At 56.4% G+C, this 115343-nt stretch carries 98 protein-coding genes, 1 pseudogene and 1 riboswitch (2 of these 100 running past the window's edge); of the genes and pseudogenes, 65 read left to right on the top strand and 34 right to left on the bottom strand.

Going from position 1 to position 115343, the window contains the following annotated elements:
* The 7 genes from AC2TE5_RS15225 to mglC all read left to right on the top strand — a co-directional run.
* Positions 1-6, top strand: the 3' end of a protein-coding gene (locus AC2TE5_RS15225) for a YbfB/YjiJ family MFS transporter (protein ID WP_032658970.1). 1143 nt of this gene lie to the left of the window's left edge; only the last 6 of its 1149 coding nucleotides appear in the window; its start codon lies off the left edge, out of view; the stop codon is at positions 4-6.
* A gap of 102 nt (positions 7-108) precedes the next feature.
* Complete coding sequence (gene folE, locus AC2TE5_RS15220; protein ID WP_008500927.1) at positions 109-777, top strand: GTP cyclohydrolase I FolE; 669 nt, start codon at positions 109-111, stop codon at positions 775-777.
* Positions 778-796: 19 nt separating this feature from the next.
* Positions 797-1954 carry a DUF418 domain-containing protein YeiB gene (gene yeiB, locus AC2TE5_RS15215; RefSeq protein ID WP_484611939.1) on the top strand — a complete coding sequence of 386 codons (1158 nt, stop codon included), beginning with the start codon at positions 797-799 and terminating at the stop codon, positions 1952-1954.
* Between the two features lie 155 nt (positions 1955-2109).
* A complete protein-coding gene (galS, locus tag AC2TE5_RS15210; RefSeq protein ID WP_484611938.1) occupies positions 2110-3132 on the top strand; it encodes an HTH-type transcriptional regulator GalS in 1023 nt (340 codons plus the stop codon).
* A 294-nt stretch (positions 3133-3426) separates the two neighbouring features.
* Positions 3427-4425: a galactose/glucose ABC transporter substrate-binding protein MglB gene (gene mglB, locus AC2TE5_RS15205; RefSeq protein WP_063143782.1), complete on the top strand. Its 999-nt coding sequence runs from the start codon at positions 3427-3429 to the stop codon at positions 4423-4425.
* 79 nt (positions 4426-4504) lie between these two features.
* Positions 4505-6025: a galactose/methyl galactoside ABC transporter ATP-binding protein MglA gene (mglA, locus tag AC2TE5_RS15200; RefSeq protein ID WP_029740402.1), complete on the top strand. Its 1521-nt coding sequence runs from the start codon at positions 4505-4507 to the stop codon at positions 6023-6025.
* Positions 6026-6040: 15 nt separating this feature from the next.
* Positions 6041-7051 (top strand): galactose/methyl galactoside ABC transporter permease MglC, encoded by a 1011-nt coding sequence (gene mglC, locus AC2TE5_RS15195; protein WP_029740401.1) that lies wholly within the window; start codon positions 6041-6043, stop codon positions 7049-7051.
* Between the two features lie 49 nt (positions 7052-7100).
* On the opposite strand, the gene AC2TE5_RS15190 is transcribed toward mglC, so the two are convergent.
* The 6 genes from AC2TE5_RS15190 to AC2TE5_RS15165 form a co-directional block, all read right to left on the bottom strand.
* Positions 7101-8489, bottom strand: coding sequence for a glutamine synthetase family protein (locus AC2TE5_RS15190; protein ID WP_484613350.1), 1389 nt, complete (start codon positions 8487-8489; stop codon positions 7101-7103).
* A 124-nt stretch (positions 8490-8613) separates the two neighbouring features.
* On the bottom strand, positions 8614-9330 hold the full coding sequence (gene sanA, locus AC2TE5_RS15185) for an outer membrane permeability protein SanA (protein ID WP_008500918.1): 717 nt from the start codon (positions 9328-9330) through the stop codon (positions 8614-8616).
* A gap of 126 nt (positions 9331-9456) precedes the next feature.
* Positions 9457-10341, bottom strand: a complete 885-nt coding sequence (gene cdd / locus AC2TE5_RS15180; protein ID WP_484611937.1) for a cytidine deaminase — start codon at positions 10339-10341, stop codon at positions 9457-9459.
* A 129-nt stretch (positions 10342-10470) separates the two neighbouring features.
* On the bottom strand, positions 10471-11166 hold the full coding sequence (locus AC2TE5_RS15175; protein ID WP_047647262.1) for a CidB/LrgB family autolysis modulator: 696 nt from the start codon (positions 11164-11166) through the stop codon (positions 10471-10473).
* The gene (locus tag AC2TE5_RS15170; RefSeq protein WP_023312463.1) at positions 11163-11558 is read right to left on the bottom strand and encodes a CidA/LrgA family protein; all 396 of its coding nucleotides are present in this window, start codon (positions 11556-11558) and stop codon (positions 11163-11165) included. The genes AC2TE5_RS15175 and AC2TE5_RS15170 overlap by 4 nt, the downstream gene beginning before the upstream one ends.
* Positions 11559-11742: 184 nt before the next feature.
* Complete coding sequence (locus AC2TE5_RS15165; protein WP_484611936.1) at positions 11743-12453, bottom strand: type 1 glutamine amidotransferase; 711 nt, start codon at positions 12451-12453, stop codon at positions 11743-11745.
* Positions 12454-12512: 59 nt separating this feature from the next.
* On the opposite strand from AC2TE5_RS15165, the gene AC2TE5_RS15160 reads away from it, so the two are divergent.
* From AC2TE5_RS15160 to AC2TE5_RS15135, 6 genes and pseudogenes are all read left to right on the top strand, one after another.
* Positions 12513-13310 carry an AraC family transcriptional regulator gene (locus AC2TE5_RS15160; protein WP_484611935.1) on the top strand — a complete coding sequence of 266 codons (798 nt, stop codon included), beginning with the start codon at positions 12513-12515 and terminating at the stop codon, positions 13308-13310.
* Between the two features lie 41 nt (positions 13311-13351).
* Positions 13352-14284 carry a tRNA dihydrouridine(16) synthase DusC gene (gene dusC, locus AC2TE5_RS15155; RefSeq protein WP_213328191.1) on the top strand — a complete coding sequence of 311 codons (933 nt, stop codon included), beginning with the start codon at positions 13352-13354 and terminating at the stop codon, positions 14282-14284.
* A 358-nt stretch (positions 14285-14642) separates the two neighbouring features.
* Positions 14643-15932: a carbohydrate porin gene (locus AC2TE5_RS15150; protein ID WP_484613349.1), complete on the top strand. Its 1290-nt coding sequence runs from the start codon at positions 14643-14645 to the stop codon at positions 15930-15932.
* A 166-nt stretch (positions 15933-16098) separates the two neighbouring features.
* Complete coding sequence (gene licT / locus AC2TE5_RS15145; RefSeq protein ID WP_484611934.1) at positions 16099-16932, top strand: BglG family transcription antiterminator LicT; 834 nt, start codon at positions 16099-16101, stop codon at positions 16930-16932.
* A gap of 24 nt (positions 16933-16956) precedes the next feature.
* Positions 16957-18923: pseudogene (gene bglF, locus AC2TE5_RS15140) on the top strand (PTS beta-glucoside transporter subunit IIABC).
* Positions 18924-18935: 12 nt separating this feature from the next.
* Positions 18936-20330, top strand: coding sequence for a glycoside hydrolase family 1 protein (locus AC2TE5_RS15135; RefSeq protein ID WP_484611933.1), 1395 nt, complete (start codon positions 18936-18938; stop codon positions 20328-20330).
* 39 nt (positions 20331-20369) lie between these two features.
* Here the strand turns inward: AC2TE5_RS15135 and yohP are convergent, their stop codons facing one another.
* Positions 20370-20453 (bottom strand): small membrane protein YohP, encoded by an 84-nt coding sequence (gene yohP / locus AC2TE5_RS15130; RefSeq protein ID WP_015572324.1) that lies wholly within the window; start codon positions 20451-20453, stop codon positions 20370-20372.
* A gap of 203 nt (positions 20454-20656) precedes the next feature.
* On the opposite strand from yohP, the gene mdtQ reads away from it, so the two are divergent.
* Positions 20657-22075 (top strand): multidrug resistance outer membrane protein MdtQ, encoded by a 1419-nt coding sequence (mdtQ, locus tag AC2TE5_RS15125; protein ID WP_484611932.1) that lies wholly within the window; start codon positions 20657-20659, stop codon positions 22073-22075.
* A gap of 50 nt (positions 22076-22125) precedes the next feature.
* Complete coding sequence (locus tag AC2TE5_RS15120; protein ID WP_484611931.1) at positions 22126-22890, top strand: SDR family oxidoreductase; 765 nt, start codon at positions 22126-22128, stop codon at positions 22888-22890.
* A gap of 96 nt (positions 22891-22986) precedes the next feature.
* On the opposite strand, the gene AC2TE5_RS15115 is transcribed toward AC2TE5_RS15120, so the two are convergent.
* Positions 22987-23559 (bottom strand): DedA family protein, encoded by a 573-nt coding sequence (locus AC2TE5_RS15115; protein WP_484611930.1) that lies wholly within the window; start codon positions 23557-23559, stop codon positions 22987-22989.
* A gap of 158 nt (positions 23560-23717) precedes the next feature.
* Here AC2TE5_RS15115 and AC2TE5_RS15110 point away from each other — a divergent pair, with 158 nt between their 5' ends.
* The gene (locus tag AC2TE5_RS15110; protein WP_033146018.1) at positions 23718-24305 is read left to right on the top strand and encodes a Yip1 family protein; all 588 of its coding nucleotides are present in this window, start codon (positions 23718-23720) and stop codon (positions 24303-24305) included.
* A gap of 167 nt (positions 24306-24472) precedes the next feature.
* Positions 24473-25396 carry a D-alanyl-D-alanine endopeptidase gene (pbpG, locus tag AC2TE5_RS15105; protein ID WP_024908154.1) on the top strand — a complete coding sequence of 308 codons (924 nt, stop codon included), beginning with the start codon at positions 24473-24475 and terminating at the stop codon, positions 25394-25396.
* A gap of 92 nt (positions 25397-25488) precedes the next feature.
* Here the strand turns inward: pbpG and AC2TE5_RS15100 are convergent, their stop codons facing one another.
* Positions 25489-26043 carry a GNAT family N-acetyltransferase gene (locus tag AC2TE5_RS15100; protein ID WP_213328198.1) on the bottom strand — a complete coding sequence of 185 codons (555 nt, stop codon included), beginning with the start codon at positions 26041-26043 and terminating at the stop codon, positions 25489-25491.
* 112 nt (positions 26044-26155) lie between these two features.
* Positions 26156-27904 (bottom strand): D-lactate dehydrogenase, encoded by a 1749-nt coding sequence (gene dld, locus AC2TE5_RS15095; protein WP_484611929.1) that lies wholly within the window; start codon positions 27902-27904, stop codon positions 26156-26158.
* 189 nt (positions 27905-28093) lie between these two features.
* On the opposite strand from dld, the gene bglX reads away from it, so the two are divergent.
* From bglX to AC2TE5_RS15070, 5 genes are all read left to right on the top strand, one after another.
* Positions 28094-30391: a beta-glucosidase BglX gene (gene bglX, locus AC2TE5_RS15090; protein ID WP_484611928.1), complete on the top strand. Its 2298-nt coding sequence runs from the start codon at positions 28094-28096 to the stop codon at positions 30389-30391.
* Between the two features lie 147 nt (positions 30392-30538).
* Positions 30539-31456 carry a glycine betaine ABC transporter substrate-binding protein OsmF gene (gene osmF, locus AC2TE5_RS15085; protein ID WP_213328201.1) on the top strand — a complete coding sequence of 306 codons (918 nt, stop codon included), beginning with the start codon at positions 30539-30541 and terminating at the stop codon, positions 31454-31456.
* A gap of 12 nt (positions 31457-31468) precedes the next feature.
* Positions 31469-32626 (top strand): ABC transporter permease, encoded by a 1158-nt coding sequence (locus AC2TE5_RS15080; RefSeq protein ID WP_484611927.1) that lies wholly within the window; start codon positions 31469-31471, stop codon positions 32624-32626.
* Positions 32619-33569 carry an ABC transporter ATP-binding protein gene (locus tag AC2TE5_RS15075; protein ID WP_213328203.1) on the top strand — a complete coding sequence of 317 codons (951 nt, stop codon included), beginning with the start codon at positions 32619-32621 and terminating at the stop codon, positions 33567-33569. Before AC2TE5_RS15080 ends, AC2TE5_RS15075 begins: the two co-directional genes overlap by 8 nt.
* Complete coding sequence (locus AC2TE5_RS15070) at positions 33553-34290, top strand: ABC transporter permease (RefSeq protein WP_213328204.1); 738 nt, start codon at positions 33553-33555, stop codon at positions 34288-34290. Before AC2TE5_RS15075 ends, AC2TE5_RS15070 begins: the two co-directional genes overlap by 17 nt.
* Here AC2TE5_RS15070 and AC2TE5_RS15065 read toward each other — a convergent pair.
* Both AC2TE5_RS15065 and mlrA read right to left on the bottom strand, forming a co-directional pair.
* Positions 34265-34378 (bottom strand): protein YohO, encoded by a 114-nt coding sequence (locus tag AC2TE5_RS15065; protein ID WP_008500895.1) that lies wholly within the window; start codon positions 34376-34378, stop codon positions 34265-34267. The two genes, AC2TE5_RS15070 and AC2TE5_RS15065, sit on opposite strands and share 26 nt — an antisense overlap.
* Before the next feature lie 69 nt (positions 34379-34447).
* Entirely contained in the window at positions 34448-35188 is a 741-nt protein-coding gene (gene mlrA, locus AC2TE5_RS15060) for an HTH-type transcriptional regulator MlrA (protein ID WP_484613348.1), read from the bottom strand.
* Between the two features lie 217 nt (positions 35189-35405).
* Between mlrA and AC2TE5_RS15055 the strand changes: the two genes are divergently transcribed.
* Genes AC2TE5_RS15055 through AC2TE5_RS15045 form a run of 3 tightly spaced genes read left to right on the top strand, consistent with a single transcriptional unit; the run spans position 35406 to position 38322 of the window.
* A complete protein-coding gene (locus tag AC2TE5_RS15055; protein WP_063143803.1) occupies positions 35406-37091 on the top strand; it encodes a sensor histidine kinase in 1686 nt (561 codons plus the stop codon).
* Positions 37085-37804, top strand: coding sequence for a two-component system response regulator BtsR (gene btsR / locus AC2TE5_RS15050; RefSeq protein WP_023312443.1), 720 nt, complete (start codon positions 37085-37087; stop codon positions 37802-37804). The genes AC2TE5_RS15055 and btsR overlap by 7 nt, the downstream gene beginning before the upstream one ends.
* A 47-nt stretch (positions 37805-37851) precedes the next feature.
* On the top strand, positions 37852-38322 hold the full coding sequence (locus tag AC2TE5_RS15045; protein ID WP_213328206.1) for a YehS family protein: 471 nt from the start codon (positions 37852-37854) through the stop codon (positions 38320-38322).
* A 107-nt stretch (positions 38323-38429) separates the two neighbouring features.
* Here AC2TE5_RS15045 and metG read toward each other — a convergent pair whose 3' ends face one another.
* A complete protein-coding gene (gene metG, locus AC2TE5_RS15040; RefSeq protein ID WP_484611926.1) occupies positions 38430-40463 on the bottom strand; it encodes a methionine--tRNA ligase in 2034 nt (677 codons plus the stop codon).
* Between the two features lie 137 nt (positions 40464-40600).
* Between metG and apbC the strand changes: the two genes are divergently transcribed.
* Positions 40601-41710: an iron-sulfur cluster carrier protein ApbC gene (apbC, locus tag AC2TE5_RS15035; protein WP_484611925.1), complete on the top strand. Its 1110-nt coding sequence runs from the start codon at positions 40601-40603 to the stop codon at positions 41708-41710.
* 92 nt (positions 41711-41802) lie between these two features.
* On the opposite strand, the gene AC2TE5_RS15030 is transcribed toward apbC, so the two are convergent.
* Positions 41803-42258 (bottom strand): GNAT family N-acetyltransferase, encoded by a 456-nt coding sequence (locus AC2TE5_RS15030; protein WP_228057686.1) that lies wholly within the window; start codon positions 42256-42258, stop codon positions 41803-41805.
* Entirely contained in the window at positions 42233-42565 is a 333-nt protein-coding gene (locus AC2TE5_RS15025; protein ID WP_059311473.1) for an RcnB family protein, read from the bottom strand. The genes AC2TE5_RS15030 and AC2TE5_RS15025 overlap by 26 nt, the downstream gene beginning before the upstream one ends.
* Positions 42566-43052: 487 nt before the next feature.
* On the opposite strand from AC2TE5_RS15025, the gene AC2TE5_RS15020 reads away from it, so the two are divergent.
* From AC2TE5_RS15020 to AC2TE5_RS15005, 4 genes are all read left to right on the top strand, one after another.
* Entirely contained in the window at positions 43053-44192 is a 1140-nt protein-coding gene (locus AC2TE5_RS15020; RefSeq protein ID WP_213328209.1) for a polysaccharide export protein, read from the top strand.
* Entirely contained in the window at positions 44192-44641 is a 450-nt protein-coding gene (locus AC2TE5_RS15015) for an arsenate reductase/protein-tyrosine-phosphatase family protein (protein WP_233469846.1), read from the top strand. The genes AC2TE5_RS15020 and AC2TE5_RS15015 overlap by 1 nt, the downstream gene beginning before the upstream one ends.
* The gene (locus AC2TE5_RS15010; protein WP_484611924.1) at positions 44641-46821 is read left to right on the top strand and encodes a polysaccharide biosynthesis tyrosine autokinase; all 2181 of its coding nucleotides are present in this window, start codon (positions 44641-44643) and stop codon (positions 46819-46821) included. Before AC2TE5_RS15015 ends, AC2TE5_RS15010 begins: the two co-directional genes overlap by 1 nt.
* Before the next feature lie 76 nt (positions 46822-46897).
* Positions 46898-47413, top strand: coding sequence for a protein disulfide oxidoreductase (locus AC2TE5_RS15005; RefSeq protein ID WP_484611923.1), 516 nt, complete (start codon positions 46898-46900; stop codon positions 47411-47413).
* Between the two features lie 35 nt (positions 47414-47448).
* Here the strand turns inward: AC2TE5_RS15005 and AC2TE5_RS15000 are convergent, their stop codons facing one another.
* The 3 genes from AC2TE5_RS15000 to AC2TE5_RS14990 form a co-directional block, all read right to left on the bottom strand.
* Complete coding sequence (locus tag AC2TE5_RS15000; protein WP_213328213.1) at positions 47449-48915, bottom strand: pyridoxal phosphate-dependent decarboxylase family protein; 1467 nt, start codon at positions 48913-48915, stop codon at positions 47449-47451.
* An 18-nt stretch (positions 48916-48933) separates the two neighbouring features.
* The gene (locus tag AC2TE5_RS14995) at positions 48934-50310 is read right to left on the bottom strand and encodes a diaminobutyrate--2-oxoglutarate transaminase (RefSeq protein ID WP_014884533.1); all 1377 of its coding nucleotides are present in this window, start codon (positions 50308-50310) and stop codon (positions 48934-48936) included.
* 333 nt (positions 50311-50643) lie between these two features.
* A complete protein-coding gene (locus AC2TE5_RS14990) occupies positions 50644-51651 on the bottom strand; it encodes a LacI family DNA-binding transcriptional regulator (RefSeq protein WP_484611922.1) in 1008 nt (335 codons plus the stop codon).
* Between the two features lie 238 nt (positions 51652-51889).
* On the opposite strand from AC2TE5_RS14990, the gene AC2TE5_RS14985 reads away from it, so the two are divergent.
* Positions 51890-53131: an MFS transporter gene (locus AC2TE5_RS14985; protein ID WP_121425345.1), complete on the top strand. Its 1242-nt coding sequence runs from the start codon at positions 51890-51892 to the stop codon at positions 53129-53131.
* A 17-nt stretch (positions 53132-53148) separates the two neighbouring features.
* On the top strand, positions 53149-54582 hold the full coding sequence (locus AC2TE5_RS14980) for a glycoside hydrolase family 32 protein (protein ID WP_484611921.1): 1434 nt from the start codon (positions 53149-53151) through the stop codon (positions 54580-54582).
* Between the two features lie 67 nt (positions 54583-54649).
* On the opposite strand, the gene AC2TE5_RS14975 is transcribed toward AC2TE5_RS14980, so the two are convergent.
* The gene (locus AC2TE5_RS14975) at positions 54650-55120 is read right to left on the bottom strand and encodes a hypothetical protein (RefSeq protein WP_484611920.1); all 471 of its coding nucleotides are present in this window, start codon (positions 55118-55120) and stop codon (positions 54650-54652) included.
* Positions 55121-55279: 159 nt separating this feature from the next.
* On the bottom strand, positions 55280-56152 hold the full coding sequence (locus tag AC2TE5_RS14970; protein WP_484611919.1) for a YadA C-terminal domain-containing protein: 873 nt from the start codon (positions 56150-56152) through the stop codon (positions 55280-55282).
* Positions 56153-56786: 634 nt separating this feature from the next.
* Positions 56787-56884, top strand: a riboswitch (TPP riboswitch).
* A gap of 35 nt (positions 56885-56919) precedes the next feature.
* Here AC2TE5_RS14970 and thiM point away from each other — a divergent pair.
* The 3 genes from thiM to AC2TE5_RS14955 are packed head-to-tail and all read left to right on the top strand — an operon-like array spanning position 56920 to position 59276.
* A complete protein-coding gene (gene thiM, locus AC2TE5_RS14965; RefSeq protein ID WP_484611918.1) occupies positions 56920-57690 on the top strand; it encodes a hydroxyethylthiazole kinase in 771 nt (256 codons plus the stop codon).
* Positions 57687-58487 (top strand): bifunctional hydroxymethylpyrimidine kinase/phosphomethylpyrimidine kinase, encoded by an 801-nt coding sequence (gene thiD, locus AC2TE5_RS14960; protein ID WP_121425349.1) that lies wholly within the window; start codon positions 57687-57689, stop codon positions 58485-58487. Before thiM ends, thiD begins: the two co-directional genes overlap by 4 nt.
* A gap of 42 nt (positions 58488-58529) precedes the next feature.
* A complete protein-coding gene (locus AC2TE5_RS14955; RefSeq protein WP_109845299.1) occupies positions 58530-59276 on the top strand; it encodes a GntR family transcriptional regulator in 747 nt (248 codons plus the stop codon).
* On the opposite strand, the gene AC2TE5_RS14950 is transcribed toward AC2TE5_RS14955, so the two are convergent.
* The 3 genes from AC2TE5_RS14950 to AC2TE5_RS14940 are packed head-to-tail and all read right to left on the bottom strand — an operon-like array spanning position 59250 to position 62478.
* Positions 59250-60203, bottom strand: a complete 954-nt coding sequence (locus tag AC2TE5_RS14950) for a PfkB family carbohydrate kinase (RefSeq protein WP_484611917.1) — start codon at positions 60201-60203, stop codon at positions 59250-59252. The genes AC2TE5_RS14955 and AC2TE5_RS14950 overlap by 27 nt on opposite strands.
* A complete protein-coding gene (locus AC2TE5_RS14945) occupies positions 60200-61204 on the bottom strand; it encodes an ADP-ribosylglycohydrolase family protein (protein ID WP_484611916.1) in 1005 nt (334 codons plus the stop codon). Before AC2TE5_RS14945 ends, AC2TE5_RS14950 begins: the two co-directional genes overlap by 4 nt.
* Positions 61201-62478 (bottom strand): nucleoside permease, encoded by a 1278-nt coding sequence (locus AC2TE5_RS14940; protein ID WP_484611915.1) that lies wholly within the window; start codon positions 62476-62478, stop codon positions 61201-61203. The genes AC2TE5_RS14945 and AC2TE5_RS14940 overlap by 4 nt, the downstream gene beginning before the upstream one ends.
* A 250-nt stretch (positions 62479-62728) precedes the next feature.
* Here AC2TE5_RS14940 and fbaB point away from each other — a divergent pair, with 250 nt between their 5' ends.
* Entirely contained in the window at positions 62729-63781 is a 1053-nt protein-coding gene (fbaB, locus tag AC2TE5_RS14935) for a class I fructose-bisphosphate aldolase (protein WP_023312424.1), read from the top strand.
* 68 nt (positions 63782-63849) lie between these two features.
* Here the strand turns inward: fbaB and yegS are convergent, their stop codons facing one another.
* Positions 63850-64749 carry a lipid kinase YegS gene (gene yegS, locus AC2TE5_RS14930; RefSeq protein ID WP_213327998.1) on the bottom strand — a complete coding sequence of 300 codons (900 nt, stop codon included), beginning with the start codon at positions 64747-64749 and terminating at the stop codon, positions 63850-63852.
* A 141-nt stretch (positions 64750-64890) separates the two neighbouring features.
* Here yegS and AC2TE5_RS14925 point away from each other — a divergent pair, with 141 nt between their 5' ends.
* The gene (locus AC2TE5_RS14925) at positions 64891-65391 is read left to right on the top strand and encodes a 2-thiouracil desulfurase family protein (RefSeq protein ID WP_484613347.1); all 501 of its coding nucleotides are present in this window, start codon (positions 64891-64893) and stop codon (positions 65389-65391) included.
* A 161-nt stretch (positions 65392-65552) separates the two neighbouring features.
* On the opposite strand, the gene trhP is transcribed toward AC2TE5_RS14925, so the two are convergent.
* From trhP to yegD, 8 genes are all read right to left on the bottom strand, one after another.
* Positions 65553-66914 (bottom strand): prephenate-dependent tRNA uridine(34) hydroxylase TrhP, encoded by a 1362-nt coding sequence (gene trhP, locus AC2TE5_RS14920; RefSeq protein ID WP_023312421.1) that lies wholly within the window; start codon positions 66912-66914, stop codon positions 65553-65555.
* 168 nt (positions 66915-67082) lie between these two features.
* Positions 67083-67805 carry an envelope stress response regulator BaeR gene (gene baeR / locus AC2TE5_RS14915; protein ID WP_484611914.1) on the bottom strand — a complete coding sequence of 241 codons (723 nt, stop codon included), beginning with the start codon at positions 67803-67805 and terminating at the stop codon, positions 67083-67085.
* Positions 67802-69205 (bottom strand): envelope stress sensor histidine kinase BaeS, encoded by a 1404-nt coding sequence (gene baeS, locus AC2TE5_RS14910; protein WP_484611913.1) that lies wholly within the window; start codon positions 69203-69205, stop codon positions 67802-67804. Before baeS ends, baeR begins: the two co-directional genes overlap by 4 nt.
* A complete protein-coding gene (gene mdtD / locus AC2TE5_RS14905) occupies positions 69202-70617 on the bottom strand; it encodes a multidrug transporter subunit MdtD (RefSeq protein ID WP_484611912.1) in 1416 nt (471 codons plus the stop codon). The genes baeS and mdtD overlap by 4 nt, the downstream gene beginning before the upstream one ends.
* Positions 70618-73695: a multidrug efflux RND transporter permease subunit MdtC gene (gene mdtC, locus AC2TE5_RS14900; RefSeq protein WP_213327991.1), complete on the bottom strand. Its 3078-nt coding sequence runs from the start codon at positions 73693-73695 to the stop codon at positions 70618-70620.
* Positions 73696-76818, bottom strand: coding sequence for an MdtB/MuxB family multidrug efflux RND transporter permease subunit (locus AC2TE5_RS14895; protein WP_484611911.1), 3123 nt, complete (start codon positions 76816-76818; stop codon positions 73696-73698).
* Positions 76818-78020 carry an MdtA/MuxA family multidrug efflux RND transporter periplasmic adaptor subunit gene (locus tag AC2TE5_RS14890; RefSeq protein ID WP_484611910.1) on the bottom strand — a complete coding sequence of 401 codons (1203 nt, stop codon included), beginning with the start codon at positions 78018-78020 and terminating at the stop codon, positions 76818-76820. The genes AC2TE5_RS14895 and AC2TE5_RS14890 overlap by 1 nt, the downstream gene beginning before the upstream one ends.
* Before the next feature lie 212 nt (positions 78021-78232).
* Positions 78233-79585, bottom strand: a complete 1353-nt coding sequence (yegD, locus tag AC2TE5_RS14885) for a molecular chaperone (protein ID WP_301508528.1) — start codon at positions 79583-79585, stop codon at positions 78233-78235.
* Between the two features lie 130 nt (positions 79586-79715).
* On the opposite strand from yegD, the gene alkA reads away from it, so the two are divergent.
* Positions 79716-80588: a DNA-3-methyladenine glycosylase 2 gene (gene alkA / locus AC2TE5_RS14880; RefSeq protein ID WP_484611909.1), complete on the top strand. Its 873-nt coding sequence runs from the start codon at positions 79716-79718 to the stop codon at positions 80586-80588.
* Here the strand turns inward: alkA and AC2TE5_RS14875 are convergent.
* Positions 80553-83882: a diguanylate cyclase gene (locus AC2TE5_RS14875; RefSeq protein WP_484611908.1), complete on the bottom strand. Its 3330-nt coding sequence runs from the start codon at positions 83880-83882 to the stop codon at positions 80553-80555. The genes alkA and AC2TE5_RS14875 overlap by 36 nt on opposite strands.
* Before the next feature lie 344 nt (positions 83883-84226).
* Here AC2TE5_RS14875 and udk point away from each other — a divergent pair, with 344 nt between their 5' ends.
* From udk to asmA, 3 genes are all read left to right on the top strand, one after another.
* Positions 84227-84868, top strand: coding sequence for a uridine kinase (gene udk, locus AC2TE5_RS14870; protein WP_008500855.1), 642 nt, complete (start codon positions 84227-84229; stop codon positions 84866-84868).
* Positions 84869-84959: 91 nt separating this feature from the next.
* Complete coding sequence (gene dcd / locus AC2TE5_RS14865) at positions 84960-85541, top strand: dCTP deaminase (RefSeq protein ID WP_023312408.1); 582 nt, start codon at positions 84960-84962, stop codon at positions 85539-85541.
* 22 nt (positions 85542-85563) lie between these two features.
* Entirely contained in the window at positions 85564-87414 is a 1851-nt protein-coding gene (asmA, locus tag AC2TE5_RS14860) for an outer membrane assembly protein AsmA (protein ID WP_484611907.1), read from the top strand.
* A 130-nt stretch (positions 87415-87544) separates the two neighbouring features.
* Here the strand turns inward: asmA and AC2TE5_RS14855 are convergent, their stop codons facing one another.
* A complete protein-coding gene (locus AC2TE5_RS14855) occupies positions 87545-89128 on the bottom strand; it encodes a TerC family protein (protein ID WP_023312406.1) in 1584 nt (527 codons plus the stop codon).
* Positions 89129-89820: 692 nt separating this feature from the next.
* Between AC2TE5_RS14855 and AC2TE5_RS14850 the strand changes: the two genes are divergently transcribed.
* From AC2TE5_RS14850 to rfbB, 24 genes are all read left to right on the top strand, one after another.
* Complete coding sequence (locus AC2TE5_RS14850; protein ID WP_134347914.1) at positions 89821-90960, top strand: polysaccharide export protein; 1140 nt, start codon at positions 89821-89823, stop codon at positions 90958-90960.
* 6 nt (positions 90961-90966) lie between these two features.
* Positions 90967-91410 carry a low molecular weight protein-tyrosine-phosphatase Wzb gene (wzb, locus tag AC2TE5_RS14845; RefSeq protein ID WP_023312405.1) on the top strand — a complete coding sequence of 148 codons (444 nt, stop codon included), beginning with the start codon at positions 90967-90969 and terminating at the stop codon, positions 91408-91410.
* Between the two features lie 2 nt (positions 91411-91412).
* Entirely contained in the window at positions 91413-93575 is a 2163-nt protein-coding gene (gene wzc / locus AC2TE5_RS14840; RefSeq protein WP_213327983.1) for a tyrosine-protein kinase Wzc, read from the top strand.
* 96 nt (positions 93576-93671) lie between these two features.
* Entirely contained in the window at positions 93672-94514 is an 843-nt protein-coding gene (gene wcaA, locus AC2TE5_RS14835) for a colanic acid biosynthesis glycosyltransferase WcaA (protein ID WP_023312403.1), read from the top strand.
* On the top strand, positions 94514-95005 hold the full coding sequence (gene wcaB, locus AC2TE5_RS14830) for a colanic acid biosynthesis acetyltransferase WcaB (protein WP_484611906.1): 492 nt from the start codon (positions 94514-94516) through the stop codon (positions 95003-95005). Before wcaA ends, wcaB begins: the two co-directional genes overlap by 1 nt.
* The gene (gene wcaC / locus AC2TE5_RS14825) at positions 95002-96219 is read left to right on the top strand and encodes a colanic acid biosynthesis glycosyltransferase WcaC (protein WP_484611905.1); all 1218 of its coding nucleotides are present in this window, start codon (positions 95002-95004) and stop codon (positions 96217-96219) included. Before wcaB ends, wcaC begins: the two co-directional genes overlap by 4 nt.
* A complete protein-coding gene (wcaD, locus tag AC2TE5_RS14820; RefSeq protein ID WP_063144527.1) occupies positions 96194-97414 on the top strand; it encodes a colanic acid polymerase WcaD in 1221 nt (406 codons plus the stop codon). The genes wcaC and wcaD overlap by 26 nt, the downstream gene beginning before the upstream one ends.
* Positions 97415-97430: 16 nt before the next feature.
* The gene (gene wcaE / locus AC2TE5_RS14815; protein ID WP_039263104.1) at positions 97431-98177 is read left to right on the top strand and encodes a colanic acid biosynthesis glycosyltransferase WcaE; all 747 of its coding nucleotides are present in this window, start codon (positions 97431-97433) and stop codon (positions 98175-98177) included.
* 15 nt (positions 98178-98192) lie between these two features.
* Entirely contained in the window at positions 98193-98741 is a 549-nt protein-coding gene (gene wcaF, locus AC2TE5_RS14810; RefSeq protein WP_407601347.1) for a colanic acid biosynthesis acetyltransferase WcaF, read from the top strand.
* Positions 98742-98765: 24 nt separating this feature from the next.
* On the top strand, positions 98766-99887 hold the full coding sequence (gene gmd / locus AC2TE5_RS14805) for a GDP-mannose 4,6-dehydratase (RefSeq protein ID WP_213327981.1): 1122 nt from the start codon (positions 98766-98768) through the stop codon (positions 99885-99887).
* Positions 99888-99889: 2 nt separating this feature from the next.
* Entirely contained in the window at positions 99890-100855 is a 966-nt protein-coding gene (gene fcl / locus AC2TE5_RS14800) for a GDP-L-fucose synthase (protein WP_024908102.1), read from the top strand.
* Between the two features lie 2 nt (positions 100856-100857).
* Positions 100858-101337, top strand: a complete 480-nt coding sequence (locus tag AC2TE5_RS14795; RefSeq protein WP_024908101.1) for a GDP-mannose mannosyl hydrolase — start codon at positions 100858-100860, stop codon at positions 101335-101337.
* The gene (wcaI, locus tag AC2TE5_RS14790; RefSeq protein WP_484611904.1) at positions 101334-102557 is read left to right on the top strand and encodes a colanic acid biosynthesis fucosyltransferase WcaI; all 1224 of its coding nucleotides are present in this window, start codon (positions 101334-101336) and stop codon (positions 102555-102557) included. The genes AC2TE5_RS14795 and wcaI overlap by 4 nt, the downstream gene beginning before the upstream one ends.
* 3 nt (positions 102558-102560) lie before the next feature.
* Positions 102561-103997, top strand: a complete 1437-nt coding sequence (gene cpsB, locus AC2TE5_RS14785; protein ID WP_121425370.1) for a mannose-1-phosphate guanyltransferase — start codon at positions 102561-102563, stop codon at positions 103995-103997.
* A gap of 111 nt (positions 103998-104108) precedes the next feature.
* On the top strand, positions 104109-105479 hold the full coding sequence (gene cpsG, locus AC2TE5_RS14780) for a colanic acid biosynthesis phosphomannomutase CpsG (RefSeq protein WP_484611903.1): 1371 nt from the start codon (positions 104109-104111) through the stop codon (positions 105477-105479).
* Between the two features lie 46 nt (positions 105480-105525).
* Positions 105526-106920 (top strand): undecaprenyl-phosphate glucose phosphotransferase, encoded by a 1395-nt coding sequence (gene wcaJ, locus AC2TE5_RS14775; RefSeq protein ID WP_213327976.1) that lies wholly within the window; start codon positions 105526-105528, stop codon positions 106918-106920.
* Position 106921: 1 nt separating this feature from the next.
* Positions 106922-108400 (top strand): colanic acid undecaprenyl disphosphate flippase WzxC, encoded by a 1479-nt coding sequence (wzxC, locus tag AC2TE5_RS14770; RefSeq protein WP_063144520.1) that lies wholly within the window; start codon positions 106922-106924, stop codon positions 108398-108400.
* Positions 108401-108417: 17 nt separating this feature from the next.
* Complete coding sequence (gene wcaK, locus AC2TE5_RS14765; RefSeq protein ID WP_033145972.1) at positions 108418-109698, top strand: colanic acid biosynthesis pyruvyl transferase WcaK; 1281 nt, start codon at positions 108418-108420, stop codon at positions 109696-109698.
* Complete coding sequence (gene wcaL, locus AC2TE5_RS14760; protein ID WP_121423371.1) at positions 109695-110915, top strand: colanic acid biosynthesis glycosyltransferase WcaL; 1221 nt, start codon at positions 109695-109697, stop codon at positions 110913-110915. Before wcaK ends, wcaL begins: the two co-directional genes overlap by 4 nt.
* Before the next feature lie 12 nt (positions 110916-110927).
* The gene (gene wcaM / locus AC2TE5_RS14755; protein ID WP_213327975.1) at positions 110928-112319 is read left to right on the top strand and encodes a colanic acid biosynthesis protein WcaM; all 1392 of its coding nucleotides are present in this window, start codon (positions 110928-110930) and stop codon (positions 112317-112319) included.
* A 176-nt stretch (positions 112320-112495) separates the two neighbouring features.
* Positions 112496-113389 (top strand): GalU regulator GalF, encoded by an 894-nt coding sequence (gene galF / locus AC2TE5_RS14750; protein ID WP_213327974.1) that lies wholly within the window; start codon positions 112496-112498, stop codon positions 113387-113389.
* 357 nt (positions 113390-113746) lie between these two features.
* Entirely contained in the window at positions 113747-114268 is a 522-nt protein-coding gene (locus AC2TE5_RS14745) for an acyltransferase (protein ID WP_213327973.1), read from the top strand.
* A complete protein-coding gene (locus AC2TE5_RS14740; protein ID WP_213327972.1) occupies positions 114255-114842 on the top strand; it encodes an acyltransferase in 588 nt (195 codons plus the stop codon). The genes AC2TE5_RS14745 and AC2TE5_RS14740 overlap by 14 nt, the downstream gene beginning before the upstream one ends.
* A 48-nt stretch (positions 114843-114890) precedes the next feature.
* On the top strand, positions 114891-115343 hold the start of the coding sequence (gene rfbB / locus AC2TE5_RS14735; RefSeq protein WP_213327971.1) for a dTDP-glucose 4,6-dehydratase. It continues 630 nt past the right edge of the window; only the first 453 of its 1083 coding nucleotides appear in the window; the start codon lies at positions 114891-114893; its stop codon lies off the right edge, out of view.

Raw genomic sequence — 115343 nt, 5'->3', positions numbered from 1 at the left:
CAATAATTATCGTCGTGAATACTGGATTATGTGCGCCGCCTCACGCACAATGAGCGCATACTTTTGCCACAACGAGGGCAAAAGACGCCACACCTGCAGGAGAACAAAATGTCATCACTCAGTAAAGAAGCTGCCCTGGTCCACGAAGCCCTGGTTGCGCGCGGTCTTGAAACGCCACTGCGTCCGCCCGTACAGGATTTGGACAATGAAACCCGCAAGCGTCTGATTGCCGGTCATATGACCGATATCATGGAGCTGCTGAATCTCGATCTGAGTGACGACAGTCTGATGGAGACGCCGCACCGCATCGCGAAAATGTACGTCGACGAAATTTTCTCCGGGCTGGACTACGCCAACTTCCCGAAAATCACCGTCATTGAAAACAAGATGAAAGTGGATGAGATGGTGACGGTACGCGATATCACGCTGACCAGCACCTGCGAACACCATTTTGTGACCATCGACGGTAAAGCGACCGTGGCGTATATCCCAAAAGATACGGTGATTGGCCTGTCGAAGATCAACCGCATCGTGCAGTTCTTTGCCCAGCGTCCGCAGGTGCAGGAGCGTCTGACGCAGCAGATCCTGACCGCGCTGCAAACGCTGCTGGGCACCAATAACGTGGCCGTCTCTATCGACGCGGTTCACTACTGCGTGAAGGCGCGCGGCGTGCGTGATGCAACCAGTGCGACCACAACAACCTCGCTGGGCGGCCTGTTTAAATCGAGCCAGAATACCCGCCAGGAGTTCCTGCGCGCGGTACGTCACCACAACTAAGTCTTACAGGGCAGGAACCATGGAGCGAAACGTCACGCTCGATTTTGTTCGCGGCGTCGCCATTCTCGGTATCCTGCTGCTTAATATCAGCGCCTTCGGTCTGCCGAAGGCGGCTTATCTCAATCCTGCCTGGTATGGCGACATCACACGCAGTGATGCCTGGACGTGGGCCGTCCTCGATCTCTTCGCGCAGGTTAAATTCCTCACCCTGTTTGCCCTGCTGTTTGGCGCAGGTTTGCAACTGCTGCTTAAACGCGGTACGCGCTGGATCCAGTCGCGCCTGACGCTACTGGTTCTCCTCGGCTTTATCCACGGCCTGTTCTTCTGGGATGGCGATATTCTTCTCGCGTATGGGTTAGTCGGGCTTATCTGCTGGCGTCTCATTCGCGATGCGCACAGCGTAAAAAGCCTGTTTAACACCGGCGCGATGCTCTACGTCATGGGGCTTGCCGTATTGCTGCTGCTGGGGATGATCTCCGGCGAGGCGACAAACCGTTCCTGGATCCCGGATGCCGCTAACCTGCAGTACGAACAGTACTGGAAGCTGAAGGGCGGTACGGAAGCGATAAGCAACCGCGCGGATATGCTGGGGGATAACCTCCTTGCGCTGGGGGCGCAATACGGCTGGCAGCTGGCGGGCATGATGCTGATGGGCGCGTCACTGATGCGCACCGGCTGGCTGAAAGGCGAATTCAGCCTGCGTCACTATCGGCGAACGGGTGCCGGGCTGGTGCTGCTCGGCGTGCTGATTAACCTCCCGGCGGTCATTACGCAGTGGCACATCCACTGGGATTACCGCTGGTGCGCATTCCTGCTCCAGGTGCCACGCGAGCTGAGCGCACCGTTCCAGACCATCGGCTACGCGGCGCTGATCTATGGCTTCTGGCCAACGCTTTCCCGCCTGTGGATCGTCAGCGCCATCGCCTGCGTGGGCCGCATGGCGTTGAGCAATTACCTCCTGCAAACACTGATATGCACCACGCTTTTCTATCGCTTTGGCCTGTTTATGAAATTCGACCGCCTCGCGCTGCTGGCGTTTGTTATCCCGGTCTGGGTGATTAACCTGGCGTTTTCTGTTCTCTGGCTACGTTACTTCCGCCAGGGACCGCTGGAGTGGGTGTGGCGTCAGTTAACCGCACATGCTTCAGGGGTATCATTGAGGAACACATCCAGATAACGATCTGGATCACAATCATTAACAAAACGGATGTAAGCGTTTTCATGAGTGTGAGCTTCTTCACGTAGTCCCCTTCCTCTCGCTGCCAAAATAGCCACCTTGCTAAACACAGGGGGTGTCTGTGAGTTGCTGCAATCCTTTGAAGGATGGTGAATATGATCACCATTCGTGACGTCGCCCGTCAGGCGGGCGTTTCCGTGGCTACCGTCTCACGCGTGCTCAACAAAAGCGCGCTGGTCAGCCCTGAAACCCGTGAAACCGTAATGAAAGCCGTGACCCAGCTCGGGTACCGGCCAAATGCCAATGCGCAGGCGCTTGCGACGCAGGTCAGCGACACCATCGGCGTGGTGGTGATGGATGTATCGGATGCCTTTTTCGGCGCGCTGGTGAAAGCGGTCGACGTGGTCGCCCAGCAGCATCAGAAATACGTCCTGATCGGCAATAGCTATCATGAGGCGGAAAAAGAGCGCCACGCCATCGAAGTGCTGATTCGCCAGCGCTGTAACGCCTTGATTGTCCACTCAAAAGCCTTGAGTGATGAAGAGCTAACCGGCTTTATGGATCAGATCCCGGGCATGGTGCTGATCAACCGCATCGTTCCCGGCTATGCCCATCGCTGCGTCGGGTTGGATAACGTCAGCGGCGCCATGATGGCCACGAAGATGCTCATCAACAACGGGCATCAGCGGATCGGTTATCTGGCCTCCAGCCATCATATTGAAGATGACGACCTGCGGCGCGAGGGGTGGCAAAACGCCCTGAAAGAGCACGGCATTACGCCGTCAGAAAGCTGGACGGGCACCGGTACGCCGGACATGCAGGGCGGTGAGGCGGCAATGGTCGAGCTGCTGGGGCGCAACCTGCAGCTTACTGCGGTGTTTGCCTATAACGACAGCATGGCGGCAGGGGCCCTGACGGCGCTGAAAGATAACGGCATTGCGGTGCCGCAGCATTTGTCACTCATTGGCTTTGATGATATTCCGATTGCCCGTTACACCGACCCGCAGCTGACCACGGTGCGCTACCCCATTGCCTCTATGGCAAAACTGGCGACTGAGCTGGCGTTACAGGGGGCGGCAGGGCTGCTGGATCCGGGCGCAACGCACTGTTTCATGCCGACTTTAGTGCGTCGTCACTCCGTCGCGGCCCGGCAAATTGTGGTTCCGATCACTAACTGATCACATCAGGTGATGTAACCGTTTTCAATCTGTGAGTAAATTCACAGTATCTTAACAAGGCGCTGACTATGATGTCAGCGTTTTAGGAGCTGAAACGCTATGTAACGGTGATTATTCACTTTCACTATAGCCAACGTGCCGCAAACAACGAATAAAACGCATTTCTGGAGCGTTACCGAACACGGAAGATAGAAATTTTATAAGTGAACTTCGGCTGTCAGTAACGTTTTATTAACACCTGCCCGCCGATCGTTATTCACAAGAACTACCCTGCATAAAAAAACCGGAGATACCATGAATAAGAAGGTGTTGACCCTGTCTGCTGTAATGGCAAGCATGCTTTTTGGTGCAGCAGCGCACGCTGCGGATACCCGTATTGGTGTGACCATCTATAAATACGACGACAACTTCATGTCTGTTGTGCGTAAAGCAATTGAGAAAGATGCGAAAGCAGCGCCAGACGTTCAGCTGCTGATGAACGACTCCCAGAACGACCAGTCCAAACAGAACGACCAGATCGACGTTCTGCTGGCGAAAGGCGTGAAAGCCCTGGCCATCAACCTGGTTGACCCGGCTGCAGCAGGCACGGTTATTGAAAAAGCGCGCGGCCAGAACGTGCCAATCGTCTTCTTCAACAAAGAACCTTCCCGTAAGGCGCTGGATAGCTATGACAAAGCGTTTTACGTCGGTACCGACTCCAAAGAGTCCGGTATTATTCAGGGCGATCTGATCGCCAAACACTGGGCGGCGAACCCGAACTGGGACCTGAACAAAGACGGTCAAATTCAGTTCGTGCTGCTGAAAGGCGAACCAGGACACCCGGATGCTGAAGCCCGTACCACTTACGTTATCAAAGAGCTGAACGACAAGGGTCTGAAAACCCAGCAGCTGGCGTTAGATACCGCGATGTGGGATACCGCTCAGGCGAAAGATAAGATGGACGCGTGGCTGTCCGGCCCTAACGCGAACAAAATCGAAGTGGTTATCGCCAACAACGATGCGATGGCAATGGGTGCGGTAGAAGCGCTGAAAGCGCACAACAAATCCTCCATTCCTGTGTTCGGTGTGGATGCGCTGCCTGAAGCACTTGCGCTGGTTAAATCTGGTGCAATGGCCGGTACCGTTCTGAACGATGCCAACAACCAGGCGAAAGCGACCTTCGATCTGGCGAAAAACCTGGCCGACGGTAAAGGTGCGGCTGATGGCACCAACTGGAAAATTGAAAACAAAATCGTTCGCGTACCTTACGTGGGCGTAGACCAGTCCAACCTGGCTGAGTTTATCGGTAAATAAGTTAGTTGTTATGTCTCCACTGGGCGCAATTCGTTGCGCCCATTTATAACGCGATATGCGAGGCCAACAAGGTATAATTATGGTCAGCACAAATACTCAGTCGTCCGGTGAATACTTGTTGGAAATGAGCGGGATCAACAAGTCCTTTCCCGGTGTTAAGGCACTCGATAATGTTAATTTAAAAGTGCGTCCTCACTCTATTCACGCCTTAATGGGTGAGAACGGTGCGGGTAAATCAACATTATTAAAATGTCTTTTTGGGATCTATCAAAAAGATTCTGGCAGCATTCTTTTTCAGGGGAAAGAGATCGATTTCCATTCAGCGAAAGAAGCACTGGAAAACGGTATCTCGATGGTTCACCAGGAATTAAACCTGGTGCTGCAGCGTTCAGTCATGGATAACATGTGGTTGGGGCGTTATCCAACCAAGGGTGTCTTTGTCGACCAGGACAAAATGTATCGCGACACCAAAGCGATTTTCGATGAGCTGGATATTGATATCGATCCGCGCGCCCGCGTGGGAACATTATCCGTCTCCCAGATGCAGATGATCGAAATCGCCAAAGCGTTCTCCTATGATGCGAAAATCGTCATCATGGACGAACCGACATCGTCATTAACGGAAAAAGAGGTTAATCACCTTTTTACCATTATTCGTAAGCTAAAAGATCGCGGCTGCGGCATTGTGTATATCTCCCACAAAATGGAAGAGATCTTCCAGCTGTGCGATGAGATCACCATCCTGCGCGACGGTCAGTGGATTGCCACGCAGCCGCTGGAAGGGCTGGACATGGACAAGATCATCGCCATGATGGTCGGCCGTTCTCTGAACCAGCGCTTCCCGGACAAAGAAAACAAGCCGGGCGAAGTGATCCTGGAAGTGCGCAATCTGACCTCGTTACGCCAGCCGTCCATCCGCGATGTCTCCTTCGACCTGCACAAGGGTGAAATCCTGGGGATTGCCGGTCTGGTCGGTGCAAAACGCACCGATATCGTGGAAACCCTGTTTGGCATCCGTGAGAAAGCGCAGGGCACCATTACGCTGCACGGAAAGAAAATTAACAACCACAACGCCAACGAAGCCATTAATAATGGTTTTGCGCTGGTGACGGAAGAGCGTCGTTCGACCGGTATTTATGCCTATCTGGATATTAACTTTAACTCGTTAATTTCTAACATTCGCAATTACAAAAACAAAGTCGGACTGCTGGATAACTCCCGCATGAAGAGCGATACCCAATGGGTCATTGACTCCATGCGCGTGAAAACGCCAGGACACCGCACCCAAATTGGTTCGCTGTCAGGCGGTAACCAGCAGAAAGTCATTATCGGACGTTGGTTATTAACCCAGCCAGAAATTCTGATGCTGGATGAACCAACCCGCGGTATTGACGTCGGCGCGAAGTTTGAAATTTATCAGCTGATTGCCGAGCTGGCGAAAAAGAATAAAGGGATCATTATTATTTCTTCCGAAATGCCGGAATTGTTAGGGATCACAGATCGTATTCTGGTTATGAGCAATGGTCTCGTTGCCGGTATTGTTGACACCAAAACGACAACGCAAAACGAAATTTTGCGTCTTGCGTCTTTGCACCTTTAAGATCAGGGGCTCCTCATGAGTGCGTTAAATAAAAAAAGTTTTCTCACTTACCTGAAAGAAGGCGGTATTTACGTTGTTCTTTTAGTACTGCTGGCTATCATTATTTTCCAGGACCCTACGTTCTTAAGCCTGCTGAACCTGAGTAACATTCTGACCCAGTCCTCCGTGCGTATTATCATTGCGCTGGGCGTGGCGGGCCTGATCGTGACTCAGGGGACGGACCTTTCTGCCGGTCGCCAGGTGGGTCTGGCGGCGGTTATCGCGGCAACCCTGCTGCAGTCGATGGAAAACGCCAACAAGGTCTTCCCGGAAATGGCCACCATGCCGATTTTCGTGGTGATCCTGATTGTCTGCGCCATCGGTGCGGTGATTGGTCTGATCAACGGTATTATCATCGCCTACCTGAACGTGACGCCGTTTATCACCACGCTGGGTACGATGATCATCGTTTACGGTATCAACTCACTGTACTACGACTTTGTCGGTGCTTCACCTATCTCGGGTTTTGACAGCGGCTTCTCGACCTTTACGCAAGGGTTTATCGCGCTGGGCAGCTTCCGCCTGTCGTATATCACCTTCTATGCGCTGATCGCGGTGGCCTTCGTCTGGATCCTGTGGAACAAAACGCGCTTTGGTAAAAACATCTTCGCAATCGGCGGTAACCCGGAAGCGGCGAAAGTCTCCGGCGTAAACGTTGCCCTGAACCTGCTCTTCATCTATGCGCTGTCCGGCGTGTTCTACGCCTTCGGCGGGATGCTGGAAGCGGGCCGTATCGGCTCTGCAACCAACAACCTTGGCTTCATGTACGAGCTGGATGCGATCGCAGCCTGCGTGGTGGGCGGCGTCTCCTTCAGCGGCGGTGTGGGTACGGTACTGGGCGTGGTGACCGGTGTGATCATCTTCACCGTCATCAACTACGGGTTGACCTATATCGGCGTGAACCCGTACTGGCAGTACATCATCAAAGGCGCCATCATTATCTTCGCGGTCGCGCTGGATTCACTGAAGTACGCGCGTAAGAAGTAATTGCTCCTCGCGTTATCCGGCCCGCTCATCGAGCGGGCTTTTTTATGCCTTATGCCAGCTGTGACTCCTCTCGGGTCACAATGCGTTCAAACCAGTCGAGTTCAGAGAGCTTGCAGGCGACCCACTGTTCGGAAAAGGCGTCGCCCAGGCTGTCGGTGAGGTACTGACAGCGGGCAAAGGTCTCAATCGCCTCCTGCTGAAACAGCGGCAGTTCGGGCTGCTCGTCCTGCGGTTCGGGCAAATCCTCCTCGTCGATGTTTTCCAGCCCGTACAGCATGCCGGTCAGGATAGCGGCTGCCACCAGATACGGATTGGCATCAGCCCCGGCCAGCCGGTATTCGATACGACGGTTGTGGTCATCCGAGCAGGGAATACGCAAAGCGGCGGAGCGGGTGTTATAGCCCCAGGAGTTAAATACGGGTTCCGTCAGGTTTTTACGCAGGCGACGAAACGCGTTGACGCCCGGCGCAAGAATGGCGATTGAGGCGGGCATCAGCGCCAGCTGGCCCGCGATGCACAAACGCATCATGCTGTTAAGCGCGTTCACCGGGGAAGCAAAGACGTTTTCGCCGTGACGATTGTTCAGGCTGAAATGGAAGTGCAGGCCGCTGCCGGACAGCTGGCTGAAAGGCTTAGCCATAAAGTTGGCCTGCAGGCCGTGCTTTTCGGCAACGTACCGGGTCAGGCGACGAAGCGCCAGCACGTTATCGCAGACCTCAACGACGCGATGGCCGTGCTTCAGGTTTAATTCGTACTGACCGGACTCGGCCTCCGCCACGATCCCGGACAGCGGGATGCGCTGCAGGTGCGCCAGCTGTTCCAGCTCGTCAAACAGCGCCGCGTGGGCTGTCGTAGTATCCATGTGAAAACAGCCCTGATTTTGCGGATCCCGATCGTCATGCCCCGTCAGATAGAACTCGATTTCCGGGGCAACCACCGGGAAGAGGCCGTGCTGGTGGAAGCGGGCCAGCACGTTCTGCAGTATCACGCGCGGCTCAAGCGGGCAGGGGTTGTCGTCGCTGTCTTTCATCGTCAGCAGGATCTGCGCGTTGTGCTGCGGATCTTGCGGACAGGGGCGCAGGGAGCCGGGGACCGGAACGCAGAGTCGGTCCGGTTCATCATGAAGCGGGGCGGCGATTTTTCCTTTCTGATCCATCGAGTAGACCGAAAGGGGAAAATAACAGCCTTTTTCCAGGGTCAGCATGCTCTCCACCGACAGGCGCTTGCCGCGCATCGTGCCGTTGATGTCGTTCAGGTAAACGTCTACATGTTTCGTCTGCGGGTAACGTTCCAGATAATCTGCCACTTCCACTGAAATGTTGTGCTGCAGGGCGTCAATTTTTTCATCAAGCCACAGACCGGAATTGAGTGCGCCAGGAAGTGATAAACCGGGAAAGTTAAAATACGGACGGAGACTTTTGAGGAAAAACGCATTCATTATCGAGTTCATAGTCATTCTTCAATGAAGCCGTAGCGGCAGTGAACTCAGCTTAAAAGAGCCGGCGTAAAGGGGGGATAAAAAGCGTCAGGCCCGGCGTAAAGAAAGTATAAAGGCGGACCTGTTATTTCTCTTTTTTCTGCATATCAAGCAGCTGTTCGGGCGTGACGGCCGGGTAACCCTGCGCATCTTCCGGTACTTCATGCATCGCCGGAATGGGCACCAGCGGGCCTAAAAAACGCGGTTCGCGTTTGAAAATATACAGGTCTGCCAGAGCGCCAAAACGAGCGCCGAACTCGCGGACGCGCACGCTCAGCATGTCTTTTGGCGACGGCACCGCGTAACACTGCGCCTGAATGCCCATATGCAGCGCGATAAACAGCGCGCGTTCGCAGTGGAAGCGCTGGGTGATGATGATGAAGTCGTTGGTGTCGAAGACTTTGCGCGTGCGCACGATGGAGTCCAGGGTGCGGAATCCGGCGTAGTCGAGCACGATATCGGCAGGGTCCACGCCCGCCGCAATCAGGTCCTTCCGCATCGTCACCGGTTCATTGTAGCTTTGCAGGGCGTTATCCCCGCTTAACAGCAGGTAGTTTACCTTGCCACTGTTGTAGGCGTTCAGCGCGCCCTGAATGCGGTAACGGTAATACTGGTTAATGACGCCGGTGCGGTAATACTTGGCGGTGCCGAGGACCACGCCAACCTGACGATAGGGCAGGTCCTGCAGGTCATCAAAGATGTAGGGGGCGGTTTTCCAGCTCATCCAGCGGTCGAGACCCAGCACGATCAACAGCAGTATGCCGACCAGGACAGACAGGCTGTAAAAAACGCGCTTTAACATGGAGATGGCTCGTTCGTGGATGAAATTTAACTCAGGCTACTTTACCCGCCTGGTTAGCGCAAGAAACAGCGACTCAACTGAGGGGTTTTTCAGCAAACTGGCGGGCATTTCTGCCCGCCGGAAGGTTCAGGCAAGCAGTACGCGGTCAATTGTCGTACAGCCTAACGCTTTGAGCGTTGCGGCGGTGGCATCCCACTGGATCAGTGGCGCATCGGCAATCTCAGCCAGAACGGCGCGCTGAATGTCCGGATAGTCATAGCCGTTCAGGCTCAGCAGGTTAAGCGCGCCCTGCAGCGGTGGCAGGGTTGGGTTAAACGCGGCGTTTTCCGCATAGCTGCCGCTAAAGATCCGGCCATCACGGCACTGCAGCGCCACGCCGCTCGGGGACTTGCTGTACGGCGTGTGGCTCTTGTTGGCCGCGCAAATGGCCGCCTGGTTCAGGTCATCGCCGGACGGGGCGTAACCGTGGTCCTGATCGTCCATCAGCAGCGTTTTGATCTCCAGATCTTTCGGGCCAAACGCGTCAGGCAGATAATCCCCCAGCGTGTGCGGCGCGCGGCCCGGCAGGTTGATGCGCAGCTGCAGCCCGCTGTTCAGCTCGTTCATAAACTGACGGCAGTGGCCGCAGGGGGTGTAGTTAACGGTAATGGCGCTCAGGGCTTTTTCACCGCGCAGCCAGGCGTGGCTGATGGCGCTCTGCTCGGCGTGAACGGTCTGCTGCATGGTCGCGCCCAGGAACTCCATGTTGCCGCCGAAGTACCAGGTGCCGCTGACGCCGCGCGCAATGGCTCCGACGTTAAAGTGGGAGAGATCGGCCCGCGCGCAGGCGGCGGCCAGGGGAAGCAGTGCGAAAGCCAGCGCGTCTTCGTCCAGTCCCGTTGCCTGTTTCAGCATCGTGACCTGCTCCGCGGTCAGCAGGGCGGGGAAGTGTGCATCTGCCAGAACGGGAGCCAGGGCTGACTGCAAATTCTCTGCAAGCTGGGCGAAAGCAGCTTGAAAACGTGGGTGCATGGCGTTTGCCTCATAAAGGTTAATGGATCGGTAGTTTACGGAGCCGTCAGGGCTTTATATGTGATCCACTTCTCATTATGTATGCAACTTATGAAATCAAAATGAAATTTGCGCGACGCATCGCAAATTTTAGCCCATCACCGCCAGAATCAGCGGGAAAATGAACGGGGCCAGCAGGGAGGTGATAATCCCGCAGATCACCAGCGCCAGCGAGCTAAACGCCCCTTCCTGATAATCCAGCTCCGCACAGCGTGCAGTGCCCAGGGCGTGGGAGGCGGTCCCCATCGACAGTCCCCGTGCCGCTTTAGTATGAATACGCATGCCGTTCAGCAGGGTGTGACCAAACACCGCGCCTAGTATACCGACGAAAATGACGCACATCGCGCTAATGGCCGGGATCCCGCCGAGGCTGCCACCCACTGCCATCGCGATAGGCGTGGTCACCGATTTAGGCAGAATAGAGGCGGCAATCTGCGGGGAGGCCCCCATCAACAGCGCCACCGACGTGCCGGTGATCATCGCCACCAGGCTGCCCACAAAACAGATGGTAATGATGGATTTCCAGCGGGCGCGGATCTGGTGGAGCTGCTCATATAAAGGAAAGGCGAGCGCCACAACGGCGGGCTGCAGCAGGTCGTTTAAAATTTTGCTGCCGGCAAAATAACGTTCGTAAGGAATGCCGGTGAGCAGCAGGAGCGGAATGATCACGACCATTGCCACCAGCAGCGGGTTCAGCAACGGCATTTTGAAACGAGCGGCAAGCTTGCGCGCGGCGAAGAATACCGCCAGGGTTAACGGCAGCGACCACCAGATATTGGCCATCATTTTTTTGTTTTCTCCCCAACCACGTTACGTTCACCGTGCACCAGATGCGAACTCCAGCTCACCACCAGGAAAACCACCAGCGTACTTACCGCGCAGGAGACCACAATCGGGCCGAACTGGGCTTTGAGCAAATCAAAATACTGCATAACCCCGACGCCGATAGGCACGAAAAGCAGCGCCATATAGCGAATGAGGACGAAGCAGCCGGGGTTGACCCATTTTGCGGGCAGGATTTGCAGCGCCAGCAAAACAAAGAGGATCAGCATGCCGATAATGCTGCCGGGAATGACGATGGGCAGCAGCGACGCGATGAAAATCCCGGCATACAGGCAGGCGTAAATCAGGACGAATGCGCGCAGGTATTGCCAGATAATGTTCAATGATTTGCTCATGGTGATAGTCCTTGCTGAAACGCATTCATCATACAATTAAACCTAAAAATGTGCCACGGATCACATCATGAAATTTGAGCATACCAGACATTCCAGAATGGAACGTCCGGTATCACCTTACACGGGCAGGCTACAGTTTAGAGGAAAGGGCGTGCGGTGGCGAAGTGACGAGCCACAGAATGCATCAGCGCGAGGCGGTCAGTTTATCGAGAAAAGAAAACAGCACCTGATTCATTTCGTGATAATCATGCGAGCGAAGTTTTTCCGCCGTTTCGACAAAACGAAATTCAGCCGCGCGGCGGAGATCGTTCTGCGAATGTTCAATCAGCAACTCAACGACCTCCGGCGTCAGCTCCATATGGCACTGAAAACCGTAAACCCGTTCGCCATATTGCACGATCTGACGGGGACAGCCCTCGCTGTAAGCGAGCACCTTAGCCTGCGGCGTTAACCCCGGCATGTCGTTATGCCAGTGACCAACGTTCAGCTCGTGGCCAAAATCCTCAAACAGCGGGTTGGCCTTGCCTGACTCTGTGAGCCTGACGGGAAATTTGCCGATCTCTTTTTCCGGGCTATGGCAAAACGCTGCGCCCAGCGCTTCACCGATAAGCTGTGAGCCCAGACAAACGCCAATCACCGTTTTACCCGCCTCTACTGCACGGCCAATGAGCCGCATTTCCGCCTGCGCATCGAACCAGGGGCACTCCTTAAGCGTGGTGGCAGGTGACTGCGGGCCTCCCATGATGATAAGCAGGTCTGTGCTCTCGAGATCCTCGGGTAACGGATCGCCCTGATAAACTCTGGAGTAGCTCAGGCTACAGCCGCGGTTTTCCCCCCAGATTTCATAGGCGCCTGGCGCTTCGAAATGTTCATGAATGATAAAATGAATGTGCATTGCGTCTCTCTCCGGTTACGTGTACAAGCAGCATCATAAGAGGAAGGGAGGAATGTGAAATGCCAACCGTTATCGATAAAACGCCAATTCACGACGATGCCATCGGATGGTCCAGAGGGGCAATTAGCTATACGCGCGGCGAAGTGGATCCGCCTCACCGGCATTCACAGGGGCAACTTTTGTTTGCCATTAAAGGGGTGATGCTGGTCGAAACCGGCAATAAGCGTTGGGTCATACCGCCACAGCGCGCGCTGTGGATCCCTCCCTTTCAGGAACACACCTACAGCGTGTTATCCACAACGGAGCTCCGCGCGGTCTGGTTTAGCCCGGCGCTGATAGCGCAATGTGAGCCTTTTAAACGGAAAGAGGAGGTTCACGTGATTATGGCGACAGCGTTGTTCAAAGAGCTGATTGCCGGGCTGTTCAGCGCGGAATACCGGCCGGCAAGCCAGCGCAGCATGGCCGTTTTGCTGCTCGACATCCTCAGTGAGACGCAGCAGATTTCGGCCGAATTACCGATGCCCGTTGATGAGCGGTTACATCGCGTTGCCTGTGACATCATTGCCAACAATCTCTGGGACGTTTCGATGGAAAGGCTGGCGGAACAGGCCGCGATGTCTGAACGCACATTTTCACGCGCGTTTATCAAAGATACAGGGTTTAGCTTCCGGGCCTGGCGACAGCGCGCAAGGATTTGTGCCTCGCTGGACCTGCTCGCAAACGGATACCCGGCTAAGCAGGTGGCCTGGATGCTGGGGTTTTCTGGCCCGTCGGCATTTGCGGCGGCGTTTCGCGCCATTGTCGGGGCAACGCCGGCTGACTTTTTCCCTGAACAGAAGCGCTTCCCAGCGATATAGAGAGCAGCTACTATAGCGCGTCTTTTTTCACAGGTACTGCTATGCGTGTTTTACTGGCCCCAATGGAAGGCGTGCTCGACTCCCTCGTGCGCGAGCTTCTGACCGAGGTGAACGATTACGATCTCTGCGTGACGGAGTTTCTGCGCGTGGTCGATATGTTGTTGCCGGTAAAATCCTTCTTCCGCCTGTGTCCCGAGCTGCACAACCAGAGCCGGACCTCTTCCGGCACGCTGGTGCGTATTCAGCTGCTCGGCCAGTATCCCGAATGGCTGGCGGAAAACGCCGCCCGCGCGGTTGAGCTGGGCTCTTACGGCGTGGATCTCAACTGCGGCTGTCCGTCGAAGCTGGTTAACGGCAGCGGCGGCGGGGCGACCTTGCTGAAAGATCCTGAGCTGATTTATCGCGGCGCGAAAGCCATGCGTGAGGCCGTGCCTTCGCATTTGCCGGTGACGGTGAAGGTGCGCCTGGGATGGGACAGCGACGCGCGGCAGTTTGAAATCGCCGATGCGGTGCAGCAGGCCGGGGCCACCGAGCTGGTGGTGCATGGCCGCACCAAAGAGGATGGCTACAAAGCCGAGCGCATTAACTGGCAGGCGATCGGTGAGATCCGCAAACGCCTCACCATTCCGGTGATCGCCAACGGCGAAATCTGGGATTACGAGAGCGCGCAGGCCTGTCTGAACGCCACCGGCTGCGATGCGGTAATGATCGGTCGCGGCGCGCTGAATGTGCCCAACCTCAGCCGGGTGGTGAAATATAACGAGCCGCGGATGCCGTGGGCAGACGTCGTTACGCTGCTGCAAAAATACAGCCGTCTGGAAAAGCAGGGCGACACCGGCTTGTATCACGTTGCGCGAATTAAACAGTGGCTGAGCTATTTACGCAAAGAGTACGATGAAGCGCTGGGGTTATTTCAGGAGATTCGGACATTACAGACTTCTGCTGATATTGCCCGGGTGATTCAGTCCAAATAATAAGCGTTAAATTGCTCACACTTTTTTAAACCAGAAAACAGTTCAGGTTTTCAACGTGGCGCGACGGTGTTAAGGTGCCACTGTTTTCAACGCAGGATTGTTACTGGTTAACAGGCAAAACCTAAGCGTTTCACAGCATTTTCGCTGTGGAGCGCTTAGGTTTTTTTTTGCCTGTCGTTTACGCAGGAGAGACATTTGGCTTAGCGCTTTTTACCGATTTTAAAAAAATGAAATCTCGACAGGAAATAGAAAATTTCCTGCGGCCGGTTACGCACTCAATACTCAAGCACAGGTTGTTATCATGGCATATAAAAATAAACTCTTTGCGTTCACCTTATTGGCGATATCCCCGCTGTCGATGGCGCAGGACTGGAACGGAACGGTATTAGGATTTGAAGCTCCGCCGGAGCCTGTTCTGGGCGAAATGCTCGGCATACGTAAAATCCTTAACGATAACGGTTTTACCTATAACCTCGGATACCTGAATGAAATTGGCTGGAACGGCGGTGGCGGATATAACCACGACTCCCACGTGGCCTATATTGACCAGTTCGCGCTGACCTTCAACCAGGACCTGGAGCGCTGGACCGGTATCCCGGATGCGCGCATCGAGGGGAACATCGTCAACCGTAACCACAATGACGACCTCACCACCAAACGCGTGCAGGACCCTCGCGTCAACTTTAACGACCTGACCCAGGAGAGCTGGGGCGGACAGTCGATTACTCGTCTCGGCTGGCTGACCTTTGCCCGCAGCTTTGACGACCGGCGTCTGACCTGGCGCATCGGGATGATGAACAAGGTGCAAACCTTCGATCAAATTATCCCCTGTGATTTCCAACTGCTGTCGCAGTGCGGCGGGAAGTCAGCCAACTCGCTGACCTGGAACAACTGGAACGTTCATACCTGGGGCACCACGCTGGAGTATAAGCTCACGCCAGCCGTCACCTTAAAAGGCGGCGTGATGGAGCAAAATCCTGACGCCTCCAGCCGCAGCCACGCCTGGAGCTGGTCGACGAAGGGCAGTAAAGGGGTCTTGCTGCCGGTTGAAATCGAAGCGCGTCCGCTGGTTAACGGCCTGCCGGGCGCGTACAACCTGGGCGTGGTGTTTACCAACGCGCCGCAAACCGATCTCTACCGCGGAAAATCCGGCGGGGCTGGGGCGAGCGATCCGGACGGTTACGAGAAGCATAACCGCACGTGGTTCATGTACGCCGGGCTTAACCAGCAGATCACGCAGCACAGGGACGATCCGAATCGCGGGTTGAGCACCTCTTTCAGCATGAGCCTTGCGGATCAGAGCACTAACTACATGCATCAGGTTTACGCCGCCTCGCTGCGCTACCGGGGGCTGTTTGATGCGCGACCGGAGGACTGGATTGGCTTCGGGCTGACCTGGATTGATATGAGCAGCCAGTACGCCCGCAATCAGCGTTACCTGAACAGCCTGAGCGGCGTTAGCGATTACAACAATCCGGCATATCACCCGGTGCCGGGCCATTCCCTGAACGGCGAGTTTTACTACCGTTTTCGTCCGGTGTCATGGCTTGAACTGCAGCCGGGCATTCAGTACTGGCACCATCCCGGCGGGGTCAGTCGCACTCAGGATGCCTGGGTCACCGAGCTGAAAACGGTGGTGAGCTTCTGATATCAGCGTAGCAAGTTCGATCCGCGTCACGTTTCTGATGCGTGACGCATTGAGGCTACGAATGAAACTGATAGAGTGCCAGAACTGGATTGTTACTGCTTAGGCAGGCAAAACCTGATTTTCTGGCATCTGCCGGAGGTCAGGTTTTTTTGTTTCTGGGGTTCAGATGAAAATCGCCAAGATACTCAATAATAACGTGGTGGTTGTTCAGGATGAGCGCGGGCGCGAACAGGTGGTGATGGGCCGTGGGCTGGCCTTTCAGAAGCGCGTCGGTGAAGCGCTGGATTCCGCGTTGGTTGAAAAGGTGTTTGCGTTACAAAGCGATGAGCTGGTGCGTCGACTTGGGGAGCTGCTGAGTCAAATTCCGCTGGAGGTGATGACCACCTGCGACCGCATCATCGGGCTGGCGGCGCAGCGGCTGGGCAAGTTGCAGGAGAGTTTGTATATCACCCTAACCGATCACTGCTACTTTGCGATTGAGCGGCAGAAGAACGGGCTGGCCATCAAAAACGTGCTGCTGTGGGATATTAAACGGCTGTATCCGAAGGAGTTCGAATTAGGGCAGGAGGCGCGGGCCATTATCGCCAAACGCCTTAACGTCGAACTGGAGGAGGATGAGGCCGGGTTTATCGCGCTGCATCTGGTCACCGCGCAGCTGAACAGCGAAATGCCGGAAGTGATGCACGTGACGCGGGTGATGCAGGAGATCCTGCAGCTGGTGAAGTATCAGCTGCAGCTTGAGTACGATGAAGACTCGCTCAGCTATCAGCGTTTTGTCACGCATCTGAAGTTTTTTGCCCAGCGGATGCTCACCCGCACGGTGGTGGAAGATGACGACGTCTCGCTGCATACCGCGGTAAAAGACAACTACGCGAAAGCGTGGAAATGCGCAGAGAAAATCGCTCAGCACCTGAACAAAAGCTATCAGCGTGAGCTGACAACCGAAGAAATTATGTTCCTCGCCATTCATATCGAGCGGGTGAGAAAAGAGGGGCGTTAAGCCTCAAAACAGGATTGTTACTGCATCACGCAGGCAAAACCTGAGCGCGGCCTTCGTAAGAAGGACGTTCTCGGGTTTTTTTATTTTTTGTACTCAGTCAACAGGTGCCTGCAGGCATCGGATGTAAGGAAATCGAGATGGAATACCAGGCTTTAGCGAAGGATATTCTCGGCCACGTTGGCGGAAAAGAGAACATCGTCAGTCTTGTACACTGCGCCACCCGGCTTCGCTTCAAACTAAAAGAGAATCAACGGGCGGATGCGGAAGGGCTGAAGAAAAACCCGGGCGTGATCATGGTGGTCGAAAGCGGCGGCCAGTTTCAGGTGGTGATTGGCAACCACGTTCACGACGTCTGGCAGGCGGTGCGCAATGAAGCAGGCCTTACCGATGACGCGCCAGCAGTGGAAGAGAAGGGCGACAAGGGCAACCTGCTGGGTCGCCTGATCGACATCGTCTCCGGGATCTTCACCCCGTTTATCGGTATTCTGGCCGCGTCCGGTATTCTGAAAGGGCTGCTGGCCCTGGCCGTGGTGTGCGGCTGGCTCACCACCGAGAGCGGCACCTATAAAATCTGGTTCGCCGCCAGCGACGCGCTGTTCTTCTTCTTCCCGCTGGTGCTGGGCTATACCGCAGGTAAGAAATTCGGCGGCAACCCGTTTATTACCATGGTGATCGGCGGGGCGCTCACCCATCCGATGATGATTGCGGCGTTTAACGCAAGCCAGCAGCCGGGGGCGGTTTCCGAGGCGTTTCTCGGCATCCCGGTGACCTGGTTTAACTACAGCTCGTCGGTGATCCCAATCATTCTCGCCGCGTGGGTCAGCTGCTGGCTGGAAAAACAGAGCACCAGGCTGCTGCCGTCCTCGATGAAAAACTTCTTCGCGCCGCTGATCTGCTTAGGATTAACCGTGCCGCTGACCTTCCTGGTGATTGGCCCGCTGGCGACCTGGCTCAGCCAGCTGCTGGCCAACGGCTACCAGTGGATTTACGTCCTGGCACCGTGGCTGGCGGGCGCGGCGATGGGCGCGCTGTGGCAGGTCTGCGTCATCTTCGGCCTGCACTGGGGGCTGGTGCCGCTGATGATCAACAACCTGGCGGTGCTGGGTCATGATTCCATGCTGCCAATGCTCTTGCCCGCGGTGTTCGGCCAGGTGGGGGCGGCGCTGGGGATCTTCCTGCGCACCCGCGATGCCCGTCAGAAAATGCTGGCCGGGTCGTCCGTAACGGCGGGGATCTTCGGCATCACCGAGCCAGCAGTGTATGGCGTAAACCTGCCGCTGCGCAGACCGTTTATTTTCGGCTGCGTGGCGGGGGCAATCGGCGGCGCGATTGTCGGCTTCAGCGACACCCACGTGTACTCTTTTGGCTTTGCCAACGTCTTTACTATCGCCCAGATGATCCCGCCGGGTGGGGTAGACGCCACGCTGTGGGGCGGCATTATCGGCACCGCGGTGGCGCTGGTGCTGAGCTGCGTCCTGACGCTGGCGGCGGGCATGCCACCACGCTCAGCGCCCGAGGCGGTTGCGCCAGCGGGTGAAAACGATGTGCTGGCACCGATGACTGGCACCGTGCTGGCGCTCGATCGGGTGCCCGATACCACCTTTGCCAGCGGCCTGCTGGGCAGCGGTGCCGCGATCATTCCCTCCGACAACAGGGTGGTTGCCCCGTTTGCGGGCGTTGTTGCCTCGCTGTTTCAGACCAAACACGCCATCGGCCTGCTCAGCGACAGCGGGATTGAAGTGTTGATTCACGTGGGGATCGACACCGTGAAGCTCGACGGCAAGCCGTTTACCGCCCACGTGAAGGTGGGCGACAGGGTGCAGCCGGGCGACCTGCTGCTGGAGTTTGATCGTCAGGCGATTATCGACGCCGGATACGACCTGGCGACGCCGATCATTATCAGTAACAGCGACGAGTATCGCGAGGTGGCGACCGTGGCGGCAACGTCCGTCAACGCCGGTGCACCGCTGCTCAGCGTAAGCCATCAATAACAGGAGAACGTGATGAAAACTTTCCCGGACGATTTTTTATGGGGCGGCGCGGTTGCCGCGAATCAGGTAGAAGGCGCGTATCTGGAGGATGGCAAAGGGTTGTCCACCTCAGACGTTCAGCCGCAGGGTGTCTTCGGCCCGGTGGTTGAGCGCGTGGCGGGCGACAGCGGCATCAAGGATGTCGCCATCGACTTCTATCACCGCTACCCGGAAGATATCAAGCTGTTCGCTGAGATGGGCTTTAGCTGCCTGCGCGTCTCCATTGCCTGGACCCGCATTTTTCCGAACGGCGATGAGCAGCAGCCGAACGAGGCGGGGCTGGCGTTTTACGACCGGCTGTTTGACGAGCTGGCCGCGCACAACATTACCCCGCTGGTGACGCTGTCGCACTACGAAATGCCGTGGGGGCTGGTGAAGCAGTACGGCGGGTGGGGCAGCCGCCAGACCATTGGCTTCTTCGAGCGCTACGCCCGTACTGTCTTTACGCGCTACAGGGAGAAGGTGAAGCTCTGGCTGACCTTCAACGAGATCAATATGTCCCTGCACGCGCCGATGACCGGTGTGGGCCTGCCGGAAACCAGCAGCAAAGGGGAAATATATCAGGCGATCCACCATCAGCTGGTGGCCAGCGCGCTGGCGGTGAAGGCCTGCCATGAGATTATCCCGGATGCCAGAATCGGCAACATGCTGCTGGGCGGCCTGATGTATCCGCTGACCTGCAAGCCGGAAGATGTCCTGGAGACGCTGCAGGAAAACCGCGCGTGGCAATTCTTTGGCGACGTGCAGTGCCGCGGGGCGTATCCGGGCTATATGCAGCGCTTCTTCCGCGACAACGGCATTCAGCTTGAAGTCACGGATGCCGACCGCGAGGCGCTGAAATCGACCGTCGATTTTATCTCGTTCAGCTACTACATGACGGGCTGCGTCACCGCGGATGACGCCCTCAACCAGCAGGCGCGGGGCAACATCCTGAGCATGGTGCCAAACCCGCATCTGGCCAGTTCCGAATGGGGCTGGCAGATTGACCCCATCGGTCTGCGTACCCTGTTAAACGTGCTCTGGGATCGCTATCAGAAGCCGTTATTTATCGTAGAAAATGGCCTCGGGGCGAAGGATAAACCGGATGCGGACGGCGTGGTGCAGGATGACTACCGCATCAGCTACCTTAACGACCATCTGATACAGGTGCGTGAAGCGATTGAAGACGGCGTTGAGGTGATGGGCTATACCAGCTGGGGGCCAATCGATCTGGTGAGCGCGTCTAAAGCGGAACTGTCCAAACGCTACGGCTTTATTTACGTGGACCGCGACGACAGCGGTAAAGGCACCCTGGCACGCAGCCGTAAAAAGAGTTTTTACTGGTATAAAGAGGTGATTGGCACGAAGGGGGCTTCGCTGAAAGCCTGATATCAAGGCCGTTGCCCGGCGCAGAGCCGGGCAAATGAATCAGAAAATCATCTTGAATACGCCGGTGACCACTAAGAGCCCTATCAGAAATATAATCAAAATAACCCACAGTAATATTTTCATTCCCTTCTCCCGCTCATGAATGTCCTGAATAAGTGTAGCAGCGTATTTATATTTGGCATGAATGTATTGAATTTAATCATAATCTTTAGGAATAAATTTCCGGGTATTAAAATGTATGACAATTTGAGGATTGCCACGCGTTACTAAAAAAACGAACGGCATCGAGCGTAACGTGCGCTTTTATTTTTTGAGCTTATGGCGTCATGAAACGTTCTCTTATTTTATCTCTGAGTGTTCCCTTCGTTTTTATTCTGGCTGCCTGTGCGCCTGAACATGCCACGGTATCTCCTATTAAAACGCAAACCACTGCGGCGTCGGTGAATACGGTTCTGAATCATCAGGACTGGCCGAAAAATGAGTGGTGGAAAGCGTATAACGATCCCGAACTTAACGGGCTTATTGCAAAAGCATTAAGCGATGCGCCGGATATGCAGATTGCCCGTCAGCGCATTACGCTTGCCGAAGCCCAGGCCAAAGCCGTAATGGCGGCAGACGGTCCGCAGATTGATTTTTCCGCCGATGTGGAACGCCAGAAAATGTCCGCCGAAGGGCTGATGGGGCCCTTTGCCCTTACCGACCCGGCTGCAGGTACCACCGGACCGTGGTACACCAACGGCACCTTTGGGCTGACCGCAGGCTGGGATCTCGACCTGTGGGGGAAAAATCGCGCCCGGGTCGAGGCCCGGATTGGCAAAGTGAATGCGCAAAAAGCGGAGCTGGAGCAGACCCGCCAGCTGCTGGCCGGCAGCGTGGCGCGGCTCTACTGGGAGTGGCAAACTCAGGCCGCCGCGGGGGAGGTTCTCGCGCAGATCAAACATGAACAGGACAACATTATCGGCGCCGACCGCGAGCTGTATCAGCACGGGATCACCTCCTCCGTTGAAGGGGTGGAAACCGATATCAACGCCAACAAAACCGAAGAGCAGCTGGCAGAAGTCAACGGGAAGATGAAAGCCGTCGAGGCGCGTCTGGTCGCGCTGACGAATTCTTCCTCCGTAACGCTTACGCGCCATGCGCTGCCGACGGCAGACGCTTCGTTACCATCGACGCTCGGTTATGAACTGCTGGCACGCCGTCCGGATCTTCAGGAGGCGCACTGGTATATCGAAGCCTCCATGAGCGAGGTGGAGGCCGCCAGAGCGGCGTTCTATCCTGACGTGAACCTGATGGCGTTCCTACAGCAGGATGCCCTGCATCTGAGCGATCTGTTTCGCTCTTCAGCGCAGCAGATGGGCGTGACCGCCGGATTGACGCTGCCGATTTTTGACAGCGGCAGGCTGAACGCCAGCCTTGATATCGCCCAGGCGCAGAATAATCTCTCGGTGGCAAACTACAACAAAGCGGTGGTCGAAGCCGTCAATCAGGTGGCGCGCACGGCCAGCGAAGTCGAAACGCTGACGGCGAAGAACCGCCATCAGCAGCAGGTTGAAAAAGATGCGGCGCGGGTTGTAGCGCTGGCGCAGGCGCGTTTCAGCGCGGGGATCGTTGCGGGCTCCCGGGTCAGCGAAGCCAGAATCCCGGCCCTCAGGGAACAGCTCGCCGGAGTGCTGCTGAAAGGCCAGTATGTCGACGCCACGCTGCAGCTGACGTCGGCGCTGGGCGGTGGCTATCACCACGGCTAAAAAAGGTCATTATCTATACTTACCTCTTTGCACATTTTCAGGAGGTGAGTATGACCCGAGTAGCAATTGTAACGGCATCGGATTCCGGTATCGGTAAAACTACCGCGCTGATGCTGGCAGAACGCGGGTTTGATATTGGCGTCACCTGGCACTCGGATGAAAAAGGGGCGCTGGAAACCTGCCGCGAGGTCGAAGCGCAGGGGCAGCGCGCAGAGGCTATCCATCTTGATTTAAGCACCCTGCCGGAAGGTGCAGAGGCCATTGAAACGCTGATTGCGCGTTTTGGTCGGCTGGACGTGCTGGTCAACAATGCGGGTGCGATGACCAAAGCGCCGTTCCTTGATATGCCGTTTGACGACTGGCGGACAATTTTCACCGTCGACGTGGACGGCGCGTTTCTCTGTTCACAAATTGCCGCGCGGCAGATGGTGAAGCAGGGGGAAGGGGGGCGAATTGTAAACATTACCTCGGTGCATGAGCACACGCCGCTGCCGGAGGCGAGCGCCTACACCGCGGCAAAACATGCGCTCGGCGGGTTAACCAAATCCATGGCGATGGAACTGGTTAAGCACAATATTCTGGTGAACGCCGTCGCGCCGGGAGCCATTGCCACACCGATGAACGACATGGACGACAGCGAAGTGAAGGAAGGTTCAATGCCGGAAATCCCGCTGGCAAGACCGGGCCACACCAAAGAGATTGCCAGCCTGGTCGCGTGGCTGTGCGACAGCGACGCCAGCTACACGACGGGGCAATCGTTTATTGTCGACGGGGGTTTTATGCTGGCGAACCCGCAGTTTAAGCCGGAGGGGTAAGTTTCCCCCTCACCCTAACCCTCTCCCAGAGGGAGAGGGAACTAAAAACCCCCTCTCCCTCTGGGAGAGGGCCGGGGTGAGGGCATCAGGCCGCACTCACTCCTCATCCCGCCTCTTCTCGCGGTGCCGCATCCACAGCCTGACCCCAATCACCGCCACAACCACCAGAATCAGCCAAGCCCAGTGTTTAATATGCTGGTCGAGATTATGCAGCCATGGCGCAATCACTTCGCCCCCGACGTAGCCGAGCGTCGTAAAGATCAGCGCCCAGGCAATCGCACCCACAATATTGAGCGGCAGGAGAATTTTTGGCGGCAGATGGCTGGCGCCAATCAGTATCGGCCCGATGATGCGAAAGCCATACATAAAGCGTGTGCCGATGACGAACAGATAGGGATGACGCTGAATGAGCCGTTGAGCGCGGCGGATTTTCTTCTGATGCTTTGCGAAACGCTTAAGCAGCGCGGGCCCGAAGCGCAGCCCGAGAAAGTAGAGCAGCTGATCGCCAATCATCCCGCCCAGCGCGACCGCGGCAACGACCAGCGGGAATTTAAGCAATCCCTGATGCGCGGCGACGCCGCCTAACAGCGTGATGGTTTCACCTTCTGCCACGCTACCGATGACCAGCGCGGCATAGCCATATTGTTCAATGAGTGCGTTAATATCCATTACGTAAATGTTATCTCCCTCTTGCGTACCTCATTTAATCATATACCCCATGAATCAACAGCGGGGAAATCAACGGAAATTTCCCACTGTACAGAAAATAATCTAAAGCCTGCATTATACTTAAGGTATCGCTGACGGGCCGACAACAAGGGGGCGCTATGAACCATGTCTGGGGACTTTTCTCCCATCCCGATCGTGAAATGCATGTCATTAAAAGTGAGAACGAAACGGTCTCGCATCATTACACGCACCATGTGCTGCTGATGGCTGCGGTGCCGGTAATATGCGCTTTTATCGGAACAACACAAATCGGCTGGAACTTCGGTGACGGCACCGTGGTTCAGCTTTCCTGGTTTACCGGGCTCTATCTTGCCATTGTTTTTTATGGCCTGATGCTGGCGGGTGTGGCGATAATGGGGCGCGTCATTCACTGGATGGCGCGTAACTACCCACAGCGTCCATCGCTGGCGCACTGTATGGTCTTTGCCGGATACGTCGCGACCCCGCTGTTCTTAAGCGGTATTGTAGCGCTCTATCCACTGGTCTGGCTGTGCGCGCTGATCGGTACCATTGCCCTCTTTTACACCGGGTATCTGCTGTATCTGGGGGTTCCAACCTTCCTGAATATCAATAAAGAAGAGGGCCTGAGTTTTTCCAGTTCAACGCTCGCTATCGGGGTGCTGGTGCTGGAGGCACTACTGGCGCTGACGGTTATTCTTTGGGGTTATGGATACCGTCTCTTCTGAGTTCACTGCATTGCTGGCGTAAATGCCAGCAATGCAGCATCTGTTCACGATTATCCGCTGGCGACAACGTCCGGTGACCGCTATGATGCCGAAGCCAGCCTGTGTTTATCCGTTGATACAGGCGGTGTACGTCATGACGTGCGTGAATAATTATCAGAAGTCTCACCATGCTGAAATTCCGAGTCTCTTTACTTAGCCTGGCGCTGCTGCTGGGCGCGTCCGCTGCCGTGCCGGCTGTCGCTAAAACGCCCGCGGTGACCGCCGCCGCTGCCCAACCGCAAATTGCTTCCGGCAGCGCGATGATTGTCGATCTCAACACCAATAAGGTGATCTACGCCAGCCACCCGGACCTGGTGCGCCCGATCGCCTCGATTACCAAATTAATGACCGCGATGGTGGTGCTTGATGCCCATCTGCCGCTGGACGAAAAGCTGAAAGTGGATATCAGCCACACGCCGGAGATGAAAGGGATCTACTCTCGCGTGCGTCTGAACAGTGAAATCAGCCGTAAAAATATGCTGCTGCTGGCGCTGATGTCGTCTGAAAACCGTGCGGCGGCGAGCCTGGCGCACCACTATCCGGGCGGCTACGACGCATTTATCCGAGCGATGAACGCGAAAGCCAAATCGCTGGGGATGAACAATACGCATTATGTTGAACCGACGGGGCTGTCGATCAGCAACGTCTCCACGGCCCGCGATCTGACGAAACTGCTGATTGCCAGCAAACAGTATCCGCTGATTGGTCAGCTCAGTACCACCCGTGAAGAGATGGCGACCTTTGCGAACCCGGCCTATACGCTGCCGTTCCGCAATACTAACCACCTGGTATACCGTGATAACTGGAATATTCAGTTAACGAAAACCGGCTTTACCAACGCGGCAGGACACTGTCTGGTGATGCGCACGGTGTTTAACGGTAAGCCCGTGGCGCTGGTGGTGATGGATGCCTTCGGCAAATATACGCACTTTGCGGACGCGAGCCGCCTGCGTACCTGGATTGAGACCGGGAAAGTGCAGCCCGTTCCGGCCGCAGCATTGACGTATAAAAAGCAGAAAGCGGAACAGATGGCGACGGCGCAGAACGACTGAGCCGTTTGTGCGCGCTGATGCCCTCACCCCGACCCTCTCCCACGGGGAGGGAGAAAACACTAAAAACGGTAACCCAGGTTACCGTTTTGCTTTTATTCCGGCAGCGTCCAGTCTCCATCGTTGAGCGGGCGCTGCATAATCACCGTATCCCGCCAGTCGCCTTTCTTATACCCTACGCTGCGCAGTTGACCGACAATCTCGAAGCCGTGCTTTTTATGCAGCCGCAGCGAGCCGGAATTATTGTTGCCATCTCCCACAACGGCAATCATCTGCCGCCACGGGCCTTGCTCGCAGCGTTCAATCAGCGCAGACATTAGCGCCGAGCCAAAACCGCGCCCGGTAATGCTGGCATCCACGTAAATCGACTCTTCCAGGGTATAGCGGTAGGCGTGTCGCGGACGATAAGGCGTGGCGTAGCAGTAGCCCACCACGATGCCGCGATACAGCGCGATAAGCCACGGCAAACCGCTCTCAGCCACGCTTTTCATACGCTGACGCATTTCGTCGATAGTCGGGGGGACTTCTTCAAATGACGCGCGCCCGTGAAGCACATGCCAGGCATAGATGGCGGCGATGGCATGCACATCATCGGGAAGGGCATCGCGCACTTCCAGTTCGGTCTCGGATAAAACATCAACAGCCGACATGATGTGCCTGCTCCTCGTAATAGAATGCCGGAGAAACGTTACTCCGGCGTCAGAGAGTCACTCTATTACGATTAAGGCGCGCTAAACAATCTCTCAAATTTGGCTGTAGGAATTAATCAGACGCTTGCGTTATGCGCTGCTCCGCATCTTCGCTCTCTTTCCAGTATTTCTTCCGCGTTGTTTTACCAATCCCGGGATTCATGCTGTTTGTAGGGTCATTCTCGCGATAAAACTGCTTAAGTGCGTCAGGGGCTTTATAAAGATGCCCGACGTTATGTTCCGCAGGATATTGTGCGCCGCGTTCATGCAGCAGGGCGAGCATCTGCTCCTTCAGTTCGTGCGCATCGACCCCTTTTTTGACGATGTAATCCTGATGGAAGACATAACACATAAAGTGGCCGTAATAGAGCTTGTGCACCAGCTTGCTGTCGATTTCCGGCGGGAGGTGCTCAAACCACTCGGTGTCGTTACGGCGCAGGGCGATATCCAGCGCCAGAATATCTTCCACCTCTTCGGAATGCACCGCCTGGTAACGGATGGCGGCGCCTGCAGCGGCAAAACGGTGCAGGAAGGCTTTGCTGCCCTCTTCCGGCGTGCAGGCAAAGAAATCACCCTCAGCGGTTTTGAAGAACTCGGTAAGCCAGGTCTGCGCTTCGGCAATCCCGTCTCCGGCCATCTTCAGCAGCAGATGGTGCTCATACTTGTCGCGCCAGGCTTTCATTCGCTTCGGTAAGTGCGCCGGGAAAACGTTGCCCAGCTTCTGCATAAAGCGGTCGGTGAAGTGGGGTTTGAACAGCGACACTTTCTCCAGCATCGCGTCGGTGCGGCCCTTCATGGTGAAGAAGAACGGCATTTTGTCGGTGCCGAGCTTGTCGATCATCAGGAACGTATCTTTGCCGTAACGTTCGGCGATGTCGTAAATGTCCCGGTGCATGTACTCGCCCGCGACCGGCAGATGACTGAATTCCCCCAGAATATGGCGACGGATTTCGGTCAACACCTCAGGCTGATTGGTACCGATGTAAAACACCTGCTGCTTTTTCTCTGCCGGGAAGGTATCCAGACGCACGGCAAAAACGGCAAGCTTCCCGGCGCAGCCGGAGGATTCAAACAGGCGGTCCGGGTCGGCGTTGTAGCGCGCTGGCGTATCGGCATCGATATCCCGCACGCGGGTCACGTAGTCGTGATCGTGCGCGTGGCGGCCATCGTGCTGCACGTCTTCGTCCTTCACGCGATCGTCGTCAAGCTTGCTGAGGATCTGCTCTGGCGTCACGCCGAGATCGATGCCCAGATGGTTCACTAGCGTCAGCTTGCCGTTCTCGTCAATACGGGCAAATAGCGACATCTCGGTGTAGGCCGGTCCGCGCTGCACCAGCGAGCCGCCGGAGTTGTTGCAGATCCCACCGACCACCGAGGCGCCAATACAGGAGGAGCCAATCACCGAGTGCGGCTCGCGGCCCAGCGGCTTAAGCGCTTTTTCCAGGGAGTAGAGCGTCGTGCCGGGGAACGCGAGCACCTGCTCGCCTTTATCCAGCAGGTGCAGCTTGTCAAGGCGCAGGGTGCTGATAATCACGATGTCGCGATCGTAATCGTTGCCGTTCGGCGTGGAGCCTTCGGTCAGGCCGGTATTGGCGGCCTGCATTAAAATAATCTTGTCGGCGGCGACGCAGGCGCTCAGGACGCGCCACAGCTCCAGCAGCGTGCCGGGGAAGACCACCGCCAGCGCCTCGCCCTGACCAGAGCGGAAACCCTTACGGTAGCGGGCGGTTTTGGCCGGGTCGGTAAGCAGGTGAGAGGAGCCAACCAGGCGCGACAGTTCGTTAATAAAAGCCGTGTTATCGTTTGTTCGAACAGAAGACATCTTCCACTCCTTGTGGTGGGGCAAATTTCTCGCTGTAAAGCATAGCGCGATTAACTGTTAAGCGGTCGAGTATTCACGAGAAAAATCAGAGAATAACCCTGCAACGTTCAGAGGGTTTGTGGCACACTGCGCTTTTCGCACGGTATGGCCGAGATCGTCCGGCGGTTATTGATGAGAGAGTAAAACGACATGAAATGGCTATGTTCTGTAGGTGTCGCCGTCAGCCTGGCGCTGCAACCTGCGCTGGCAGAGGATTTGTTTGGTAATCACCCGCTCACGCCTGAAGCACGGGACGCGTTTGTCACTGAATTGCTCAAGAAAATGACGGTCGATGAGAAAATCGGCCAGCTGCGTCTTATCAGCGTCGGCCCGGATAACCCGAAAGAGGCCATCCGCGAGATGATCAAAGACGGGCAGGTAGGGGCCATCTTTAACACCGTCACGCGCGATGATATCCGCAAGATGCAGGATCAGGTGATGGGTCTCAGCCGCCTGAAAATTCCGCTGTTCTTCGCCTATGACGTGGTGCACGGCCAGCGTACCGTCTTCCCGATTAGCCTCGGCTTAGCCTCCTCCTTTAACCTCGACGCGGTGAAAACCGTCGGGCGCGTGTCCGCCTATGAAGCGGCGGATGACGGCCTGAACATGACCTGGGCGCCGATGGTGGACGTCTCGCGCGATCCGCGCTGGGGCCGCGGCTCGGAAGGTTTTGGTGAAGACACGTATTTAACCTCCACGATGGGTAAAACCATGGTGGAAGCGATGCAGGGCAAAAGCCCGGCGGATCGCTACTCGGTGATGACCAGCGTCAAACACTTCGCGGCCTATGGCGCGGTGGAAGGCGGTAAAGAGTACAACACCGTCGACATGAGCCCGCAGCGCCTGTTCAACGACTACATGCCGCCGTACAAGGCAGGGCTGGATGCGGGCAGCGGCGCGGTGATGGTCGCGCTGAACTCGCTGAACGGTACGCCTGCGACCTCCGATTCCTGGCTGCTGAAAGACGTGCTTCGCGACCAGTGGGGCTTTAAAGGCATCACCGTTTCTGACCACGGCGCGATTAAAGAGCTGATCAAACACGGTACCGCCTCCGATCCGGAAGACGCCGTGCGCGTGGCGCTCAAGTCCGGCATCAACATGAGCATGAGCGACGAGTACTACAGCAAATACCTGCCGGGGCTGGTGAAGAGCGGCAAGGTCACGATGGCGGAGCTGGACGATGCCGCGCGCCACGTGCTGAACGTGAAATACGACATGGGGCTGTTTAACGATCCGTACAGCCACCTGGGGCCGAAAGATTCTGACCCGGCAGATACCAATGCCGAAAGCCGCCTGCACCGCAAAGACGCGCGTGAAGTGGCGCGCGAAAGTCTGGTACTGCTGAAAAACCGTCTCGACACGCTGCCGCTGAAAAAATCCGGCACCATTGCCGTGGTGGGCCCGCTGGCCGACAGCAAGCGCGACGTGATGGGCAGTTGGTCTGCCGCGGGCGTGGCCGATCAGTCCGTGACCGTGCTGACCGGGATCAAGAGCGCCGTGGGTGAAAACGCGAAAGTGGTGTACGCCAAAGGGGCGAACGTCACCAACGATAAAGACATCGTCACCTTCCTCAACCAGTACGAGGAAGCGGTGAAGGTCGATCCGCGCACGCCGAAGGAGATGATTGACGAGGCGGTGAATACCGCGAAGCAGTCTGACGTTGTGGTCGCGGTCGTGGGCGAAGCGCAGGGTATGGCGCACGAGGCCTCCAGCCGTACCGATATCACCATTCCGCAGAGCCAGCGCGATCTGATCGCCGCCCTGAAAGCCACCGGCAAGCCGCTGGTGCTGGTGCTGATGAACGGGCGTCCGCTGGCGCTGGTGAAAGAGGATCAGCAGGCTGACGCTATTCTGGAAACCTGGTTCGCCGGTACCGAAGGCGGTAACGCCATCGCCGACGTGCTGTTTGGTGATTACAACCCGTCGGGCAAGCTGCCGATGTCCTTCCCGCGTTCCGTCGGGCAGATCCCGGTCTACTACAGCCACCTCAACACCGGTCGTCCGTACAACGCCGACAAGCCGAACAAGTACACGTCTCGTTACTTCGACGAAGCTAACGGCCCGCTGTATCCGTTTGGTTACGGCCTGAGCTACACCACCTTCAAGGTCTCTGACGTGAAAATGTCGGCACCGAGCCTGAAGCGTGACGGCAAAGTCACCGCCAGCGTTGAGGTGACCAACACCGGCAAGCGCGAAGGGGCAACGGTGATTCAGATGTACGTTCAGGATGTCACCGCGTCGATGAGCCGTCCCGTGAAGCAGCTGCGCGGCTTCGAGAAGGTCAACCTGAAGCCTGGCGAAACCCAAACCATCAGCTTCCCGATTGACGTGGACGCGCTGAAGTTCTGGAACCAGCAGATGAAATACGATGCGGAACCCGGCAAGTTTAACGTCTTTATCGGGGTGGATTCTGCCCGCGTGAATAAAGGCGAGTTCGAGCTACTGTAACCTTTCCCTCCTTTGCATCCCCCGCTCTGCGGGGGATGCGTCTTACCTTATGCTAAAAAGGCATTTTGACGGTTAATTCGGCCGTTTTAAGCTACGCTTTTCTCTCAAGCCTCTGAAAAAGGCAGCAAAATAAATGAGGATAGTAGAATGACGATTGCAAAGGGGATGTTGGGATCTGCGGTGCTGCTGGCGGCGCTGAGTCTGCCGCTTCAGGCGGCTGAGCCTGTCAAAGTGGGATCAAAGATTGATACCGAAGGGGCGCTGCTCGGCAATATTATTTTGCAGGTGCTTGAGAGTCACGGGGTCAAAACGGTCAACAAAGTTCAGCTCGGTACAACGCCCGTCGTGCGCGGTGCTATTACCTCCGGCGAGCTGGATATCTACCCGGAATACACCGGCAACGGCGCATTCTTCTTCAAACAAGAAAACGATCCGGCATGGAAAAACGCCAGCGCCGGGTATGAGAAAGTCAAAAAACTCGATGCGGAACAGAACAAACTGGTCTGGCTGACGCCTGCGCCTGCGAACAATACCTGGACCATCGCGGTGCGCAAGGACGTGGCGGAGAAAGGTAAGCTGACCTCGCTTGCGGATCTCAGCCGCTATCTGAAAGAGAAGGGCGACTTTAAGCTCGCGGCGTCCGCGGAGTTTATCGAACGCCCTGACGCGCTGCCCGCGTTTGAAAAAGCCTATGGCTTCAAGCTCGACCAGGCGCAGCTGCTTTCGCTGGCGGGCGGGGATACCGCGGTGACCATCAAAGCGGCGGCGCAGCAAACCTCTGGCGTTAACGCGGCCATGGCCTACGGTACCGACGGCCCGGTGGCGGCGCTCGGCCTGCAAACCCTGACCGATCCTAAAGGCGTACAGCCGATTTACGCCCCGACCCCGGTCGTGCGTGAGGCGGTGCTGAAAGCCTATCCGGAGATTGCCGACTGGCTTAAACCGGTCTTCGAAAAGCTGGATGAAAAAACGCTGCAGCAGCTGAATGCCAGCATTGCCGTCGAGGGGCTGGATGCCAAAAAAGTGGCCGCCGACTTCCTGAAACAACAAGGGCTTGTGAAGTAACGGGAAAGGGCTGTGCCAATAAAATGTCATAACCGCGTACTGCTGCTGCTGGCCTGCGTGGCCATCGCGGCAGTCGCGCTGCCGTTTGTGAATGTTGCTCCAAACCGCCTGATGTCAGGGGAGGGGCGCTATCTCTGGGAAGTGTGGGCGTTCACGCCGTGGTGGCTGGCGGCGGCGCTGGGCGCGTGGGTTGCGCTATCGTTCTGGCAAGGCCGCACGGCGCAGTGGCTGACGCTGCTCCTCGCTGAAGGGCTGTTTATCACCCTGTTCTGGGGGGCCGGGCAGGCGGCGACGCATATGGCGTCAGCGGAAAGTCCGCTGGCGAGAACCACGGTGGGCAGCGGCCTCTGGCTGTGGCTGGCGCTGTGTCTGCTGGCCAGCAGCGATGCCATTCGTCGACTCATCTCCAGCGCCGTCTGGCGCTGGGTGCTCAACGCGCAGATATGGTGTATTCCACTGTTCCTGCTGTTCAGCGGTGAGCTGAACAATCTCTCGCTGTTAAAAGAGTACGCCAACCGTCAGGAGGTGTTTGATGATGCCCTGGCGCAACACCTGACGATCCTTTTTGGCACGCTGATCCCGGCTCTGCTGATCGGGATACCGCTCGGCATGTGGTGCTATCGCCATCCTTCACGCCAGGGTGGGATCTTTGCCGTGCTCAACGTGATCCAGACCATTCCTTCCGTCGCGCTGTTTGGCCTGCTGATTGCCCCGCTGGCCGGGCTGGTGAAGTCATTCCCGGCGCTGGGAACGCTCGGCATAGCCGGAACGGGGCTAACGCCCGCCCTCATCGCGCTGGTGCTGTATGCGCTGCTGCCGCTGGTACGCGGCGTGGTCGCGGGCCTGGGCCAGGTCGCGCCGGATGTGCTGGAAAGCGCCCATGCGATGGGCATGAGCGCACGGCAGTGTTTCTGGAAAATTCAGCTCCCGCTGGCGCTGCCCCTGCTGCTGCGCAGCCTGCGGGTTGTGGCGGTACAAACCGTCGGCATGGCGGTGATTGCGGCGCTGATTGGCGCGGGCGGCTTTGGCGCGCTGGTGTTCCAGGGGCTGCTGAGCAGTGCGCTCGATCTGGTGTTATTGGGCGTGGTTCCCACGATTGCGCTGGCGGTTGTCGTCGACGCGCTGTTTGCCTTATGGCTCGCGCTGCTCAGGAGAAGAGCCAATGATTGAATTTCATGACGTCAGTAAGACCTTTGCCGGCCGTCCGGCGGCGAGCCACCTGAACCTGAACTTTGCCGAGGGCGCGTTTTCCGTGCTGATTGGCACCTCCGGGTCGGGAAAATCTACCACCCTGAAGATGATCAACCGGCTGGTTGAGCATGACAGCGGGCTGATCCGCTTTGCCGGAGAAGAGATCCGCAGCCTGCCGGTGCTGGAGCTGCGCCGTCGGATGGGCTATGCCATTCAGTCTATCGGCTTGTTTCCCCACTGGACGGTGGCGCAGAACATCGCCACCGTGCTGCAGCTGGAGAAATGGTCGCGGGCAAAAATCGCTGACCGGGTGGATGAGCTGATGTCTCTGCTGGGGTTAGAGCCCGCGCTGCGCGACCGCTATCCTCATCAGTTATCCGGAGGCCAGCAGCAGCGCGTGGGCGTGGCGCGCGCGCTGGCGGCCAACCCGCAGGTGCTGCTGATGGATGAACCCTTCGGCGCGCTGGACCCGGTCACGCGCGGGGCGCTGCAGGCGGAGATGACCCGCATTCACCGCATTCTCGGACGCACGATCGTTCTCGTGACGCACGATATTGATGAAGCTCTGCGCCTGGCCGACCATCTGGTGCTGATGGATCATGGCGAAGTGGTGCAGCAGGGCTCGCCGCTTGAGCTATTAACATGGCCGAAGAACGACTTTGTGCGCGAGTTTTTTGGCCGCAGCGAGCTGGGCGTGAGGCTGCTCTCCCTGCGGACGGTCAGCGACTATATGCGTCGGGAGGAGATCCCGGTGAGCGGCGAACCGCTGCAGGCGCAGATGAGCCTGCGGGATGCTCTCTCCGCGTTTGTCGCGCGCCAGTGCGAGGTTTTGCCCGTCTCGGACTCACGCGGGGCGCCGTGCGGAACCTTACATTTTCGCGATCTGCTGGCCGGGGAGGTGACGCGTGAAGGCACTGCGTGATCCGCTCCTCTGGCTGGTAGCGCTCTTTGTCGCCTTACTGTTTCTGATGCCCCACAGCGCGGCGCTGTTTAACGCCCTTTTTCCCGGGCTGCCGCGGCCGGTCTATCAGCAGGAGAGCTTTATTAATCTCGCCCTGGCGCATTTCTGGCTGGTGGCGCTCTCAAGCTTCATTGCGGTTGTGTTGGGGGTAGGGGCAGGCATCGCGGTCACGCGGCCCGCGGGCAAGGAGTTTCGTCCGCTGGTGGAGACGATAGCGGCCATTGGTCAGACGTTTCCCCCGGTGGCGGTGCTGGCGATAGCGGTTCCGGTGATGGGCTTTGGCCAGCAGCCCGCCATTATTGCGTTGATTTTATACGGCGTACTGCCGGTTCTGCAGGGCACGCTGGCGGGCCTCGCGGCGGTACCGGCATCGGTGCTAAGCGTGGCTGAAGGGATGGGGATGAGTCGCGGCCAGCGGCTGCGCAAGGTTGAACTGCCGCTTGCGGCACCGGTTATCATTGCCGGGATCCGCACGTCGGTGATTATTAACATCGGGACGGCGACCATTGCGTCTACGGTCGGTGCCAATACGCTGGGAACGCCGATTATCATCGGCCTGAGCGGGTTTAATACGGCTTACATTGTGCAGGGGGCGGTGCTGGTCGCGCTGGCGGCAATCGTCGTCGATCGCCTTTTTGAGCGGCTGGCGCTGTACCTCAGCCGACACCGCCGCGAACAATAAACGAGTATCCTGCCAGCATCACGCCGCCGATACCGCTCACGGCCATCAGGACAAAAAGGGTAATAATGGCCAGTTTGGTTGCCTTCATCATGTGCTCCTGTTGTTAACGGAACAATTATACGGTGAAGCGCAGCTGTTAATGAACCATTAAATGCCGTTATGGCTCATCCGGGCCAAGGGAATAAACCGGGTAACCATTCTCTCGCCATTCCGTCAGCAGCTGTTGCTGCGTGGCGGACGGCACTTCGCCACACCAGACCAGCAGGGTCTGACCGTCGAAAAATTCGGGCTTAAGCTGCGCCAGCGAGTGCGCCAGCACGTCCACGCGCCAGCCCTTCTGGGTCGCAATCCACGCTTCCAGCCACAGGCGGGTGGTATCGTGCACGTTCCAGCCGACCACCAGCGCATCTTTTCCGGCCTTGTTCTTCGCCGAGGCAAGGCAGACGGCAATGTAGTTGATCAGCACCCCGTCGAGCATGCTGAGCAGCGCCTGCAGGGTGGAATGCTGGCACTGCAGGCGTCGACGGAGCGGAATGAAGAGATGGTTGATCAGCGTCTGTGCCGGATAATCGCGGCCTTGCTCTTTTATCCATGCGCGCAGGCGCTGAAGGTTGCCCGCCTGCAGGAGTCGCAGCAGGGTTTCCTGCTGTTCGCGCCAGAGGTGTTGCGTGTCCGGATCGTCGTGGCTCAGCAGGGACTTCACCTTGCCGACCTGCACCCCGTTGTCGATCCAGCTTTTAATTTCGCGAATGCGGTCGATGTCGGCCTCATTGAAAAGGCGATGCCCACCGTCGGTCCTCTGCGGTTTGAGTAATCCATACCGTCGCTGCCACGCCCGTAGGGTAACGGGATTGATATCACAAAGGAGTGCCACTTCACCTATTGTGTAAAGCGCCATATTCGCCCCCTGGCTTACGCGTCCCCAGCTTAACTGTAGACTCACTTTGGCGAACCAGGAAGGATTGATTGATTTTTGAACAAACAATGCGAAGCATGCGCGATATTCAGAAAAAGGTGTGATAACGGACACGATTTTGCGCTTTTTTGGGATGCTTCAAAGAAAGTAAACCCGCATCAGTGTATGTTACGCGTTTTTAGCGTGTGCGGTTTTGAGTATGTACGAGTTTAATCTGGTGCTGCTGTTGCTTCAGCAGATGTGCGTGTTTCTTGTCATTGCCTGGCTGATGAGCAAAACGCGCCTGTTTATCCCGCTGATGCAGGTCACCGTACGTCTGCCGCATAAGCTGCTCTGCTACGTCACCTTCTCTATTTTCTGCATCATGGGGACCTATTTTGGTCTCCATATCGAAGACTCTATTGCCAATACGCGCGCGATCGGCGCGGTGATGGGCGGGCTGCTGGGCGGTCCCGTCGTCGGTGGCCTTGTCGGTTTAACCGGGGGGCTGCATCGCTATTCCATGGGCGGGATGACGGCGCTCAGCTGTATGATCTCCACGATCGTAGAAGGGCTGCTCGGCGGGCTGGTGCACAGCTACATGATCAAACGCGGCCGCCCGGATAAAGTCTTTAGCCCGCTCACCGCCGGTGCCATTACCTTTGTGGCCGAAATGGCGCAGATGGCGATCATTCTGCTCATTGCCCGTCCGTTTGAAGATGCGCTGCACCTGGTCAGCAGTATTGCCGCCCCGATGATGGTAACCAACACCGTGGGCGCGGCGCTGTTTATGCGTATTCTGCTCGACAAGCGCGCCATGTTTGAGAAGTACACCTCGGCGTTTTCCGCCACGGCGCTGAAGGTCGCCGCCTCAACCGAAGGGATCCTGCGCCAGGGGTTTAACGAAGAGAACAGCATGAAGGTCGCGCAGGTGCTCTACAAGGAGCTGGATATCGGCGCGGTGGCCATAACCGACCGCGAGCGGCTGCTGGCCTTTACCGGCACCGGGGACGATCACCATCTGCCGGGTAAGCCGATCTCCTCAGCCTACACGCTGCGCGCCATTGAAACCGGTGAGGTGGTGTATGCCGACGGTAACGAAGTGCCTTACCGCTGTTCGCTGCATCCGCAGTGCAAGCTGGGCTCCACGCTGGTGATTCCGCTGCGCGGGGAAAACCAGCGGGTGATGGGGACTATCAAGCTGTATGAGGCAAAGAACCGTCTGTTCAGCTCGATCAACCGCACGCTGGGAGAGGGGATAGCCCAGCTGCTGTCCGCGCAAATTCTGGCCGGGCAGTATGAACGGCAGAAAGCGCTGCTGACGCAGTCCGAAATTAAGCTGCTGCACGCCCAGGTCAACCCGCATTTCCTGTTTAATGCCCTCAACACGCTCAAAGCGGTGATCCGCCGCGACAGCGATCAGGCCGCGCAGCTGGTGCAGTTTCTGTCGACCTTTTTCCGCAAGAACCTGAAACGGCCGTCCGAGATCGTGACCCTCGCCGACGAGATTGAGCACGTGAATGCCTATCTGCAGATTGAGCAGGCGCGTTTCCAGTCGCGCCTGCAGGTGACGCTCTCCGTTCCGGACGAGCTGGCGTATCAGCATCTCCCTGCCTTTACCCTGCAGCCTATTGTCGAAAACGCCATTAAACACGGCACGTCACAGCTTCTGGGGACAGGGGAGATAACGATTGCCGCCAGCCGTTTTAACCACCATCTGGTGCTGGATATTGAAGATAATGCCGGGCTTTACCAGCCTTCCGCCTCCGGCGGTTTAGGGATGAGCCTGGTGGATAAACGCCTGCGCGCGCATTTTGGCGATGACTGTGGCATTACCGTCGCCTGTGAGCCAGACCGATTTACCCGTATTACCGTACGACTGCCGCTGGAGGAAAACGCATGTTAAGAGTGCTGATTGTGGATGACGAGCCGCTGGCACGGGAAAACCTGCGCGTTCTGCTGCAGGAGCAGCCTGATATTGAGATTGTGGGGGAGTGCGCGAACGCGATTGAGGCCATCGGCGCTGTGCACAAACTGCGCCCGGACGTGCTGTTCCTGGATATTCAGATGCCCCGCATCAGCGGGCTGGAGATGGTCGGCATGCTCGACCCGGCGCATCGCCCCTACATCGTGTTCCTGACGGCGTTCGACGAATATGCCGTTAAGGCCTTTGAGGAGCACGCGTTTGACTATTTACTCAAGCCGATTGAAGAGAAGCGTCTGGAAAAAACGCTCACCCGTTTACGCCAGGAGCGAACCGTACAGGACGTCACGCTGCTGCCGGAAAACCAGCAGCCGCTGAAGTTTATCCCCTGCACGGGACACAGCCGAATCTACCTTCTGCAGATGGATGATGTGGCGTTTGTCAGCAGCCGCCTGAGCGGGGTGTTTGTCACCAGCGCGGAAGGGAACGAAGGGTTTACCGAGCTGACCCTGCGCACGCTGGAGAGCCGCACGCCGCTGATCCGCTGCCACCGCCAGTATCTGGTGAACATGGCGCACCTGAAGGAGATCCGCCTGGAAGATAACGGCCAGGCCGAGCTGGTGCTGCGTGCCGGGCAAACGGTACCCGTCAGCCGTCGCTATCTGAAGAGTTTGAAAGAGGCGATTGGCCTGTAAAACTGGTACACTGCGCGCCATTGCAACATCGACAGTTAAAGGCACTCATGATTAGTAATGACATTCTTCGTAGCCTGCGCTACACCCTGAAAGCAAACAACAACGACATGGTGCGCATTCTTGCGCTGTCCGATATGGAAGCCACGTCTGCAGGTTTCGATACCTGGATGACCAAAGAGGATGAAGAGGGGTTTGTTCGCTGCCCGGATATTATCCTTTCTGGCTTCCTGAACGGCCTTATCTACGATAAGCGCGGCAAAGATGAGTCTGCGCCAGAGCTGGCGCTTGAGCGTCGCGTGAACAACAACACGGTGCTGAAAAAGCTGCGCATCGCGTTCTCGCTGAAAACGGACGATATTGTGGCGATCATGACGGAGCAAAAATACCGCGTATCCGTGCCGGAAGTGACCGCCATGATGCGCGCGCCGGATCATAAAAACTACCGCGAGTGCGGCGACCAGTTTCTGCGCAATTTCCTGCGCGGGCTGACCCACCGGGTGCATCACCCGAAAGTGTGATTGCGGAATGGGTGCGGCCTGATGCCCTCACCCCGACCCTCTCCCACGGGGAGAGGGAGAAAACAAAATGCCATAAAAAAAGCCGGAGATAATCTCCGGCTTTTTCGTTATTTCACCTGCTGACCCGGCTTCGCGCCTTCGTCTGGGCTTAACAGGAAGATATCTTTCCCGCCAGGGCCGGCGGCCATCACCATCCCCTCGGAGATGCCGAAGCGCATTTTGCGCGGCGCCAGGTTCGCCACCATCACGGTCTGACGACCGATCAGCACCTGCGGGTCCGGATACGCTGAGCGGATGCCGGAGAAGACGTTACGCTTCTCGCCGCCCAGATCCAGCGTCAGGCGCAGCAGCTTGTCAGAACCTTCCACGAACTCCGCGTTTTCAATCAGCGCCACGCGCAGGTCGACTTTGGCGAAATCGTCAAAGGTGATGGTTTCCTGAATCGGATCGTCCGCCAGCGGGCCGGTGACCGGTGCCGCAGCCGCCTTCACCTCTTCTTTAGACGCTTCCACCAGGGCTTCAATCTGCTTCATCTCGATGCGGTTGTACAGCGCCTTGAAGGTGTTCACCTTGTGGCCGAGCAGCGGCTGAGCCATTGCATCCCAGGTCAGTTCAGTGTTCAGGAACGCTTCAGCACGGGCTGCGAGCTGCGGCAGAACCGGCTTCAGGTAGGTCATCAGCACGCGGAACAGGTTGATGCCCATGGAGCAGATGGCCTGCAGGTCGGCATCGCGGCCTTCCTGTTTCGCTACCACCCACGGCGCCTGCTCGTCGACATAGCGGTTCGCCAGGTCAGCCAGGGCCATGATTTCACGTACCGCTTTGCCGAACTCGCGCGCTTCCCAGGCTTCGCCAATGGTCGCCGCCGCGTCGGTAAAGGTTTGGTACAGGGCCGGGTCAGCCAGTTCGGCCGCCATCACGCCGTCAAAACGCTTGGCGATAAAGCCCGCGTTGCGGGACGCCAGGTTCACCACCTTGTTGACGATGTCCGCGTTCACGCGCTGCACGAAATCTTCCAGGTTCAGGTCGATATCATCGATGCGGGAAGAGAGCTTCGCGGTGTAGTAGTAGCGCAGGCTGTCCGCGTCGAAGTGGTTCAGCCAGGTGCTGGCTTTGATGAACGTCCCACGGGACTTGGACATCTTCGCGCCGTTCACCGTCACGTAGCCGTGTACGAACAGGTTGGTTGGCTTGCGGAAGTTGCTGCCTTCCAGCATCGCCGGCCAGAACAGGCTGTGGAAGTAAACGATGTCTTTACCGATGAAGTGATACAGCTCGGCAGTGGAATCTTTCTTCCAGTATTCGTCGAAGCTGACGGTGTCGCCACGCTTGTCGCACAGGTTCTTGAAGGAGCCCATGTAGCCGATTGGCGCGTCCAGCCAGACGTAGAAGTATTTGCCCGGCGCGTTCGGGATTTCAAAGCCGAAGTACGGCGCATCACGGGAGATATCCCACTGCTGCAGCCCGGATTCGAACCACTCCTGCATTTTATTCGCCACCTGCTCCTGCAGCGCGCCGCTGCGGGTCCACGCCTGCAGCATTTCGCTGAAGGACGGCAGGTCGAAGAAGAAGTGCTCGGAATCACGCATCACAGGCGTGGCGCCGGAAACCACGGATTTCGGCTCGATAAGCTCGGTCGGGCTGTAGGTCGCGCCGCACACTTCGCAGTTATCGCCGTACTGGTCCGGGGATTTACATTTCGGACAGGTGCCTTTGACGAAACGGTCCGGCAGGAACATGCCTTTTTCCGGATCGTACAGCTGAGAGATGGTGCGGTTTTTAATAAAACCGTTCTCTTTCAGACGGGTGTAGATCAGCTCCGACAGCTCGCGGTTTTCGTCGCTGTGCGTGGAGTGATAGTTGTCATAGCTGATGTCAAAGCCAGCAAAATCAGTCTGATGCTCCTGACTCATTTCGGCAATCATCTGTTCCGGGGAAATCCCCAGCTGCTGCGCTTTCAGCATGATCGGCGTGCCGTGAGCATCGTCCGCACAGATGAAATTAACCTCGTGGCCGCGCATTCGCTGGTAACGGACCCAGACATCAGCCTGGATATGCTCCAGCATGTGGCCGAGGTGGATTGAGCCGTTGGCGTACGGCAGTGCGCACGTTACCAGAATTTTCTTCGCGACTTGAGTCATAGTAGGCATTACTTCTTTTAACTGTGAAAAGGGTTTTTGATATTACCAAAAGGGGCATTATTAAGTAAGCACAAACCACGGCCTTTCAGGTAAACTTGTTCATCTAAGGTCTTATTCACAAGAACAAAGGAGTCGGGATGAGTTCTCAATCCCAGGCCAAATCACCGGAAGCCTTACGAGCAATGGTCGCCGGGACGCTGGCTAACTTTCAGCATCCAACCCTGAAGCACAATCTCACTACGCTGAAAGCGTTACACCACGTTGCCTGGCTGGACGACACGCTGCACATTGAGCTGCAGATGCCGTTCGTCTGGACCAGCGCCTTTGACGCGCTGAAAGAGCAGACCAGCGCTGAGCTGCTGCGCATTACTGGCGCAAAAGCCATTGACTGGAAGCTGAGCCACAGCATCGCCACGCTGAAGCGCGTGAAAAACCAGCCTGGCGTGAACGGCGTGAAAAACATCATCGCCGTCAGTTCGGGCAAGGGCGGGGTAGGGAAATCTTCTACCGCCGTTAACCTGGCGCTGGCGCTGGCGGCGGAAGGGGCAAAGGTCGGTATTCTGGATGCGGATATCTACGGCCCGTCTATTCCGAACATGCTGGGCGCGGAAAACCAGCGCCCAACCTCGCCGGACGGCACCCACATGGCGCCAATCATGGCGCACGGTCTGGCAACCAACTCCATCGGTTATCTGGTGACCGACGATAACGCCATGGTCTGGCGCGGTCCGATGGCCAGCAAGGCGCTGCTGCAGATGCTGCAGGAGACGATGTGGCCGGATCTGGATTATCTGGTGCTGGACATGCCGCCGGGCACCGGTGATATCCAGCTCACGCTGGCGCAGAACATTCCGGTTACGGGGGCGGTTGTTGTGACTACGCCGCAGGATATCGCGCTTATCGACGCCAAAAAAGGCATCGTGATGTTTGAGAAGGTGGAAGTGCCGGTGCTCGGTATTGTCGAGAACATGAGCATGCACATCTGCAGCAACTGCGGTCACCACGAACCTATCTTCGGTACCGGTGGCGCAGAAAAACTGGCCGCGAAGTATCATACCCAGCTGCTGGGACAGATGCCGCTGCACATTACCCTGCGTGAAGATCTGGACAGCGGAAAGCCGACGGTGGTCAGCCGTCCGGACAGTGAATTTGCAGGAATGTATCGCCAGCTGGCGGGACGCGTCGCGGCGCAGCTCTACTGGCAGGGCGAAATCATCCCAGGGGAAATCGCGTTCCGCGCGGTGTAATTTCTCTTCGCTTAGTGCCGGGTGGCGGCTTCGCCTTACCCGGCCTACGAAATACGGTTTTGTAGGTCAGGTAAGCGAAGCGCCACCTGACTTTACCCAAGCCGATAATGCATCAGATAGTACTCTCCGTCCGGAGAATTACCCGTCGCCTCAATGTGCCAGCCGTGTCGCTGGTAAAACGCAATAGCCCGCGCATTCTTCACCAGACACTTAAGCGAACCCGTACTGGTAAACGTCTTCTGAACCTGCTCCAGGAGCAACTTCCCGACCCCGAGACTTTGATACTGCGGGTCAACAAACAGGTTGTGCAGGAAATTATCGTTCGTCCAGACGGAGGCAAAACCCAGGCGATGCCCGTTCTGAACAGCAACCCAAATCACTTCGTCACGGGTTGCCGCGTCAAAGTCTTCCAGCTGCCAGTCTGCACTCTCCAGCCATGGCCAGGCTTCACGCCGGGCGTGGAGGTAGAGCGTGCGCAGGAAAGGGCGGTCACTTTCCTGCCAGGGGCGAATCAGGATTGCGTTAGCGGTGATAGAAAATATCTCCATTGTAGGCTTTGTAGATCTTGCCATCAGTATCGCCAATCAGCACGTAGTTCTCACCCATGTAGGTCCAGTGGGTTCCGGCATCCGGAGCCGGCAGGTTACGCAGCTGGTACTGTTTGATGGTGTACTCCGGCGTTTGATACTGCGCCGGTGCCGTGTCGCCAATCTTGAATTTCGTAAAGTCAGCGATGAACTCTTGTTCTTCATAGGCCTTGATGCCAGATGGCGCAGCGGCCGTTTGCGGGGCAGCGAATGCGGATCCCGCCAGAGACAGTAATACACCCAGAAGCAGCAATTTACGCTTAGCCATTTTTTCTCCAGTGATATCGTTTCAGATACTTTTCGTCTGCGGGTTGTGCAAAGCGGAGCAGACGGTCCATTTTAAGTATCAACGCAGGGTATGTTTGAAAAAAAATGTAACAAAAGTGGACGGTTTTGTGTAGTCGAATTGAAGGATGCTCATCATTGCGATGAATATTGTCTGCGCTTTATATTGTTAATATTTATTATTTCATTAATTAATTCTGAAAATAACTTTTCGCGTCAAAATTGGACTGCTATGCGAATGCTTTCCCACTGAAGAAGATTTAATATTGTCTTCGGATGAAGCGGGCTTACTTCCGTTTTTTTTTACAGGTTTGAGTATTGCTTTTGTTTTTTAGAGAGCGGTTCGGTCACGTTTTACAATGCCAGAATTTCATATTGCATAAGAATAAACAATTAAATTTCATAATCTTAGCTAAAGTCTCTTTGCAAGCTTGACGATAAACGCAACGTTAAAAAGAAATATTTATATAATGAAAGCTACAACTGCATTTTCGCTGTTATTTCTTACTGTTAGTCAATTAACAGGGTGTGTATTTTCCCCCGGGCAGAACTTGAGTGTATCCGGGAAAAAAGTCATTGCTGCGGAAGACGCCAATTATCAGCTTGATAAGCGCGTGGAAATTTTTCCTCTGACGCCGGGATTGATTGAAAAACTGCGTCCGGCCGTATCGAAATCTCAGGCAAATCCTAATCTGGATGAGCAGATCAAAAACTGGGAATACCGCATTGGCACAGGCGACATCCTGACGGTCACCGTCTGGGATCACCCGGAATTAACGACGCCCGCAGGGCAATATCGAAGTGCGAGCGACGCCGGCAACTGGGTCAACGCCGATGGTACGCTCTTTTATCCCTACGTCGGTAAGCTGCGGGTGGCGGGAAAAACAGTTTCACAGGTACGTGAAGAGATTACAACTCGACTGGATAAGGTCATTGAGAGCCCGCAGGTGGACGTCAGCATTGCCGCCTTCCGTTCGCAAAAAGCCTACGTCACCGGAGAGGTCGAAAAATCGGGCCAACAACCCATAACCAATATTCCGCTGACGGTGATGGATGCGGTCAACGCCGCAGGCGGTCTTTCTGCTGATGCCGACTGGCGTAACGTCGTGCTCACGCATGATGGCCAGGACTCGCGTCTTTCGCTCTATGCGCTGATGCAGCATGGCGATTTGACTCAAAATAAGCTGCTTTATCCTGGCGATATCCTGTTTATTCCACGCAACGACGCGCTGAAGGTGTTCGTGATGGGCGAGGTGGTTAAGCAGAGCACGCTTAAGATGGATCGTAGCGGCATGACGCTGGCCGAAGCCCTGGGGAATGCCGGGGGGCTTAACCAAAATATGGCCGATGCAACCGGTATTTTTGTTATTCGGCAGGTAGCGAAAAAAGGCGACACGGGCAAAATTGCCAACATCTATCAGCTGAATGCGGAAGATGCGTCAGCCATGGTGCTGGGTACGGAATTCCAGCTGGAACCGTATGACATTGTCTACGTTACCACCGCACCGTTATCACGCTGGAATCGCGTGATCACCCAACTGGTGCCTACCATCAGCGGCGTTCATGACCTGACCGAAACCGTTCGTTACATCAGATCGTGGCCGCAGTAATGTTCCAGTCAATCTTAGTGGTCTGCACCGGCAATATTTGCCGTTCACCGATAGGTGAGCGGCTGTTGCGTCAGCAATTACCCGGCAAGCAGGTGACCTCGGCAGGGATTTTGGGGCTTGAAGGGCATCCGGCAGATGCGACTGCGCAGGCTGTGGCCCGGCGTCATGGCGTTTCGCTGGAGGGGCATGTTGCGCGCAAGGTGACGCGCAGCCTGTTGCAAAAATCCGATTTGATTCTGGTGATGGAGCCGGAACACCTCCGGTTCATAGCCACAATGGCCCCGGAGAACCGGGGAAAATCGCTGCTCTTTGGACAATGGCTGGAAACCAGGGACATTCCCGACCCGTATCACAAAAGTCGTGAAGCCTATGAATATGTTTTCGAGCAATTAGGAAAAGCCAGTCAGGAATGGGCTCGTCGTTTGAGTCAACAAGGAATGAAGCAGTAATGTCGTCTTCAAAATCAGAAAAATATAGTGCTGCAACGTCGCAGAATAATGAGATCGATCTTCTTCAGCTGCTTGCTGAGATGTTTGATAACCGCGTGACGATCGCGTGCGTCACGCTCCTGCTTACGGTATGTGCGGGGATCTACGCGTTCAGCACCACGCCAGTTTATCAGGCTGATGCCCTGGTACAGGTTGAAGCGAAGCAGAATAACTCGCTGCTCAAGAACCTGACCGCGTTCGGGTCCGATCTCTCGCCCGACGTCGCGCCAGAACTTTTACTCCTTAAATCACGAATGATCCTGGGAGAAACCGTCGATCGGTTAGGGCTGACGTACAGCGTTAAGCGGCGCGTGTTGCCTGTCATCGGGTCTTTTTGGGAACAGGTGCAGGGACGTAAATCAGACAAAATAACGATTGGCGCGCTGACTATTCCTCTTCTGGAAGGGAAGCCACAAACGCTTTTACTCACCGTACAGGAGCAGGGGCGGTATCGCCTTGAGGGGAAAATGCTTGAGGCAGAAGGCGTTGTGGGGAAAACCCTGGCTAAAGACGGCATATCGCTTCTGGTGACATCCCTCGGCGCGGAACCCGGCACCCAGTTTACCCTCGAAACCGTCACAAGGCTTGACGCGATCAACGCCATTCAGAACAGGCTCACGGTTGTAGAGTCGGCGAAACAGAGCGGTATGATCGCATTAACGTTAACGGGTGAAGACCCCGGCAAGATCGCCACGGTGCTCAATACGATTGCTGAAAATTTTCTCAGTCAGAATATTGCGCGCCAGGAAGCGAAAGACTCGCGCAGCCTCACGTTCTTACAGGATCAATTACCTAAGATCAGCCGGGAGCTGGATGAAGCCGAAGCGCGACTGAATGCCTACAGAGAGCAGCGTGATTCTGTCGACTTGTCTCTGGAGGCAAAGTCGGTTCTCGATCAGGTGGTTAACGTGGAAAACCAGCTTAACGAGCTGACGTTTCGCGAAGCAGAGGTTTCCCAGCTTTTCAAAAAGGACCATCCCACCTACCGCGCTTTGCGGGAGAAGAAACAAACGCTTGAGCGTGAGCGCGCGCGTCTGAATAGCCGCGTCTCATCCATGCCTTCCACGCAGCAGGAAATCTTACGCCTGAGTCGTGACGTTGAATCCGGGCGTACCATATACCTGCAGCTGCTGACGCGTCAGCAAGAGCTGAGTATCTCGCGCTCCAGCGCTATCGGCAACGTGCGGATTATCGATCCGGCCGTGACGCAGCCGGCCCCAATCAAGCCGCGCAAAGCGCTCATTATCGTGCTGGGTATGCTGATGGGCTTGATGCTCTCTGCCGGAACGGTTTTAGTGCGCTCAGCCTTTAAGCGAGGCATTACCTCGTCTGAACAGCTGGAAGTGCAGGGGATACCGCTTCTGGCGACGCTCCCGCGCTCGGTGTGGCTCTGGAAAAAAACGCACCTGCGCAGGAGAAACCTGTTTGCTTCCCACTGGAAGCACAGGACGTCGAACATCCCTTTTCTGCCCGTTGACCGTCCGGCAGATATGTTTGTCGAGGCGGTGCGCGGGCTGCGCACCAGCCTGCATTTTACCATGATGGATGCCTCAAACCGGATCGTCGTGGTGTCTGGCCCCACGCAGGACTGCGGAAAGACGCTGGTCAGTACGTCACTGGCGTCGATTGCCGCTCAGGCCGGACAGCGAGTGCTGTTTATTGATGCGGATATGCGCAAGGGATATGTCCATAACGTTTTCAAACTGAGCAATCATCGTGGACTATCCAGCGTGCTTGGAGGCGCCGTTGAGTGGCAGGAGGCAATTCAACGCGTTGAGAAAGGCGGTTTTGATGTATTGACCTGCGGACCCCAACCTTCGCATCCCGTTGAGCTGCTGATGAGCGAACGCTTCCAGACTATGGTGTCGCAGATAGACAACCATTATGACATCGTGATTGTCGACACCCCGCCTGTGCTTGCCGTGACGGATGCCTTGCTGATAGCCAGAGCAGCGGCTACCACGCTGCTGGTTGCCAGGTTTGGTAAAACCAGCGTCAAGGAGATCGAGCACTGCCTGAAGCGTCTGCAGCAAATGGGTGTGCGGGTGAATGGCGCGATCCTCAATGATATCGTGAAATCGGCAGCGCTCTATTACAACTCGGGATATAGCCATTACGACTACGGCTATACCCAGGAGTAAACGTGGCGCGACACTTCTTTACAGCGTGATGGCGTATTGCCCGTTAAGATGACCTTCGTTGAAACATGAGGTCACAATGGATAACCGCAAAATCAGTCGACTGCGCCGCTGGGCGCGGGAAGGGATCATACTCGTTCTGCTGACGCTGGCCGTGGTGTGGGGTGTTGATCGGTATCGTAAACCGACACTCCCCGCCAGCTTTAGTGCAACACCGATGCAGAGCATCGACGGCAACATTCACGATATCGCGGCGCTCAGCCAGGAGCGTCCGCTGCTGATTTACGTCTGGGCCACCTGGTGCAGCATATGCCGTTACACGACGCCTTTCGTTAATCAGCTGGCAGAAGAGGGCGGGAACGTGTTGAGTATTGCCATGCGTTCAGGTGATAACGCAAAGCTTGCGCGCTGGGTTGAAAAGAAACAGCTGAAAATGCCGGTGATAAATGATGAAAACGGTGCGTTATCGCAGCTGTGGCAGGTGAGCGTCACGCCGACGCTGGTGATTGTGTCGAAGGGCAATGTGGTAAGTACCACGACGGGCTGGACGAGCTACTGGGGATTAAAAACCAGGATGTGGTGGGCTGGGCTTTAAAATAACCCCTCTCCCGGCGGAAGAGGGGTGTTGTATTACTTAGCCAGAACTTCCTGCGCGGTGCGCTCAACCAGAGACAGCAGGATTTTAATATCTTCCAGCGTCACGGTTGGGTTCAGCAGCGTCAGCTTCAGGCAGGTGACGCCGTTATGCTCGGTCACACCGACGTTCGCACGGCCGGATTCCAGCAGCGCATCACCAATTTTCTGGTTCAACAGGGCGATGCCCGCGTCATCCGTCTTCACCTGTCCGCGGAAGCGGAACAGAACGCTCGCCAGCTGTGGCTGCATAACCAGTTCCAGAGCTGGCTGCTCTTTCACGTAGGCCGCAACCTGCTGCGCCAGCGTTACGCCGCAATCGATGATCGCCGCGTATTGCTCCTGACCCAGCGCTTCCAGGCTCATCCACAGCTTCAGCGCGTCGAAACGACGGGTGGTCTGCAGAGATTTGGACACCAGGTTAGGCACGCCCGCTTCTTCGTCGAACTCAGAGTTCAGGTAGGCCGCCTGATAGCGCATCAGCTCATAGTGACGCGCTTCTTTCAGCAGGAACGCGCCGCAGCTGATGGTCTGGAAGAACTGCTTGTGGAAGTCCAGGGTGACGGAATCCACCAGCTCGATGCCGTCCAGGTAGTGACGATACTGCTCAGACATCAGCAGCGCGCCGCCCCAGGCCGCATCAACGTGTACCCAGATGTTCTGCTTCGCGGCCAGTTCTGCAATCGCACGCAGCGGGTCGATAGCACCGGCATCGGTGGTACCTGCCGTCGCGACGATCGCCAGAATCTGCTCGCCGTTCGCATTGCACTGTTCAATTTTCGCCGCCAGATCGGTCAGATCCATGCGGGAGAATTCGTCCGTTTTCACCTGCACCACGGACTGGTAGCCCAGACCCATCAGCGCCATGTTTTTCTGCACGGAGAAGTGCGCGTTTTCGGAGCACAGCACGCGAATTTTGCGCAGATCGCCCACCAGACCGTCCTGCTGAACGGAGTGACCCTGACGCGCGAAGAACGCATCGCGAGCCAGCATCAGGCCCATCAGGTTGCTCTGGGTGCCGCCGCTGGTGAAGACACCTGCGTCGCCGGCCTGATAACCCACGCGGGTACGCAGCCACTCGATCAGTTTGATCTCGATAATGGTTGCGGACGGGCTTTGATCCCAGGAGTCCATACTCTGGTTAGTGGCGTTGATCAGCACTTCCGCCGCCTGGCTTACCACCAGGCTTGGGCAGTGCAGGTGCGCCACACACTGCGGGTGATGAACGGACAAGCTGTCTTTCAGGAAGAACTCCACGGCGCGTTCAATCGCCGCTTCGTTGCCCAGCCCCTTTGGGTTGAAATCCAGCTTAATACGGTCGCGCAGTTCCGCGACCGTTTTGCCCTGGTACATCTCAGGCTGTTTCAGCCACTGCATCACAGCCTGAGTGCTTTGTTCAATCGCCTGCTGGTAAGCTTCAATGCTCTGCGCAGAGGAGAACAAAATTGGGTTTGAATCAGACATCGTAATCAATAACTCCGGTTACGCCGGGCGAACGCCCGCAGCAAGCAGTGCCTGCTCAAATTTATCCAGGAAGATTTTCAGCTCTTCGTCGCTGATCAGCAGAGACGGCAGCAGACGCAGAACGATACCGTTACGGCCACCGCGCTCCAGAATCAGACCGGCTTCGAAGCACTTCTTCTGAATCAGTGCAGACAGCTCGCCGTCGCCCGGGAAGCAGCCCATGTGGTCAGCGGCTTCGTGTGGCTTAACGATCTCAATACCGATCATCATGCCCAGACCGCGCACGTGGCCGATCACCGGATAGCGTTTCGCCATCTCTTTCAGCTGGCCTTTCAGCCATTCGCCCTGTGCAGCCACTTTGCCTGCGATGTTCTGGTCTTTCAGGATTTTCAGCGTTGTCAGACCGGTTGCCATCGCCAGCTGGTTGCCGCGGAAGGTACCGGTGTGGTGACCTGGCGCCCATGCATCGAACTGCTTTTTGATACCGAGCACGGCCAGCGGCAGACCGCCACCCACTGCTTTAGACATCACGATGATGTCTGGCTCAATGCCAGCGTGTTCGAAGGCGAAGAATTTACCGGTACGGGCAAAGCCAGCCTGAACTTCGTCGAGGATCAGCAGAATGCCGTGTTCCTGAGTTACTTTACGGATGCGCTGCAGCCACTCAGCCGGAGCCGGGTTCACGCCGCCTTCGCCCTGAACGGCTTCCAGAATCACCGCAGCAGGTTTACGCACGCCGCTTTCAACGTCGTTGATCAGGTTATCGAAGTAGTAAGTCAGCGCTTTCACGCCCGCTTCACCACCGATACCCAGCGGGCAACGGTACTCGTGCGGGTAAGGCATGAACTGTACTTCTGGCATCATACCGTCAACCGCTTCTTTCGGAGACAGGTTGCCGGTCACGGACAGCGCGCCGTGGGTCATACCGTGGTAACCACCAGAGAAGCTGATGATACCGCTACGACCGGTCACTTTTTTCGCCAGCTTCAGCGCCGCTTCAACGGCGTCCGCACCGGATGGACCGGTGAACTGCAGGCAGTACTCTTTGCCCTGACCAGGCAGCAGAGAGAGCAGGTATTCAGAAAACGCGTCTTTCAGAGGCGTAGTCAGATCCAGGGTATGTAACGGCAAGCCGCTGGTAATGACATTTTGGATGCTTTTCAGCACATCAGGATGGTTATGGCCAAGCGCAAGGGTCCCCGCGCCTGCTAAACAGTCAAGGTATTCTTTATTGTCTGCATCGGTGATCCACACGCCTTCTGCTTTAGTAATTGCTAAAGGCAGTTTGCGCGGATAACTCCTGACGTTAGATTCAAACTCGGCCTGACGGGCCAGATAGGTTTCGTTGCTTTTGTGGGCATCTACGGTGTCAATACGGACTTTATCCGTCATCATATCACTCCTACAACCGCCGCTTCGTTATGAGCCACGATTGAATAAAAAGTTAAAAAACAGATGGGGGCCTGAAAAAAACGCCGCCAATATAGAGCCTTTTGCCACGGGGCTCAATGGTTAATTTGTTTACTGTTTTGTGACACGGGGCTGCGGGGAGAAAACATCCCCATTTTTAAAATGAAAATTGCATTTTATGCCAAATAAAAACAGCCTGTTACAGGCTGTTTGTCCGGCGTGTAAAGTCGCAGAAAAGAGTGTGACAAAACGTGCCATCGAATAGCAAAAAAGGAGGCTGGCTGTCTCTATTCCTGCGTCATGCGCAAAAAGCGGTGCTCATGATGCATGCACAACGGAATCACGCATTAAAAAAGGACTTTCAACGCGCGTGGTGTTCTTATGCTCTTCGCCGTTAATAATATGCAAGGCGCTCAGGCGGCCAATTTCATAGTGTGGCAGTTGAACCGTAGTGAGAGGAGGCAGGAACAACTCCCCGATACCCACCATATTGTCATAGCCGATTACCGCGACGTCTTCCGGTATGCGAAGCCCTTGCGCCAGCAGCGTCTGGTAGACCATAAACGCGATACGGTCGTTGCCGCAGATAACGGAGTCGAACCCCGGAATGCCATTCTGCATGTGCGCCAGCAGCACTGACGGGATATCACGATAGTGCTCGTCCCCTAACGCCATATAGCTATGCGCCAGGCTTTGTGGGTCGAGCCCCGCTTCACGGCATGCGCGTTCCAGCCCCTGACGGCGTCGGGTTGTGGCCAAATGTCCCGCAGGTAAATGCAGGCAGAGAGGCCGTCGATAACCCTGTGCGAGCAACGCCCGCACGGCGGTATACTGCCCCTGTTCATCATCAGGAATATAGCTGGCGACCTTTTCGCCGTCACTTTCGCAGTTGGCCAGCACGCAGGGAAGGGTGAGGAGTTTGGCCGGAAGAGGAACCTGACGTAACCCCATGGTGGTGTAGATAATCCCGTCAGGCCGATGAGAGAGGAGAAGGTCGACAATGGCGTCCGGGTTGTCATCGGTAAACATATTCATCACGAAGCTGTTCCAGCCGTGCATTCTGGCCGTCTCTTCAATAGACAGCGTGATGTCCACCGAGAAAGGTGTCGTCACCGTATCGAGTGCCAGTACGCCTATGGTTTTCGGCGAGGCGTGCGCGCCGCGTATTTTCTTGGCGGACAGGTCAGGAACGTAGCTGGTCTGCTCGATAGCCAGCTGAACGCGCGCCAGCGTTTCCGGCTTAAGGCGCTCCGGGCTGTTAAGCGCGCGGGAAACCGTCATCAGCGATACGTTAGCCAGCTTTGCGACGTCCTTCAGGGAAGCCATTTTATTACTCCGTTAATGCTCTGTGTGAGAGGGTATACAACTAAGTCGCTGATGTAAAAGGAAGGCTGATGCCCTGGTTAGGTCATGCTGACCTCAGTGATGAATTTTTGATCGCGATCTCATTTCCTCAATGTTAACGTTAACTTTCGTGATTAACATCTTAACTTTTAGCCAAACAGCATGAGAAAGAGATAATGTTAACGTTACCATTGTGTCATTACTCCAACATGAGAATGTCATGATGAAAACGCATCGCTCTCACAGCTACCCTTTACTGAGCGCATTACTGTTTTTCTTTTTTGTCACCTGGTCATCTTCCGGCTCGTTACTTTCCATCTGGCTTCATCAGGAGGTGGGCTTAAAAGCGGGGGATACCGGCGTTATCTATGCCGTGCTTTCCGTCTCCGCGCTTTTTGCACAAATCTGCTACGGGTTTATTCAGGACAAACTCGGCCTGCGCAAAAACCTGCTCTGGTTTCTGACCAGCCTGCTCGTTCTTTCAGGTCCGGCTTTTTTGCTGTTTGGCTATCTGCTGAAGATTAACGTGTTGCTCGGCAGCATTTTCGGCGGGATTTTTATTGGCCTGACGTTTAACGGCGGGATAGGAGTGCTCGAGTCCTATACCGAGCGCGTGGCCCGCCAGAGCCAGTTTGAGTTCGGCAAGGCGAGGATGTGGGGATCGCTTGGCTGGGCGGCGGCAACCTTTTTCGCGGGGCTGCTGTTTAACATTAATCCGAAGCTGAACTTTGCCGTCGCGAGCTGCGCAGGGCTGGTGTTTTTTGTTTTGCTGGCGCGTCTCAGGGTCTCTTCCGCCCCGCACGCCATGCAGGAAGCGGTGTCCGGCGGTAAGGTCACACTGGAAGATGCCTTGCGCCTGCTGACGCTGCCGCGTTTCTGGGCGCTGGTGTTTTTCGTTATCGGCACCTGTATTTATGGCGTTTATGACCAGCAGTTCCCGGTCTATTTCTCCTCCCAGTTCCCGACGTTGCAGGAAGGAAACGCCATGTACGGCTATCTCAACTCCTTCCAGGTTTTCCTTGAGGCGGCCGGTATGTTTTGCGCCCCGTGGCTGGTCAATCGCCTCGGTGCGAAAAACGGCCTGATTTTCGCGGGAATGGTGATGGCGATGCGTATGGTGGCATCGGGTCTGGTTGAGGGGCCGGTATTGATCTCCATTACCAAGCTATTGCACGCGGTTGAGCTGCCCGTTTTGCTGGTCTCAATCTTTAAATACAACAGCCTGCATTTTGACAAGCGGCTCTCTTCCACCCTCTATCTGGTGGGCTTTGCCTGTACAAGCTCGGTGATCGCCTCGGTTCTGTCGCCGCTGGCCGGTTACAGCTATGAGAAATACGGCTTTGCCCAGTCCTATCTCATTATGGGGCTGTTAGTTTTCAGCACCACGCTCATCTCCATCTTCCTGTTGCGCTCGGGCAAGTCCTCTTCTGACCCGTTAATGCCGCAACCTTCCACTATCTGACTGAAAAGAGTAGACACATGACGTATTCCATTGCCAAAGCTGAACAGGAACTGCAGGCCAGACAAGGCCGTCTTAACCTGCGCTGGTATCCGCGTTTCCACCTCGCCGCACGTGCCGGCTGGATGAACGACCCGAATGGCCTGGTGTGGTTTGACGGCTGGTATCACGCGTTTTACCAGCATCATCCATACTCGACTCAGTGGGGGCCGATGCACTGGGGCCATGCGCGCAGCAGGGATTTAGTTCACTGGGAACACCTTCCGGTAGCACTGGCGCCGGAAGGACCAGAAGACAAGGACGGCTGTTTTTCCGGCTCGGCGGTAGTCGATGGCGATACGCTGGCGCTGATTTACACCGGACATAAATTCCACGGCGACCCTGATGATGAGGCTAATCTCTACCAGGTGCAGTGCCTGGCGACCAGCCGTGACGGCGTTCATTTTGCCCGGCAGGGAATGATTGTTGACACGCCGCCAGGCCTGCATCACTTCCGCGACCCGAAAGTGTGGCGTGAAGGGGAGAGCTGGTACATGGTTGTCGGCGCGCGAGACGGTGAGACGGGCCAGGTGCGCGTATACCGTTCTGCCGATCTGCACGCGTGGCAGGATATGGGCGTGCTTGCGGTGGCTGAAAAAGAGATGGGCTATATGTGGGAATGCCCGGATTTTTTTACCCTCAACGATAAACGCGTGCTGATGTTTTCGCCTCAGGGGCTGGCGGCAGACGGATTCAAAAACCGTAATCTTTTCCAGAGCGGCTACCTGCTGGGCGAGTGGCAGCCCGGTCAACCTTTCGTGCGTGAAGGGGAGTTTGTGGAGATGGATCGCGGGCATGATTTCTATGCGCCACAAAGCTTCATGACTCCCGACGGCCGCCGCATCGTTATCGGCTGGCTGGACATGTGGGAATCGCCCCTGCCGGAACAGCAGGACGGCTGGGCGGGTATGCTCTCCTTACCGCGCGAGCTGACGCTGAGTGCGGATGACCGTCTGCAAATGCGCCCGGCCAGAGAAGTCGAAAGCCTGCGCAGGGCGTGGTTCCCCTGGCCGGTGAGCGCGCTTAACAATCAGCAGATCGCTCAGGTGGAAAGCTGCGACGCGATGGAGGTCATTCTGCAGTGGGATTGCGTCAACAGCAGCGCGGAGCAGTACGGTATTCGTCTCGGAGACGGGTTACGTATCTATGTCGATGCGCAGATGCAGCGCCTGGTGCTGGAGCGTCACTATCCGCAGTATGGCCTGTGCGGGACCCGAAGCGTTGCGATAAACCTGAACGACACGCTAAACCTGCGCCTGTTCTTTGACAACTCGTCGGTGGAGGTGTTTGTCAATGAGGGTGAAGCGTGCCTCAGCAGCCGCATTTATCCTGAAGCGGGGGCTCGCGAACTGGCGTTGTTTGCCTGGACGGGGAGTGCGTTGCTCATTGATGCCGGTGCGTGGCAGTTAGAGTAAATGAGTTACATCAGAAAAATTCAGTAAGGTCCGCAAATACTAAAGGCGACAGGTGTCGCCTTTAGTATTATTTAATCTTTCTGGCGTAGCCCTGAAACTGACCTTCTTTACTCACCGCTAATTTGCCTTTAGCAGGATAGTAAATGAAGGTGTATAACCCTTGTGAATAAACCTTTGCCTTAGGCTCGTTTTCATCCAGCGCGCCTAATACGCCGTCAACATCTAATATCTCACCTCTAATCGTAATTTTCATCCCTTCCCATTTAAAGGTGTGCGCCGCTTTAGCTGCCTGAGCATGTTGTTTCGCATCTTTCTTAGCCCAGATTCCCGTACCCGCAGCGGCATCACGCGCGTTCGCCCATGCTGCATTTTGTGCGGATTCATTGTAGGCATTCTGGCGGTTTTGCTCAGCCAGGTAGCACGTATCTTTGCTAATCCCCTGGCGTTCACATTCAGCCATGCGCTGAGCAGGCGACGTACATGCAGAAAGCAGAGCAGTAGCCCCCGCCATGACTACCGCTAAGAGAGTTTTTTTCATTACGCAAAGACCTTAAGTTAAAAATATGCAGCAGGAGAATGTTCAATATCCGCAAATATAATAAGAGTGATACATACAACCTAACCATATGCCAATAAGGATAAGTGCCATGTATAATATTAAAGAGATAAAAATATATTTTGCCATGCTGCTTTTCTATTAAAAGCCGACCCCTACGCCAATGGAGGCACCCATGTTATTTGCGGTGTCATCAGAGAAACTGACTTTGGCGATCGTATGTGGATTGACGTTAACGGATGCCCCAACGGCAAGGGCGCTTTCACTATTGTACGTTGCACCGCCAGCAGAGAACATAACATGCTGATTCGTTTGTACCTGCGGTAAACCTGCCATCGCCATGGCGCCCGAGATACCGGCGTTGGCCTGTTTCTTATTATTATCCACTTCGTCGTGCAATGATTTGAACTGCTGGCGGGTGTTGTTATTCATTGCCTGTAACGTCTGCTTTGTTGCCTGAAGTTCCTGAGCGGTGGCGGTAACAGCCTGGCTGTTGTTAGCCACTTTCGTTTGCGTTGCTGCGTCAACCTGCACGCGCGTCACGGTAGTCGTCACGCCATCTTTTCCATCTACGCCGTTAGTGGGTTTAGGGGCACTTTCCAGGCTATCAAGACGGTTATCCTGCACTTTGTTAACGTTTTCCATATTGATAATTTCAGTGCCGTTCGTCATGACGCCCTGTAAAGCAGCCTCACTTTTTTGATTCGCAGTATCTGCGAGCGCACCAGCAAGTAATGCTTTTTGCTTAGCCTCATTTGTGGCTTGATCAACGATCAAAACACCTAATTTAGTCGATTGAAGGTCGCTATCAACCTGAGTTAAGCGATTGTCAGTTGAGAGATCGCGAGCAATACTATCAGCATTGTTTTGCGTAATTTGGTCTTGATGGTCAATCACAATATTTGTGATTGATGCATCGTCCCAGGCTGCAGCAGCATCGGTAATATTCATGGCGCTACCTGCTACCACGCCTAATACAAAAACAGAAATAACAGATTTCTTAAAAGCTTTCATTCGAAGGACTCACATCATTAACGTATTGAAAAACAAATTTAAGCAGAACGGTTTTGGCTTTATTGAGCATGAAGGTATCTGTATTTCCATATATCAATACAGGTTATTCATTGCTTAGATCTTTTTTAGTTGCGTGAATAAACTATCAATTAAACCCAAACTGATTATTTTGATCTAAATCATAAATGATATGAATAAATACATGGTCAGGATACGACGCCGTGGTGATTTATTTAATGTATACATTGACTTATGGATTGTGTGGTAAGCCAGGGGAAACGTTAAGCCATTGATGAAAATACGAATGTTCAATGGGTTTAAATAAATTAATATTTCCTTTTTCTTTCATGCGAAAGAAGTTTCTATATCTTATAAAAGATGAAGGGGCACGTAATAAAAAATAAAAATAATAGCCTCAGTAAACGTGCGTAATAAAGGTTTTCAATAAGGCGTTAACAATTATTGAACCAGAATTAACTAAAGCGTAATAAATATAGGCAAATGACTGGAAAGTACGTCTGGAGATTTCAGCTATGACACGCCCGGCGATAAATCGAAACTCCTTGCGCCTGGCCCATGGCCGCGGTTACACTAAACAACGTTAATGAGTTTTTATAACTCTCTGTTTTAAAAGTATTTTGACTCGGGGTGCCCTTCTTCGTTGAAGGCTGAGAAATACCCGTATTACCTGATCTGGATAATGCCAGCGTAGGGAAGTCAGATGCCTTCCCGGTCATCGCTTCTTCACGCAAGGCAGGAGCGAACCCATGCAGCCTGACCTGCTCGATTTACACGTTTTACGCCACTTCCGAACCTGTTCTCCGCTGACCCATTGTATGACCAACGATGTCGTACAGACCTTTACGGCCAACGTTCTGCTCGCGCTTGGCGCATCACCCGCGATGGTGATTGAGGCCGAAGAGGCTGAACAGTTTGCCGCGATCGCCGATGCGCTGCTGATTAACGTTGGCACGCTGACCTCACCGCGCGCCCAGTCGATGCGCCGGGCGATTGAGAGCGCGGTGGCGGCAGACAAGCCCTGGACGCTGGACCCGGTTGCCGTGGGTGCCCTGACGTTCCGCACCCGCTTTTGCCATCAAATTCTTGCCCTGAAACCGACCGCCATTCGCGGCAATGCCTCTGAAATTCTTGCCCTTGCCGGAATGAGCGCGGGCGGGCGCGGCGTTGATACGACCGATACCGCCGCCAGCGCGGTGTCCGCCGCACAGGCGCTGGCTCGCCAGACAAATGCCGTTGTGGTCGTCACCGGCGAGGTGGATTACATCACTGACGGGCAACGTACCCGCACGGTCACGGGCGGCGATCCGCTGATGACGCGCGTGGTGGGAACCGGATGCGCGCTCTCTGCCGTTGTGGCGGCGAGCTGCTCGCTGCCGGGCGACCGGATGGATAACGTCGCTGCCGCCTGCGGATGGATGAAGCGGGCCGGAACGGTGGCCGTTGCGCAGTCACTTGGGCCGGGCAGTTTTGCCAGCGCGTTCCTGGATGCGCTCTACACGCTGGAGGAGCAGGCATGAAGCGGATTAACGCCCTGACCATTGCCGGCACCGATCCCAGCGGCGGCGCGGGTATCCAGGCTGACCTGAAAACCTTCTCGGCCCTTGGCGCGTACGGCTGCTCGGTCATTACCGCGCTGGTGGCGCAAAACACGCGCGGCGTGCAGTCGGTCTACCGTATTGAACCGGATTTTGTTGCCGCGCAGCTGGATTCGGTGTTCAGCGACGTCCGCATCGATACCACCAAGATCGGCATGCTGGCCGAGACCGACATAGTGGAAGCGGTGGCCGAGCGGCTTAAGCGCTATCAGGTACAAAACGTGGTGCTGGATACCGTCATGCTGGCAAAAAGCGGCGATCCGCTGCTCTCCGCCTCCGCCGTCGAGACGCTGCGCAATAAGCTGTTGCCGCAGGTGGCGCTCATTACGCCCAATCTGCCGGAAGCCGCCGCGCTGCTGGGCACATCGCACGCGCAAACTGAACGCGAGATGAAAGCGCAGGGGAACGCGCTGCTGGCAATGGGCTGCGGCGCGGTGCTGATGAAAGGCGGACACCTGGATGATGCCGAAAGTCCGGACTGGCTCTTTACCCGCGACGGCGAAGTACGCTTTACCGCGCCGCGCGTGCAGACCAAAAACACCCACGGTACGGGCTGTACGCTCTCTGCCGCGCTGGCGGCGCTGCGTCCACGGCATGACGGCTGGTCCGATACGGTGCGCGAAGCGAAAATCTGGCTCTCAGCGGCGCTGGCAAAAGCCGATACTCTGGAAGTGGGTCACGGTATTGGGCCGGTTCATCATTTTCATGCATGGTGGTAACCCAGTATACTGGCAGGAAACACCACGCCTGAGAAAACAGAGATGGAACAAGCGCATACCCGGTTAATCGCTCAACTGAATGAACGGATCGCCGCGCCTGACAACACGCCGCTGTACCTGAAATTTGCCGAAACGGTAAAAAATGCGGTGCGAAGCGGCATGTTAGAGCACGGGAATATTTTGCCCGGCGAGCGCGATCTGAGCCAGTTAACCGGGGTGTCGCGCATCACCGTGCGAAAAGCGATGCAGGCGCTGGAGGAAGAGGGCGTGGTGACGCGTTCCCGTGGCTATGGCACGCAAATCAACAACATCTTTGAATATTCGCTGAAAGAGGCGCGCGGCTTTTCCCAGCAGGTGGTGCTGCGCGGTCAAAAGCCGAATACGCTATGGGTCAACAAGCGGGTGGTGAAATGCCCGGAAGAGGTCGCAAACCACCTGTCGATCCCGCCGGACAGCGAAGTCTTTTTGCTCAAGCGCATTCGCTATGTGGATGACGATGCGGTGTCGATCGAAGAGTCCTGGGTGCCGGTTGGGCTGATTCCCGATGCGGATGCGATTGGCATTTCGCTGTACGATTACTTCCGCAGTCAGAATATTTTCCCGCAGCGTACCCGTTCGCGGGTCAGCGCCCGCATGCCGGACAGCGAGTTTCAGGCGCACATTAAGATGGACGAAAAAATACCGGTGCTGGTGATCAAGCAGGTCGCGCTTGACCAACAGCACCGGCCGATTGAGTACAGCATCAGCTACTGTCGCAGCGATCTATACGTCTTTGTGTGCGAGGAATAATTCGTCGCGAGTCGGGGCGCAGTCCCCGCCGCGGTGGCTGACTACCCAGGACGCCACGGCATTCCCCAGCAGAACGGCGTCTGCCAGTGACCATCCCGCCGCCAGCCCGGCAAGCGTTCCGCCCGCGTGGCTGTCGCCAGCGCCAATGGTATCCACCACCGTGGCCGGAAATGCCGGAACAACGCCCGAGACGTCACCGTCATACCATGCGGCACCGTCTTTATCATGCCGCACAATCAGGGCGGCACCGAAGCGATGCTGCCACTCCGCACCCAGATTTTCAGCCGCTACACCCAGTCGTTCGGCTGCGATCTCCGCTTCCTGACGATTAAGCGACACAATCGGTCTGCAGGCCATAATTCGCGCCATCAGCGCGTCGGGGATATCCGCGATGCGGGGACCGAAATCAATAAAGGCCGTCACGTCCTGCAACCCCTCCAGCCAGCGTGTCAGCAGCTCGCCGCACGGCGAGGCCAGCTGATAGCCGGATAAATAGACCAGGCTGTTCGACGGGATGTTAAGCACATCAAGCCAGCGCAGCTGCCACTGGTTCTCCACGCCGCTAAAGGACATAAAGGTGCGCTCGCCGTCCGGCTCCACCAGCGCCAGGCACCAGCCGTTATCGCCGGTTTCGGCCTCGATGGCGCTGTGCAGATCCTGCTTCGCCATGGCGTTGCGGATGATATCCGCCCACACGCCGTGGCCGACGGGCAGAGCGTTTTGCGCCGTAATGCCGAGCCGTTTCAGGGCGATGGCGATATTCAGCGCGCAGCCGCCAATATTCACGCCCTGCTGTTTGAGCTCGATATCGCACCCGCGCCAGGGCAGGGCGTAGGCGTCGGCGATGACGTCAATCACCGCTGCGCCCAGCACCGTTACCGGACGCGTGGCGTGCAGGGTGTCGAGACGTTGGGCAAATGAATTCATACGCCCTCCCTTTGCTCCCGATAGTGCAGCAGTTTCTCGCAATAGTGGCCGAAATCGAGCCGGTTGACGGCGTCGAGTTCGGCTTTGAGCGCCGGGTCAATCGCCTGCACGCCGTGGAGCGCACCGCAGATGGCCGTCGCCATTGCGCCAATGGTGTCGGTATCGCCGCCCAGATTGGCGCATAAAATGGCGCAGCGGTTTGGGTCGGTTCCCGCCAGTTCGACCATCGCAATGGCCGCCGGAACGGACTCAACGGTGCTGGTTCCGGCCCCCACGAGCTGGTACACCTGCTCGCTGGCGGACTCAACCCCGTTGGCTTCCCGCACGGTCTTAAGCGCCAGCTCAATACGTGCTGCGAGCGACGCGCTGAAGGTGGTGGTTTTCGCCTCCTGCGCATAGCGGGCGATACCCGGCAGCGCATCGACGATGTTCTGCCAGCTTTCGCCGTCGACGGCGCGGGAAATCGCCCAGGCAATCACCACCGCGCCGGCAATGGCGAGATCGGATTTATGGGTCGGGCTGGAGGCCAGCGCCACCTGCTCAACAAAGTGCTCCAGACGCGTGGCCGGAAGCAGGCAGCCCAGCGGGGAGGCGCGCATTGCCGCCCCGTTGGTCACGCCGTTGTTTTCCAGTTCGCTGACCGGCTTCCCGTCGCGAATCGCGTTAAGCGCGATTTTGGAGGTCGGGCCGAGCACGTTCTTATTAAACGCATCGAAATCGAGCGCCCATTGCAGAATATGCTTGCCGATAACGTCCGCGTTGATGTCTCCCTCACACTCAATAATCGCGTCCGCCAGGCACAGCGCCATTGAGGTATCGTCGGTGAACTCCGCCTGTTTGAAATAGCAGGCCGCATTATTCTCTGCCGGGCCGGGTAAAAAGCGGTCGATCCAGCCGAAGTGCGCTTTGACGCGCTTTCTCGGCCACAGCTCCGACGGCATGCCCATCGCATCCCCTAACGCCTGCCCGTAAAGAGCACCGAGAACACGTTCTTGTTTCATTTAACTTCCCCTTGTGTTAGCGCGGCATCGCCATCAACCACCTCAATTGCGGTGATCTCTTTATCCGATTCGCGGAAAAACAGCATAAACAGCACGGCAATCACGGCAATCATGATTGCACCAAACGCCCACATTCCGGCCCAGTTGAAGGTCAGCCCATTCACCGGCTCTTTGTATGCGAACATTTTTTCCATCATCACGCCGCCCAGGCGGTAGCCCAGCAGGCTCCCAAAGCCCTGGCAGCACAGCGTAATCAAGCCCTGCGCAGCGGTGCGCATGTGCACCGGCGCTTTTTTATCCACGTAGATGTACGCGGTGACGTAGTAGAAGTCGTAGCTCACGCCGTGCAGCAGAATGCCGAGGAACAGCAGGGCGTAGGTGAAGTACTGTTCCGCTCCGCCGTAAACGAAGAACCCGTAGCGGATGGCGGCAGTGATCAGACCCAGCAGTAAGACCTTCTTAATACCAAAGCGTTTGGTAAAGAACGGCAGCGCCAGCATAAAGAAGATTTCGGAGAACTGGCCGAGCGTCATCCAGCCGGTAGCGTTTTTCATCCCCACTTCGGTGAGATAGCCGTTGGCGAAGATGTAGTAGAAGGCCAGCGGCATGGCGAACAGGAACGAGCAGAAGAAGAACACCAGGAAGTTTTTGTCGCGCAGCAGGATCAGCGCGTCCAGCCCCAGCATCACTTTGATATCCAGCTTGCCGGTGCTCTTCGGCGGGGTGTTCGGCAGGAACAGGGCAAAGGCGCCGAGCAGGGCGGAGCTGGCGGCCGTCATCAGCAGCGGAATATTGGTATCGGAAATGTCGCTGTAGCCCAGCATCTGCGGCAGGAAGCCGCACGCCAGCCCGGAGGCGATCCAGCCGATGGTGCCCATCACGCGGATGCGCGGGAAATCGGCCTCGACGTCGTCCACGTTGGCGAAGGCAATGCTGTTGGTCAGCGCGATGGTCGGCATATAGGTCAGGGAGTAAACCAGCAGCAGCGGGAAGAAGGTGCTGAACTGGGTTTGCTGGGCGGCGAAGTACATCAGAATCGCACCGGCGAACATCAGCACCGCCAGCACTTTCTGGGCGGCGAAGAAGCGGTCCGTCAGCGAGCCGACCAGAATCGGTGAAAGGATAGCGGCAATGGCGGTACAGGCGTAAGACCAGCCGATTTCCCCGGCGGTAAAACCGCTTTTGCTCAGCCACAGCCACAGCGGCACAAACCAAGCGCCCCAGATAAACCATTCAACAAACATCATGAATGACAGTTGGACTTTCGTTTTCATTTTTTAATCCTGCATGTCAGAGAGGGTACGCCTTTAACATACCACTCAATAATACCTTTTAAATACCTTTGTGGCGATTGTTTGATCAATGTAACAGTTTTGTTGTACACGAATCGAGCCAGCAGATTGTGCTGAAAAAAAATGCAAAGGGTGGAAAATCTGTTAAGTCGGTACCAGGCTTAGTCTGCCCATAAAAGATGGGACTGGATAAACACACACCGACACGACGTCGGACTTACGGGAGTATCACATGACTGATATTGCGCAGTTGCTTGGCAAAGACGCCGACAGCCTTTTACAGCATCGTTGTATGACCATTCCAGCCGACCAGCTGTATCTGCCTGGTCATGACTACGTTGACCGCGTGATGATCGATAACAACCGTCCGCCTGCGGTCCTGCGAAATATGCAGACGCTCTACAACACCGGGCGGCTCGGCGGCACCGGGTATCTCTCTATTCTGCCGGTGGACCAGGGCGTTGAGCACTCGGCGGGCGCCTCTTTCGCGGCGAATCCGCTCTACTTCGATCCGAAGAACATTGTTGAGCTGGCGATTGAAGCTGGCTGTAACTGTGTGGCCTCCACCTACGGCGTGCTGGCTTCGGTTTCGCGTCGCTATGCCCACCGCATTCCGTTCCTTGTGAAGCTGAACCACAACGAAACCCTCAGCTACCCTACCGAATATGACCAGACCCTCTACGCCAGCGTCGAGCAGGCGTTCAACATGGGGGCGGTGGCGGTAGGGGCGACCATCTATTTCGGCTCTGAGCAGTCTCGCCGTCAGATTGAAGAGATCTCCGCGGCGTTTGAGCGCGCGCACGAGCTGGGCATGGTCACCGTACTGTGGGCGTATCTGCGCAACAACGCGTTCAAGAAAGACGGCGTGGATTACCACGTGTCGGCCGACCTGACCGGGCAGGCGAACCACCTGGCGGCGACCATCGGCGCAGATATTGTGAAGCAGAAAATGGCCGAGAATAACGGCGGCTATAAAGCGGTGAACTTTGGTTACACCGACGATCGCGTTTACAGCAAGCTGACCAGCGATAACCCGATCGACCTGGTGCGCTACCAGCTGGCGAACTGCTACATGGGCCGTGCGGGGCTGATTAACTCCGGCGGCGCAGCGGGCGGTGATACCGACCTGTCAGACGCGGTGCGTACGGCGGTTATCAACAAACGCGCGGGCGGCATGGGGCTGATCCTTGGCCGTAAGGCGTTTAAGAAATCGATGGCCGACGGCGTGAAGCTGATCAATGCGGTGCAGGACGTCTATCTGGATAGCAAAGTCACGATTGCCTGACGCCTCCATCTCCCTCTCCCTGTGGGAGAGGGTTGGGCTGAGGGCATCATCGCGCACCGTGTGAAACATCAGCGCAAAAGCACGCAGTCCGGCGGCAGCCTGCACTGCAGCGCGCCGGGCAACACCTCAATGCGGAACTGCGTTCCGCTCAGCGGCTCTCCGTCGAGGTTAAAGGTCATCCCGTGCGGAGCATTCACTTCAAACCACGCCGACTTCCCGGCGATGATATTTGGACTCTCTTCCGGCTGCGTCAGCGTGGTAAACAGCGCGGGCAGCAGGCCGTCGCCCGTGAAAATACGCAGCTGTAGCTGACCGTCATTGATCAGCGCCTCCGGGCACAGCTGCTGCCCGCCGCCAGCCTGGCGGCCATTGCCAATCCCAATCACCAGCGCGTCACCCTGCCACTGAAAATCCTCGCCGCGAATTTCGCAGCGGTCAGGCTTGAGGGTGTCCATGCGCATCAGGCCGTGGATCAGGTACGACACGCCGCCCAGCGCCGCCTTCAGCTTTTCCGGCGTTTCGCTGGTGATGCGTGTGCCAAACCCGCCCGTCGCCATATTGATAAAGCAGGTTTTATCATTCACCTGCGCAATATCCACAGCGGTGGCCTTGCCGAGGATTGCCAGCTGAAGCGCCTTCTCTAACTCCTCCGGGATCCCGGCGCTGGTGGCAAAATCATTGGCGGTACCGAGCGGTAAAATGCCCATCACCGGCCGGTCCGCCGGGGGCAGGTCGATAAGCGCTGACGCAATCTCATTGATGGTGCCGTCGCCGCCGCCGGAAATGATGGTGTTGACGCCAAGCCCGAGGGCTTCATTGATATAGCGTGCCGCGTCGCCTTTTTCCCACGTCACCCTGACGTGGACACGCGCGCCATCGTCACGCAAACCCTGAATCACCTGACGCAACAGATCGTTGCCCGCACTTTTGCCATTGAGAATCAATAAACTGTCTGGATAGGTTGCCATCCGCGCTGCTCCCTTTTTTAGCGTTAGTAAGAGTGTATAGCAGAGAGGAAAAAAGCGGGTAAGAACAGGATGAAAGGAACAAAATAGGCACGAAAGCGCGTTACACTTCAGCGATGAAGTTAATGTAATCACAGGAAAGTGATAATGAATAAAATTTTGGTAAGCGCTTGCCTGATGAGCTTCAGGGTTCGTTATAACGGAAGTGAAAAAGCGCGAATGAACGAGCAACTCGCTCGCTGGCAACAGGAACAACGTCTGGTTATCCACTGCCCTGAACTTGCGGCCGGGCTGCCTGTCCCTCGTCCTCCGGCAGAGATTATGTCCGCTGATGGCAAAGACGTGATGCGCGGACAAGCCAGAATTATTGAAAATACAGGGCAGGATGTGACTGAGCATTACCAGCTTGCAGCCTGGCTCGCGCTACGCACTGCTCAGGAATCGGGGTGCAGCGCTGCATTGTTAACCGATGGCAGCCCAACGTGCGGCAGTCAGCTTATTTATGACGGATCTTTTCGCGGGATACATAAAGTGGGGATGGGTGTTGCGGCATCGTTGCTTGCAGAGCATGGGATAGCCGTGTTCTCAGAGAAGCAAATCGACGAGCTTATTGCCTGGATTGCGGAAAGAGAAGGCAAAAAATAAGCCCGCGTAAGGGAGATTACGCAGGCTAAGGAGGTGGTTCCTGGTACAGCTAGCATTTATGGGTTATGTTTTTCAGCGGGGGGATAATACCCGTATTGAACGAAGCGGTATGTGATCCGATTCTAAGAATTATCCCAGCGCGAAAAAATTTCCCTGATCAACTATTTGCCGTGCGGGTTCCGGGTGCTTTCACCGTTGAAGTTACGCATCAGCAGGGCAAACTTCAGCTCCACCTCTTCAGGAACCGGCAGCCAGACGGTATGCCCGTCGCCCGGCGCCACGTCAATCGCTTCGCCTTTGCCGTTTTCCAGATGCTCCAGCGTAAAGTTCATGTTGCCCTGCGGGGTCATCAGCTCCAGGCTGTCGCCTTTGGTGAATTTGTTTTTCACCGCGACGGCCGCCAGCGCGCCTTTGCGCTCGCCGGTAAAGTCGCCGACAAACTGCTGGCGCTCGGAAACGGAGTAGCCGTGCTCGTAGTTCTGGTAGTCGTCATGGGTATGACGGCGCAGGAAGCCTTCGGTATAGCCACGGTGCGCCAGGCCTTCCAGGGTTTCCAGCAGGCTGGTATCGAACGGTTTACCGGCCGCCGCATCGTCGATGGCTTTGCGGTACACCTGCGCGGTGCGCGCGCAGTAGTAATAGGATTTGGTGCGGCCTTCGATCTTCAGGGAGTGCACGCCCATCTGGGTCAGACGCTCTACGTGAGCGATGGCGCGCAGATCTTTCGAGTTCATGATGTAGGTGCCGTGCTCGTCTTCAAAGGCGGTCATGTACTCGCCCGGACGTTTGGCTTCTTCAATCATAAACACGCTGTCGGTTGGCGCGCCGATGCCCAGCGTAGGCTCGACGTTAGTCACCGGGATAGGCTCGTGCTTGTGGACGATGTTGCCGACGTCATCCTCTTTGCCTTCCTGGACGTTATATTCCCAGCGGCAGGCGTTGGTGCAGGTGCCCTGGTTCGGGTCGCGTTTGTTGATATAGCCGGAGAGCAGGCAGCGGCCGGAGTAGGCCATGCACAGCGCGCCGTGAACGAAGATTTCGATTTCCATATCCGGCACCTGAGTGCGGATCTCTTCGATCTCTTCCAGCGAAAGCTCGCGGGACAGAATGACGCGGGTCAGCCCCATCTGCTTCCAGAACTTGACCGTCGCCCAGTTGACGGCGTTAGCCTGTACGGAGAGGTGAATATCCATCTCCGGGAAGTTCTCCCGAACCAGCATGATTAAACCCGGGTCCGACATGATTAGCGCGTCCGGCCCCATATCCACCACCGGCTTCAGGTCACGGATAAACGTTTTCAGCTTGGCGTTGTGCGGCGCGATGTTGACCACCACGTAGAATTTCTTGCCCAGGGCATGCGCTTCGTTGATGCCGAGCTGCAGGTTCTCGTGGTTGAATTCGTTGTTACGCACGCGCAGCGAGTAGCGAGGCTGGCCCGCATAAACGGCGTCGGCACCATAGGCGAAAGCGTAACGCATATTTTGCAGCGTTCCCGCCGGGGAAAGGAGTTCCGGTTTAAACATGTTTGTTCTCGTTCTGATGACAGGTCAGATCCGCATGCACCAGGTGCAGCGGTAAGGGGAGATCCCCCACTTTAAGGGCGGGCATTGTAGCGCTGCGGGGCAGGGAGGTAAAGTTATTGTGCCGGATGGCGGCTTCGCCTTACCCGGCCTACATTGATCCGCGGCTGGCTAGGTAATCCTGCACGCATCCGCTTCCCAGCGATACCCCACGCCATACACCGCGCGAATAAACGACTGCTCGGCGTCCAGCGCCTCCAGCTTGCGGCGCAGGTTTTTGATATGGCTGTCGATGGTGCGGTCGGTCACGACGCGGTAATCGTCATACAGGTGGTTCAGCAGCTGTTCGCGGGAAAAGACTTTCCCCGGCTCGTGGGAGAGGGTTTTCAGCAGACGGAACTCCGCAGGCGTCAGATCCAGCAGCTTGCTGCGCCAGCTCGCCTGGAAGCGGCTTTCATCCACAATCAGCGGGCTTTCGGCGTCGAGCACCTGAAGCTCGCGCTGCGGCCTGCAGCGGCGCAGAATGGTTTTCACGCGGGCGACCACTTCACGCGGGCTGTAGGGTTTGCAGATGTAATCGTCTGCGCCAATTTCGAGACCCAGCAGGCGGTCAATCTCTTCAATTTTGGCGGTGACCATGACGATCGGCACGTCGGAGAAGCGACGAATTTCCCGGCACAGCGTCAGTCCGTCAACGCCCGGCAGCATTAAATCCAGCAGGATCAGATCCGGCGGGGACTGGCGCACGTATGCCAGCACTTTATCGCCGTGACTGATCAGCGACGGGGCGTAGCTGGCCGCGCGTAAATAGTCGATCAGCAGCTGCCCAAGCTTGGGCTCGTCTTCCACAATCAAAATGCGCGGCGTGTTTTCGTCAATCGGTAACTCGGTCATACTTCTCTCGATAAATCCCGTTCCAGAGGTAACTCTACTGTAATGCTAACCCCGCCAAAAGGCGAATGGGCGGCGCGGATCGTGCCATTATGCGCCTCGACGATGTTAACGCAAATCGCCAGCCCCAGGCCGGAACCGCCGCTAGCGCGGTTGCGGGAGCCTTCGGTACGGTAGAAACGTTCAAACAGTTTTTCCAGCTGCGCGTCCTGCACGCCGGGGGCGGAATCCGCGAAGGTGAGGGCAAAGCGCCCGTTTTCCTGCCTGCCGGAGATGTGCAGCCCGCCGCCGCTGTCGGTGTAGCGCAGGCTGTTTTCCAGCAGGTTATTGAACAGCTGCATCAGCCGGTCTTTGTCGCCAAACACCACCGCGCTGTCCGGCAGGGAGTGTTCGATTGTCAGGTTGCGGCTGGCAAACCGCTCGCGGAAGGCGCCGCTGATCACTTCCAGAATGTTAATCACGTCCACCGGCGCTTTCTGGTAGGCCAGCGCGCCTTCGTCGGACATGGAGAGCTGGTGGAGGTCGTCCACCAGCTTGGTGAGCGTCCCCACCTCCGCCTGCAGAGAGGCCACCGATTCGGGCGTAAACTGGCGAACGCCGTCCTGAATGGCCTCCAGCTCGCCGCGCAGCACCGCCAGCGGTGTGCGCAGCTCGTGAGAAATATCGGCCATAAAGTCGCGGCGCATCTGCTGGTTCTTCTCCAGCGTGCTGGCGAGCTGGTTAAAATCCTGCGCCAGCTTGCCCAGCTCGTCCTGGCTGCGGGTATCGACGCGGGTGGTGAAATCCCCGGCGGCCAGCTTGTGCGTGCCTTCGACCAGCCGTTTCACCGGAGCAAGCAGGCCGCGCGCCAGCGGGAAGGTGGCGAGCGCGGCGAGCAGGGTGGAGAGGGCAACAATCAGCCAGCTTGTCCGACGCTGCTGGCGGTCAAAGTTGATGTCGGTGTTGCGCGTCAGGCGCTCCACCGGAGAGGCGATAACCCAGCCGACTGTCGCATTATTGACTTTGATCGCACGACGGGTGCCGTCCGGCGGTATCGGCGCGCGCGGGCCCACCAGCGTGCGCATGTCCTGGTCAATCACCCAGAACTGGGTGCGCCAGCCGTGCGGCGGCATGCCTGGCCCCGGGCGATCGTCACCGGTATCGTGCTCCAGCGAGCGCAGGATCTGGAAAATAAAGCGGTCGTTATTGCGCAGAAAACGCCAGTTGCCATGCTGGGCGTACTGTTCACTCAGCGCATCGCTTAAGCCCTGTAAACGCTGTTCATTGCCATGCTTGATGTAATCAATAAAACCGCGCTCAAAGCTGATCCGCACCGCCCAGTGCATGGTGACCAGCAGGACGATACAGGTGGCAAAGATCGCCACGAAGAGCTTGCCGGTAATGCCCGGACGCCAGAATTTCATGAGCCACTCCTTTTGCCGCGCCTAATCACGACGTTCTTGCTGGTATCATCCGGCACTCTGGCGAAGATGAAAGCGGGCAGGGCGATGATGACCGCCATGCTGAGATAGGTATATAAAAAGACCTGATGCGCCACCGGCGTGTCGACGCTGAGGTGGTGCTGGCCGTACATGCCGAGCAGTAAACCGGCGATGGTCACCCCGACGCTCATTGAGAGCTGCATGATCATCGACAGCAGGCTGTTGCCGCTGCTCGCCAGATCGTCCGGCAGGTCCTTCAGCGTCAGGGTATTCATCGACGAGAAGCGCATGGAGTTGACGATCCCCTGGCAGAACAGCACCAGCGGCAGAACGTAGTACCAGCCCATCAGCGCCACGGCCATAAACACCAGACTCACCAGCGCCAGCCCCAGCGTGGCGGTGACCAGCACGTGACGGTAGCCAAAGCGGTTCACGACCTGCACCACGATGCGCTTCATTCCCATGCTGCCGAGCACCATCGGGATCATCATCAGGCCCGCGTGGAAGGGCGAAAATCCCATCCCGATTTGCAGGAAAACGGGCGTCATAAACGGCAGCATGCCGCTGCCGACGCGCCCGGCGAAGCTGCCGAACAGGCCAAGGCGGTAGGTCGGGTTTTTAAACAGGTTCAGGCTGAACAGCGCCTTATCGTTACCTCTGGCATGCCACAGGTACCACAGTATGGCGGTAACGCCGAGCGCGATCAGGAGCCCGAGCGTCAGGGGCGAAATCCCCAGTCCTTTTTGCCCGTCGAGCGCCAGGGTAAGCGTTGCCATGCCCACCGCCAGCAGAATAAAGCCAAAGAAATCAAAGCGCCGCGTCTGCATTTTGTAGTTCGGCATCAGCGTCAGGGTGGCGATGGCGCCGATGATGCCAACAGGAAGATTGATTAAGAAGATCCAGTGCCAGGAGGCGTACTCCACCAGAATGCCGCCGAGCGCCGGGCCCAGCAGCGGCCCCACCTGACCGGGCAGGGTCACAAAGGTCATCGCCGCCATATACTGCTCGCGCGGCACAATCTTCATCACCGTTAGCCGCCCGACGGGCACCATCATCGCCCCGCCAACGCCCTGCAGCACGCGCGCCATCACCAGCTGGTCGAGGGTGTTGGCCTGGGCGCAAAACAGCGAGCCGGTGGTAAACAGCACGATGGCGGTAAAGAAGATATTCCGCACCCCCACTTTGTCCGCCAGCCAGCCGCTGGCAGGCAGCATCACGGCAACCGTCAGCACGTAGGAGACAATCACCATATGCATATGCAGCGGGCTCTCCCCCAGGCTTTTCGCCATGGAGGGGAGGGCGGTGTTGACGATGGTCGTATCCAGCGACTGCATAAAGAAGCCGAATGCGACTATCCATAGCTGCCAGCGAACGTTAGCGGGGAGATCGGTCATCTACTCGGTCACCGTGGTTCTGTTTTTACGCGAAAAGCGCAGCCGCAGGCGGTCGAAGAACAGATAGACCACCGGCGTGGTGTACAGCGTCAGCAGCTGGCTCATGACCAGGCCGCCGACAATGGTGATCCCCAGCGGCTGGCGCAGCTCTGAGCCGTCTCCGCCCGAGATAACCAGCGGCAGCGCGCCAAACAGCGCCGCCAGGGTGGTCATCATGATCGGACGAAAACGCAGCAGGCAGGCCTGGAAGATCGCCTCTTCCGGCGACAGATTGCCGTTGCGCTGGGCGTCCAGGGCGAAATCGACCATCATGATCGCGTTTTTCTTCACAATGCCGATTAACAGCATGATCCCGATGAGCGCGATAAGGCTGAACGGCGCGCCGAACAGCTCCAGCGCCAGCAGCGCCCCCACGCCCGCCGACGGCAGCGTTGAGAGAATGGTCAGCGGGTGAACGTAGCTCTCATACAGCACGCCCAGCACAATATAGACCGTGGCGATGGCGGCCAGAATCAAAATCACCTGCGAGTTCATCGTCTCCTGGAACACCTGCGCGGTCCCGGCAAAGCTGCCGCGCACGGTGGACGGCACGCCAAGCTGCGTCATCGCGCGGTTGATTGCGTCGCTGGCCTCAGAAAGCGACGAACCGGCGGGCAGGTTAAAGGAGATGGTCGACGCCGCCGAAAGCCCCTGATGGTTTACCGACAGCGGCGCGTTGGCAGGCTGCCAGCTGGCAAAGTAGGAGAGCGGAATCGCCTTGCCGTCGTTGTTAATCACAAACATTTTGTCCAGCGCGCTGATGTCCTGGGTGTAGCGCGGATCGACTTCCATCACCACCTTGTACTGGTTCATCGGCTGGTAGATGGTGGAGATCTCGCGCTGGCCGAAGGCGTTGTTCAGCAGGCTGTTGGCGGCTTCAACGTTAATGCCCAGCCGCGACATGGTTTCGCGGTCGTAGGTCAGGGCCATCTCGGCGCCGTTGTCCTGCTGATCGGAGTTGACGTCCGCCAGCTCCGGCAGGGCGGCCAGCGCCTTGCGGATCTTCGGCTCCCACTCGCGCAGGGCGGCTAAATCGTCCGAGAGCAACGTGTACTGATAGCTGGCGTTCGCCTGACGGCCGCCGACGCGGATATCCTGAACGGCCATCAAAAACAGGTTTGCCCCCGGCTCTTTGGCGAGCTTCACCCGCAGGCGGTCAATCACCTGCTGGGCGGTTTCGTTGCGTTCGCCGCGCGGTTTCAGGGTAATAAACATCATCCCGCTGTTAACGCGTGACCCGCCGGTAAAGCCGGTGACGTTATCCACGGCTTTGTCTTCACGAATGATCTTCATAAAGTCCTGCAGCTTGCCGCGCATCGCCTGGAACGAAATGCTCTGGTCCGCCTGAATCCCCCCCATCAGCACGCCGGTGTCCTGCTCGGGGAAGAAGGTTTTCGGGATGGTGATGTACATCCAGACGTTGAGCACGATGGTGCCGATCAGCACCAGGCCAACCAGCCGCGTATGGTTCAGCACCCACTTCAGCGATTTGCCGTAGCCTTCCTGCATCGCCATCAGGAAGCGACCAAAGCCTTTGCGTCGCGGCTGCGAATGGGGTTTGCTGCGCTTGAGCATCCAGCCGCACATCATTGGCGTCAGCGTTAAGGAGATAACCAGCGAAATCCCGATGGCGACGGAGAGGGTGACGGCAAACTCGCGCAGCAGCCGGCCCGGCAGACCGCCCATCAGCAGCAGCGGCAGGAATACCGCCACCAGCGACAGGCTCATGGAGAGCACCGTAAAGCCCACCTCGCGCGTGCCCTGCAGGGCAGCCTGCAGCGGCTTCACGCCCGCTTCCAGGTGGCGGGAAATGTTTTCCAGCACCACGATGGCATCATCCACCACGAAGCCCGTGGCAATCGTCAGGGCCATCAGCGACAGGTTGTTGAGGCTAAACCCGCACAGGTACATGGCGGCAAAGGTCCCGATCAGCGAGACCGGCACGGCCACCGCCGGGATAAGCGTCGCGCGGCCGGAGCGCAGGAACAGGAAGACCACCAGGATCACCAGCGCGACGGAGATAATCAGCGTTTGCTCCACCTCTTCAAGCGAGGCGCGAATGGTCGGGGAGCGATCCTGCGCAATTTGCAGATCGATTGCTGCCGGGATGGTCTCCTGCAGGTCCGGAAGACGGGCGCGAATGCTGTTCACCGTCTCAATAATGTTCGCTTCCGGCAGCTTGCGGATCATCAGCAGAATGGCCGGTTTAGCGTTGGTCATCCCGGCGTTACGCACGTCCTGCACCGAGTCGGTGACGCTGGCGACATCGCTCAAGCGCACCGCCGCGCCGTTGTTGTAATGAATAATGAGCGGCTGATATTCCGCTGCGGTTTTCAGCTCGTCGTTAGTGTGGATCTGCCAGCGGTGGCTACCGTCCTCAATCGCCCCTTGCGGCTTGCGGACGTTAGCCGTGCTGATGGCGGAGCGCACGTCATCAAGCGACACGCCCTGGTTGAACAGCGCCTGCGGGTTTAGGCCCACGCGCACGGCGGGCAGGGAACTTCCGCCAACGCTCACGTCACCGACGCCGTTAATTTGTGAGATTGTCTGCGCCAGTTGGGTAGACGCAAAGTCGTAAAGCTGCCCCTGCGAGTACGTATCCGAGGTCAGCGTCAGGATCATGATTGGCGCATCGGACGGGTTGGCCTTGCGGTAGGTTGGGCGGCTCGGCATTCCGCTCGGCAGCAGGCTTTGTGCGGCGTTGATGGCCGCCTGCACGTCGCGTGCCGCACCGTTAATATCCCGGTCGAAGCTGAACTCCAGAATGATGCGCGTGCTGCCCAGCGAGCTGCTGGAGGTCATCTCGTTGACCCCCGCAATCCGCCCAAGGGAACGCTCCAGCGGCGTGGCAACCGACGAGGCCATGGTCTCCGGTGACGCACCCGGCAGCGAGGCGCTGACCATGATCACCGGGAAATCCACCTGCGGCAGCGGCGCCACCGGCAGCAGCCGGAAGCCCAGCACGCCGCAGAGGGTAATGGCGAGCGAGATTAAAATCGTCGCCACCGGGCGGTAAATGAAGAGGGCGAAAAACTTCACTTATGCCTCCTCTTCACGTTTCGGAAAGCGGCTTTTGGTCCACAGCGCCAGGTGGTCAAACAGCAGGTAGATCACCGGCGTAGTGAAGAGCGTGAGCACCTGGCTCACCAGCAGACCGCCGACCATGCCGATACCCAGCGGACGGCGCAGCTCCGCGCCGACACCGGTGCTGAGCATCAGCGGCAGCGCGCCCAGCAGGGCGGCCAGCGTGGTCATCAGGATCGGACGGAAACGCAGCAGACAGGCCTGGAAGATGGCATCGCGCGGCGACATGCCCTGCTCGCGCTCGGCAGCCAGGGCGAAGTCGATCATCATGATGGCGTTTTTCTTCACGATCCCGATAAGCAGGATAATGCCGATGATGGCAATAACGTCCAGCTCGCTGCCCGCCAGCATCAATGCGAGCAGCGCCCCCACGCCCGCCGTCGGCAGGGTAGAGAGGATGGTGATCGGGTGGATAAAGCTTTCGTACAGGACCCCGAGCACGATGTACATCGCCACGACCGCCGCGACGATCAGCCAGATGGTGTTACCCAGCGCGGCCTGAAACGCCAGCGTGCTGCCCTGGAACTGGGTCTGAATATCGGACGGGAAGCTGAGCTCTTTTTCCGCAGCCTGAATGGCCTCCACCGCTTCGCCGAGAGAATAATTGTCCGGCACGTTGAAGGAGATGGTGGTGGACGGGAACTGATCCAGATGGTTGATCGACAGCGGGGTATAGCGTTCTTCCACCGTGGCGATAGCGCTCAGCGGCACAATACCGCCGTCTTTACCGGTCAGGCGCACCGAGTCCAGCCCCGCCAGGCCGGGCGTGTTATCCGTGTTGTGCTCCAGCACCACGCGATACTGGTTGGCCTGGGTGTAGATGGTGGAGATCAGGCGCTGGCCGAAGGCGTTGTACAGGGCGTTGTCCACATCCGACATGGTAATGCCCAGACGGCTGGCGGTATCGCGGTTGACGTTCACGTACGCCGCCAGCCCTTTGTCCTGCCAGTCGCTGCTGACGTCGGCGAGCTGCGGCAGGGTGTTAAGCTTATTCACCAGCTGCGGCACCCAGGTGCTGAGCGCGTCCAGCGAGGTGGCCTGCAGCGTGAACTGGTACTGCGTGCGGCTGACCTGGGTATCAATGGTCAAATCCTGAATCGGCTGCAGGTAAAGCTCAACGCCCGGCACGCGCGCGACGGCGTTTTGCAGACGCTCAATGACGGCGTTGACGCGGTCGTCGCGTTCATCCAGCGGCTTGAGGTTGATCTGCAGACGCGCGCTGTTGAGCGACGGGTTGGTGCCGTCGACGCCCACGTAGGAAGTCAGGCTCTCCACCGCCGGATCTTTCATGACGATCTCCGACACCTGCTGCTGGCGCTGGGCCATATTGGCGAAGGAGACCGACTGCGGGGCCTGAAGCGTGCCCTGAATAATGCCGTTGTCCTGGATGGGGAAGAAACCTTTTGGAATGAAAATCCACAGCATCACGCTGAGCGCCAGGGTTCCCAGCGCCACGCCGAGCGTTGCCCACGGATGATTAAGCACTTTCGCCAGCACGCGACCGTAGGCGGCAATAATCCGCTCGAACATGCGCTCGGAGGCGCGCGAGAAGCGGTTTTGCTTGCGCAGGGACTCGTGGCTCAGCATGCGGGCGCACATCATCGGCGTCAGGGTCAGCGACACCACGGCGGAGATCAAAATGGCGACCGCCAGCGTCACGGCAAACTCGCGGAACAGCCGCCCGACGATATCGCCCATAAACAGCAGCGGGATCAGCACCGCAATCAGCGAGAAGGTCAGCGAGATAATGGTAAAGCCGATTTCGCCCGCGCCCTTCAGCGCGGCGGCCAGCGGTTTTTCACCTTTCTCGATATAGCGCGAAATGTTCTCGATAACGACGATGGCGTCATCCACCACGAATCCGGTGGCGATGGTGAGCGCCATCAGCGTCAGGTTGTTAATCGAAAAATCGAGGAACACCATCACCGCAAAGGTCCCGACCAGCGAGAGCGGCACGGCGACGGCGGGAATAATGGTTGCCGGAACGTTGCGCAGGAACAGATAGATGATCATGACGACCAGCGCAATGGCCAGCATCAGCTCAAACTGGGTGTCGGTAACCGATGCGCGAATGTTCGTGGTGCGGTCGGAAAGCACCTTCACGCTGACCGACTTCGGCAGGCTTTCGATCAGCTGCGGCAGCATGGTGCGGATGCTGTCGGCGGTTTCGATGATGTTAGCGCCCGGCTGGCGCTGCACGTTCATCACGATCGCCTGCTGCCTGTTGGCCCAGGCGCCGAGCCAGCTGTTTTCCGCACCTTGCTCCACGGTCGCCACGTCGCCCAGACGCACCGGAGCGCCGTTCTGGTAAGCAATAATCAGCTGGCGGTATTCATCGGCGGACTGCATCTGATCGTTGGCAGAGAGCGTCACGGCGCGGGTGGGGCCGTCCAGCGAGCCTTTTGCCGAGTTAACGTTGGCACTGCTGATGGCGGTGCGGATGGTTTCGCTGGTCAGGCCCAGCGCGGCAATCGCCTGCGCGTTCAGCTTCACGCGCACGGCGGGACGCTGGCCGCCTGCGAGAGTGACGAGGCCGACGCCGGAGACCTGTGAAATTTTCTGCGCCACGCGCGTTTCGACCATGTCCTCGACCTGGGTCATCGGCATGGCGGAGGAAGTCACGGCAAGCGTCATGATCGGCGGATCCGCCGGGTTCACCTTGCTGTAGACCGGCGGGTTAGGCAGGTCAGACGGCAGCAGGTTGGTGGCGGCGTTGATGGCGGCCTGTACTTCCTGCTCGGCGACGTCCAGCGACAGCGTCAGCTGGAACTGCAGCGTCACGACGGATGCCCCGCCGGAGCTTTGCGAAGACATCTGCTTCAGGCCAGACATCTGCCCAAACTGGCGCTCCAGCGGGGCGGTAATGGCGGACGTCACCACGTCCGGGCTGGCCCCGGGATAGAGAGTGACAACCTGAATCGTTGGGTAATCCACCTCCGGCAGCGCCGACACGGGCAGGAAGCGATAGCCGATAATCCCGGCGAGCAGGATCGCCACCATCAGCAGCGTGGTGGCGACAGGACGGAGGATAAACAGGCGTGACGGCCCGCCTGTAGAGCCTGGGGGCATCACCTGCATCAGGATTTCTCTCCCTGTTTCGCAGGTTCAACCACTTCCACTTTGGCCCCTTCGGTCAGACGGTCAATGCCGTCGGTGACCACGCGGTCGCCTGCGGAAAGGCCTGCGGCGATGACCACCGTCTGGCTGTCCTGGATACCGGTTTTCACCAGATGTTTACTGACCTTATTGTCGCTGTTAAGTACCCAGACGAAGTTACCTTCGTTACCCATCTGCAGGGCAGCCGTTGGGATCACCACCGCGTTCTCTTCGGTCGCGACCAGCATGCGCGCGTTGACGAACTGGTTCGGGAAGAGGGCATCGTCCTGGTTGTTAAAGCGCGCCTTTAGCTTGATGGTGCCGGTGGTGGTATCGATCTGGTTATCCAGGCTGAGCAGAGAGCCTTCGCTCAGCTTCTGCTTGTTGCTGCGGTCCCAGGCTTCCACCACCAGGCCTTTACCGGATTTCTGCGCCTGCACCACGGTCGCAATGTCGCTTTCCGGCAGGGTAAAGACTAAATCAATCGGGTGAGTCTGGGTGATCACCACGATGCCCGTGGTGTCGCCGCTGGAGATCTGGTTGCCAATATCGACCTGCTTCAGGCCCACGCGCCCGTCAATCGGCGCGGTGATGCGGCTCCAGTCGAGCTGCAGCTGGGCGCTGGCCACGGCGGCCTCGTCGGCTTTGATGGTGCCCTGCGTTTCGCTGACCAGCGACTGCTGGGTATCCAGCTCCTGACGAGACACGAGGTTGGTTTTCACCAGCTGCTGGTAGCGCGCCAAATCGCGACGGGCGTTGGCGAGGGTGGCTTTGTCTTTTGCGAGCTGCCCCTGCGCCTGGGCGAGGGCGACCTTAAACTGGCTCGGGTCGATTTCCGCCAGCAGATCGCCCGCTTTGACCTGCTGCCCTTCCTGGAAGTGAATGGCCTGAAGCTGACCGTCGACGCGGCTGCGCACCGTCACGGTGTTGGCGGCGGTAATGGTTCCGAGACCGGTAAGATAGCGAGGAACGGCTTTATTGACCGCCGTCGCCGCCTGGACCGGCGCCAGCGCGCCGCCGCGCATGCCGTGACGCCCTCCGCCTGCCGGGCGCTGTACCTGACTGCTGGCACCGGCGGGAGCGGCGGAGTTCGCGGATTGACTGTGCCAGTACCAGGCGGCGGCAAGGACCACCACAATGATGCCAGCGGCGATTGCCCAGCGGGATTTGTTACTGCCTTTCATCGTTATACGTTCTCATCCTGAATACTTCGGGGAATGATACTAGTTTAGTCAGCTAACACAGCGGAAAAATGGAGGAAATATGGAAGACTGTCAGGAATGGTCTGAATGGAGGTAAAAGCAAAACGGCAACATCCGTTGCCGTTTTTGGTGTTTTCTCCCTCTCCCTGTGGGAGAGGGCCGGGGTGAGGGCACCAGACCGCACCGCAACCGCACTAGCTAAACATCACCTGCGCCCAGCGCGCCAGCCCTGCGGTAACGGAGCCAAAGTCATCCCCACCGGCAATCGGAATGCCCGGCAGCTGTTCCGCCAGCGCTTTCTTGATCAGCGGGGAACGGGCGCTCCCCCCGGTCAGGTAGATAACGTCCGGCTTCTCTTTACCGTTCTCCAGCGCCAGCTGCACCTGCTCCAGAATACGCTGCAGCGGCTGCGCGAGCGCCGTCTCCAGCCCGTCCTGCGAAATCGCGGTGGCCAGATCGTCGCTGATAAACGGCAAGGAGACCGCATGCTCGGTACGGTCGGAAAGGGCAATTTTGCTCTCTTCGGCAGTACGCACTACGCGGTAGCTCAGGCGCTGACGCCACACTTTGTACAGCAGGGCGACTTTTTCGGCGTCCTGCGCGTCGCGCACCAGATCGTTAAGGAAGCGGCCGTTCGCGGTGCTGTAAAAATCACTCTGCGCAGGCACGTCGTTAATGGCGATCGCGTTCCACCACGGCAGGATCGGCAGGGCGATGCCTTTTTCCGTCTGACCGCCCATGCCCAGCAGCGGCATCAGGCTCTTGAATGCCAGGGCGATATCGAGATCGTTACCGCCTACGCGGCAGCCGCTGTGCCCCAACAGGCTGTTTTCGCGGTCGCGACGGTTATGCCACTGCGGTCCCATCAGCAGCAGCGAGCAGTCCGTTGTGCCCCCGCCGATATCCACGACTAACACGCGCTTCTCTTCCGTCAGCGTGGCTTCAAAATCCAGCCCCGCCGCAACCGGCTCGTACTGGAACACCACGTCGCGGAAGCCTGCCCGGTGCGCCGCGCGTTCAAGGATCCCCTGCGCCTGCTGGTTGGCCTCGTCGCCGCCCAGCCCCTGGAAGTTGATCGGGCGGCCAATGACCGCCTGGGTAATCGCATCGGAGACCTGCGTCTGCGCCTGATTGCGTATGTGCAGCATCATCGCGCACACCAGGTCTTCGAACATCGCCACCTGCTGCGGCTTCAGCCCGCTGGCGCCGAGGAAGGATTTTGGCGACTTAACGAAGTAGACCTCTTCCGGGTCTTCAATGTAGTGCCCGAGCGAAGAGAGGCCGAACTGCACGCTGGACGGCGATACGTCGATGTCTTCCTCGCGGTTAAAGCTGACCGCACGGCGCAGCAGCGCCTGGGTCTCCGCCGCCGTGGCCGGAACCTGATGGTGGCGGAACAGCCATTCGCTTACCGCTTCACGCGTCGGCGCGCAGAGCATTGAGGGCAGCAGCGTGCTCTCTTTTTCCATTTTCAGGAGCTGTGGCTGCCCGTTTTGCATAATCGCAACCGAGCAGTTTGCCGTACCGTAGTCGAATCCAATAAACACGATAAATCCCCATGCCAGTGAGAAGGGGCGAGACTTTAACGAAATGTCTTCATGGCGACAACAGGAATATGAAAGCAAGGCAATACAAGGTCTTTCCGTTTATGCTGATAAGAACAAAAAAGGAGCAACGATGTACACCCTGAACTGGCAACCCCCTTACGACTGGCAGTGGATGTTTGGCTTTCTTGGCGCGCGTGCGGTGACGGGCATTGAAACCGTCACAAACGACTACTACGAGCGCAGTTTTGCCTGCGAAGGGCATCAGGGGATATTTCGCGTCACGCCGGAAATCGCCACCCATACGCTGACCGTGACGCTCAGTCCCGGGTTAATCCCGGTTGCGCAGACGTGCCTTGAACGCATCGAACGCCTGTTCGATCTCGCCTGCAACCCGCAGCACGTCGCGGATACGCTGGGCGACCTCGGTGCTGCCCGGCCAGGCTTGCGTTTGCCGGGGGCGATGGATGCGTACGAGCAGGGCGTCCGGGCGATCCTCGGACAGCTGGTGAGCGTGGCGATGGCGGCGAAACTGGCATCGCGCGTGGTGGCGCTGTGCGGCGAACCGATTGCGGATTGTCCGGGCTATCTCTGCTTCCCCACGCCGGACGCGCTGGCGGCAGCGGACCCGCTGGCGCTGAAAGCGTTAGGGATGCCGGTAAAGCGGGCGGAATCGTTAATTCATCTGGCACAGTCGGTCATCGACGGGACGTTTCCGCTTTTCCCGCCCGCGAATATTGAGGCCGGAATGAAAGCGCTACAGCAGCGGCCGGGAATAGGGCGCTGGACGGCAAACTACCTGGCCCTGCGCGGCTGGCAGGCGAAAGATGTCTTTCTGCCGGATGATTATCTGATTAAGCAACGCTTTGCCGGGATGACGCCCGCGCAAATTCGTCGTTATGCCGAGCGCTGGCGGCCGTGGCGCTCTTACGCGCTGCTGCACATCTGGTATACCGACGGCTGGACGCCGTCAGTTGATGGCGAAATAGCTGGTATTGAGCAGTAGATCCAGCGGCTGCGGCTCGGCGATGGTGTCACCAAAGATAAAATCAATGCCGATGCCGGAGAGCGTATCCATCATGATGGGCTGGTTGCAGGGGCCCGCGATGGTTTTCATTCCCAGACGCTGGGCGTGGCCCTGCACAATGGTCACCATCATCTCATCCATCAGATTGCCATACACGTTGCTTACCACCTCCGCGTCCAGCATCAGATAGTCGGCCATATTGGCGGTCAGATGGGTGAAGACGTTCATGTCGCGGCCTACCTGGCTGAAGATCACGCGGCAGCCCGCCTGGCGAAGCTTTTGCAGACTCCGCTGCAGGTTTTTATCCGGGCTGCACACCACGTCGGCAGAGATAACCAGATGCAGGAGACGGCCCGGCATGGGGCTTTTATCCAGCAGGTCGAGAAGTTCATCAACCAGCGTTACGCTGGCTAAACCGGCCTCAGAAAGCGGCAGAGCCACCCCCATGCCTTTACTGGCGATCTGTGCGGCAGAGGCGCGGAAAAACTCATTAAAAATACGTCTGTCGAGGGCGTGCAAAAGCTCAGGCTCCGCCAGGCCCGAGCGGAACGCATGCTCCTCCTGGACTTCGCCCTGGCTGGTCCACAGGCGTAACGACAGCAGCCAGAAATTACTGCTTTCCGGGATGCGCGGAGAGGCGACGCTGCGGGCAATCATCAGCAGATGATTGTCTTTAATCATGTGCCACTGTTCATCAAGCGACATCATGCTGCGCGTGTTGTGATCCCGCTCCTGCTGGGGTTCGTAAACCGTCACCATGCCGCGCCCGCTGTTTTTTGAGGCATAACAGGCAATATCCGCCTGGGACATCACTTCCGATGCCTGATGGTTATTTTCATCAATCAGCGTGATACCTGCGCTGGCGCCGATCCGGTGCAGGCGGCCTTCCCACATAAAGTGATAGTCATTGATCGTGTGGATCAGGCGCCCGGCGATATAGCGCGCGCTTTCAATATTGCAGTCCGGTAGCAGTAACCCGAACTCATCCCCGCCCAGACGCGCCAGCACGTCGCTGGAGCGGAGCATGGTCAACATCAGGGAAGAGAGTTCCCGCAGCAGGGCATCGCCCGCCGCGTGGCCTGCAGAATCGTTGACGGCTTTGAAGCGATCGAGATCGATAAAGACCAGAGCATGACGCTGGCGCGTTTCGCGAACGGTCTGCAGGAGTCGTTTGAGATGATTTTCGAAGCTCACCCGGTTTGCCAGGTGGGTCAGGGCATCGTGGGAGGCGCTATAGCTCAGCTGTCGCAGCATTTTGCGCGACTCGGTCACGTCCTGAATCACGATAACCGAGCCAATATTCTGCCCATCCAGCGTGCTGAGCGGCGTAATGCTGTAGTGAATATCAAAATTCCCGCCGGTCCGGCAGTTCAGCACCACGTCCTGATCGATATCGGAACGGGACATATCGCCGCTGTGAATATTCTCCATCAGCGGCCCTTTTTCACCAAAGGTGATGTGCAACACCTTCAGGATCGGCTGGCCGATAGCCTCGGTCTGCAGCCAGCCGCTCATTTTCTCGGCCACCGGGTTCATAAAGGTGACGTTCATGTTGATATCGGTACACAGCACCGCTTCACCGATGGAATCGAGGGTGATGTGCAGACGCTCTTTTTCCTGGAAGAGGGCCTCGTTGAGCTGCTTAACCTCGGTCATGTCCATGTTGATCCCGAGCAGCCGTTCGACTTCACCCTGCTTATTGAGCACCCGGTTCGCCAGGGAGCGAATGTGGCGCACGCCTTCCTTCACGCGGATGCGGAATTCCAGCTTAAACGGCAGACGGGAAATCAGCGAGTCCCGCAGCACCTTCTCGGCGTGGGCACGATCTTCCGGCAGCATCGTGTCATGCCAGAGCTGCCAGGTGGGCTTGATGTGCGGCGGAATTTCATACAGCTCAAACATCCGCTTGTCCCAGCTGATAATGTCTGGCTCCAGATCCCACTCCCAGATGCCGATGCCGCCCGCTTCGTTAGCAAGCGTAATGCGCTCCATCAGGCGCTTATTGACCCACTCGGTCTGCTTCAGGTCGTTAATGTCTTCAATCTGGGCGATAAAATAGAGCGGCGAGCCGTCGGCATGACGCACGACGGAGACGGCAAGCAGCGCCCAGACCACTTCTCCGTCGCGGGTGTAGTAGCGTTTCTCGAGGGTGTAGGTATTGATGTCGCCGTTTACCAGCTGTTCGAGCTGTTCCAGGTCGGTGTGCAGATCTTCCGGCCAGGTGAGTTGCTGGAAGGTCAGCGACTGGAGCTCGGTCTGGCTGTAACCCAGAAAATTGCACAGCGCCTTGTTAGCCTGAAGCCATTTGCCCTCAATGCTGACCAGCGCCATACCGATGGCGGAATACTCCATCGCATTACGGAAGCGCTCCTCGCTTTCGGTGATGTGCTTGCGCTCGGCGCGGAAGGCGTACATCACCATGGTCATCACGTTAGCAGGCAGGAGCAGCATCAGGAACGGCAGCCAGGGGGCGTTCAGCATCGGCCCGACGTGCTGGGTTGTCAGCGCCACCGGGTTTTGGGCAATCATCAGCGACACAACCATCACGGTGACCAGAAACACAAGGAACGCTTCCATTCGCGGCAGGCGCACGGCGCTCCACATAAGCAAAACGATAACGCAGGTGAAAGGCCACGGCAGCCAGGTGATAGCCGCCCAGCTGAGGGCCAGCGTCACGGCCAGCGTGGTCAGCGTTTCCAGCAGCAGTCTCGGGTCACGGTGGCGCAGCAGATAGTGCGGTTTAAACAACAGTCCCAACGGTACTACCGCCAGTGCGCCAATGGCTTCGGACAACACCCAGACGAAGAAATTTCGCAGGGGTTCGGGGCCGGGAGCCAGCAGAGACACCAGAACGCCGCCCACCAGCGGCGGTATCACGGCGCTGCCGATGGCCACGCGGACCCAGTCATTCAGATTCTGCAGCGGGTTGTACCACGGGAGCAATTTGCGCAGCAATAGGGCGCCGGTAAAGGCCTCAACCACGTTAATTGAGGTGTAGGTGAGGCTTATCGATCCCCACGAAAACAGCATCCAGGTGGCCAGAATATTGCCGAACGAACAGGCCAGGGCAATTCCGGGCCACATTTTTCCTGCATGGCGGTAAAACGCCACCATCATAATCGCGGTGGGGAACCAGAGCGGGGCAAGCAGGGTGCCGAACCGGGTGAGCTCCAGCGAAAATAAGGTAAAGATAAAGGTGACCAGGCCCAGACAGACAAGTCGTATTAAAGGATGTGGGGTGGTAACCAAAACCCGCTGGTATTGTTTATTCATTACCGCTTTATCCAGAGACGCCATGCCGTCAGGGAAGATGTCCGAACGCGTGAATTTGATAATTTGGTTTATGCTAGTACAAACAATTTACAATTCATATGGTGACCGCTCAGAATTTGACACCACAGACTTATTAAATAGAGACTCCGTGAGAAAAAAACGGTTAAACGCTGAAAAAACGTTCATTTAAATTTCACTCAGGGAATAAATCGCCACTTTTCGGCCAGTCTCGCAGAACCTGTGCATTCGACTGGTATCACGCCCGCGAAATCCCTATAATTGCCGCGTTTGACGCTCCGGCGTCGTCCTTCCTTAACATCCAGGTTAATCAGGTCGCTAAATTTATGACTGATAAGTCTCATCAGTGCGTCATTATAGGCATCGCCGGCGCATCGGCTTCAGGTAAAAGTCTAATTGCCAGTACGCTTTATCGCGAACTGCGTGAACAAGTAGGTGATGAGCATATCGGCGTCATTCCCGAAGACAGCTATTACAAAGATCAATCCCATCTGTCGATGGAAGAACGCGTCAAAACCAACTATGACCACCCCAATGCGATGGATCACAGCTTGCTGTTCCAGCATTTAGAAGCGCTTAAGAGCGGCCAGGCGATTGAGCTGCCCGTTTACAGTTACGTAGAACACACCCGCACCCAGGAAACCATCCGCATCGAGCCGAAAAAGGTCATTATCCTTGAAGGCATCCTGCTGCTGACCGACGCCCGCCTGCGTGAATCCATGAACTTCTCGATTTTCGTTGATACCCCGCTGGATATCTGCCTGATGCGCCGCATCAAGCGGGACGTGAACGAACGCGGCCGTTCGATGGACTCCGTCATGGCGCAATACCAGAAAACGGTCCGCCCGATGTTCCTGCAGTTTATTGAGCCATCCAAACAATACGCCGATATCATCGTGCCGCGCGGGGGTAAAAACCGCATTGCTATTGATATCTTAAAAGCGAAAATCAGCCAGTTTTTTGAATAAGCCGCGCGAATTGTGTACCGTTCAGAGATAACCTGGTTTTACCCTGAGCGCTTACCGCCTCAGGGTATGATGCATGAAAGGAGAAAGTGCCGTGCGTCTTTGCGATCGCGATATAGAAGCCTGGCTGGATGAAGGCCGTTTGTCTATTACCCCACGTCCGCCCGTTGAGCGTATCAATGGCGTGACCGTTGATGTACGGTTAGGGAATAAATTCCGCACCTTTAGCGGCCATACCGCACCGTTCATTGACCTTAGCGGGCCGAAGGATGAAGTCAGCGCCGCGCTCGATCGCGTGATGAGTGACGAAATCGTTATCGACGAGGGCGAAGCCTTTTATCTGCACCCAGGTGAACTGGCTCTGGCGGTGACGTTTGAATCCGTCACCCTGCCTCCGGACCTCGTCGGCTGGCTTGATGGCCGTTCTTCGCTGGCGCGACTGGGGCTGATGGTTCACGTGACCGCGCACCGTATCGATCCGGGCTGGTCGGGGCGTATCGTGCTGGAATTTTTCAACGCCGGTAAATTGCCGCTGGCGCTTCGCCCGGGGATGATGATCGGCGCGTTGAGTTTTGAACCGCTGTCAGGCCCGGCAGATCGTCCTTATAACCGTCGGCAGGACGCAAAATATCGCGACCAGCAGGGCGCGGTTGCCAGCCGTATTGATAAAGACTGATCGTTAGCCCATTGAGGATGCCATGAGAAGAGTTCTGACAACGCTGATGATTTTGCTGGTGGTGCTGGTGGCCGGCCTTTCGGCGTTGGTTCTGCTGGTTAACCCCAACGATTTCCGCGCTTACATGGTGCGGCAGGTCGAGGCACGCAGTGGTTATCAACTGAAGCTTGACGGGCCGCTCCGCTGGCACGTCTGGCCGCAGCTCAGCATTCTCTCTGGCCGCATGTCGCTCACGGCGCCGGGGGCGTCCCAGCCGCTGGTGTCCGCAGACAACATGCGCCTTGATGTGGCGCTGATCCCGCTCATTTCCCATCAGCTGCAGGTTAAACAGGTGATGCTGAAAGGCGCGGTGATCCAGCTCACCCCGCAATCCGAAGCCGTGCGTGATGCCAATGCGCCGGTTGCGCCGCGCGAAAATACTCTGCCTGATGAACCGTCTGATACCGGCTGGTCCTTTGATATCGGCAAGCTGAAAGTTGCCGATAGCGTGTTGGTTTTCCAGCATGAGCACCAGGAGCAGGTAACCGTTCGCAACATCAACCTGCAGATGGAACAGGACGATCACCACCTGGCGTCGGTGGAGTTTAGCGGGCGCATCAATCGCGATCAGCGCGATTTGACCCTGTCGCTGAATGCCAGCGTCAACGCCTCAGACTATCCGCATCAGCTTACGGCCGACATTCAGCAGTTGGACTGGCAGCTGACGGGGGCCGATCTTCCCACCCAGGGTATCACCGGGCAGGGAACGCTGCAGGCCGTGTGGCGCGAAGAACAGAAGCAGCTGGAGCTGGATAACCTCAACCTGCAGGCAAATGACAGTAGCCTGAAGGGGCAGGCGAGCGTCACGCTGGAAGAGAAGCCGAAGTGGGTGCTGAATCTGCAGTTTGACAAGCTCAACCTGGAAAACCTGCTGCCACCGCTGCCAGCCAGCGCCACCGACAGCGAAGCCACGCAGACGGGGCAAAGCCAGGCACCGGTATCGCGTCCGGTTATCTCGTCGAATCTTGATCAACCTGACTATAACGCCCTGCGCGGATTCACGGCGGATATTCTGCTGAAGGCCAATAGCCTGCGCTGGCGCGGTATTGATTTTACCGACGTGAGCAGCCAGATGTTTAACCATAACGGTTTGCTGGTGATCTCCGAACTGAGCGGTAAGATGGGTGCAGGGAACCTCTCGCTGCCCGGCACGCTGGATGTCCGTAAAGACGTTGCCAGCGCCGCATTCCAGCCGCGTCTCGACAACGTTGAGATAGGCACCATCCTGAAAGCGTTTAACTACCCGATATCCCTGACGGGGCAGCTGACGCTTGCGGGTGACTTCTCAGGCACGAAAATTGATGCCGATGCTTTCCGCCGCGAATGGCAGGGGCAGGCGCATCTTGATCTGAAAAACTCCCGTATGGAAGGGCTTAACTTCCAGCAGCTGGTGCAGCAGGCGGTTGAGCGCAGTAGCGATGTGAAAGCGCAGGAAAACTACGACAGCGCCACGCGCCTCGACAGCTTCACCGCGGACCTGACGCTGGACAACGGACAACTCTCTCTCGACGGTATGCAGGGCACCTCTTCACTGTTATCAATGACCGGTGACGGTAAGCTGGATCTGGTGAAAGAGACGGCGGACACGCGCTTTAACGTGCGGGTACTCTCCGGCTGGCAGGGTGAAAGCAAGCTCATCGACTTCCTGAAAGAGACGCCGGTCCCGCTGACCGTATATGGCAAATGGCAGGCCCTGAATTACAGCCTCCAGGTGGATCAGATCCTGCGTAAGCATCTGCAGGATGAAGCGAAACGTCGGCTTAGCGGCTGGGCGGAACGTAATAAAGATTCACAGGACGGCAAGGATGTGAAGAAGCTGCTGGATAAGCTTTGATGCCCGTTGTGCCGGGTGGCGACTTCGCCTGACCCGGCTGCCAGTGCGGCCTGATGCCCTCACCCCAGCCCTCTCCCACGGGAGAGGGAGCAAACCCTAAAACGGTAACCTGGTTGCCGTTTTGTTTTATCTACACCTCAAAATCCAGTTCTTCCTCATCCCGCAGCGGAATAAGCTGAACCTTCTGCACGCGATGGTTTTCAATTTGCAGGGTTTTGAGCAGATAGTCGCCCACCTGAACCTCTTCCCCCGGCTGCGGGATACGCTGCAAATACTCCATCAGCAGGCCGGCAATAGTGTGATATTCCCGTTTTTCATCCAGCGGCAGCGGCACGTATTGCACCAGGTCTTCCAGCGGCATATGGCCGTTAGCCGTCCACGAACCGTCTGCGTTTTTCTGAATGTCATGGCGGGCGTCAATCTCATCCACCTCGTTTGGCAGATTACCGGCGATGGTTTCCATTACGTCGCTGAGCGTGACCAGCCCTTCCACCGATCCAAACTCATCCACCACAAAGGCAAAGTGCGTGCGCGCGTTACGGAATTGCTCAAGGGCGGAGAGCAGCGGTAGTCCCTCCGGGAAAACCAGCGGCTGGCGGACCAGTACGCGCAGATTGAGCGCCTCGCCGTGCAGCTGCTGCTGGAGCAGGTCAATAACGTGCACCACGCCCAGCAACTCCTCTTCCTCTTCACCGCCGGTCACCACCACGCGGGTGTGCTGGTTTTTGTCCAGCAGGGCGCGAATGTGCTCTTCCGGTGCCGTCAGGTCGATATGTTCAATGTCATGCCGCGAGGTCATGATGCTGCTGACCGTCCGCTGATTCAGATTGAGCACCCGCTCGATCATCCGTCGTTCCTGCGGGTCGAAGATCAGCCCGTCGCTGTGATCGGCCAGCATGGCGGAGGATTCGGCGTCCAGCTCTGCATCCTCTTTCTTACCGCTTAACAGGCGCATAACCGTGTCGGCGGTGCGCTGACGCAGGGTCTGATTCGCGGACAGAAAGCGGCGGCGGTTAAATATCGCCAGCTGGTTAAGCGCTTCAATCATGACGGAGAATCCGATGGCGGCATACAGGTAGCCTTTCGGAATATGGAAGCCAAAACCGTCGGCCACCAGGCTAAAGCCAATCATCAGCAGGAAGCTCAGACAGAGGATCACGATGGTCGGGTGACTGTTCACAAAGCGGGTCAGCGCCTTGCTGGCCATGACCATCAGCGTGATGGCAATAATCACCGCGGCCATCATCACCGCAAGGTGGTCCACCATCCCGACGGCGGTGATCACCGAGTCCAGGGAGAAGACCGCATCCAGCACCACGATTTGCGCCACTACCGGCCAGAATTTCGCCCCGCGGCGCTGGGTGGGGTTCTCGCTGTCTTTGCCCTCCAGCCGCTCGTTGAGTTCTACCGTGGCTTTGAACAGCAGGAACAACCCGCCGAAGAGCATGATGAGATCGCGGGCGCTAAAACTCAGACCGTGAATGGAGAACAGAGGCTGAGTGAGCGTGACCAGCCAGGAGATAGAGGCCAGCAGCAGTAACCGCATCACCATCGCCAGCAGCAGACCCGTCACGCGCGCGCGGTCGCGCTGGGAAGGGGGCAGTTTTTCAGCGAGGATGGCGATAAAGACCAGATTATCAATCCCGAGCACGAGCTCGATGACGACCAGCGTAACCAGCCCGGCCCAGATTGAGGGATCGGCAATCCATTCCATAGTAATAGCAATACCTTCTGTTATATGACGAATGTCACACTTCGATCATGGATAAAGCTGGGGGAAATTGCAATGCCAGGCTGAGATTTCTCTTAATAGGAGGGATAAAAAAGAGAGCATTCTCAAGAGGGTGTAAATAAGCGAAATACGTATATTTAATTACAAAGAAAGCATTTTAGGACATATCGCAGTTACTGGTTTTTAGTCTCTTTTTGTCAATATAAAGAAATTCCTAAAAGGTCAAAAATTTGCTCTTAATATTAATCTTAAAAACTGATATTAGGACAGTTGTCTCCTTGCCTGCTATTAGGTTAGCTGCAACAATTCTCCCAGCATCAAATGTTAAATCTCGGTGTTGCTAATAATGTTCGGTCTTCAGGGATGGTTATTCATTATCCGTCGGGTTTCTCAAGCGACTGATATATTTCCAGAAGACCTTGCTCAAGAGGGTGTCTATCCATAACACATTGTTTAGTCAGTGGATTGGTAACTGAAAGCCAAGGGCGGTAGCGTGCCTGAAAGCGTGTGAATCAGCCTCGATTATTCTGTCAATAGCCAATGGATGAATAAGCTTTTTTTAGGACTGATGCCAGTTATATTTCTATTTGATTAACTGCATGCTGAAACCCAATACGACCCGAGCTTATTTAAATTGCACAGGATAATTACTCTGCCAAAGTGATAAATAATCAATGATGAAATCCAAAATGAAATTGATGCCATTATTGGTGTCTGTGACCTTGATGAGTGGTTGCACGGTCTTTCCCGGCAGCAATATGTCAACAATGGGTAAGGATGTGATCAAGCAACAGGATGCCGATTTTGATCTCGACAAAATGGTGAATGTTTATCCACTTACGCCTCGTCTGGTCGAACAATTACGTCCACGTCCGAATGTTGCCCAGCCGAATATGTCGCTGGACCAGGAAATTGCCTCCTACCAGTACCGCGTGGGGCCGGGTGACGTGATCAACGTGACCGTCTGGGACCACCCCGAACTGACCACGCCAGCGGGCCAGTACCGCAGCTCAAGCGACACCGGTAACTGGGTGCAGTCAGATGGCACCATGTTCTATCCCTACATTGGTAAAGTCCATGTTGTGGGGAAAACGCTTGCCGAGATCCGTAGTGATATTACCGGCCGCTTAGCGCAGTACATCGCCGATCCGCAGGTGGACGTTAATATCGCCGCATTCCGCTCGCAAAAAGCCTATATCTCCGGCCAGGTGAACAAATCTGGCCAGCAGGCCATCACCAACGTTCCTCTGACCGTACTGGATGCCATTAACGCCGCGGGCGGGTTAACCGACGGCGCCGACTGGCGCAACGTCGTACTGACCCACAACGGGAAGGAGCAGCGCATTTCGCTGCAGGCGCTGATGCAAAACGGCGATCTGACCCAGAACCGTCTGCTCTATCCGGGCGACATTCTCTACGTGCCGCGCAATGACGATCTGAAAGTCTTCGTGATGGGTGAAGTGAAGAAACAGAGCACCCTCAAAATGGACTTCAGCGGTATGACGCTGACCGAAGCGCTGGGCAATGCTGAGGGTATCGATCTGACGACCTCTAACGCGACCGGTATCTTCGTCATTCGTCCGCTGAAAGGTGAGGGCAGTGCGAAAGGCAAGATCGCCAATATCTACCAGCTGGATATGTCCGATGCGACCTCTCTGGTGATGGCAACGGAGTTCCGTCTCCAGCCATACGATGTGGTGTACGTCACCACCGCGCCGGTTGCCCGCTGGAACCGTCTGATCAACCAGTTGCTGCCAACCATCAGTGGCGTTCGCTACATGACGGATACGGCGCGCGACATTCATACCTGGTAATCCGCGATGTTTAACAAAATTCTGGTGGTATGCGTGGGGAACATCTGCCGTTCCCCCACGGCTGAACGGTTGTTGAAACACTACCAGCCCGAACTGACCGTTGATTCGGCAGGGCTCGGTGCACTGGTCGGTAAAGGTGCCGATGAGCGCGCTACGAGCGTGGCGCGGGATCATCACCTCTCTCTCGACGGCCACGTGGCCCGCCAGGTCACTGGCCGCATGTGCCGGGAGTATGACCTGATCCTGACGATGGAAAAACGCCATATTCATGCGCTGTGCGATATCGCTCCGGAGATGCGCGGCAAGGTGATGCTGTTTGGTCACTGGGACAATGAACGTGAAATCCCCGATCCGTATCGCAAAAGCCATGAGGCCTTTGAGGCGGTTTACACCTTACTTGACCAGTCTGCCCAACAGTGGGCGCAGGCACTGAAAGTTCAGCAGGGATAACAATGACAGAAAAAACAAGACCTTCTGCCGCCCCGATTTCGGGCAGTGATGAAATTGATATTGGGCGCCTGGTCGGCACTGTTGTAGAGGCAAAGTGGTGGGTGCTTGGCATTACCGCCGTATTTGCCGCGGCGGCCGTCGTCTACACGCTGTTCGCCACCCCTATCTACAGCGCCGACGCGCTGGTGCAGATCGAGCAGAATACCGGTAACTCGCTGGTGCAGGACATCGGTTCCGCGCTGGCGAACAAACCGCCGGCATCCGACGCCGAAATTCAGCTCATCCAGTCACGTCTGGTGCTGGGTAAAACGGTTCACGACCTCGGGCTCGATATCTCCGTCACCAAGAATACCTTCCCAGTCTTTGGTGCCGGCTGGGATCGTCTGATGGGGCGAAACAACGACACGGTGAAAGTCACTGACTTCGTGCTGCCGAAAGGGGCTGCCGATCAGACGTTTACCCTGACGGTGCTTGGTCCGAAACAGTACCAGCTAACCAGCGACGCAGGTTTTAGCGCGCGCGGTGAAGTGGGGCAGATGCTGACCAAAGACGGCGTCAGCATGATGGTCAGCGCGATTAACGCCCAGGAGGGCGGTGAATTCACCGTCACCAAATTCTCCACGCTGGGGATGATCAACAATCTGCAAAACAACCTGACCGTCACCGAAAACGGTAAGGACACCGGCGTGCTGAGCATGACCTTTACCGGTGAAGATAAGGATCAAATCCGCGACATACTGAACAGCATTACCCGCAACTATCTTGAGCAGAACGTCGAGCGTAAGTCGGCGGAAGCGGCGAAAAGCCTGGCCTTCCTCGCCAAACAGCTCCCGGAAGTGCGCGCCCATCTGGATGATGCCGAGAACAAGCTGAACGCCTATCGTCAGGATAAAGACTCCGTTGACCTGCCGCTGGAGGCGAAATCGGTCCTTGATTCGATGGTCAACATTGATGCGCAGCTCAACGAACTGACCTTCAAAGAGGCGGAGATTTCCAAGCTTTATACCAAACGTCACCCGGCCTACCGCACGCTGCTGGAGAAACGCCGTACCCTTGAAGAGGAGAAGGCGAAGCTTAATGACCGCGTGACCGCGATGCCGAAAACGCAGCAGGAGATCGTGCGTCTGACCCGCGACGTGGAGTCCGGACAGCAGGTTTACATGCAGCTGCTGAACAAGCAGCAGGAGCTGAAAATCACCGAAGCCAGTACCGTCGGTGACGTGCGCATCGTCGACCCGGCAATTACCCAGCCTGGCGTACTGAAGCCGAAGAAAGCGCTGATTATTCTCGGCAGCATTATTCTCGGCCTGATGCTCTCCATCGTGGGCGTGCTGCTGCGTTCGCTGTTCAACCGCGGCATCGAAAGCCCGCAGGTTCTTGAAGAGAGCGGTATCAACGTCTATGCCAGCATTCCGCTGTCTGAGTGGCAAAAATCCCGTGACAGTGTCAAAACCATCAAGGGCGTTAAGCGTTACAAACAGAGCCAGCTTCTGGCGGTGGGTAACCCGACCGACCTCGCTATCGAAGCGATCCGTAGCCTGCGTACCAGTCTGCACTTCGCCATGATGCAGGCCAAAAACAACGTCCTGATGTTAACCGGTGTTAGCCCGTCGATCGGTAAAACCTTCGTCTGCGCCAACCTGGCGGCGGTGGTCAGCCAGACCAATAAGCGCGTGCTGCTGATCGACTGTGATATGCGTAAGGGCTATACCCACGAACTGCTGGGTACCAACAACGTTAACGGTCTGTCGGAAATCCTGCTTGGCAAAGGTGAAATCAGCCAGAGCGCGAAACCTACAACGGTGCCGAAATTTGACCTGATCCCACGCGGTCAGGTACCGCCTAACCCGTCCGAGCTGCTGATGAGTGAACGCTTCACCGAGCTGGTGGAGTGGGCGAGCAAAAACTACGACCTGGTGCTGATCGATACGCCGCCAATTCTGGCCGTGACCGACGCGGCCGTTGTTGGCCGCCATGCGGGCACCACGCTGATGGTGGCGCGTTACGCGGTGAACACCCTGAAAGAGGTGGAAACCAGCCTGAGCCGCTTCGAGCAGAACGGCATTGAGGTAAAAGGGGTGATCCTGAACTCCATCTTCCGCCGCGCGACCGGGTACCAGGATTACGGGTATTACGAGTACGAATATAAATCTGACAGTAAATAAAAATCCCCCTCACCCTAACCCTCTCCTCTGAGGGGAGAGCAGCTTTTCTCCCTCTCCCTCCGGGAGAGGGGCGGGGTGAGGGATAAGGGGAAGACCATGACCACACAACGCCCTTTAGTTTCAATCTATATGCCGACATGGAATCGTCAGCAGCTGGCGATCCGCGCAATCAAATCCGTCCTGCGACAGGACTACGATAACTGGGAGCTGATCATCGTTGATGACTGCTCTTCCTCGTATGAACAGCTGCAAAAGTTTGTGACTGACCTCAACGACCCGCGGGTGGTCTATACGCATAACGCCATTAACTCCGGCGCATGTGCGGTGCGTAATCAGGCGATTATGCAGGCCAAGGGGCAGTATCTGACCGGGATCGACGACGATGACGAATGGACGCCGAACCGCCTGTCTATCTTCCTGTCGCATAAAGAACAGCTGGTTACGCACGCTTTCCTGTATGCCAACGACTATGTCTGCCAGGGCGAGGTTTACTCGCAGCCCGCGAGCCTGCCGCTGTATCCGAAATCACCGTACTCTCGCCGCCTGTTCTACAAGCGCAACATTATTGGTAACCAGGTCTTCACCTGGGCGTGGCGTTTCAAAGAGTGCCTGTTCGATACCGAACTCAAGGCCGCGCAGGATTACGATATCTTCCTGCGCATGGTGGTGGAATACGGCGAGCCGTGGAAGGTGGAAGAGGCCACGCAGATCCTGCACATCAACCACGGGGAGATGCAAATCACCTCCTCGCCGAAGAAGTTCTCCGGCTACTTCCATTTTTACCGCAAGCACAAGGACAAGTTTGACCGTGCCAGCCGTAAATATCAGCTCTTTACCCTCTATCAGATCCGCAATAAGCGCATGAACTGGCGCACGCTGCTGACGCTGCTTTCCGTGCGTAACGGCAAGCGCCTGGCTGACGGGCTTCGGGGGAAATAATGTTTCTGGAAGATTGCCGCGCTAACAGCTGGAGCCTGCGCCCGTGCTGCATGGTTCTGGCGTACCGCATCGCGCACTTTTGCTCGGTGTGGCGTAAGAAAAACGTGCTGAACAATATCTGGGCGGCACCCGTGCTGGTGCTGTACCGCATCATCACCGAATGCTTTTTGGGCTATGAAATCCAGGCCGCTGCCACCATTGGCCGCCGCTTTACCATCCATCACGGCTATGCGGTGGTAATCAACAAGTTCGTTGTCGCCGGGGATGATTTCACCATTCGTCATGCGGTCACCATTGGCAACCGCGGGCCTGACAGCCTGGCCTGCCCGGTCATCGGCAATAACGTCGAGCTGGGGGCGAACGTGGTGATCGTCGGTGACATCACGATTGGGAATAACGTCACGATTGGTGCTGGCAGCGTGGTGCTGGACAGCATTCCGGATAACGCGCTGGTTGTGGGAGAAAAAGCCCGCGTGAAGGTGATTAAATGAACATTCTGCAATTTAACGTACGCCTCGCAGAAGGCGGAGCGGCAGGCGTGGCCCTGGATCTGCACCAGCGCGCGCTGCAAAAAGGACTTCAGTCCCGGTTTATTTACGGCTACGGCAAAGGCGGCAAGAAAAGCGTCAGCCACGATAACTTCCCGCAGGTGCACAAGCACACGCCGCGCCTGACCTCGATTGCCAACATTGCGCTGTTCCGCCTGTTTAACCGCGATCTGTTTGGCAACCTGAACACGCTTTACCGTACGGTTACCCGCTCCGCGGGTCCGGTTGTGCTGCATTTTCACGTGCTGCACAGCTACTGGCTGAATCTGGAAGAGGTGGTGGCGTTTTGTCAGAAGGTGCAGGCCCACAAGCCCGATACCCGCTTTGTCTGGACGCTGCACGACCACTGGAGCGTGACGGGCCGCTGCGCGTTTACCGACGGCTGCGAAGGCTGGAAAGATAACTGCCAGAAGTGCCCGACCTTAAGCAACTACCCGCCGGTGAAGGTGGATCGCGCGCATCAGCTGGTCGCCGGAAAGCGTCAGCTGTTCCGCGAGATGCTCTCGCTAGGCTGTACCTTTATCTCCCCGAGCCAGCACGTGGCCGATGCCTTCAACAGCCTGTACGGGGCAGGGCGCTGTCAGATTATCAACAACGGCATCGACGTGGCGACGGAAGCCATTCTTGCCGAGCTGACCCCGGTGGCGGAAACCGCGGGCAAACCGAAAATCGCTATCGTTGCGCATGACCTGCGTTACGACGGTAAAACCAACCAGCAGCTGGTGCGCGACATGATGGCGCTTGGGGACAAGATAGAGCTTCACACCTTCGGCAAGTTTTCACCGTTCGAAGGGGCCAACGTGGTGAACCACGGGTTTGAGACCGACAAGCGCAAGCTGATGAGCGCGCTGAATGAAATGGACGCGCTGGTGTTCAGCTCCCGCGTGGATAACTACCCGCTGATCCTCTGCGAAGCGCTCTCAATCGGCGTGCCGGTGATTGCCACCCACAGCGATGCGGCGCGTGAAGTGCTGGAAAAGTCCGGCGGGAAAACCTTCACGGAGCAGGAGGTCCTGCCCCTGGTACAGCTGCCGAAGGCGCAGATTGCTGAGATCGTTTTTGGCACTGACCTGGAATCGTTCCGCAACCGCAGCCGCAAGGCCTACAGTGGACAACAGATGCTGGAGGAGTATGTCTCGTTCTATCAGAATCTGTAGTTATCTGCTGCTGCCGCTGATCTACCTGCTGGTCAACGTCAAAATTGCCCAGCTCGGCGAAAGCTTCCCGATAACCATCGTGACCTTCTTGCCCGTTCTGCTTCTGCTGTATGTCGATAAAATCAACCTGAAGAAGCTGATGATTGCCCTGGGGCTGGGCACGGGGCTGACGCTGTTTAACTACATCTTTGGCCAGTCGCTGGATGCCAGTAAATACGTCACGTCGACCATGCTGTTTGTTTATATTGTTATTATTATCGGAATGGTCTGGAGTATTCGGTTTAAAACTATTTCTCCACACAATTATCGGAAAATCCTTAGGTTCTTTTATATTGCCGTTGCGTTAATTGTTATGCTTGCCGCACTGGAGATGGCGCAAATTATTCTGACCGGTGGCAGCAGCCTGATGGAGATAATTTCGAAATATCTCATTTACAGTAACAGCTATGTATTGAACTTCATCAAGTTTGGCGGGAAGCGTACTACGGCCCTCTATTTTGAACCGGCGTTTTTCGCTCTGGCGTTAATCTCAATTTGGCTCAGCATCAAACAGTTCGGTATCAAAACGCCTAAGACCGATGCTATGATTCTTGCAGGAATTGTTCTGTCTGGATCGTTCTCAGGGGTAATGACATTTATCCTGTTTTACCTGCTGGAGTGGGCGTTCCAGTACCTGAACAAAGATGCGATTAAGAAAAAACTGCCGCTGGCGATTATCTCCCTGACGGTATTTATGGTAGGCGTGATATTTGCTTTCCCGTACATCTCAGAACGTCTGGGTGATTTGGGAACGGAAGGGTCTTCGTCCTATTATCGCATCATTGGGCCACTGGTGATGGTGGGTTATTCCTTAACCCATATTGATGGGGTAGTAAGATTCGGCTCACTTTACGAATATGTTGCATCATTCGGAATCTTTAACGGTGCGGATGTCGGTAAAACCATAGACAATGGTCTGTATCTGTTAATTATTTATTTTTCGTGGTTCGCCGTACTGTTGACCCTGTGGTATCTGTTTAAAGTTTTCAAAATGATGATTAACGCGTTTGGTGATAACCAGAATTTTCGCGTTCAGCTTTATCTGTTTACTCCGGTGTCGCTGTTTTTTACCGGGTCAATATTTAGCCCGGAATATGCTTTCTTGATTGTCTGTCCGTTTATTCTGCGCAAAGCGCTTAATATTACGAACGCATGACGAAATGAGGTGATTTATGTTTCTTAGCGTCATTACTGTCGCTTTTCGTAATTACGAAGGGGTGGTAAAAACCTGGCGCTCGCTGCGCAACCTGGCGCGCGATCCAAGCCTCACCTTTGAGTGGATTGTGGTCGACGGCGGCTCGAACGATGGCACGGCGGAGTTTCTGGAAAAACTCAACGGTGAGTTCAACTTACGCTACATCAGCGAGAAAGATAAAGGCATCTACGATGCGATGAATAAAGGCATCAACATGGCGCAAGGCCGCTATGCCATCTTTCTAAACTCGGGCGACATTTTCCATGATGACGTGGCGCTGTTTGCCCGCCAGCTGGCTCGTCAGAAAGAAGATGCCATGTATATTGGCGATGCGCTGCTCGATTTTGGCGACGGACATAAAGTGTGCCGCAGCGCGAAGCCAGGCTGGTATATCTATCACAGCTTGCCGGCCAGCCATCAGGCCATTTTCTTCCCGGTAAAAGGTCTGAAAAAACAGCCTTACGATTTGCAGTATAAAGTGTCTTCGGATTATGCACTGGCGGCCAGCCTGTATAAGTCAGGTTACCCGTTCCGCCGAATTAAAGGGCTGGTATCTGAATTCTCAATGGGCGGCGTGTCAACCTCGAATAATCTGGAATTGTGCCAGGATGCCAAAAACGTACAGCGCAAAATATTACGCGTGCCGGGGTTCTGGGCGGAATTGTCTTATTTATTGCGCCTGCGTACCACAGGCAAAACGAAAACCTTATATAACAAAGCCTGAATATAAGGAAACGCAATGCAGGATCTGAAAGGTTTCTCCGTGCCGAAAGGCTTTCGGGGCGGGAACGGTATTAAGGTACAGCTGTGGTGGGCCGTTCAGGCAACCTTATTTGCCTGGTCACCACAAATACTGTACCGCTGGCGTGCCTTCTTATTGCGCCTGTTTGGCGCAAAAATAGGAAAAAACGTAGTCATCCGACCTTCTGTGAAAATTACCTATCCGTGGAAATTAACGCTTGGGGATTACGCATGGGTTGGGGATGACGCGGTGTTATATACCCTGGGCGACATTACGATTGGCGCAAATTCGGTGGTTTCACAGAAATGTTATTTGTGCACCGGCAGCCACGATTTTATGAGTCAGCATTTTGATATTACCGCTTCGCCTATTGCGATCGGTGAAAAATGCTGGCTGGCAACGGATGTTTTTGTTGCACCGGGTGTTTCTGTTGGCGATGGCACGGTAGTCGGTGCCCGCAGCAGCGTTTTTAAATCGCTACCGGCAAATAAAGTTTGCCGTGGCAACCCCGCAGTGGTGATACGCGAACGCGTTGAAACTGATTAAATTCATAAGTAGAGGAATATAAACATGTCTAAAGTCGCTCTCATCACCGGCGTTACCGGGCAGGATGGTTCTTACCTGGCAGAATTACTGCTGGAAAAAGGTTATGAAGTGCACGGTATTAAGCGTCGTGCGTCTTCTTTCAACACCGAGCGCGTGGATCATATCTATCAGGATCCTCACGCGGCGAACCCGAAATTCCACCTGCACTACGGCGACCTGACCGATACCTCCAACCTGACCCGTATTCTGCAGGAAGTACAGCCGGATGAAGTGTACAACCTGGGCGCGATGAGCCACGTAGCGGTCTCCTTCGAGTCCCCGGAATACACCGCTGACGTTGATGCCATGGGTACCCTGCGTCTGCTGGAAGCCATTCGTTTCCTCGGCCTTGAGAAGAAAACTCGCTTCTACCAGGCATCCACCTCCGAGCTGTACGGCCTGGTGCAGGAAATCCCACAGAAAGAGACCACGCCGTTCTACCCGCGCTCTCCGTATGCGGTAGCAAAACTGTACGCCTACTGGATCACCGTGAACTACCGTGAATCCTACGGCATGTACGCCTGTAACGGCATCCTGTTCAACCACGAATCTCCACGTCGCGGCGAAACCTTCGTGACCCGCAAAATCACCCGCGCTATCGCCAACATCGCGCAGGGTCTGGAGTCTTGCCTGCACCTCGGCAACATGGATTCCCTGCGTGACTGGGGCCATGCCAAAGACTACGTGAAAATGCAGTGGATGATGCTGCAGCAGGAACAGCCAGAAGACTTCGTGATTGCGACCGGCGTGCAGTACTCCGTACGTCAGTTCGTTGAAATGGCCGCGGCACAGCTGGGCATCAAACTGCGCTTCGAAGGTACCGGCGTGGAAGAGAAAGGTATCGTTGTTTCCGTGACCGGCCACGATGCACCGGGCGTGAAGCCAGGCGACGTGATTGTGCAGGTTGACCCACGCTACTTCCGTCCTGCTGAAGTGGAAACCCTGCTGGGCGACCCAACCAAAGCGCACGAGAAGCTGGGCTGGAAACCAGAAATCACTCTGCAGGAGATGGTTTCCGAGATGGTAGCCAAAGATCTTGAAGCAGCGAAAAAACACTCTCTGCTTAAGTCTCATGGCTACGAGGTTGCCATCGCGCTGGAGTCCTGAGAATGACAAAACAACGTATTTTTGTCGCCGGTCATCGCGGAATGGTGGGTTCCGCGATTGTTCGCCAGCTGGAACAGCGCGGTGACGTAGAGGTGATTGTCCGCACCCGCGACGAGCTGAACCTGCTCGACAGCCGCGCGGTACAGGACTTCTTTGCTAACGAACGCATTGACCAGGTGTATCTGGCGGCGGCGAAGGTGGGCGGCATTGTTGCTAACAACACCTACCCGGCGGATTTCATCTACGAAAACATGATGATCGAGAGCAACATCATTCACGCGGCGCATCTGCACAACGTGAATAAGCTGCTGTTCCTCGGGTCGTCCTGTATTTACCCGAAAATGGCGAAGCAGCCGATCGCCGAGAGCGAACTGCTGCAGGGCACGCTGGAGGCTACTAACGAGCCGTACGCGATTGCCAAGATTGCCGGGATCAAGCTGTGCGAGTCCTACAACCGTCAGTACAACCGCGACTATCGCTCGGTGATGCCGACCAACCTGTACGGACCGCACGATAACTTCCACCCGAGCAACTCGCACGTGATCCCGGCGCTGCTGCGCCGCTTCCACGAGGCGACCGCCGAGAACGCGCCGGATGTGGTGGTGTGGGGCAGCGGTACGCCGATGCGCGAGTTCCTGCACGTGGACGACATGGCTGCGGCCAGCATTCACGTGATGGAGCTGGATCGCGAAGTGTGGCAGGAGAACACCGAGCCGATGCTGTCGCACATCAACGTTGGTACCGGCGTGGACTGCACCATTCGCGAGCTGGCGCAAACCATCGCGCAGGTGGTGGGCTACAAAGGCCGAGTGGTGTTTGACGCCACGAAACCGGACGGCACGCCGCGCAAGCTGCTGGACGTGACCCGTCTGCATCAGCTGGGCTGGTATCACGAGGTGTCACTGGAGCAGGGTCTGGCCAGTACCTACCAGTGGTTCCTGGAAAACCAGCACCGCTTCCGGGGGTAACGATGTTTTTAAGTCAGGAAGATTTTGCCACGGTAGTGCGTTCCACTCCGCTCATCTCAATTGATTTGATCGTGGAGAACGAACGCGGCGAGTTCTTGCTGGGGAAACGAACCAACCGTCCTGCACAGGGCTTCTGGTTCGTGCCCGGCGGGCGCGTGCAGAAGGATGAGACGCTGAGCGATGCGTTTGAGCGTCTTACTCTGGCGGAACTGGGCCTGCAGCTGCCGATGGCAGCGGGCCAGTTTTACGGGGTCTGGCAGCACTTCTATGACGATAACTTTTCAGGCACCGGGTTCACCACGCACTACATCGTGCTGGGGTTCCGCCTGAAGGTGAGTGAGGCAGACCTGCGTCTGCCTGATTCTCAGCATGACGACTACCGCTGGCAGACGCCAGAGGCGCTGCTGGCCAGCGACAATGTGCATGACAACAGTCGTGCCTATTTCCTGGCCGATCGTCAGTCCGGAGTGCCGGGCTTATGAAAATTTTAGTGTACGGAATCAACTACTCGCCGGAGCTAACCGGCATCGGGAAATACACCGGCGAGATGGTCGAGTGGATGGCGAGCCAGGGACATGACGTGCGGGTCATTACCGCGCCGCCGTACTACCCGGAGTGGAAAGTCGGGGAGCGCTACTCAAGCTGGCGCTACCGTCGCGAAGAGGGGGCGGCGACCGTCTGGCGCTGCCCGCTGTATGTCCCTAAGCAGCCCTCAACGCTGAAACGGTTACTTCATCTGGGCAGCTTTGCCCTGAGCAGCTTTTTCCCGCTGATGGCGCAGCGTCGCTGGAAGCCGGATCGCATCATCGGCGTGGTGCCGACGCTTTTTTGCACGCCGGGCATGCGTCTGCTGGGCAAACTCTCCGGCGCGCGCACACTGCTGCACATTCAGGATTACGAAGTTGACGCCATGCTGGGCCTGGGGATGGCAGGCAAAAGCAAGGGCGGCAAGGTGGCGAAGCTCGCCAGCGCGTTTGAGCGCAGCTGCCTGCACAACGTGGATTACGTCTCGACGATCTCGCGCTCGATGATGAACAAGGCGCAGGAGAAGGGCGTCCCGGCGGAGAAAGTCATTTTCTTCCCGAACTGGTCCGAAGTGGCGCGTTTTCGCGATGTGACAGAACAGGATGCTCTGGCGCTGCGCGCGCAGCTCGGTTTGCCTGAAGATCAAAAAATCATTCTTTACTCAGGCAACATCGGCGAAAAGCAGGGGCTGGAGAGCGTGATTGAAGCGGCCCAGCAGCTTAGCAAACATCCGTGGACGTTTGTGATTGTCGGGCAGGGCGGTGGAAAAGCGCGGCTGGAAAAAATGGCCGGCGAACGCGGCCTGAGCAACGTGAAATTTTTCCCGCTTCAGTCTTACGAGGCATTGCCTGCGCTGCTGAAGATGGGCGACTGCCATCTGGTGGTGCAAAAACGCGGTGCCGCGGATGCGGTGCTGCCGTCCAAGCTGACCAACATCCTGGCAGTGGGCGGCAACGCGGTGATTACGGCAGAAGCCGAAACAGAATTAGGCCAGCTGTGCGACAGCTATCCGGGAATTGCCGTGTGCGTGGAGCCGGAATCGGTCCCGGCGCTGGTGACCGGAATTGAGCAGGCACTTGCCATGCCAAAAGTGAACACGGTGGCACGTGAATATGCCGAATGCACGCTCGAGAAAGAGAACGTGCTGAGCCAATTTATTGCAGATATACGGGGATAAATCATGAGTCAAACCACTTTGTATCCGGTTGTGATGGCTGGTGGCTCTGGTAGCCGGTTGTGGCCGCTGTCCCGCGTGCTCTATCCAAAACAGTTCCTCTGCCTGAAAGGGGATCTCACCATGCTGCAGACGACGGTAAACCGTCTGCACGGCGTGGAGTGTGAAAGCCCGGTGGTGATTTGTAACGAACAGCACCGCTTTATTGTTGCCGAGCAGCTGCGCCAGCTGAACAAACTCACCGAAAACATCATCCTGGAGCCTGCCGGTCGTAACACCGCGCCTGCGATCGCCCTGGCGGCGCTGGCGGCAAAACGCAGCAGCCCAGACTGTGACCCGCTGATGCTGGTCCTCGCGGCAGACCACGTTATCCAGCAGGAAGACGCGTTCCGCGACGCGGTGCGTGCGGCCATTCCTTACGCCGAGAGCGGCAAGCTGGTGACCTTCGGCATCGTGCCGGATCTGCCGGAAACCGGCTATGGCTACATCCGCCGCGGCAGCGTGACGCCGGGAGAAGGCGACAGCGTGGCGTTTGACGTGGCGCAGTTTGTTGAAAAACCGAATCTGGAAACCGCGCAGGCGTATGTCGCCAGCGGTGAGTATTACTGGAACAGCGGGATGTTCCTGTTCCGTGCCGGACGCTATCTGGAAGAGCTGCGCAAATACCGCCCGGATATTCTGAACGCCTGCGAGAAAGCGATGGCGGTGGTGGACCCGGATCTCGACTTCATCCGCGTGGATGAAGAGGCGTTCCTCGCCTGCCCGGAAGAGTCCATTGACTACGCGGTGATGGAACGTACGGCAGACGCCGTCGTGGTACCGATGGATGCAGGCTGGAGCGATGTGGGCTCCTGGTCCTCCCTGTGGGAGATCAGCGCCCATACCCCGGAGGGTAACGTCCATCACGGCGATGTTATTAGCCACAAAACGGAAAACAGCTACGTCTACGCCGAGTCCGGCCTGGTGACTACGGTCGGGGTGAAAGATCTGGTGGTTGTCCAGACCAAAGACGCCGTGCTGATTGCCGACCGTAACGCCGTGCAGGACGTTAAAAAAGTGGTGGAGAAGATCAAGGCGGATGGTCGCCACGAGCACCATATTCACCGCGAAGTCTACCGTCCGTGGGGGAAATATGACTCCATTGACTCCGGTGACCGCTATCAGGTGAAACGCATCACCGTGAAGCCGGGCGAGGGGCTGTCGGTGCAGATGCACCATCACCGCGCCGAGCACTGGGTGGTGGTTGCGGGTACCGCTAAAGTCACTATCGACGGTGAAGTCAAACTGCTGGGTGAAAACGAGTCCATTTATATTCCGCTGGGGGCGACGCACTGTCTGGAGAACCCGGGGAAAATTCCTCTCGACTTAATTGAGGTGCGCTCCGGCTCGTATCTGGAAGAGGACGATATCGTGCGCTTCCAGGACCGCTACGGGCGGGTGTAGCACTCTGCATTATGCCCGGTGGCGCTGCGCTTACCGGGCCTACGAATGACAAACAAATCAATTTGGCCATTTAGTGGTCAGGGCCGACTGTTGCCTGAAAAAGGGGTCATCATGGAAAAATTAACCTGTTTTAAAGCCTACGATATTCGCGGCAGGCTGGGCGAAGAGCTGAATGAAGACATCGCGTGGCGCATTGGCCGCGCGTACGGCGAATATTTAAAACCGCAGACCATCGTGCTGGGCGGTGACGTGCGCCTGACCAGCGAGTCGCTGAAGCTGGCCCTGGCGAAAGGGCTGCAGGACGCGGGCGTGGACGTGCTGGATATCGGCCTTTCCGGGACCGAAGAGATTTATTTTGCCACCTTCCACCTGGGCGTAGACGGCGGTATCGAAGTGACGGCCAGCCACAACCCGATGGACTACAACGGCATGAAGCTGGTGCGCAAGGGCGCCCGTCCGATCAGCGGCGATACCGGCCTGCGCGACGTGCAGCGCCTGGCGGAAGCCAACGATTTCCCGCCGGTGAACGACGCGAAGCGCGGCAGCTACAAAAAAATTAACCTGCAGAAAGACTACATCGACCACCTGCTGGGCTACATCAACGTGGCGAACCTGAAGCCGCTGAAGCTGGTGATTAACTCCGGTAACGGCGCGGCCGGCCCGGTGGTGGATGCCCTCGAAGCGCGCTTTAAGGCGCTGAACGTGCCGGTCACTTTCATTAAAGTGCACAATACCCCGGACGGCAACTTCCCGAACGGTATCCCTAACCCGCTGCTGCCGGAGTGCCGCGACGACACCCGCAACGCGGTGATTGAGCACGGCGCGGACATGGGTATCGCCTTTGACGGCGATTTCGACCGCTGCTTCCTGTTCGACGAGAAAGGGCAGTTCATCGAGGGCTACTACATTGTCGGCCTGCTGGCGGAAGCGTTCCTCGAGAAAAACCCGGGCGCGAAAATCATTCATGACCCGCGCCTTTCCTGGAACACCGTCGACGTGGTGTCAGCGGCAGGCGGCACGCCGGTGATGTCCAAAACCGGCCACGCCTTCATCAAAGAGCGCATGCGCGAAGAAGACGCCATCTACGGCGGCGAGATGAGCGCCCACCACTACTTCCGTGATTTTGCCTACTGCGACAGCGGGATGATCCCGTGGCTGCTGGTGACAGAGCTGCTGTGCCTGAAGGGGCAGACGCTGGGCGAGCTGGTGCGCGACCGCATGGCGGCGTTCCCGGCGAGCGGGGAGATCAACAGCAAGCTGGCGGAGCCAGCCGAGGCCATTGCCCGCGTGGAGCAGCACTTTGCGATTCACGCGCTGGAAATTGACCGTACGGACGGCATCAGCATGGCGTTCCCGCAGTGGCGCTTTAACCTGCGCTCGTCCAACACCGAGCCGGTGGTGCGCCTGAACGTGGAATCCCGTGCTGATACGGCGCTGATGGAAGCCCGAACGAAGGACATTCTGGCGCTGTTGAATCAGTAACAATTGCCCCTCCCGGTGGGAGGGGGAACCGAATACAGGAACAACGATGACGAATCTAAAAAAACGCGAACGAGCGAGAACGAATGCATCGTTAATCTCTATGGTGCAGCGTTTTTCTGATATCACCATCATGGTCGGTGGATTGTGGGCGGTGTGTCGGATCGGCGGGCTGCCGTTCTTATACATGCATCTGCTGATGGCACTGATCGCGCTGGTTGTGTTTCAGATGATCGGCGGGATGACCGATTTCTACCGCTCGTGGCGCGGCGTCAAAATGACCACCGAACTGATGCTGTTGCTGCAGAACTGGACCCTTAGCCTGATCTTCAGCGCTGGCCTGGTGGCGTTCAGCCATGATTTTGATAATCGCCTCGTCACCTATCTCTGCTGGTATCTGCTGACCAGCGTCGGCATGGTGGTGTGCCGTTCACTGATCCGCTTTGGCGCGGGCTGGCTGCGTAACCGGGGCTATAACCGTCGCTTCGTTGCCGTGGCGGGCGATCTGCCGGTCGGGAAGGTGCTGCTCGACAGCTTCCGCAAAGAGCCGTGGTTAGGGTTTGAAGTGGTCGGGATTTATCACGACGCGAAGCCGGGCGGCGTGCCTGCGGACTGGGCGGGTAATTACGAACAGCTTATTGAAGACGCGAAAGCCGGCAAAATTCATAACGTCTACATCGCCATGCAGATGAGAGACGAGTCCCGCATTAAGCATTTGATGCGCGAGCTGGCGGACACCACCTGCTCGGTGATCCTGATCCCGGACGTGTTTACCTTCAACATCCTTCACTCCCGTATTGAAGAGGTGAACGGCGTGCCGGTGGTACCGCTGTACGACACGCCGCTGTCGGGCATTAACCGCGTGCTGAAGCGCGTGGAAGATATCGTGCTCTCTTCACTGATCCTGCTGCTGATTTCGCCTGTTCTGTGCTGCATTGCCCTGGCGGTGAAGCTGAGCTCTCCCGGCCCGGTTATCTTCCGCCAGACCCGCTACGGTATGGACGGTAAGCCGATTATGGTGTGGAAATTCCGCTCTATGAAGGTGATGGAAAACGACAAGGTGGTGACCCAGGCAACGCAGAACGATCCGCGCGTCACCCGCGTGGGGAACTTCCTGCGCCGCACCTCGCTGGACGAACTGCCGCAGTTTATCAACGTCTTTACCGGCGGCATGTCGATTGTTGGCCCGCGTCCACACGCGGTGGCGCACAACGAGCAGTACCGCTCGCTGATTGAAGGCTACATGCTGCGCCATAAGGTGAAGCCGGGCATCACCGGTTGGGCGCAGATCAACGGCTGGCGCGGCGAAACCGACACGCTGGAAAAAATGGAAAAACGTATCGAATTCGATCTGGAGTACATCCGCGAATGGAGTATCTGGTTCGATATCAAGATTGTTTTTCTGACCATCTTCAAAGGTTTCGTGAACAAAGCGGCGTACTAAGATGAGCTTACGTGAAAAAACCATCAGCGGGGCGAAGTGGTCAGCGATGGCGACCATCGTCATCATTGGCCTCGGTCTGGTGCAGATGACCGTGCTGGCGCGCATTATTGATAATCACCAGTTCGGTCTGCTGACCGTCTCGCTGGTGATTATCGCGCTGGCCGATACGCTGTCTGATTTTGGTATTGCCAACTCGATTATCCAGCGCAAAGAGATCAGCCATCTTGAGTTGACCACCCTCTACTGGCTGAACGTGGGGCTGGGGATTTTCGTGTTTGTGCTGGTATTCCTGCTGAGCGACACCATCGCCAGCGTGCTGCATAACCCGGATCTGGCTCCGCTGATGCGCACGCTGTCGTTTGCTTTCGTGGTGATCCCGCACGGGCAGCAGTTCCGCGCGCTGATGCAGAAAGAGCTGGAGTTCAACAAGATCGGCATGATCGAGACCAGCGCGGTGCTGGCGGGCTTTACCTTCACCGTGGTGAGCGCCCATTTCTGGCCGCTGGCGATGACGGCCATTCTGGGATACCTGGTTAACTCTTCCGTGCGCACGCTGCTGTTCGGCTACTTTGGCCGCAAGATCTACCGTCCGGGGCTGCATTTCTCTCTCGCGTCCGTCTCGTCCAACCTGCGCTTTGGCGCGTGGCTGACAGCGGACAGCATCATCAACTATGTGAATACCAACCTGTCGACGCTGGTGCTGGCGCGTATTCTTGGCGCGAGCGTGGCGGGGGGCTACAACCTGGCCTACAACGTCGCGGTGGTGCCGCCGATGAAGCTGAACCCGATTATCACCCGCGTCCTGTTCCCGGCGTTTGCCAAGATTCAGGACGACACCGAGAAGCTGCGCGTCAACTTCTACAAGCTGCTTTCCGTGGTGGGGATCATTAACTTCCCGGTGCTGCTGGGGCTGATGGTGGTTTCCAGCAACTTCGTGCCGCTGGTGTTTGGTGAGAAGTGGAACGGCATCATCCCGATCCTGCAGCTGCTGTGCGTGGTGGGGCTGCTGCGCTCCGTGGGGAATCCGATTGGTTCCCTGCTGATGGCAAAAGCGCGCGTAGACATCAGCTTTAAGTTCAACGTGTTCAAAACCTTCCTGTTTATTCCGGCGATTATCGTCGGCGGGCATATGGCGGGCGCCATCGGCGTTACGCTGGGCTTTCTGCTGGTGCAGGTAGTCAATACCGTTCTGAGCTACTTCATCATGATCAAGCCGGTGCTGGGCTCCAGCTACCGTCAGTACATCCTGAGCCTGTGGCTGCCGTTCTATCTCTCATTGCCGACCCTGGCGGTGAGCTACGGCCTGGGCATCATCCTCAGCGGCCACCTGCCGCTGGCCGCGCTGCTGGCGGTACAGGTTGCCGCGGGCGCGCTGGCATTCGTCGTGATGATTGTGCTGTCACGCAATGCGTTGGTGGTAGAGATGAAGCGCCAGTTTTGCCGTAACGAAAAAATGAAAACGCTGCTTCGCGCAGGCTAGTTATTTAAGAGGCCATTATGAAATTATTAATTCTTGGCAACCATACCTGCGGCAACCGTGGCGACAGCGCCATCCTGCGCGGTTTACTGGATGCAATTAACACCCTTAAGCCTGAGACCGAAGTGGACGTGATGAGCCGTTATCCGGTCAGCTCATCCTGGTTACTGAACCGCCCTGTGATGGGCGACCCGCTCTACAGCCAGATGAAACAGCATAACAACGCCGCGGGCGTGATGGGCCGCGTGAAGAAGGTGCTGCGCCGTCGCTACCAGCACCAGGTGCTGCTTTCCCGTGTGACCGATACCGGCAAGCTGCGCAACATCGCTATCGCGCAGGGCTTCACCGATTTTGTTCGTCTGCTGTCCGGCTATGACGCCATTATCCAGGTTGGCGGATCGTTCTTCGTCGATCTCTACGGCGTGCCGCAGTTTGAGCATGCGCTTTGTACGTTCATGGCGAAAAAACCGCTGTTTATGATTGGCCACAGCGTCGGGCCATTCCAGGATCCGCAGTTTAACCAGCTCGCAAACTACGTTTTCGGCCACTGCGACGCGCTGATCCTGCGCGAGTCGGTCAGCCTCGACATGATGAAGCGCAGCGAAATTGACACCTCAAAAGTTGAGCACGGCGTGGATACCGCCTGGCTGGTGGATCACCAGGACGATAGCTTCCAGCCGAGCTACGCGGTGCAGCACTGGCTCGATGTGGCGGCGAAACAGAAAACCGTCGCCATAACCCTGCGCGAGCTGGCGCCCTTTGATAAACGTTTAGGCACAACGCAGGCGGCGTATGAGAAAGCCTTCGCCGACGTGGTGAACCGCGTGCTTGACAGCGGTTACCAGGTGCTGGCGCTCTCAACCTGTACCGGTATCGACAGCTACAACAAAGATGACCGCATGGTGGCGCTGAACCTTCGCAGCCTTGTGAACGATCCGTCCCGCTATCATGTGGTGATGGACGAACTGAACGATCTGGAGATGGGCAAGCTGCTCTCCGCCTGCGACCTGACCGTGGGCACGCGCCTGCACTCCGCCATTATCTCCATGAACTTTGGCACGCCGGCCATTGCCATCAACTATGAGCACAAATCAGCAGGCATCATGCAGCAGCTTGGTATGCCGGAAATGGCCGTGGATATCCGTCATCTTCTGGATGGTTCGCTGGGTGCGATGGTGGGGGACACCCTGGGTCAACTGCCTGCCATCAATGAACGCCTGGCCGTGGCGGTGAAAGCCGAGCGCGAGAAGGGCATTGGGATGGTGAAATCGGTACTTGACCGCGTACGGGAGGGGAAATGAAGGTTGGTTTCTTCTTACTGAAATTTCCGCTGTCGTCTGAAACGTTTGTCCTGAACCAAATCACCGCGTTTATCGATATGGGATATGACGTGGAGATTATCGCCCTGCAAAAGGGCGATACCCAAAACACCCATGCGGCGTATACCCAGTATGGCCTGGAGGCGAAAACCCGCTGGCTGCAGGATGAGCCGTCCGGGAAGCTGAGCAAGCTGCGCCACCGGGCCAGCCAGACCTTACGCGGGATCCACCGCGCGTCGACGTGGCGGGCCCTGAATGTTTCCCGCTATGGGTCTGAATCTCGCAATCTGATCCTGTCGGCCATCTGCGGGCAAACGGCGCAGCCGTATCGTGCCGACGTGTTTATCGCCCACTTTGGCCCGGCGGGCGTCACCGCCGCGAAGCTGCGCGAGCTGGGCGTGATTGACGGTAAAATTGCGACCATCTTCCACGGTATCGACATCTCCAGCCGCGAAGTCCTGAACCACTACACGCCGGAGTATCAGCAGCTTTTCCGCCGCGGCGACATGATGCTGCCGATCAGCGACCTGTGGGCCGGACGCCTGAAAAACATGGGATGCCCGGGAGAAAAAATTGCCGTTTCGCGTATGGGCGTGGACTTAACGCGCTTCACTCGGCGTCCTGTAAAGGTGCCGGGAAAGCCGCTGCAGATCATCTCCGTTGCTCGTCTGACCGAGAAGAAAGGCCTCCATGTGGCCATTGAAGCCTGCCGCCAGCTGAAAGCGCGCGGGGTGGATTTCCACTATCGCATTCTCGGCATTGGGCCGTGGGAGCGTCGTCTGCGCACGCTTATCGAACAGTATCAGCTGGAAGATGTCGTAGAGATGCCGGGCTTCAAGCCGAGCCACGAGGTCAAGGCCATGCTCGATGAGGCGGATGTGTTTCTGCTGCCCTCGGTGACGGGCGCCGATGGCGATATGGAAGGCATTCCGGTGGCGCTGATGGAGGCGATGGCCGTAGGTATTCCTGTGGTATCAACCCTGCACAGCGGGATCCCGGAGCTGATTAAGTCTGACCACTCCGGCTGGCTGGTGCCGGAGAATAACGCGATGGCCCTTGCGGACCGATTAGCTGCCTTCAGCGACATCGACCAGCAGGCGCTTGAGCCCGTGCTCCATAATGCCCGACAAAAAGTGGAAGCCGATTTTAACCAGCAGGTGATTAACCGCCAGTTAGCGAGCCTGCTGCAAACGCTGTAACGCCGAGGATGTATGCTGAAAAAGATTACCCGACGCACCTTTGTCTCTTCTCTGTCCGTTCTGGCGGCCACGCCGCTGCTGTCGTCACGCATTGCGCGGGCGGCAGCCGGAAGAACGGTCTCTGTTAATCAGTACAATAACAACGACTGGATCGCCGCCTTTAAGCAGGCGTTTAATGACGGCGACACCGTCGTGGTCCCTGCCGGGCTCACCTGCGAAAACATCAATACGGGCATTTTCATTCCCGACGGTAAAACGCTGCTGATCCGCGGGGCGTTAACCGGCAACGGGCGCGGCCGCTTTGTTCTGCAGGAAGGCAGCAAAGTGATAGGCGAAGGCGCTGGTCGCACGGAGAACATTACGCTCGACGTTCGCGGCTCTGACTGCGTCATCAAAGGGCTGGCCATGAGCGGTTTTGGCCCGGTGACGCAGATCTACATCGGCGGCAAGAAACCGAGCGTGATGCGTAATTTGCTGATTGATAACATCAGCGTAAGCCAGGCCAACTACGCCATCCTGCGCCAGGGTTTCCACAACCAGGTGGATGGCGCCCGCATCACCAACAGCAAATTTAGCCATCTGCAGGGGGATGCGATCGAGTGGAACGTCGCCATCAACGATCGCAATATCCTGATCTCCGATCATGTCATCGACAACATCAACTGCACCAACGGCAAGATCAACTGGGGCATCGGCATTGGCCTCGCCGGCAGCACCTACGATAACGACTATCCGGAGAAGCAAACCGTCAAGAACTTCGTGGTGGCCAACATCACCGGCAGCAACTGTCGCCAGCTGGTGCACGTTGAAAACGGCAAGCATTTTGTTATCCGCAATATCAAAGCCAAAAATATTACTCCCGACTTCAGTAAAAAGGCGGGAATAGACAACGCCACGGTGGCCATTTATGGCTGTGATAATTTCATTATTGATAATGTCGATATGGTGAACAGCGCCGGAATGTTAATCGGCTATGGGGTGATAAAAGGCGATTATTTATCCATCCCGCAGAACTTCAAGCTCAACAATATTCACCTCGATAATCGACAGCTTGCGTATAAATTGCGCGGAATACAGATTTCGTCCGGTAACGCCACCTCGTTTGTGGCGATAACTAACGTGGAGATGCAACGTGCTACGCTGGAATTACACAATAAGCCGCAGCATCTTTTTTTACGAAATATCAATGTGATGCAGGAATCTGCTGTGGGTCCCGCCCTGAAGATCAACTTCGACCTGCGCAAGGATGTGCGGGGTAAATTCATGGCGAAAGACGAGACCCTGCTGTCGCTGGCGAACATAAAAGCTGTGAATGAGAAGGGGCAGAGTTCGGTGGATATTGACAGGGTCGACCAGCAGGTGGTGAATGCGGAAAGGCTGAACTTTGCGCTTCCGCACAGATAATCGACAATCGTCTGTTTTGAGACTATTCCTGGCATAAAAGCGCGATCGAATCAGATTACAACTACAGAAATTTGTGATGCGAAGGCGTAACATTGCCCAAGGATTACGGCAAATCATGCTGGCGAAAACAGGTTAAAGAGCTATAATTCGTCAACCATTTTAAGGTGGAAGAAATAATGATTAATTTGAAAGCAGTCATTCCGGTAGCAGGCCTGGGCATGCATATGCTGCCAGCCACAAAAGCCATTCCTAAAGAGATGCTGCCGATCGTCGACAAGCCAATGATTCAGTACATTGTCGACGAGATTGTTGCTGCAGGGATCAAAGAAATCGTCCTGGTTACCCACTCGTCCAAGAATGCGGTAGAAAACCACTTCGACACCTCTTACGAACTCGAAGCGCTGCTTGAGCTGCGCGTTAAGCGCCAGCTGCTGGCGGAAGTACAGTCAATCTGTCCGCCGGGCGTGACCATCATGAACGTGCGCCAGGCGCAGCCGCTGGGCTTGGGCCACTCTATTCTGTGTGCTCGTCCGGTTGTGGGTGACAATCCGTTTATCGTTGTTCTTCCGGACATTATTATCGATACGGCTTCTGCCGATCCGCTGCGTTACAACCTGGCGGCAATGGTGGCACGTTTCAATGAAACCGGCCGTAGCCAGGTGCTGGCAAAACGCATGAAGGGCGATCTCTCCGAGTACTCCGTTATTCAGACTAAAGAACCGCTGGAGACGGAAGGGCAGGTGAGCCGCATCGTTGAGTTCATCGAAAAACCGGATCAGCCACAGACGCTGGATTCGGACCTGATGGCAGTGGGTCGCTATGTTCTGAACGCAGATATCTGGGCGGAACTGGAAAAAACCGAGCCAGGCGCCTGGGATCGTATCCAACTGACCGACGCGATTGCAGAACTGGCGAAGAAGCAGTCTGTGGATGCCATGCTGATGACCGGCGACAGCTATGACTGCGGTAAGAAAATGGGGTATATGCAGGCGTTCGTGAACTATGGGCTGCGTAACCTGAAAGAAGGGGCGAAGTTCCGTAAGAAAATTGAAAAACTTCTGGAAGAGTAAATTTTCGAACCTGTGTTTGTCTAAGTTGATGAGAAAACGACAGATGATACTTGGAGCACATTTTAATGTGTCCCTCGTCTCCTCTGTCGTTTTGTTTTTAGCACGTAACTCGATGTGTAGGACGTCTTACGGTTTTGAATACCAAACGGTTGGTTTTTCTTGTTTTGACCTGTAATTAATACCACAATACTGGATTCGCTGTGGCTGCTATGGACGCTGCAGTCTGAGTAACAAAATATAAAATTCAACGTCTCATGCAGACTTAGTGCACTGGTAGCTATTGAGCCAGGGGCGGTAGCGTGTTCAAACATGAACCTCCAGCGTTGAGATGTATATATGCGACTTGAAGAGGTATGCATGATCGGTTTACTCAATCGTTTGCTATTAAAGTTGAAGTTAGCAACAAAATTCCGAAATAAAATTCAAGTGGGTGATAATGTATTCATTCACAAGAACCCCACTTTCATTGTGAGATCGAATGAAGATCGCAACGGTATCTTTATCCATGATGGGGTTTATATCGGCAGAGATGTAAACATTCATACTGCCTCTAAGATTGTGATATCAAAAAATTGCGTTATCAGTGACTATGTTTATATAAGCACGCTAGCTCATGGTATAGATCCTGAACTGGGGCCTATCCTCACCCAGAAAGATATTGACAAAGGGCAGATAATTCTAGGTGAGAACGTTTTTCTTGGGTTCAATACTAAAATCTTGCCGGGGGTAACGCTCGGTGATTGGACCATCGTAGGGACGGGGGCTGTTGTCACGAAATCCTTCCCAGGCTTTTGCGTAGTAGCAGGTAACCCAGCCCGCATCATCAAGACGTACAATCATAGTTCACATGAATGGGAAGCAGTGAATGTTGCTAAATAAAATAGTGAATGCCTTCCATTTATTTGTTTCACAGGTTAAGTATAAAACCTGTATGAAATCTTTTGGGCGTCGTAGTAGGATTATCTCGCCCATGCTCATCGCAAATCCGCAATATATTGAGGTTGGGCAGCGAGTTTTAATAAGAAACGGTTTAAGGCTAGAAGTGGTTGACCCTCAAAATGAGGTTGTCATCAGTATTGGTGATAATGTCAATATTGAACAGAATTGTCATATTATTGGCCGCGTAAAAGTTGCTATTGGTAACAATGTAACTATTACCGGGAATTGTTCCATTGTTGATGTTAGCCATCCTTTCGAAAATATTCATGATACGAAAAAAATTGGTGACCGAATTTCAAGTATTCAACAGCCAGTTACTATAGGTGATGGTTCTTTTATTGGTTTTGGATCGCATATTTCTCCCGGTGTTACGATTGGAAAAAATTGCGTCGTTGGTGCTGGTTCAGTAGTGACTAAATCAATACCTGATTATTCGGTTGTCGCAGGTGTTCCAGCCAAAGTTATAAAGTATTATTCATTTGAAGAGAATAAATGGGTCAGTGCAAGAAGTTGATATCAGTACTTTAAAACCCTTGGCTTCAATTATATAAAAGAGATCGTGATGAAAATATTAGTTACTGGTGGTGCCGGATTCATCGGTTCGGCATTAGCGCGTTACATTATTAACTCGACAACTGATTATGTGGTGAATGTTGATAAGTTAACCTATGCAGGTAACCTTCAGTCTTTAAAAGACATTGAAAATAGCGATCGTTATGCTTTTGTTCATGCTGATATTTGCGATGCACAGGCGTTAGACGAAATCTTTTCAACTCATAAACCTGATGCAGTAATGCATCTGGCAGCAGAAAGTCACGTTGACCGTTCAATAACCGGCCCTGCTGCGTTTATTGAAACGAATATAGTTGGAACCTACGTCTTGCTTGAAGCAGCCAGAAAATACTGGCAAACCCTGGAAGGTGAAAAGAAACAGAGATTCCGTTTCCATCATATTTCAACCGATGAAGTGTATGGAGATCTTCCTCATCCTGATGAATGGGATAATAAAAAAAGT

The sequence above is a fragment of the Enterobacter sp. N5-15 genome, assembly GCF_057221635.1.
This window is presented reverse-complemented; position numbering and strand designations above follow the sequence as displayed.

Coding starts and splice junctions, on each gene's coding strand:
- folE (WP_008500927.1), top strand. CDS start 109: ATGTCATCACTCAGTAAAGAAGCTGCCCTGGTCCACGAAGCCCTGGTT.
- yeiB (WP_484611939.1), top strand. CDS start 797: ATGGAGCGAAACGTCACGCTCGATTTTGTTCGCGGCGTCGCCATTCTC.
- galS (WP_484611938.1), top strand. CDS start 2,110: ATGATCACCATTCGTGACGTCGCCCGTCAGGCGGGCGTTTCCGTGGCT.
- mglB (WP_063143782.1), top strand. CDS start 3,427: ATGAATAAGAAGGTGTTGACCCTGTCTGCTGTAATGGCAAGCATGCTT.
- mglA (WP_029740402.1), top strand. CDS start 4,505: ATGGTCAGCACAAATACTCAGTCGTCCGGTGAATACTTGTTGGAAATG.
- mglC (WP_029740401.1), top strand. CDS start 6,041: ATGAGTGCGTTAAATAAAAAAAGTTTTCTCACTTACCTGAAAGAAGGC.
- AC2TE5_RS15190 (WP_484613350.1), bottom strand. CDS start 8,489: ATGAATGCGTTTTTCCTCAAAAGTCTCCGTCCGTATTTTAACTTTCCC.
- sanA (WP_008500918.1), bottom strand. CDS start 9,330: ATGTTAAAGCGCGTTTTTTACAGCCTGTCTGTCCTGGTCGGCATACTG.
- cdd (WP_484611937.1), bottom strand. CDS start 10,341: ATGCACCCACGTTTTCAAGCTGCTTTCGCCCAGCTTGCAGAGAATTTG.
- AC2TE5_RS15175 (WP_047647262.1), bottom strand. CDS start 11,166: ATGATGGCCAATATCTGGTGGTCGCTGCCGTTAACCCTGGCGGTATTC.
- AC2TE5_RS15170 (WP_023312463.1), bottom strand. CDS start 11,558: ATGAGCAAATCATTGAACATTATCTGGCAATACCTGCGCGCATTCGTC.
- AC2TE5_RS15165 (WP_484611936.1), bottom strand. CDS start 12,453: ATGCACATTCATTTTATCATTCATGAACATTTCGAAGCGCCAGGCGCC.
- AC2TE5_RS15160 (WP_484611935.1), top strand. CDS start 12,513: ATGCCAACCGTTATCGATAAAACGCCAATTCACGACGATGCCATCGGA.
- dusC (WP_213328191.1), top strand. CDS start 13,352: ATGCGTGTTTTACTGGCCCCAATGGAAGGCGTGCTCGACTCCCTCGTG.
- AC2TE5_RS15150 (WP_484613349.1), top strand. CDS start 14,643: ATGGCGCAGGACTGGAACGGAACGGTATTAGGATTTGAAGCTCCGCCG.
- licT (WP_484611934.1), top strand. CDS start 16,099: ATGAAAATCGCCAAGATACTCAATAATAACGTGGTGGTTGTTCAGGAT.
- AC2TE5_RS15135 (WP_484611933.1), top strand. CDS start 18,936: ATGAAAACTTTCCCGGACGATTTTTTATGGGGCGGCGCGGTTGCCGCG.
- yohP (WP_015572324.1), bottom strand. CDS start 20,453: ATGAAAATATTACTGTGGGTTATTTTGATTATATTTCTGATAGGGCTC.
- mdtQ (WP_484611932.1), top strand. CDS start 20,657: ATGAAACGTTCTCTTATTTTATCTCTGAGTGTTCCCTTCGTTTTTATT.
- AC2TE5_RS15120 (WP_484611931.1), top strand. CDS start 22,126: ATGACCCGAGTAGCAATTGTAACGGCATCGGATTCCGGTATCGGTAAA.
- AC2TE5_RS15115 (WP_484611930.1), bottom strand. CDS start 23,559: ATGGATATTAACGCACTCATTGAACAATATGGCTATGCCGCGCTGGTC.
- AC2TE5_RS15110 (WP_033146018.1), top strand. CDS start 23,718: ATGAACCATGTCTGGGGACTTTTCTCCCATCCCGATCGTGAAATGCAT.
- pbpG (WP_024908154.1), top strand. CDS start 24,473: ATGCTGAAATTCCGAGTCTCTTTACTTAGCCTGGCGCTGCTGCTGGGC.
- AC2TE5_RS15100 (WP_213328198.1), bottom strand. CDS start 26,043: ATGTCGGCTGTTGATGTTTTATCCGAGACCGAACTGGAAGTGCGCGAT.
- dld (WP_484611929.1), bottom strand. CDS start 27,904: ATGTCTTCTGTTCGAACAAACGATAACACGGCTTTTATTAACGAACTG.
- bglX (WP_484611928.1), top strand. CDS start 28,094: ATGAAATGGCTATGTTCTGTAGGTGTCGCCGTCAGCCTGGCGCTGCAA.
- osmF (WP_213328201.1), top strand. CDS start 30,539: ATGACGATTGCAAAGGGGATGTTGGGATCTGCGGTGCTGCTGGCGGCG.
- AC2TE5_RS15075 (WP_213328203.1), top strand. CDS start 32,619: ATGATTGAATTTCATGACGTCAGTAAGACCTTTGCCGGCCGTCCGGCG.
- AC2TE5_RS15065 (WP_008500895.1), bottom strand. CDS start 34,378: ATGAAGGCAACCAAACTGGCCATTATTACCCTTTTTGTCCTGATGGCC.
- mlrA (WP_484613348.1), bottom strand. CDS start 35,188: ATGGCGCTTTACACAATAGGTGAAGTGGCACTCCTTTGTGATATCAAT.
- AC2TE5_RS15055 (WP_063143803.1), top strand. CDS start 35,406: ATGTACGAGTTTAATCTGGTGCTGCTGTTGCTTCAGCAGATGTGCGTG.
- btsR (WP_023312443.1), top strand. CDS start 37,085: ATGTTAAGAGTGCTGATTGTGGATGACGAGCCGCTGGCACGGGAAAAC.
- AC2TE5_RS15045 (WP_213328206.1), top strand. CDS start 37,852: ATGATTAGTAATGACATTCTTCGTAGCCTGCGCTACACCCTGAAAGCA.
- metG (WP_484611926.1), bottom strand. CDS start 40,463: ATGACTCAAGTCGCGAAGAAAATTCTGGTAACGTGCGCACTGCCGTAC.
- apbC (WP_484611925.1), top strand. CDS start 40,601: ATGAGTTCTCAATCCCAGGCCAAATCACCGGAAGCCTTACGAGCAATG.
- AC2TE5_RS15030 (WP_228057686.1), bottom strand. CDS start 42,258: ATGGAGATATTTTCTATCACCGCTAACGCAATCCTGATTCGCCCCTGG.
- AC2TE5_RS15025 (WP_059311473.1), bottom strand. CDS start 42,565: ATGGCTAAGCGTAAATTGCTGCTTCTGGGTGTATTACTGTCTCTGGCG.
- AC2TE5_RS15020 (WP_213328209.1), top strand. CDS start 43,053: ATGAAAGCTACAACTGCATTTTCGCTGTTATTTCTTACTGTTAGTCAA.
- AC2TE5_RS15015 (WP_233469846.1), top strand. CDS start 44,192: ATGTTCCAGTCAATCTTAGTGGTCTGCACCGGCAATATTTGCCGTTCA.
- AC2TE5_RS15010 (WP_484611924.1), top strand. CDS start 44,641: ATGTCGTCTTCAAAATCAGAAAAATATAGTGCTGCAACGTCGCAGAAT.
- AC2TE5_RS15005 (WP_484611923.1), top strand. CDS start 46,898: ATGGATAACCGCAAAATCAGTCGACTGCGCCGCTGGGCGCGGGAAGGG.
- AC2TE5_RS15000 (WP_213328213.1), bottom strand. CDS start 48,915: ATGTCTGATTCAAACCCAATTTTGTTCTCCTCTGCGCAGAGCATTGAA.
- AC2TE5_RS14995 (WP_014884533.1), bottom strand. CDS start 50,310: ATGATGACGGATAAAGTCCGTATTGACACCGTAGATGCCCACAAAAGC.
- AC2TE5_RS14990 (WP_484611922.1), bottom strand. CDS start 51,651: ATGGCTTCCCTGAAGGACGTCGCAAAGCTGGCTAACGTATCGCTGATG.
- AC2TE5_RS14985 (WP_121425345.1), top strand. CDS start 51,890: ATGATGAAAACGCATCGCTCTCACAGCTACCCTTTACTGAGCGCATTA.
- AC2TE5_RS14980 (WP_484611921.1), top strand. CDS start 53,149: ATGACGTATTCCATTGCCAAAGCTGAACAGGAACTGCAGGCCAGACAA.
- AC2TE5_RS14975 (WP_484611920.1), bottom strand. CDS start 55,120: ATGAAAAAAACTCTCTTAGCGGTAGTCATGGCGGGGGCTACTGCTCTG.
- AC2TE5_RS14970 (WP_484611919.1), bottom strand. CDS start 56,152: ATGAAAGCTTTTAAGAAATCTGTTATTTCTGTTTTTGTATTAGGCGTG.
- thiM (WP_484611918.1), top strand. CDS start 56,920: ATGCAGCCTGACCTGCTCGATTTACACGTTTTACGCCACTTCCGAACC.
- thiD (WP_121425349.1), top strand. CDS start 57,687: ATGAAGCGGATTAACGCCCTGACCATTGCCGGCACCGATCCCAGCGGC.
- AC2TE5_RS14955 (WP_109845299.1), top strand. CDS start 58,530: ATGGAACAAGCGCATACCCGGTTAATCGCTCAACTGAATGAACGGATC.
- AC2TE5_RS14950 (WP_484611917.1), bottom strand. CDS start 60,203: ATGAATTCATTTGCCCAACGTCTCGACACCCTGCACGCCACGCGTCCG.
- AC2TE5_RS14945 (WP_484611916.1), bottom strand. CDS start 61,204: ATGAAACAAGAACGTGTTCTCGGTGCTCTTTACGGGCAGGCGTTAGGG.
- AC2TE5_RS14940 (WP_484611915.1), bottom strand. CDS start 62,478: ATGAAAACGAAAGTCCAACTGTCATTCATGATGTTTGTTGAATGGTTT.
- fbaB (WP_023312424.1), top strand. CDS start 62,729: ATGACTGATATTGCGCAGTTGCTTGGCAAAGACGCCGACAGCCTTTTA.
- yegS (WP_213327998.1), bottom strand. CDS start 64,749: ATGGCAACCTATCCAGACAGTTTATTGATTCTCAATGGCAAAAGTGCG.
- trhP (WP_023312421.1), bottom strand. CDS start 66,914: ATGTTTAAACCGGAACTCCTTTCCCCGGCGGGAACGCTGCAAAATATG.
- baeR (WP_484611914.1), bottom strand. CDS start 67,805: ATGACCGAGTTACCGATTGACGAAAACACGCCGCGCATTTTGATTGTG.
- baeS (WP_484611913.1), bottom strand. CDS start 69,205: ATGAAATTCTGGCGTCCGGGCATTACCGGCAAGCTCTTCGTGGCGATC.
- mdtD (WP_484611912.1), bottom strand. CDS start 70,617: ATGACCGATCTCCCCGCTAACGTTCGCTGGCAGCTATGGATAGTCGCA.
- AC2TE5_RS14895 (WP_484611911.1), bottom strand. CDS start 76,818: ATGCAGGTGATGCCCCCAGGCTCTACAGGCGGGCCGTCACGCCTGTTT.
- AC2TE5_RS14890 (WP_484611910.1), bottom strand. CDS start 78,020: ATGAAAGGCAGTAACAAATCCCGCTGGGCAATCGCCGCTGGCATCATT.
- alkA (WP_484611909.1), top strand. CDS start 79,716: ATGTACACCCTGAACTGGCAACCCCCTTACGACTGGCAGTGGATGTTT.
- AC2TE5_RS14875 (WP_484611908.1), bottom strand. CDS start 83,882: ATGAATAAACAATACCAGCGGGTTTTGGTTACCACCCCACATCCTTTA.
- udk (WP_008500855.1), top strand. CDS start 84,227: ATGACTGATAAGTCTCATCAGTGCGTCATTATAGGCATCGCCGGCGCA.
- asmA (WP_484611907.1), top strand. CDS start 85,564: ATGAGAAGAGTTCTGACAACGCTGATGATTTTGCTGGTGGTGCTGGTG.
- AC2TE5_RS14855 (WP_023312406.1), bottom strand. CDS start 89,128: ATGGAATGGATTGCCGATCCCTCAATCTGGGCCGGGCTGGTTACGCTG.
- AC2TE5_RS14850 (WP_134347914.1), top strand. CDS start 89,821: ATGATGAAATCCAAAATGAAATTGATGCCATTATTGGTGTCTGTGACC.
- wzb (WP_023312405.1), top strand. CDS start 90,967: ATGTTTAACAAAATTCTGGTGGTATGCGTGGGGAACATCTGCCGTTCC.
- wzc (WP_213327983.1), top strand. CDS start 91,413: ATGACAGAAAAAACAAGACCTTCTGCCGCCCCGATTTCGGGCAGTGAT.
- wcaA (WP_023312403.1), top strand. CDS start 93,672: ATGACCACACAACGCCCTTTAGTTTCAATCTATATGCCGACATGGAAT.
- wcaB (WP_484611906.1), top strand. CDS start 94,514: ATGTTTCTGGAAGATTGCCGCGCTAACAGCTGGAGCCTGCGCCCGTGC.
- wcaC (WP_484611905.1), top strand. CDS start 95,002: ATGAACATTCTGCAATTTAACGTACGCCTCGCAGAAGGCGGAGCGGCA.
- wcaD (WP_063144527.1), top strand. CDS start 96,194: ATGTCTCGTTCTATCAGAATCTGTAGTTATCTGCTGCTGCCGCTGATC.
- wcaE (WP_039263104.1), top strand. CDS start 97,431: ATGTTTCTTAGCGTCATTACTGTCGCTTTTCGTAATTACGAAGGGGTG.
- wcaF (WP_407601347.1), top strand. CDS start 98,193: ATGCAGGATCTGAAAGGTTTCTCCGTGCCGAAAGGCTTTCGGGGCGGG.
- gmd (WP_213327981.1), top strand. CDS start 98,766: ATGTCTAAAGTCGCTCTCATCACCGGCGTTACCGGGCAGGATGGTTCT.
- fcl (WP_024908102.1), top strand. CDS start 99,890: ATGACAAAACAACGTATTTTTGTCGCCGGTCATCGCGGAATGGTGGGT.
- AC2TE5_RS14795 (WP_024908101.1), top strand. CDS start 100,858: ATGTTTTTAAGTCAGGAAGATTTTGCCACGGTAGTGCGTTCCACTCCG.
- wcaI (WP_484611904.1), top strand. CDS start 101,334: ATGAAAATTTTAGTGTACGGAATCAACTACTCGCCGGAGCTAACCGGC.
- cpsB (WP_121425370.1), top strand. CDS start 102,561: ATGAGTCAAACCACTTTGTATCCGGTTGTGATGGCTGGTGGCTCTGGT.
- cpsG (WP_484611903.1), top strand. CDS start 104,109: ATGGAAAAATTAACCTGTTTTAAAGCCTACGATATTCGCGGCAGGCTG.
- wcaJ (WP_213327976.1), top strand. CDS start 105,526: ATGACGAATCTAAAAAAACGCGAACGAGCGAGAACGAATGCATCGTTA.
- wzxC (WP_063144520.1), top strand. CDS start 106,922: ATGAGCTTACGTGAAAAAACCATCAGCGGGGCGAAGTGGTCAGCGATG.
- wcaK (WP_033145972.1), top strand. CDS start 108,418: ATGAAATTATTAATTCTTGGCAACCATACCTGCGGCAACCGTGGCGAC.
- wcaL (WP_121423371.1), top strand. CDS start 109,695: ATGAAGGTTGGTTTCTTCTTACTGAAATTTCCGCTGTCGTCTGAAACG.
- wcaM (WP_213327975.1), top strand. CDS start 110,928: ATGCTGAAAAAGATTACCCGACGCACCTTTGTCTCTTCTCTGTCCGTT.
- galF (WP_213327974.1), top strand. CDS start 112,496: ATGATTAATTTGAAAGCAGTCATTCCGGTAGCAGGCCTGGGCATGCAT.
- AC2TE5_RS14745 (WP_213327973.1), top strand. CDS start 113,747: ATGATCGGTTTACTCAATCGTTTGCTATTAAAGTTGAAGTTAGCAACA.
- AC2TE5_RS14740 (WP_213327972.1), top strand. CDS start 114,255: ATGTTGCTAAATAAAATAGTGAATGCCTTCCATTTATTTGTTTCACAG.